The organism is Streptomyces sp. NPDC005566 (assembly GCF_040605575.1).
Lineage (GTDB): Bacteria > Actinomycetota > Actinomycetes > Streptomycetales > Streptomycetaceae > Streptomyces.
The window spans coordinates 56,690-169,214 of record NZ_JBEXDB010000019.1 but is presented as its reverse complement, the minus strand read 5'-3'; the positions used below and the strand labels follow the sequence as shown (position 1 = coordinate 169,214).

General features: G+C 70.6%; 113 protein-coding genes and 1 riboswitch (2 of these 114 cut by a window edge). Of the genes, 27 read left to right on the top strand and 86 right to left on the bottom strand.

All coding sequences use genetic code 11. From position 1 onward, the window contains the following. From sucC to ABZS61_RS28010, 5 genes are all read right to left on the bottom strand, one after another. Positions 1–952: the 5' portion of an ADP-forming succinate--CoA ligase subunit beta gene (sucC, locus tag ABZS61_RS28030; RefSeq protein ID WP_351175202.1), read on the bottom strand. It extends 230 nt beyond the left edge of the window; only the first 952 of its 1,182 coding nucleotides appear in the window; the start codon lies at positions 950–952; its stop codon lies off the left edge, out of view. Positions 953–1,323: 371 nt separating this feature from the next. Beyond that, positions 1,324–2,499: a VWA domain-containing protein gene (locus ABZS61_RS28025; RefSeq protein ID WP_356426949.1), complete on the bottom strand. Its 1,176-nt coding sequence runs from the start codon at positions 2,497–2,499 to the stop codon at positions 1,324–1,326. 134 nt (positions 2,500–2,633) lie between these two features. Beyond that, positions 2,634–5,012: a DUF5682 family protein gene (locus ABZS61_RS28020; RefSeq protein WP_356426946.1), complete on the bottom strand. Its 2,379-nt coding sequence runs from the start codon at positions 5,010–5,012 to the stop codon at positions 2,634–2,636. Continuing rightward, positions 5,009–6,133: an AAA family ATPase gene (locus tag ABZS61_RS28015; RefSeq protein ID WP_356426943.1), complete on the bottom strand. Its 1,125-nt coding sequence runs from the start codon at positions 6,131–6,133 to the stop codon at positions 5,009–5,011. Before ABZS61_RS28015 ends, ABZS61_RS28020 begins: the two co-directional genes overlap by 4 nt. A gap of 127 nt (positions 6,134–6,260) precedes the next feature. After that, positions 6,261–6,695, bottom strand: coding sequence for a hypothetical protein (locus ABZS61_RS28010; RefSeq protein WP_356426941.1), 435 nt, complete (start codon positions 6,693–6,695; stop codon positions 6,261–6,263). Positions 6,696–6,831: 136 nt separating this feature from the next. On the opposite strand from ABZS61_RS28010, the gene ABZS61_RS28005 reads away from it, so the two are divergent. After that, on the top strand, positions 6,832–8,232 hold the full coding sequence (locus ABZS61_RS28005) for an SWIM zinc finger family protein (RefSeq protein ID WP_356426938.1): 1,401 nt from the start codon (positions 6,832–6,834) through the stop codon (positions 8,230–8,232). A 41-nt stretch (positions 8,233–8,273) separates the two neighbouring features. Further along, on the top strand, positions 8,274–9,944 hold the full coding sequence (locus ABZS61_RS28000) for a DUF5691 domain-containing protein (RefSeq protein WP_356426935.1): 1,671 nt from the start codon (positions 8,274–8,276) through the stop codon (positions 9,942–9,944). 220 nt (positions 9,945–10,164) lie between these two features. On the opposite strand, the gene ABZS61_RS27995 is transcribed toward ABZS61_RS28000, so the two are convergent. Beyond that, a complete protein-coding gene (locus tag ABZS61_RS27995) occupies positions 10,165–10,578 on the bottom strand; it encodes a cobalamin B12-binding domain-containing protein (RefSeq protein WP_329208178.1) in 414 nt (137 codons plus the stop codon). A gap of 346 nt (positions 10,579–10,924) precedes the next feature. On the opposite strand from ABZS61_RS27995, the gene ABZS61_RS27990 reads away from it, so the two are divergent. Next, the gene (locus ABZS61_RS27990; RefSeq protein ID WP_356426931.1) at positions 10,925–11,878 is read left to right on the top strand and encodes an alpha/beta fold hydrolase; all 954 of its coding nucleotides are present in this window, start codon (positions 10,925–10,927) and stop codon (positions 11,876–11,878) included. 206 nt (positions 11,879–12,084) lie between these two features. After that, on the top strand, positions 12,085–13,827 hold the full coding sequence (locus ABZS61_RS27985) for a M23 family metallopeptidase (protein WP_356426928.1): 1,743 nt from the start codon (positions 12,085–12,087) through the stop codon (positions 13,825–13,827). On the opposite strand, the gene pcrA is transcribed toward ABZS61_RS27985, so the two are convergent. After that, positions 13,828–16,266, bottom strand: coding sequence for a DNA helicase PcrA (pcrA, locus tag ABZS61_RS27980; protein WP_356426925.1), 2,439 nt, complete (start codon positions 16,264–16,266; stop codon positions 13,828–13,830). Between the two features lie 257 nt (positions 16,267–16,523). Beyond that, positions 16,524–16,684: riboswitch (cyclic di-AMP (ydaO/yuaA leader) on the top strand. On the opposite strand from pcrA, the gene ABZS61_RS27975 reads away from it, so the two are divergent. Beyond that, positions 16,683–17,834 (top strand): NlpC/P60 family protein, encoded by a 1,152-nt coding sequence (locus ABZS61_RS27975; protein ID WP_356426922.1) that lies wholly within the window; start codon positions 16,683–16,685, stop codon positions 17,832–17,834. Its footprint overlaps the riboswitch before it by 2 nt. Positions 17,835–17,928: 94 nt before the next feature. Here ABZS61_RS27975 and ABZS61_RS27970 read toward each other — a convergent pair whose 3' ends face one another. Next, positions 17,929–18,282 (bottom strand): hypothetical protein, encoded by a 354-nt coding sequence (locus ABZS61_RS27970; protein WP_356426919.1) that lies wholly within the window; start codon positions 18,280–18,282, stop codon positions 17,929–17,931. A 353-nt stretch (positions 18,283–18,635) separates the two neighbouring features. On the opposite strand from ABZS61_RS27970, the gene ABZS61_RS27965 reads away from it, so the two are divergent. Beyond that, positions 18,636–19,706 (top strand): NlpC/P60 family protein, encoded by a 1,071-nt coding sequence (locus ABZS61_RS27965; RefSeq protein WP_356426916.1) that lies wholly within the window; start codon positions 18,636–18,638, stop codon positions 19,704–19,706. 47 nt (positions 19,707–19,753) lie between these two features. Continuing rightward, entirely contained in the window at positions 19,754–20,515 is a 762-nt protein-coding gene (locus ABZS61_RS27960; RefSeq protein ID WP_356426912.1) for a GNAT family N-acetyltransferase, read from the top strand. Positions 20,516–20,567: 52 nt separating this feature from the next. Here the strand turns inward: ABZS61_RS27960 and ABZS61_RS27955 are convergent, their stop codons facing one another. Continuing rightward, positions 20,568–21,263 (bottom strand): response regulator transcription factor, encoded by a 696-nt coding sequence (locus tag ABZS61_RS27955; RefSeq protein ID WP_073744370.1) that lies wholly within the window; start codon positions 21,261–21,263, stop codon positions 20,568–20,570. After that, positions 21,260–22,546 (bottom strand): PspC domain-containing protein, encoded by a 1,287-nt coding sequence (locus ABZS61_RS27950; RefSeq protein WP_356426908.1) that lies wholly within the window; start codon positions 22,544–22,546, stop codon positions 21,260–21,262. Before ABZS61_RS27950 ends, ABZS61_RS27955 begins: the two co-directional genes overlap by 4 nt. A 185-nt stretch (positions 22,547–22,731) precedes the next feature. Between ABZS61_RS27950 and ABZS61_RS27945 the strand changes: the two genes are divergently transcribed. Together ABZS61_RS27945 and ABZS61_RS27940 are read left to right on the top strand one after the other, a co-directional pair. Continuing rightward, entirely contained in the window at positions 22,732–24,069 is a 1,338-nt protein-coding gene (locus ABZS61_RS27945; protein ID WP_356426905.1) for a PspC domain-containing protein, read from the top strand. Further along, positions 24,056–24,319: a hypothetical protein gene (locus ABZS61_RS27940; protein ID WP_356426902.1), complete on the top strand. Its 264-nt coding sequence runs from the start codon at positions 24,056–24,058 to the stop codon at positions 24,317–24,319. Before ABZS61_RS27945 ends, ABZS61_RS27940 begins: the two co-directional genes overlap by 14 nt. Here the strand turns inward: ABZS61_RS27940 and ABZS61_RS27935 are convergent. The 4 genes from ABZS61_RS27935 to guaA form a co-directional block, all read right to left on the bottom strand. Beyond that, positions 24,226–24,735 (bottom strand): DoxX family protein, encoded by a 510-nt coding sequence (locus ABZS61_RS27935; protein ID WP_356426899.1) that lies wholly within the window; start codon positions 24,733–24,735, stop codon positions 24,226–24,228. The genes ABZS61_RS27940 and ABZS61_RS27935 overlap by 94 nt on opposite strands. A gap of 76 nt (positions 24,736–24,811) precedes the next feature. After that, positions 24,812–26,080: a hypothetical protein gene (locus ABZS61_RS27930; RefSeq protein WP_356426896.1), complete on the bottom strand. Its 1,269-nt coding sequence runs from the start codon at positions 26,078–26,080 to the stop codon at positions 24,812–24,814. Between the two features lie 129 nt (positions 26,081–26,209). Next, positions 26,210–26,965, bottom strand: a complete 756-nt coding sequence (locus tag ABZS61_RS27925; RefSeq protein ID WP_356426893.1) for a class I SAM-dependent methyltransferase — start codon at positions 26,963–26,965, stop codon at positions 26,210–26,212. 123 nt (positions 26,966–27,088) lie between these two features. Then, on the bottom strand, positions 27,089–28,675 hold the full coding sequence (gene guaA / locus ABZS61_RS27920; RefSeq protein WP_356426890.1) for a glutamine-hydrolyzing GMP synthase: 1,587 nt from the start codon (positions 28,673–28,675) through the stop codon (positions 27,089–27,091). 316 nt (positions 28,676–28,991) lie between these two features. Between guaA and ABZS61_RS27915 the strand changes: the two genes are divergently transcribed. Next, positions 28,992–29,294, top strand: a complete 303-nt coding sequence (locus ABZS61_RS27915) for a chorismate mutase (protein WP_356426887.1) — start codon at positions 28,992–28,994, stop codon at positions 29,292–29,294. 294 nt (positions 29,295–29,588) lie between these two features. Here ABZS61_RS27915 and ABZS61_RS27910 read toward each other — a convergent pair whose 3' ends face one another. From ABZS61_RS27910 to ABZS61_RS27880, 7 genes are all read right to left on the bottom strand, one after another. Further along, positions 29,589–31,328, bottom strand: coding sequence for a peptidase (locus ABZS61_RS27910; RefSeq protein WP_356426884.1), 1,740 nt, complete (start codon positions 31,326–31,328; stop codon positions 29,589–29,591). A 389-nt stretch (positions 31,329–31,717) separates the two neighbouring features. After that, positions 31,718–33,556, bottom strand: a complete 1,839-nt coding sequence (locus ABZS61_RS27905) for a GMC family oxidoreductase (RefSeq protein WP_356426881.1) — start codon at positions 33,554–33,556, stop codon at positions 31,718–31,720. Positions 33,557–33,606: 50 nt separating this feature from the next. Continuing rightward, positions 33,607–35,244, bottom strand: coding sequence for a succinic semialdehyde dehydrogenase (locus ABZS61_RS27900; RefSeq protein ID WP_356426878.1), 1,638 nt, complete (start codon positions 35,242–35,244; stop codon positions 33,607–33,609). 150 nt (positions 35,245–35,394) lie between these two features. Continuing rightward, entirely contained in the window at positions 35,395–37,080 is a 1,686-nt protein-coding gene (locus ABZS61_RS27895; protein ID WP_356426875.1) for a serine/threonine-protein kinase, read from the bottom strand. 92 nt (positions 37,081–37,172) lie between these two features. Then, positions 37,173–38,855, bottom strand: a complete 1,683-nt coding sequence (locus ABZS61_RS27890; protein WP_356426872.1) for a serine/threonine-protein kinase — start codon at positions 38,853–38,855, stop codon at positions 37,173–37,175. 115 nt (positions 38,856–38,970) lie between these two features. Then, entirely contained in the window at positions 38,971–41,802 is a 2,832-nt protein-coding gene (locus tag ABZS61_RS27885) for a protein kinase (RefSeq protein ID WP_356426869.1), read from the bottom strand. Between the two features lie 188 nt (positions 41,803–41,990). After that, a complete protein-coding gene (locus tag ABZS61_RS27880; protein WP_356426866.1) occupies positions 41,991–44,024 on the bottom strand; it encodes a serine/threonine-protein kinase in 2,034 nt (677 codons plus the stop codon). Between the two features lie 119 nt (positions 44,025–44,143). Here ABZS61_RS27880 and ABZS61_RS27875 point away from each other — a divergent pair, with 119 nt between their 5' ends. Next, positions 44,144–45,289, top strand: coding sequence for a serine hydrolase domain-containing protein (locus ABZS61_RS27875; protein ID WP_356426863.1), 1,146 nt, complete (start codon positions 44,144–44,146; stop codon positions 45,287–45,289). Here ABZS61_RS27875 and ABZS61_RS27870 read toward each other — a convergent pair. Further along, complete coding sequence (locus ABZS61_RS27870) at positions 45,286–46,992, bottom strand: glycerol-3-phosphate dehydrogenase/oxidase (protein ID WP_356426860.1); 1,707 nt, start codon at positions 46,990–46,992, stop codon at positions 45,286–45,288. The two genes, ABZS61_RS27875 and ABZS61_RS27870, sit on opposite strands and share 4 nt — an antisense overlap. A 248-nt stretch (positions 46,993–47,240) precedes the next feature. On the opposite strand from ABZS61_RS27870, the gene ABZS61_RS27865 reads away from it, so the two are divergent. Together ABZS61_RS27865 and ABZS61_RS27860 are read left to right on the top strand one after the other, a co-directional pair. Continuing rightward, positions 47,241–48,503, top strand: coding sequence for a nucleotide sugar dehydrogenase (locus ABZS61_RS27865; protein ID WP_356426857.1), 1,263 nt, complete (start codon positions 47,241–47,243; stop codon positions 48,501–48,503). A 109-nt stretch (positions 48,504–48,612) separates the two neighbouring features. Beyond that, complete coding sequence (locus tag ABZS61_RS27860; protein WP_356426854.1) at positions 48,613–49,278, top strand: hypothetical protein; 666 nt, start codon at positions 48,613–48,615, stop codon at positions 49,276–49,278. Positions 49,279–49,362: 84 nt separating this feature from the next. Here the strand turns inward: ABZS61_RS27860 and ABZS61_RS27855 are convergent, their stop codons facing one another. The 5 genes from ABZS61_RS27855 to ABZS61_RS27835 all read right to left on the bottom strand — a co-directional run bounded on the left by ABZS61_RS27855 (position 49,363) and on the right by ABZS61_RS27835 (position 54,532). Continuing rightward, positions 49,363–49,899 carry a hypothetical protein gene (locus ABZS61_RS27855; protein ID WP_356426851.1) on the bottom strand — a complete coding sequence of 179 codons (537 nt, stop codon included), beginning with the start codon at positions 49,897–49,899 and terminating at the stop codon, positions 49,363–49,365. Positions 49,900–50,193: 294 nt separating this feature from the next. After that, positions 50,194–51,318 carry a GuaB3 family IMP dehydrogenase-related protein gene (locus ABZS61_RS27850; RefSeq protein ID WP_329208224.1) on the bottom strand — a complete coding sequence of 375 codons (1,125 nt, stop codon included), beginning with the start codon at positions 51,316–51,318 and terminating at the stop codon, positions 50,194–50,196. A gap of 104 nt (positions 51,319–51,422) precedes the next feature. After that, on the bottom strand, positions 51,423–52,928 hold the full coding sequence (gene guaB / locus ABZS61_RS27845; RefSeq protein ID WP_356426847.1) for an IMP dehydrogenase: 1,506 nt from the start codon (positions 52,926–52,928) through the stop codon (positions 51,423–51,425). Between the two features lie 139 nt (positions 52,929–53,067). After that, on the bottom strand, positions 53,068–53,643 hold the full coding sequence (locus ABZS61_RS27840) for a sigma-70 family RNA polymerase sigma factor (protein ID WP_056796454.1): 576 nt from the start codon (positions 53,641–53,643) through the stop codon (positions 53,068–53,070). Between the two features lie 277 nt (positions 53,644–53,920). Further along, the gene (locus tag ABZS61_RS27835) at positions 53,921–54,532 is read right to left on the bottom strand and encodes a response regulator transcription factor (RefSeq protein ID WP_003948568.1); all 612 of its coding nucleotides are present in this window, start codon (positions 54,530–54,532) and stop codon (positions 53,921–53,923) included. A gap of 423 nt (positions 54,533–54,955) precedes the next feature. Here ABZS61_RS27835 and ABZS61_RS27830 point away from each other — a divergent pair, with 423 nt between their 5' ends. Beyond that, positions 54,956–55,285, top strand: a complete 330-nt coding sequence (locus ABZS61_RS27830) for a WhiB family transcriptional regulator (protein ID WP_356426843.1) — start codon at positions 54,956–54,958, stop codon at positions 55,283–55,285. A 100-nt stretch (positions 55,286–55,385) separates the two neighbouring features. Here ABZS61_RS27830 and ABZS61_RS27825 read toward each other — a convergent pair whose 3' ends face one another. Beyond that, a complete protein-coding gene (locus ABZS61_RS27825) occupies positions 55,386–56,276 on the bottom strand; it encodes a LysR family transcriptional regulator (RefSeq protein ID WP_356426840.1) in 891 nt (296 codons plus the stop codon). Between the two features lie 80 nt (positions 56,277–56,356). Between ABZS61_RS27825 and ABZS61_RS27820 the strand changes: the two genes are divergently transcribed. After that, positions 56,357–57,025 (top strand): MOSC domain-containing protein, encoded by a 669-nt coding sequence (locus tag ABZS61_RS27820; protein ID WP_356426837.1) that lies wholly within the window; start codon positions 56,357–56,359, stop codon positions 57,023–57,025. A 54-nt stretch (positions 57,026–57,079) separates the two neighbouring features. After that, positions 57,080–57,853 carry an SDR family oxidoreductase gene (locus tag ABZS61_RS27815; protein ID WP_356426834.1) on the top strand — a complete coding sequence of 258 codons (774 nt, stop codon included), beginning with the start codon at positions 57,080–57,082 and terminating at the stop codon, positions 57,851–57,853. A gap of 100 nt (positions 57,854–57,953) precedes the next feature. Here ABZS61_RS27815 and groL read toward each other — a convergent pair whose 3' ends face one another. The 3 genes from groL to ABZS61_RS27800 all read right to left on the bottom strand — a co-directional run bounded on the left by groL (position 57,954) and on the right by ABZS61_RS27800 (position 61,300). Then, positions 57,954–59,576 (bottom strand): chaperonin GroEL, encoded by a 1,623-nt coding sequence (gene groL, locus ABZS61_RS27810; protein ID WP_356426830.1) that lies wholly within the window; start codon positions 59,574–59,576, stop codon positions 57,954–57,956. Positions 59,577–59,674: 98 nt separating this feature from the next. Next, a complete protein-coding gene (gene groES / locus ABZS61_RS27805) occupies positions 59,675–59,983 on the bottom strand; it encodes a co-chaperone GroES (protein ID WP_028439209.1) in 309 nt (102 codons plus the stop codon). A 378-nt stretch (positions 59,984–60,361) separates the two neighbouring features. Continuing rightward, positions 60,362–61,300 carry a polysaccharide deacetylase family protein gene (locus ABZS61_RS27800; protein ID WP_356427006.1) on the bottom strand — a complete coding sequence of 313 codons (939 nt, stop codon included), beginning with the start codon at positions 61,298–61,300 and terminating at the stop codon, positions 60,362–60,364. 177 nt (positions 61,301–61,477) lie between these two features. Here ABZS61_RS27800 and ABZS61_RS27795 point away from each other — a divergent pair, with 177 nt between their 5' ends. Then, the gene (locus ABZS61_RS27795; RefSeq protein ID WP_356427003.1) at positions 61,478–62,656 is read left to right on the top strand and encodes a methyltransferase domain-containing protein; all 1,179 of its coding nucleotides are present in this window, start codon (positions 61,478–61,480) and stop codon (positions 62,654–62,656) included. Here the strand turns inward: ABZS61_RS27795 and ABZS61_RS27790 are convergent, their stop codons facing one another. After that, complete coding sequence (locus ABZS61_RS27790; RefSeq protein WP_356426826.1) at positions 62,657–63,316, bottom strand: hypothetical protein; 660 nt, start codon at positions 63,314–63,316, stop codon at positions 62,657–62,659. 186 nt (positions 63,317–63,502) lie between these two features. Between ABZS61_RS27790 and ABZS61_RS27785 the strand changes: the two genes are divergently transcribed. After that, positions 63,503–65,365, top strand: a complete 1,863-nt coding sequence (locus tag ABZS61_RS27785; RefSeq protein WP_356426823.1) for a protein kinase — start codon at positions 63,503–63,505, stop codon at positions 65,363–65,365. A 31-nt stretch (positions 65,366–65,396) separates the two neighbouring features. Here the strand turns inward: ABZS61_RS27785 and ABZS61_RS27780 are convergent, their stop codons facing one another. From ABZS61_RS27780 to tsaB, 8 genes are all read right to left on the bottom strand, one after another. Continuing rightward, positions 65,397–65,669: a DUF1876 domain-containing protein gene (locus tag ABZS61_RS27780; protein WP_307125402.1), complete on the bottom strand. Its 273-nt coding sequence runs from the start codon at positions 65,667–65,669 to the stop codon at positions 65,397–65,399. 89 nt (positions 65,670–65,758) lie between these two features. Then, positions 65,759–66,223 carry a VOC family protein gene (locus tag ABZS61_RS27775; protein WP_356426818.1) on the bottom strand — a complete coding sequence of 155 codons (465 nt, stop codon included), beginning with the start codon at positions 66,221–66,223 and terminating at the stop codon, positions 65,759–65,761. A 69-nt stretch (positions 66,224–66,292) separates the two neighbouring features. After that, positions 66,293–67,540, bottom strand: a complete 1,248-nt coding sequence (locus tag ABZS61_RS27770) for an RNA polymerase sigma factor (protein ID WP_356426815.1) — start codon at positions 67,538–67,540, stop codon at positions 66,293–66,295. A 71-nt stretch (positions 67,541–67,611) separates the two neighbouring features. Then, on the bottom strand, positions 67,612–67,968 hold the full coding sequence (locus ABZS61_RS27765; RefSeq protein WP_356426812.1) for a YciI family protein: 357 nt from the start codon (positions 67,966–67,968) through the stop codon (positions 67,612–67,614). A gap of 143 nt (positions 67,969–68,111) precedes the next feature. Then, positions 68,112–68,381, bottom strand: a complete 270-nt coding sequence (locus tag ABZS61_RS27760) for a hypothetical protein (protein WP_356426809.1) — start codon at positions 68,379–68,381, stop codon at positions 68,112–68,114. Continuing rightward, positions 68,378–69,484 carry a tRNA (adenosine(37)-N6)-threonylcarbamoyltransferase complex transferase subunit TsaD gene (gene tsaD, locus ABZS61_RS27755; RefSeq protein ID WP_356426806.1) on the bottom strand — a complete coding sequence of 369 codons (1,107 nt, stop codon included), beginning with the start codon at positions 69,482–69,484 and terminating at the stop codon, positions 68,378–68,380. Before tsaD ends, ABZS61_RS27760 begins: the two co-directional genes overlap by 4 nt. Then, positions 69,484–69,975 (bottom strand): ribosomal protein S18-alanine N-acetyltransferase, encoded by a 492-nt coding sequence (gene rimI / locus ABZS61_RS27750; protein WP_356426803.1) that lies wholly within the window; start codon positions 69,973–69,975, stop codon positions 69,484–69,486. The genes tsaD and rimI overlap by 1 nt, the downstream gene beginning before the upstream one ends. Then, positions 69,972–70,634, bottom strand: coding sequence for a tRNA (adenosine(37)-N6)-threonylcarbamoyltransferase complex dimerization subunit type 1 TsaB (tsaB, locus tag ABZS61_RS27745; RefSeq protein ID WP_356426800.1), 663 nt, complete (start codon positions 70,632–70,634; stop codon positions 69,972–69,974). Before tsaB ends, rimI begins: the two co-directional genes overlap by 4 nt. A gap of 155 nt (positions 70,635–70,789) precedes the next feature. Between tsaB and ABZS61_RS27740 the strand changes: the two genes are divergently transcribed. Then, positions 70,790–71,350 (top strand): hypothetical protein, encoded by a 561-nt coding sequence (locus tag ABZS61_RS27740; protein ID WP_356426797.1) that lies wholly within the window; start codon positions 70,790–70,792, stop codon positions 71,348–71,350. A 57-nt stretch (positions 71,351–71,407) separates the two neighbouring features. On the opposite strand, the gene ABZS61_RS27735 is transcribed toward ABZS61_RS27740, so the two are convergent. The 10 genes from ABZS61_RS27735 to ABZS61_RS27690 form a co-directional block, all read right to left on the bottom strand. After that, positions 71,408–71,593 carry a hypothetical protein gene (locus ABZS61_RS27735; RefSeq protein WP_356426794.1) on the bottom strand — a complete coding sequence of 62 codons (186 nt, stop codon included), beginning with the start codon at positions 71,591–71,593 and terminating at the stop codon, positions 71,408–71,410. Between the two features lie 154 nt (positions 71,594–71,747). Further along, entirely contained in the window at positions 71,748–72,281 is a 534-nt protein-coding gene (tsaE, locus tag ABZS61_RS27730) for a tRNA (adenosine(37)-N6)-threonylcarbamoyltransferase complex ATPase subunit type 1 TsaE (protein WP_356426792.1), read from the bottom strand. Continuing rightward, complete coding sequence (locus tag ABZS61_RS27725; protein WP_356426789.1) at positions 72,250–73,524, bottom strand: alpha/beta hydrolase; 1,275 nt, start codon at positions 73,522–73,524, stop codon at positions 72,250–72,252. The genes tsaE and ABZS61_RS27725 overlap by 32 nt, the downstream gene beginning before the upstream one ends. Then, positions 73,521–74,687, bottom strand: coding sequence for an alanine racemase (gene alr / locus ABZS61_RS27720; protein WP_356426786.1), 1,167 nt, complete (start codon positions 74,685–74,687; stop codon positions 73,521–73,523). The genes ABZS61_RS27725 and alr overlap by 4 nt, the downstream gene beginning before the upstream one ends. 60 nt (positions 74,688–74,747) lie before the next feature. Further along, a complete protein-coding gene (locus ABZS61_RS27715; protein ID WP_356426783.1) occupies positions 74,748–75,134 on the bottom strand; it encodes a DUF488 family protein in 387 nt (128 codons plus the stop codon). A 45-nt stretch (positions 75,135–75,179) separates the two neighbouring features. Further along, positions 75,180–76,637: an NAD(P)H-hydrate dehydratase gene (locus ABZS61_RS27710; protein ID WP_356426780.1), complete on the bottom strand. Its 1,458-nt coding sequence runs from the start codon at positions 76,635–76,637 to the stop codon at positions 75,180–75,182. Positions 76,638–76,641: 4 nt separating this feature from the next. Beyond that, positions 76,642–77,010, bottom strand: a complete 369-nt coding sequence (locus ABZS61_RS27705) for a holo-ACP synthase (protein ID WP_356427000.1) — start codon at positions 77,008–77,010, stop codon at positions 76,642–76,644. A gap of 44 nt (positions 77,011–77,054) precedes the next feature. After that, positions 77,055–78,902, bottom strand: a complete 1,848-nt coding sequence (gene glmS, locus ABZS61_RS27700) for a glutamine--fructose-6-phosphate transaminase (isomerizing) (RefSeq protein ID WP_356426777.1) — start codon at positions 78,900–78,902, stop codon at positions 77,055–77,057. Between the two features lie 177 nt (positions 78,903–79,079). Continuing rightward, complete coding sequence (locus ABZS61_RS27695) at positions 79,080–79,490, bottom strand: PIN domain-containing protein (RefSeq protein WP_356426774.1); 411 nt, start codon at positions 79,488–79,490, stop codon at positions 79,080–79,082. Then, positions 79,487–79,708: a type II toxin-antitoxin system VapB family antitoxin gene (locus tag ABZS61_RS27690; protein WP_356426771.1), complete on the bottom strand. Its 222-nt coding sequence runs from the start codon at positions 79,706–79,708 to the stop codon at positions 79,487–79,489. Before ABZS61_RS27690 ends, ABZS61_RS27695 begins: the two co-directional genes overlap by 4 nt. A 365-nt stretch (positions 79,709–80,073) precedes the next feature. On the opposite strand from ABZS61_RS27690, the gene coaA reads away from it, so the two are divergent. Both coaA and ABZS61_RS27680 read left to right on the top strand, forming a co-directional pair. Further along, complete coding sequence (coaA, locus tag ABZS61_RS27685) at positions 80,074–81,066, top strand: type I pantothenate kinase (RefSeq protein ID WP_356426768.1); 993 nt, start codon at positions 80,074–80,076, stop codon at positions 81,064–81,066. Positions 81,067–81,083: 17 nt separating this feature from the next. Beyond that, positions 81,084–82,046, top strand: a complete 963-nt coding sequence (locus ABZS61_RS27680) for a DUF389 domain-containing protein (RefSeq protein WP_356426765.1) — start codon at positions 81,084–81,086, stop codon at positions 82,044–82,046. A 4-nt stretch (positions 82,047–82,050) separates the two neighbouring features. On the opposite strand, the gene glmM is transcribed toward ABZS61_RS27680, so the two are convergent. The 4 genes from glmM to ABZS61_RS27660 form a co-directional block, all read right to left on the bottom strand. Continuing rightward, on the bottom strand, positions 82,051–83,409 hold the full coding sequence (gene glmM, locus ABZS61_RS27675; protein ID WP_356426761.1) for a phosphoglucosamine mutase: 1,359 nt from the start codon (positions 83,407–83,409) through the stop codon (positions 82,051–82,053). Between the two features lie 212 nt (positions 83,410–83,621). Further along, on the bottom strand, positions 83,622–84,152 hold the full coding sequence (gene rpsI, locus ABZS61_RS27670; protein ID WP_356426758.1) for a 30S ribosomal protein S9: 531 nt from the start codon (positions 84,150–84,152) through the stop codon (positions 83,622–83,624). Positions 84,153–84,197: 45 nt separating this feature from the next. Next, the gene (rplM, locus tag ABZS61_RS27665; RefSeq protein WP_356426755.1) at positions 84,198–84,641 is read right to left on the bottom strand and encodes a 50S ribosomal protein L13; all 444 of its coding nucleotides are present in this window, start codon (positions 84,639–84,641) and stop codon (positions 84,198–84,200) included. A 230-nt stretch (positions 84,642–84,871) separates the two neighbouring features. Further along, positions 84,872–86,491, bottom strand: a complete 1,620-nt coding sequence (locus ABZS61_RS27660) for an ATP-binding cassette domain-containing protein (RefSeq protein WP_356426752.1) — start codon at positions 86,489–86,491, stop codon at positions 84,872–84,874. A gap of 67 nt (positions 86,492–86,558) precedes the next feature. Here ABZS61_RS27660 and ABZS61_RS27655 point away from each other — a divergent pair, with 67 nt between their 5' ends. Together ABZS61_RS27655 and ABZS61_RS27650 are read left to right on the top strand one after the other, a co-directional pair. Next, positions 86,559–87,410 carry a hypothetical protein gene (locus ABZS61_RS27655; protein ID WP_356426749.1) on the top strand — a complete coding sequence of 284 codons (852 nt, stop codon included), beginning with the start codon at positions 86,559–86,561 and terminating at the stop codon, positions 87,408–87,410. 64 nt (positions 87,411–87,474) lie between these two features. Beyond that, a complete protein-coding gene (locus ABZS61_RS27650) occupies positions 87,475–89,364 on the top strand; it encodes a hypothetical protein (protein ID WP_356426746.1) in 1,890 nt (629 codons plus the stop codon). Here the strand turns inward: ABZS61_RS27650 and truA are convergent. The 31 genes from truA to rpsJ form a co-directional block, all read right to left on the bottom strand. Continuing rightward, on the bottom strand, positions 89,333–90,187 hold the full coding sequence (truA, locus tag ABZS61_RS27645; RefSeq protein ID WP_356426743.1) for a tRNA pseudouridine(38-40) synthase TruA: 855 nt from the start codon (positions 90,185–90,187) through the stop codon (positions 89,333–89,335). The genes ABZS61_RS27650 and truA overlap by 32 nt on opposite strands. Positions 90,188–90,265: 78 nt before the next feature. After that, positions 90,266–90,772, bottom strand: a complete 507-nt coding sequence (rplQ, locus tag ABZS61_RS27640) for a 50S ribosomal protein L17 (RefSeq protein ID WP_056796563.1) — start codon at positions 90,770–90,772, stop codon at positions 90,266–90,268. Between the two features lie 200 nt (positions 90,773–90,972). After that, on the bottom strand, positions 90,973–91,995 hold the full coding sequence (locus ABZS61_RS27635; protein ID WP_024755423.1) for a DNA-directed RNA polymerase subunit alpha: 1,023 nt from the start codon (positions 91,993–91,995) through the stop codon (positions 90,973–90,975). 136 nt (positions 91,996–92,131) lie between these two features. Beyond that, on the bottom strand, positions 92,132–92,536 hold the full coding sequence (gene rpsK / locus ABZS61_RS27630; RefSeq protein WP_003956432.1) for a 30S ribosomal protein S11: 405 nt from the start codon (positions 92,534–92,536) through the stop codon (positions 92,132–92,134). Between the two features lie 105 nt (positions 92,537–92,641). Then, a complete protein-coding gene (gene rpsM / locus ABZS61_RS27625) occupies positions 92,642–93,022 on the bottom strand; it encodes a 30S ribosomal protein S13 (protein ID WP_307125430.1) in 381 nt (126 codons plus the stop codon). A 197-nt stretch (positions 93,023–93,219) separates the two neighbouring features. Then, complete coding sequence (rpmJ, locus tag ABZS61_RS27620; RefSeq protein WP_003956441.1) at positions 93,220–93,333, bottom strand: 50S ribosomal protein L36; 114 nt, start codon at positions 93,331–93,333, stop codon at positions 93,220–93,222. A gap of 61 nt (positions 93,334–93,394) precedes the next feature. After that, on the bottom strand, positions 93,395–93,616 hold the full coding sequence (gene infA / locus ABZS61_RS27615; RefSeq protein WP_014047798.1) for a translation initiation factor IF-1: 222 nt from the start codon (positions 93,614–93,616) through the stop codon (positions 93,395–93,397). Positions 93,617–93,818: 202 nt separating this feature from the next. Beyond that, positions 93,819–94,655, bottom strand: coding sequence for a type I methionyl aminopeptidase (gene map / locus ABZS61_RS27610; RefSeq protein WP_351170199.1), 837 nt, complete (start codon positions 94,653–94,655; stop codon positions 93,819–93,821). Between the two features lie 121 nt (positions 94,656–94,776). After that, positions 94,777–95,436: an adenylate kinase gene (locus ABZS61_RS27605; protein ID WP_356426737.1), complete on the bottom strand. Its 660-nt coding sequence runs from the start codon at positions 95,434–95,436 to the stop codon at positions 94,777–94,779. Further along, complete coding sequence (secY, locus tag ABZS61_RS27600) at positions 95,436–96,755, bottom strand: preprotein translocase subunit SecY (protein ID WP_356426734.1); 1,320 nt, start codon at positions 96,753–96,755, stop codon at positions 95,436–95,438. Before secY ends, ABZS61_RS27605 begins: the two co-directional genes overlap by 1 nt. 224 nt (positions 96,756–96,979) lie before the next feature. Beyond that, positions 96,980–97,435, bottom strand: a complete 456-nt coding sequence (rplO, locus tag ABZS61_RS27595) for a 50S ribosomal protein L15 (RefSeq protein ID WP_356426731.1) — start codon at positions 97,433–97,435, stop codon at positions 96,980–96,982. Position 97,436: 1 nt separating this feature from the next. After that, entirely contained in the window at positions 97,437–97,619 is a 183-nt protein-coding gene (rpmD, locus tag ABZS61_RS27590; RefSeq protein ID WP_018550611.1) for a 50S ribosomal protein L30, read from the bottom strand. Beyond that, positions 97,619–98,224, bottom strand: coding sequence for a 30S ribosomal protein S5 (gene rpsE, locus ABZS61_RS27585; protein ID WP_056796577.1), 606 nt, complete (start codon positions 98,222–98,224; stop codon positions 97,619–97,621). Before rpsE ends, rpmD begins: the two co-directional genes overlap by 1 nt. A 47-nt stretch (positions 98,225–98,271) precedes the next feature. After that, positions 98,272–98,655 (bottom strand): 50S ribosomal protein L18, encoded by a 384-nt coding sequence (gene rplR, locus ABZS61_RS27580; RefSeq protein ID WP_328905327.1) that lies wholly within the window; start codon positions 98,653–98,655, stop codon positions 98,272–98,274. Between the two features lie 3 nt (positions 98,656–98,658). After that, positions 98,659–99,198, bottom strand: a complete 540-nt coding sequence (gene rplF / locus ABZS61_RS27575; protein WP_056796584.1) for a 50S ribosomal protein L6 — start codon at positions 99,196–99,198, stop codon at positions 98,659–98,661. Between the two features lie 21 nt (positions 99,199–99,219). Beyond that, positions 99,220–99,618 (bottom strand): 30S ribosomal protein S8, encoded by a 399-nt coding sequence (gene rpsH, locus ABZS61_RS27570; protein WP_014154584.1) that lies wholly within the window; start codon positions 99,616–99,618, stop codon positions 99,220–99,222. A gap of 223 nt (positions 99,619–99,841) precedes the next feature. Continuing rightward, the gene (locus ABZS61_RS27565; protein ID WP_003948630.1) at positions 99,842–100,027 is read right to left on the bottom strand and encodes a type Z 30S ribosomal protein S14; all 186 of its coding nucleotides are present in this window, start codon (positions 100,025–100,027) and stop codon (positions 99,842–99,844) included. Between the two features lie 2 nt (positions 100,028–100,029). Then, positions 100,030–100,587 carry a 50S ribosomal protein L5 gene (gene rplE, locus ABZS61_RS27560; protein WP_073718383.1) on the bottom strand — a complete coding sequence of 186 codons (558 nt, stop codon included), beginning with the start codon at positions 100,585–100,587 and terminating at the stop codon, positions 100,030–100,032. Next, positions 100,587–100,910 carry a 50S ribosomal protein L24 gene (gene rplX / locus ABZS61_RS27555; protein ID WP_014047788.1) on the bottom strand — a complete coding sequence of 108 codons (324 nt, stop codon included), beginning with the start codon at positions 100,908–100,910 and terminating at the stop codon, positions 100,587–100,589. Before rplX ends, rplE begins: the two co-directional genes overlap by 1 nt. A 2-nt stretch (positions 100,911–100,912) precedes the next feature. Then, complete coding sequence (gene rplN, locus ABZS61_RS27550) at positions 100,913–101,281, bottom strand: 50S ribosomal protein L14 (protein WP_003966950.1); 369 nt, start codon at positions 101,279–101,281, stop codon at positions 100,913–100,915. 100 nt (positions 101,282–101,381) lie between these two features. Then, positions 101,382–101,666, bottom strand: coding sequence for a 30S ribosomal protein S17 (gene rpsQ, locus ABZS61_RS27545; RefSeq protein WP_073718385.1), 285 nt, complete (start codon positions 101,664–101,666; stop codon positions 101,382–101,384). Next, complete coding sequence (gene rpmC / locus ABZS61_RS27540) at positions 101,666–101,890, bottom strand: 50S ribosomal protein L29 (RefSeq protein ID WP_033297602.1); 225 nt, start codon at positions 101,888–101,890, stop codon at positions 101,666–101,668. The genes rpsQ and rpmC overlap by 1 nt, the downstream gene beginning before the upstream one ends. Then, positions 101,890–102,309 carry a 50S ribosomal protein L16 gene (gene rplP / locus ABZS61_RS27535; RefSeq protein WP_014047785.1) on the bottom strand — a complete coding sequence of 140 codons (420 nt, stop codon included), beginning with the start codon at positions 102,307–102,309 and terminating at the stop codon, positions 101,890–101,892. The genes rpmC and rplP overlap by 1 nt, the downstream gene beginning before the upstream one ends. A gap of 5 nt (positions 102,310–102,314) precedes the next feature. Further along, positions 102,315–103,151, bottom strand: a complete 837-nt coding sequence (gene rpsC, locus ABZS61_RS27530; protein ID WP_327115670.1) for a 30S ribosomal protein S3 — start codon at positions 103,149–103,151, stop codon at positions 102,315–102,317. Further along, entirely contained in the window at positions 103,151–103,498 is a 348-nt protein-coding gene (gene rplV, locus ABZS61_RS27525; RefSeq protein ID WP_307128872.1) for a 50S ribosomal protein L22, read from the bottom strand. The genes rpsC and rplV overlap by 1 nt, the downstream gene beginning before the upstream one ends. A gap of 42 nt (positions 103,499–103,540) precedes the next feature. Further along, positions 103,541–103,822: a 30S ribosomal protein S19 gene (rpsS, locus tag ABZS61_RS27520; protein WP_023539342.1), complete on the bottom strand. Its 282-nt coding sequence runs from the start codon at positions 103,820–103,822 to the stop codon at positions 103,541–103,543. A 12-nt stretch (positions 103,823–103,834) separates the two neighbouring features. Beyond that, positions 103,835–104,671 carry a 50S ribosomal protein L2 gene (gene rplB / locus ABZS61_RS27515; protein WP_031096363.1) on the bottom strand — a complete coding sequence of 279 codons (837 nt, stop codon included), beginning with the start codon at positions 104,669–104,671 and terminating at the stop codon, positions 103,835–103,837. Positions 104,672–104,710: 39 nt separating this feature from the next. Beyond that, positions 104,711–105,049 (bottom strand): 50S ribosomal protein L23, encoded by a 339-nt coding sequence (gene rplW / locus ABZS61_RS27510; RefSeq protein WP_031096361.1) that lies wholly within the window; start codon positions 105,047–105,049, stop codon positions 104,711–104,713. Then, positions 105,049–105,699: a 50S ribosomal protein L4 gene (gene rplD, locus ABZS61_RS27505; protein WP_056796592.1), complete on the bottom strand. Its 651-nt coding sequence runs from the start codon at positions 105,697–105,699 to the stop codon at positions 105,049–105,051. Before rplD ends, rplW begins: the two co-directional genes overlap by 1 nt. Positions 105,700–105,703: 4 nt before the next feature. Next, positions 105,704–106,348 carry a 50S ribosomal protein L3 gene (rplC, locus tag ABZS61_RS27500; RefSeq protein ID WP_328905321.1) on the bottom strand — a complete coding sequence of 215 codons (645 nt, stop codon included), beginning with the start codon at positions 106,346–106,348 and terminating at the stop codon, positions 105,704–105,706. 14 nt (positions 106,349–106,362) lie between these two features. Beyond that, the gene (rpsJ, locus tag ABZS61_RS27495; protein ID WP_003948644.1) at positions 106,363–106,671 is read right to left on the bottom strand and encodes a 30S ribosomal protein S10; all 309 of its coding nucleotides are present in this window, start codon (positions 106,669–106,671) and stop codon (positions 106,363–106,365) included. 447 nt (positions 106,672–107,118) lie between these two features. Between rpsJ and ABZS61_RS27490 the strand changes: the two genes are divergently transcribed. The 4 genes from ABZS61_RS27490 to ABZS61_RS27475 all read left to right on the top strand — a co-directional run bounded on the left by ABZS61_RS27490 (position 107,119) and on the right by ABZS61_RS27475 (position 111,771). Beyond that, positions 107,119–107,571, top strand: coding sequence for a GNAT family N-acetyltransferase (locus ABZS61_RS27490; protein WP_356426718.1), 453 nt, complete (start codon positions 107,119–107,121; stop codon positions 107,569–107,571). A gap of 187 nt (positions 107,572–107,758) precedes the next feature. After that, positions 107,759–108,214 carry a peptidoglycan-binding protein gene (locus tag ABZS61_RS27485; RefSeq protein ID WP_356426716.1) on the top strand — a complete coding sequence of 152 codons (456 nt, stop codon included), beginning with the start codon at positions 107,759–107,761 and terminating at the stop codon, positions 108,212–108,214. Positions 108,215–108,416: 202 nt separating this feature from the next. After that, positions 108,417–109,412 carry a winged helix-turn-helix domain-containing protein gene (locus tag ABZS61_RS27480; protein WP_356426713.1) on the top strand — a complete coding sequence of 332 codons (996 nt, stop codon included), beginning with the start codon at positions 108,417–108,419 and terminating at the stop codon, positions 109,410–109,412. Positions 109,413–109,752: 340 nt separating this feature from the next. Then, positions 109,753–111,771 (top strand): PIG-L family deacetylase, encoded by a 2,019-nt coding sequence (locus ABZS61_RS27475; protein WP_356426996.1) that lies wholly within the window; start codon positions 109,753–109,755, stop codon positions 111,769–111,771. Between the two features lie 126 nt (positions 111,772–111,897). Here ABZS61_RS27475 and tuf read toward each other — a convergent pair whose 3' ends face one another. Continuing rightward, positions 111,898–112,525 carry the 3' portion of an elongation factor Tu gene (gene tuf, locus ABZS61_RS27470; RefSeq protein WP_356426709.1) on the bottom strand. Its footprint extends 566 nt past the window's final position, so the window shows 628 of its 1,194 coding nt (coding positions 567–1,194); its start codon lies off the right edge, out of view; it ends in the stop codon at positions 111,898–111,900.

Sequence of the window (112,525 nt, the reverse complement as noted above, 5' to 3'; positions counted from 1 at the left end):
CGAAGACGTTGACGAAGACGGACTTGACGTCCGGGTCGCCGAGGATGATCTCCAGGCCGTTCGCCATGACCTCTGCGGAGGCGCCGCCACCGATGTCGAGGAAGTTGGCGGGCTTCACGTTGCCGTGGTTCTCACCGGCGTACGCGACGACGTCCAGCGTCGACATGACCAGACCGGCACCGTTACCGATGATGCCGACCTCGCCCTCGAGCTTGACGTAGTTGAGGTTCTTGGCCTTGGCGGCAGCCTCGAGCGGGTTGGCCGCGGCCTTGTCCTCGAGGGCCTCGTGGCCGGGCTGACGGAAGTCGGCGTTCTCGTCGAGAGACACCTTTCCGTCCAGGGCCAGGATCCGGCCGTCCTTGGTCTTCACCAGCGGGTTGACCTCGACGAGGAGGGCGTCCTCGGCGACGAAGGTGTCCCACAGGGTCACCATGGCCTCGGCGACACCCTCGGCCACGTCGGCCGGGAACTTCGCCTGGGCCACGATCTCGCGGGCCTTGACGATGTCGACGCCGTCCACGGCGTTGACCGGGACCTTCGCGAGGGCCTCGGGGGTCTTCTCCGCGACCTCCTCGATGTCCATGCCGCCCTGCACCGAGGCCATGGCCAGGAAGGTGCGGTTGGTGCGGTCGAGGAGGTACGAGACGTAGTACTCCGCCTCGATCTCCGGGGACAGCTCGGCGATCATCACGTTGTGGACCGTGTGGCCCTTGATGTCCATGCCGAGGATGTCGGTCGCACGGGCGACCGCCTCGTCGGGGTTGGCGGCCAGCTTGACGCCACCGGCCTTGCCGCGGCCGCCGACCTTCACCTGCGCCTTGACGACTGACTTGCCGCCCAGCCGCTCGGTCGCCTCGCGGGCTGCCTCAGGCGTGTCGATGACTTCACCGGCCAGCACCGGTACACCGTGCTTGGCGAAGAGGTCCCTCGCCTGGTACTCGAACAGGTCCACGCGCGTCCGTCCCTTTTAGTGGTCTCGCGGTTGGTTTTCTGCGTGGGCGTGCCGCGAAGGGCAACGTGACTGCGCGGTCACTAGGGAGGCGTACACGGTGTCCGGGTACGCGGCATGTCCATCCGGCAGGTTATCCCCGCGTTCCGCAGGACCCTAAATTGCAGATCACACCTGAGCGGTGATTACGGTCACAGATCGCGCTGGTGGCCGGGTTGTGAGGGACAAAACGGCATGTCCGTACGGGTGCGACGGCGCCACTCGACCGGTGAGCGGGGATCCGGATCCGGTCAGCCGGGTACTCCGGAGCAGTGACGGAGCGCTCTGGAGCCGTGACGGATCGCTCCGGAACCCCACGGTCCGCCCGGCAGTACTCAGGCCGGGACCTCGCTGTCCGGTATCGGCAGGGGACGTTTCTCGATGGCGGCGGCCATGACTTCGGGAAAGAGGTCCGGTGTGCAGGCGAAGGCCGGTGCGCCGAGCGCCCCCAGCGCGGCCGCATGCTCCCGGTCGTAGGCGGGTGCGCCCTCGTCCGAGAGCGCGAGGAGTGTCACGAACTGCACGCCGGAAGCCTTCATGGCAGCGACCCGCTTGATCATCTCGTTGCGGATGCCGCCCTCGTAGAGATCGCTGATGAGCACGACGACGGTGTCGGCGGGACGGGTGATCTTCGATTGGCAGTAGGCGAGCGCCCGGTTGATGTCCGTACCTCCGCCGAGCTGGACGCCGAACAGGACGTCGACCGGGTCGTCGAGCTGGTCGGTGAGGTCGACCACGGCGGTGTCGAACACGACGAGCCGGGTCGCCAGCGTGCGCATGGAAGCGAGCACCGCTCCGAAGACCGAGGCGTGGACGACGGATGCCGCCATGGACCCCGACTGGTCGATACAGAGGATGACGTCCTTCTTCACCGACTGCGCCGCCCGCCCGTATCCGATGAGGCGCTCGGGGACGATCGTGCGGTGTTCCGGCAGATAGTTCTTGAGGTTGGCCCGGATGGTGCGGTCCCAGTCGATGTCCCGGTGCCGTGGCCTGCTGATCCGCGCCGAGCGGTCCAGCGCCCCGGTGAGCGTCGCTCTCGTACGGGTGGCCAGCCGCTTCTCGAGATCCTCGACGACCTTGCGGACGACCGCGCGTGCCGTCTCCTTCGTCGTCTCGGGCATGGCCTTGCTGAGCGAGAGCAGCGTGCCGACGAGGTGGACGTCCGGCTCGACGGCCTCCAGCATCTCCGGCTCCAGGAGCAGGGCGGACAGTCCGAGGCGGTCGATCGCGTCGCGCTGCATGATCTGGACGACGGAGCTCGGGAAGTAGGTGCGGATGTCGCCGAGCCAGCGGGCGACGGAAGGCGCTGACGCCCCGAGCCCCGCGGACCGCTCGTGGCCGCCCCTGCCGCCCGGCTTCTTCCCACCGCCGTACAGGGCGGTCAGCGCACCGTCCATCGCGACGTCGCGGCCGGCGAGCGTGCAGCCCGTGCTCTCGGCGCTGTCCGCGCCGAGCACCATGCGCCAGCGGCGCAGCCGCTCTTCCCCGTTGTCCGGAGCTGCTGTCATCGCCCTCTCCCCTTCTCCGGTCCTCGCCGTGTCCGTGGTCATCCGGCCGCCTGTATCCGTGGTCGTCCGGCCGTCTGTGCCCGTGGCCATCCGGCCGTCTGTGCCCATGGCCATCCGGCCGGATGTGTCCGTTGTCATCCGGCCGCCACCCGTTCCGCTCCCGCAACGCGGCCGGCTCCGTTTCCGGAGTCCGGGTCGGCTCCGAGCAGCAGCCGGAGCACCGGAACGACCGCGTCCGCACGCTCCGCGTCGAGTCCGGCGCCGAAGCCCGGTGCTGCCGCCTCCGCACCGCCGAGCGCCCTCCCGGGGTCCGGACCCCGGCGGACGAGCTCGCCCAGGGTGCGCCGCACACCGGGGTCGTAGACCGAGAACGTACGGCGCAGCAGCGGCAGTACGTCCGTGAACATCTCCGCCGGTACGCCGGTCAGCCAGGCGTCCACCAGTCCGAGGAGCCGCTCGTCGTGGACGAGCAGCATGCCGCCGCCCGCCGCCCCGCCGACGAAGCCCTCGATCCATGCGGCGGCGTCGGCCGGTGGTGTTCCGGGCGAGAGGGCCAGCCCCATCAGCCGGGCCGCGTCGTCCTCGGCGAGCCGCCCGTCATCGAGCAGCAGGCGCGTTGCACGGCCGCGGATCACACCCGCGACCGTGTCCCTGGCGGACAGCCTGTGCAGCACTCCTGCCCAGCGCTCCCGCAGCCCTTGGGCGGATACGGCTCCTCCGGCGAGCAGGCCGATCGCTGTGTGCACACCGTCGACCTGGCGGTGCAGCTGCGCCGCGCCGTCCGCGTCGAGACCGGTGCACGCGGGCGGCAGGCCCACGCAGATCCGCTCGGCGAGACCGACGGCGACCTCTCCCAGTGCGGCCGTGTCCGTGGACCGCACGTCCCCGTACCGCAGGGACCGGGCCAGGGCGGGCAGCGCGTCGGCGAGGTGGCCCACGTCCGCGTCGAGGGCGGCCCGGTCGGCGAGGGCCCTCATCACAACGGGCAGCGCGTCGGGGAGGTCCGCCAGCAGGCAGCGTTCGGCGAGCGCGGTCACGTCGGCGAGGGCGGTCGCCGAGACGGCGTCCGATTCGGTCCGGGCGGTCGCGGCGGAGAGCACCGTGGTACCCCACACCCCGGCCTCCGCGATCCGTACGAAAAGTTCCGGCTCCCAGCGCAGCCGCCAGCTCTCCCGGAACGTCCCCGTACTCCCCCGGCCGGCGGCGGGGTCGCCCCAGCCGACTCCGAGGAGTCCCAGCCGGTGCAGCAGTCTGCTGCGGGCCGAGTCGGTCTCCTTGCGCAGGTCGAGGTCCAGTTCCCGCTCCTTCGCCTCCGGTTTGAGCCGGAGGGTGCGCTGCAGGCGCGTCAGGTCTCGCTGCAGGGGCACTGCGGGGGCGCTGTCGGGTACCTCGCCGAGGGTCTCCCCGACGACCAGCCGGTCGTGCACGAGGGCGAGCGGCACGTCGGACCCCTCGCACATGACGGCCCGGACCGCGTCGGTGGCCTCGGTCAGTCCTGGGAGCGGGCGGCCCCTCATGGCGGCCAGCGCCTCGGCGAGCCGGACGGCCTCGATGACATGGGCGGAGGAGACGAACCTGTCCTCGTCGCGCAGGAGTCCGGCCACCTTCGTCATCCATCGCTCGACGGGCCGGTCGGGCGCGCCGAACAGATGCCCGTACCAACCGGGGGAGTCGATGCCCGCGCCGTATCCGCTGTGCCGGGCGAGTCTGCGGTGGGTCCACGGCACCCAGGTCAGTTCGGTTCTGACCTTGGGAATCCCCTTGAGGAGAGCTCTGTCGGCGGCGACCGTCGTCCTCGCGGCCAGGGCGGGGACATGCCAGGCACCGCAGACGACGGCGATGTCGTCACCGAACTCCTTGCGGGCGGCACGCAGCTGAATGCGCATGTACGCCTCCCGGACGGCGTCTCGGGGGTGCCCTCCGTCGCCGTACGCCTCGCGCAGCGCCGTCATCGCCTCCGCGAGCACCTCGAAAGGTGCCCGCGGGTCTTCCGGAACATCTCCGGTGCCACGGTGTTCGACGACGTCTTCCCACCAGCGCTCCGGGTCGTCGTAGCCGGCGGTCCGGGCGAGGACGCCGATCGGATCGATGACCTGGGCGTCGCCCGGCCGGCTCCCGGCCCGATCGTCCTGTTCCGTCTGCTCGTTCTGTTCCGACATGGCCAGGGAATGCGCGGCGGGCAGGTCCACGAAGCGCACCGGGACCTCGTGCGCGAGCGCCCACCGGATCGCGACCCATTCGGGTGAGAACTCGGCCAGCGGCCAGAACGCGGCACGCCCCGGGTCGTCCACGGCATGGGCGAGCAGCGCGACGGGCGGCCGCATCTGCTCGTCGGCGGCGAGCGGCAGCAGCGCGTCGGCCTCGGGCGGCCCTTCGATGAGGACGGCACGCGGCTGTACGCGGTCCAGGGTGGCCCGCACCGCCCGCGCGGATCCGGGCCCGTGATGACGGACCCCCAGCAGCAGCGGTCCGCCTGCGCGTTCCCGCACAGCCGGGCGGAGGGCGGCCGTCATACGGAGACCTCGCGGCAGGCGCGGTAGAAGTCCTTCCAGCCGTCCCGTTCCCGGACCACGGTCTCCAGGTACTCCTGCCAGACCACACGGTCCGCCGCGGGGTCCCTGACGACCGCGCCCAGGATGCCGGCCGCGACGTCGCCGGGCCGCAGCACACCGTCGCCGAAGTGGGCGGCGAGCGCGAGTCCGTTGGTGACGACGGAGATGGCCTCGGCCGTGGACAGGGTCCCCGACGGGGACTTGAGCTTGATGCGGCCGTCCGTGGTGACGCCGTCGCGCAGCTCCCGGAAGACCGTGACGACGCGCCTGATCTCGGCCATGCCGTCGGGGGCCGCGGGCAGGTCGAGCGAGCGCCCGATCTGGTCGACGCGCCGGGAGACGATGTCCACTTCGGCATCGGGTGTCGCGGGCAGGGGCAGCACCACGGTGTTGAACCGGCGGCGCAGGGCGCTGGACAGCTCGTTGACTCCGCGGTCGCGGTCGTTGGCCGTGGCGATGAGGTTGAACCCGCGGACGGCCTGGACCTCCTGACCCAGCTCGGGAACGGGGAGCGTCTTCTCCGAGAGGATCGTGATCAGCGCGTCCTGCACATCGGCGGGGATGCGGGTCAGCTCCTCCACCCGGGCGGTCATCCCGTCGGACATGGCCCGCATGACCGGGCTCGGTACCAGTGCGTCGCGGCTGGGCCCGTGGGCGAGCAACTGCGCGTAGTTCCAGCCGTAGCGAACGGCTTCCTCCGGTGTCCCCGCCGTGCCCTGGACGAGCAGCGTCGAGTCTCCGCTGACCGCCGCGGCGAGGTGCTCGGACACCCATGTCTTGGCGGTGCCCGGCACACCCAGGAGGAGCAGGGCCCGGTCGGTGGCGAGCGTGGTCACGGCAACTTCGACGAGGCGCCGAGGGCCCACGTACTTCGGTGTGATCAGTGTCCCGTCCGGGAGCGTCCCGCCGAGCAGGTAGGTGGCGACGGCCCACGGCGACAGGCGCCAACGAACCGGCCTGGGGCGGTCGTCGGCAGCGGCGAGAGCCTTGAGCTCGTCGGCGAAGGCGTCCTCGGCGTGCGGCCTCAGGGCCTCGCCGCCGGCCTCTGCGGCGGCGACAGCGGTGCGTACGGACACAGTCATGGATCCCCCTCCAGATCGTTCGACCCGATGTGGTTTCCACCGTGCACCATGCCACTGACAATCGGCCCCGGCCTCGGGGCCGGGGCCGATTGACGGCAGCCGGTCCCGCGGACCGACGCGGGGGGCGTCAGCCGGTGACCGGCGAGACCGCGACGCAGCCGCCGCCCGTCAGGAGCGTCTCGCCCTTCGCTTCCTCGATGACCTTGCCCTTGTGCGTGATCGTGCAGGTGACGTCGTTCGCACCCTCGCCCAGGGCGATCGGCATGACAGCGGACGGCATGATGCCCCGCAGCGTGACGGTCTTCCTCCAGGGCAGCGTGGGCGACTTGACGGTCTCGATCTCCGGTTCCATGGCCTTGCCCCCGCCGCCGTGGAACTGGATCTCGTCGACGGTGGTGCCGGTGACCTCGTAGGTCACCTCGTACGTCTCGTCGACCGCCCTGTCCACGGAGTCGGTACAGGCGCCCAGGCCGAGTGTGAGACCGCCTGCGATGGCGGCGCATACGACGGCTCGAGCGATACGGGTGTGTCTGAGGTGAGCGGAGCGAACGATGCGGTTCATACGGAATCCCCCGAGTTGGTTGCCTGATGCCCTCATTCAAGGAGAAGCGTATGGATTGCGCGGAGTCAAGTGCCTGCGGGGCAGCAGGAATCGCAGTCGGAGTCGATTGTCAGTGGGGCGGCCTACCGTCGTTCCCATGCTGCTATCTCACGGGGGAGAACCCTCAGGCGCCACCGGTCCGGTGGCGCGCTGGACGGTGGAGCAGGTACTGGCCCTGGCTCCTGACGACGCATCACGCAAGGCGGGGAACAGGCTCGGCAGGGCCGGTCCGTGGTCCGAGGCCGGCCACGGCGGTGCGGGGACGGTGTGGGGGCTGTGCAAGGGCAGCGGCAGCAAGCCGTACCGCACGGTGATAGACACCACGGGCCCCGCGTACACGTGCAGTTGTCCGAGCCGGAAGTTCCCGTGCAAGCACGCGCTGGGGCTGCTGCTGCTCTGGGCCTCCGACGGCTCCGCGCTGAAGGAGGGCGAGGCACCCGAGTGGGCCGAGGAGTGGCTGGAGGGCCGGCGCAGGCGTGCGGCGGAGCGGGCCGCGCCACCGGCCGCGGGCAAGGACACGGCCGCAGGCCTTGCCGATCCGGAGGCGGCAAGACGGCGCGCCGACCGTCGGGCCGGGCGGATCACAGGGGGCGCGCGGGAGCTCGAGCAGCGTCTCACCGACCTGCTGCGCGGGGGCCTCGCGACGGCCGACCGCTCGGGATACGCGCTGTGGGAGGAGACCGCGGCCCGCATGGTCGACGCGCAGGCCCCTGGGCTCGCCGGGCGCGTACGGGAGTTGGGCGCGATCCCGGCGTCGGGCCCCGGCTGGCCCGTGCGCCTGCTCGAGGAGTGCGCCCTGTTGCATCTGCTGGACACGGCGTGGCTCGGGCTGGACCGGCTGCCCGAGCCACTCGCAGCGACGGTCCGTACGAGAGTGGGGCTGACTTCCCCGGCCGAGGGACCGGCGGTCCGCGACCGGTGGCTGGTCCTCGCCCAGTACGACACTCAGGACGGCAAGATCGTCACCCGCCGCATCTGGCTGCACGGGGAGGAGTCGGGGCGCACCGCCCTGCTGCTCTCCTTCGGGGCGGCGGGTCGCTCCCCCGGACAGGCACTGCCGGTGGGCGTGACGATCGACGCCGAAGTCACGCCGTATCCAGGTGGCGGGCGGCTACGGGGCGAGCTGGGGCCGCAGTTCGGCGCACCCGTCGCCGTGGCGGCCCCGCCGCCCGGCGGCACCACGGGAGATGCCGTCACCGCGTACGGGCGGGCGCTGCTGGACGACCCCTGGCTGGATTCGTGGCCGGCCACCCTGCGCGATGTCATACCCGTGCCGTCCGGGGACGGCTGGCAACTGGTCGGCGCGGCGGACGGATCCGCGTTGCCGATCGCCCCGTCCGGGCTGTCGCGGCCGGGCCTGTGGAAGCTCGTCGCGCTGTCCGGAGGCGGTCCCGTGACGGTCTTCGGGGAGTGCGGCCACCGCGGTTTCGACCCGCTGGCCGCCTGGTGCGCGGAAGCCTCCGACGACAGCGCGGGCGCGACCGTGGCGCTCGTCTGACACCCCTGAAGCCCTCTCACGCGACAACCGGAGGAGATCGAATGTCCACGACGACAACGGCCGGCGCGCCCGTGAACGCCCCCTGGGAGGAGCTCGTCACCTCGGCGCTGCTCGGCACCGACCGGCGCCCGCCGCCCACGGGAGGCGGACCGGCGGACGGCCCCGCCGCGCTGCTGGATGCGGCGGCGCTCCACACCGTGCGGCGCCGGGCGGCGCTGCTGCCGGCCATCGGGGCCGCCGTGCCGGAAGCGGCGCCCCCCGATCCGCGCCCGCCGCTTCCGGCGGCGGCTCGGCGCCGCCTCGCCCAGCTGCTCGCCGACCGTTCCGCACCCTCCGGCAGCGGGCGCCGGGGGACGGCCCCCGATCTCACCGAGCTCATCCCCCAGTGGCTGGCCTCCGCGGGTGCCCGTGGATTCCGCGCTCCCGCGGAGCTGCTGCCCGCACTGCTGGACGCGGCCCGGGCGCGCACGGATCTGCGGCCGCACGCGCTGGCGTTCGCCGGGCCGCGCGGGCTCTGGCTGGCGGCTCTGAATCCGGAGTGGAAATTCGCGCTCCGCGCGTCCGCGAACCGCTCGCGTCTGCCGGCCACCGATGACCAGGAGGCGGTGGGCCGGCTCTGGGAGGAAGGCCTGTTCGCGGAGCGGGTCGCGCTGCTCGGAGCCGTACGGGCGCAGGATCCCGCAGCGGCCCGTGCCCTGCTCGCCACCACCTGGTCCACGGAGCGTGCCGAGGACCGGCTGATGTTCCTCGACTCCCTGCGCACCGGTCTCTCGGACGGCGACGAGGCGTTCCTGGAGGAGGCCCTGTCCGACCGCAGCCGCAATGTCCGCTCCACCGCTGCCGAGCTGCTGTCGGCCCTGCCGGAGTCGGCCCTCGCCCGGCGGATGGCGGACCGCGCCACCTCCTGCGTGAACCCGGACCGAACGGGCGGCGAAGGGGCCATCGCCGTGGAAGCCCCGCACGAGTGCGACGCGGCCATGCAGCGCGACGGCGTGGCACCGGTGCCCCCGTCGGGGCGGGGCGAACGTTCGTGGTGGCTCGGCCAGTTGGTGGAGGCCACCCCGCTCGCCGTCTGGCGGGAGCGGTTCGGCGGACGTACGGCCCAGGAGGTCGTCGCCCTGCCCGTCACCGACGACTGGGGGGCGGAGCTGCACGCGGCCTGGTGCCGGGCAGCCGTACGACAGCGGGATCCGGAATGGGCGCGCGCCCTGCTGGGTACCCCCTCGACGCCTCCGGCGAGCGGTCCCGGAACGGCCTCTCTGGCCGAACGCTCGAAGCTGCTCGCCACGTTGCCCGCTTCCGAACGGGCGGATTGGGTGGCCGGCTTCATCGCGGCGCACGGCCTGTCGGAGGCATTCCAGCTGCTGGGCGTCTGCGCGGTCCCCTGGGCCGAGCCGCTCGGCCGCTCGGTGGTCGACGCGCTGGACATCGCCCGGGACGCCGGCAGCTACCCATGGAGCTTCAGCGGGGTCATGGGTCTGGCCGAGCGATGCCTCGACCCTGCCGAGGCGGACCGGCTCGAGGTGCTCACCACCACGCCGGACGAGCCGGAAGGTGCGTCGCCCGGTGCGGGTGGCTACTGGTCGGAGGCGTTCCGGAGACTGGTCTCCACCCTGCGTCTGCGCGCGGCCATGGACGCGGAACTGGCGCAGGACAGCGTGACGGGCCGAGCGCAGGACGGCGCAGAACAGCGCATGCGCACAACGAACTGAGGGCCGGACGCCGAGCCCCGCCGGGGCACACCAGGGCGTACCGGCGGCCGCGCGGCGCCCTGCCCCGGGTCCGGGGGCCCGGCTCCGGCTCCCGCTCCCGGCTCCGGCTCTCCGGCCCCGGGAGCGAGCCTGCTCGGCCCCGGACCCGGGTCCGGGGACCCGGGTCCGGGACAGGCGTGCTCAGGTTTCCGCGAGCCGGCACCAGGAGAAGAGGGCCTGCTCAGGCCCCCGCAGGCTGGCGGACGTTCGCGTTCACCCAGGCGACGATCGAAGCCGTCGTCGCACCCGGCGTGAAGATCTCCGCCACGCCCTGCTCCTTCAGCGGCGCGATGTCCGCCTCGGGAATGATGCCGCCGCCGAACACCTTGATGTCCTCCGCCTCGCGCTCCTTCAACAGCACGATGACCTTCGCGAAGAGCGTGTTGTGCGCACCGGAGAGGATCGACAGCCCGATCGCGTCGGCGTCCTCCTGGATCGCCGTGTCCACGATCTGCTCGGGGGTCTGGTGGAGCCCGGTATAGATGACCTCCATACCCGCGTCGCGCAGCGCCCGCGCGATCACCTTGGCCCCGCGGTCGTGGCCGTCGAGGCCCGGCTTCGCCACCACCACTCGGATCGGACCGGTCACACCCATCACTGCCTCCACATGCGTCTCCCGTGCCTGAAGGGCCGGGGATGTGAACGAACGTTATCCACAGCATCCCGCACGGCGTCGTTTCGCGGTGGACCGGGAGGGGGAAATCACACATTGGGACATGTTCGCCAAGCGTCGCTCCCCGCATCACACGGCCCACGGCCGCGCAGGGACCGTCGTACAGGGGAGCCGCAACGAGGTCGTCGTACCACCGCGCCGTCAGCCGCACGGCACGGTGGTACGACCTCCGGCCGACCAGGGCCGTAGCCACCTCCGCAGCGACACCCCGTGAGGGCATACGGGGCAGGGAGCCGCCTCCGCCGCATGCCAGTGCAGGAGGTCGGCCATGAAGGTCCTGTCCTTCCTTCCCCTACTGCTGCGCCAGTCGTGCCTGCATCCGAGCCGACTGACATCGGCGCTGGTCAGAGCCACCGCACTGGAGCTGGTGATCCTCGCAGGGCACCTCCTCATCTACCCCACCGGCATGACCCCCGAGCGCCGGCTCCCCACAGCCCCTCCGGGCCCCGGGCACGAAGCCGGCCCTGAGAACGGCCTCGAAACCGGCCCTGCGACCGGCAGTGACCGGCGGAGCCCCGCTCACCCGGACACCCCCCACGCCACTCCTTCGGCGGACAACACCACCGCCCTCCCGGCCCGGTCCTTCGACCGGCCGCCGGTCGTCCTCCTGCACGGCTTCATCGACAACCGCTCGGTCTTCGTCCTGCTCCGCCGCTCCCTGGCCCGGCACGGCTGGCGGCATCTCGAGTCGCTGAACTACTCGCCTCTGACCTGCGACATCCGCACGGCGGCAGAGCTGCTGGACCGCCATGTCGAGGAGATCTGCGCCCGCACCGGACACACCGAGGTCGACATCGTCGGGCACAGCCTCGGCGGCCTGATCGCGCGCTACTACGTACAGCGGCTGGGCGGCGACCGGAGAGTGCGCACCCTGGTCACCCTCGGCACGCCGCACAGCGGCACGGCCGCAGCCCCGCTGGCCGGCGCGCATCCGATCGTGCGCCAGATGCGCAGTGGCTCCCCCCTGATCGAGGAACTGCGCCTGCCGGCTCAGGGCTGCCGGACCCGGTTCATCAGTTTCTGGAGCGAACTGGACCGGGTCATGCTCCCCGTCGAGACGGCCTGCGTCGACCACCCCGACCTCGACGCACAGAACGTGCGTGTGACCGGCATCGGCCATCTCGCACTGCCGGTGCATCCCGCCGTCGCGGCCGCGATCCGTCAGGCGCTCGAGTCCGACGACGCGGTCATCGGCACCCGGGGAGCCGCTTCCGTCGCCTGACGAATAGAACAAACTTCGAACATAGAGCCAAGGCTGCCTCTCCAGTCCACCGAAAGGCGGCCGATTGCCCGTTTCCTGAGCGAACGGAACCTGCCGAAGATTGTCGTCGTCGCGTACCGCCGGGTACAGTCGCGGCCACTGCTCACCCGGGTTCCCCCCACCGGATCCCGGAAACAGGTCCTGCTGCCGAGGCGAGAGAGAAGTTGGTGAACGACCAGCACCCCCACGCCGGGTACGTCGGATACGACGGTCACTCCACCGGCAGCTTCGACACCGACCCGCTCTTCGGGACTCTTCCCGGTCATCACGACGGCAGTCACGAGACGTACGAGAGCAGTTATACGACTGCGTACGACGCCACCTACGGCGGCTACGGAAACGCGTATCCGGCAGAGCCGCAGAGCCAGAGCGTCCCGTACGACCCCGCCCAGTGGGACACCGGCGGACACCAGCAGGCTCAGCAGGCCCCGTACGACGCGTACGGCACCCAGGCCCATCCGGCCCAGCAGACGTACGACACCACCGCCACCTGGCTGCCCGACGGCGGGGCCACCCCGCAGGCCGGCGCCCCGGAGGCGACGGGCCAGTGGGACACCACCGGCTGGGACCACACGGGCCAGGCCGACCAGTGGGCAACGAGCGACACCGGCGCCTTCCCCACCACGACGTTCAGCGACACGTCCTACGCCACGGGCACCTACGCGGCCCCGGTCTTCGAGACTCCCGGCTACGGAGCCGGCGCCTACGAAACCGTCGACACCGGCACGTACGACGCCACCGCCTGGAACACCGGCGCCACGCCCGAGGACACGGCGTACGCACCCGAACACACGTCGTACCCCTCGTACGAACACGGGTCGGCGCCCTACGAGGCATACGGGACCGCCGAGTTCAGCGCCCACGACGCCGGGACCGGGACCTCGGGGTACGCCGGGACCACGGACTACTCGGACACCGACGGGTACACCGGGACCACGGACCACTCGGACACCGACGGGTACACCGAAACCGCGGACTACACGGAGTCCGCCGAGTTCGCGGGCACCGACACCGACGGAGCCCCGGAAGCCGACGAGCCAGACCCGGCCGCCGAAGCCACCGGCACCGCACACCCGTCCCACGGCGACGGCGACACCGACATCCCCGCGGCCCGCACCTCCACCGCCCAGCGTCCCGTGGGCCGTTCCGCCCCGCGCGGTGGCGGCAGCCGAGGCCGGCGCCGCACCCCTGCCAAGCGTTCCGCCCTCCTCACCGTCGCTGTCCCCTCCGCCTGCGTCATGAGCGTCGCCGGCATCGCCGCCGCCTCCGTGAGCGGTGTCGGTGGCGATGAGCAGAAGGACGACACCACGACCGTGGCTGCCGCCGACCCGGGCACCGTGGAGCCCGTCGTGGCCAACAACAAGCTGGACACCCAGCTCGCCAACCTCAGCGCCGACGCGGAGAACTTCGCGGACCGCGCCAGCCGCACCCAGGAGCGCATCGACCTGAAGGAGCGGCAGGCCGCCGAGAAGAAGAAGCGCGCGGAGGAGGCCGCCCGCCGCGAGGCCGCGCGCCCCAAGTTCGTCCTGCCGGTCAAGCAGCACGGCCTCAGCGCGTACTACGGTCAGGCCGGCGTGAACTGGATGTCCGTCCACACCGGCATCGACTTCCCGGTCTCGTACGGCACTTCCGTGATGGCGGCGACCGACGGCACCGTACGCACGCAGTGGAACAACGCCTACGGGAACATGGCCATCGTCACCGCGGCCGACGGTACCGAGACCTGGTACTGCCACCTCAGCAGCACCAGGATCCGTTCCGGCTCGGTCAAGGCCGGCGACGTGATCGGGTACGCCGGGGACTCCGGCAACTCAACCGGTGCGCACCTGCACTTCGAGGTGCGGCCCGGCGGCGGCGCGGCGATCGACCCGACGCCGTGGCTGCGCAGCCACGGCGTCAACCCCAACTGATCAGAGCTTCTCGACCGGCGCGTACCGCAGGAGGAGCTTCTTCGGCCGCTCGTCCCCGAAGTCGACCGTCGCCTTCGCCTGGTCGCCGAACCCCTCGACCGCCGTCACCGTACCCAGCCCGAACTGGTCGTGCGTGACGCGGTCCCCGACCACCAGGGTGACCACGGGCTTGTCCGAGGTGCGCCGGGTCGCGAAGCCCGAGGGCCCCGACTTGGATCGCGACGAGGACAGCGACGACGTGATCCCCGACGTGGGTCCTGCCGGAGCCGCCATCGGCCCCTTGCGCTTCCAGTCCAGGTGCTGGTCCGGGATCTCCTCCAGGAACCGCGACGGCGGGTTGTACGAAGGCTGCCCCCACGCACTGCGCATCGAGGCCCTGGTCAGGTACAGCCGCTCACGGGCACGTGTGATGCCCACATAGGCGAGCCGGCGCTCCTCCTCGAGCTCCTTCGCCTGTCCCAGCGCGCGCATGTGCGGGAAGACGCCGTCCTCCATGCCGGTCAGGAACACCACCGGGAATTCGAGGCCCTTGGCGGTGTGCAGCGTCATCAGGGTGACGACACCGGAGCCGTCCTCGTCCTCGTCGGGGATCTGGTCGGCGTCGGCAACGAGCGCGACCTTCTCCAGGAACTCGGCGAGCGTGCCCGCGCCCTCGTCCTGCGCCCGCTCCTGCTCGAACTCGAGGGCGACGGCGGCGAGCTCCTGGAGGTTCTCGATACGGGTCTCGTCCTGCGGGTCGGTGGACGCCTGGAGTTCGGCGAGATAGCCGGTCCGCTCCATGACGGCCTCCAGCACGACCGCCGGTCCTGCGCCGGACTCCACGATCGTGCGGAGCTCCTCCATCAGCGTGTTGAACCGCTTCACCGCGTTGGACGAGCGGGCCGCCATGCCGTACGCCTCGTCGACGCGGCGCAGCGCCTGCGGGAAGGAGATCTTCTCGCGCATCGACAGGGCGTCGATCATCGCCTCGGCCCGGTCGCCGATGCCCCGCTTCGGCACGTTGAGGATGCGGCGCAGGGGGACGGTGTCCTCGGGGTTGGAGAGGACCCGCAGGTAGGCCAGGACGTCCCTGACCTCCTTGCGCTCGTAGAAGCGCACTCCGCCGACGACCTTGTAGGGCAGCCCGACGCGGATGAAGATCTCTTCGAAGACACGGGACTGGGCGTTGGTGCGGTAGAAGACGGCGACGTCTCCGGCCTTCGCGTCCCCGGCGTCCGTCAGCCGGTCGATCTCGTCGGCGACGAACTGGGCCTCGTCGTGCTCGGTGTCGGCGACGTAACCGGTGATCCGGGTACCGGCGCCCGCGTTCGTCCAGAGGTTCTTGGGGCGGCGGCTCTCGTTGCGCTCGATGACGGCGTTGGCCGCGGACAGGATCGTCTGCGTGGAGCGGTAGTTCTGCTCCAGCATGATCGTCTTCGCGTCCGGGTAGTCCTCCTCGAACTGGAGGATGTTGCGGATGGTCGCGCCGCGGAAGGCGTAGATCGACTGGTCCGCGTCACCGACGACGCACAGCTCACCCGGGGCGTCGGCCTCGCCCGCCGGGCCCACCAGCTCGCGCACGAGGGTGTACTGCGCGTGGTTGGTGTCCTGGTACTCGTCGACCATCACGTGCCGGAAGCGGCGGCGGTAGTGCTCGGCGACATCGGGGAACGCCTGGAGCAGGTGCACCGTCGTCATGATGATGTCGTCGAAGTCCAGGGCGTTGGCCTCGCGCAGCCGCGCCTGGTAGAGCGCGTATGCCTGGGCCAGTGTCTTCTCGAAGCCGTCCGCGGCCTGCCCCGCGAAGGTCTCCTCGTCGATCAGTTCGTTCTTGAGGTTCGAGACCTTCGCCGTGAACGACTTCGGCGGATAGCGCTTCGGGTCGAGGTCGAGATCGCGGCAGACCAGTGCCATCAGCCGCTTGGAGTCGGCGGCGTCGTAGATCGAGAACGACGAGGTGAAGCCGAGGCGCTTCGACTCGCGGCGCAGGATCCGCACGCACGCACTGTGGAAGGTCATGACCCACATGGCGTTGGCGCGTGGTCCGACGAGCTGCTCGACGCGCTCCTTCATCTCGCCCGCGGCCTTGTTGGTGAAGGTGATCGCGAGGATCTGGCCCGGGTGCACCCCGCGCTCGGCCAGCAGGTGGGCGATCCGGTGCGTCAGCACCCGGGTCTTGCCCGAGCCTGCCCCGGCGACGATGAGCAGCGGGGATCCCGCGTGCACGACGGCGGCGCGCTGCTCGGTGTTCAGCCCGTCGAGCAGCGCGGCGGAGTCGACGACGGGGCGCGGGGCGCCGTCGCGGTAATAGGCCTCGCGCGGGGGCGGGGGCCCGTCGAAGACACCCCCGAAGAGGTCCTCCGGCACCGCTTCGGGTGCGTGGTCCTCGGGGGGTGGCGGGGGGCCCTCGTCCGCTTGCTGGAGGCCGGTCAGGAAACTGTCGTCAAAGAGGCTGCTCATCGCCTGACGAGTCTAGGCGGCCGCACCGACACCCTGGGGCCGCATTCCGCACGAGGGCCAGATCTGTGCGCGCACCGAGACGGATTGCCCACAGTGCGTAGGGATTCGGCGACTGTTCCCGCTGCGGGACAGCTCAATCCAGAAAGGTCACGGAAATGTATCGGGCATATCGGCCATCAACCTTCACAGGGACGCCACGGGTTGGCTAGCGTGCTCCGACGGGTGACCGTTACCCCCTTGAGGCGAACCACGCCACGCGGGCACCCTCGCTGAATCCGTCACTCCCGCAGGGGAGTCCGGAACCGGGGACCCACACGCAGCACCGGGGTGAATCGGTCCGTCCCGCTGGACCGTAGGGCAGCCTTCCGTTCCGCCCGAACCCGACAGCTAACCCGGTAGGCGGTCCACGGAAGGAGATGCCGGCCTTGGCGTCGCATCGCAAACCGCGCACCCGTGTGCGCACCAGCTCCCCCGCCGTCGGTCTCACGACGGCGGCGCTCGCGTCCGTCACCCTGCTCTCCACGCAGAGCGCGACGGCCGCCCCGGCGGAGCCCAAGCCCAGCATCGAGGAAGTACAGAAGAAGGTGGACGACCTCTACCGCCAGGCGGGAACGGCGACCCAGCAGTACAACAAGGCGAAGGCGGCCTCCACCCAGCAGCGCTCCAAGGTCGACGCACTCCTCGAGGCCGCGGCCAAGCGCGCCGACAAGCTGAACGAGACGCGCCGGGAACTGGGCAACTACGCGGCCGCGCAGTACCGCAGCGGAGCGATAGCCCCCACGGCCACGTTCTTCCTCGCGGACGACCCGCAGTCGTACTTCGACCAGGACCAGCTGATGGCCCGGATGACCAGCCAGCAGCAGAAGGCGGTCGCCGATTTCCGTACGCAGCAGAGCGAGGCGGCGACCAAGCGGGTCGAGGCGACGAAGAGCCTGCAGACGCTCACCGAGTCGCAGACCACGCTGCGCACCAGCAAGCAGCAGGTGCAGAACAAGCTGGCCGAGGCGCGCACGCTGCTGTCGGAGCTGACCGCCGAGGAGAAGGCGCGGCTCGCGGAGCTGGAGCGCAAGAAGGAGGCGGAGGCCAAGCGCAAGGCGGAGGACCTCGCGCGCCGGCAGGCCGCCGCCGCGAAGGCGGAGGCGGACAAGGCAGCCGCGGAGGAGGCCTCGAAGGGGGAGGCGGACACCGGCACCGGCACGGGCTCCGACAGCAGCTACGCGTCGAAGGCGGACAAGGTCCTGGCCTTCGCACGGGACCAGATCGGCAAGCCGTACGTCTGGGGGGCGACGGGCCCGTCCTCGTACGACTGCTCCGGGCTGACGCAGGCCGCGTGGAAGGCGGCGGGCGTCGACCTGCCCCGCACCACCTGGGACCAGGTCGAGGTGGGCACCCGGGTGGCCACCGCGGATCTGAAGCCGGGGGACCTGGTCTTCTTCTACGACGACATCAGCCACGTCGGCATCTACAAGGGCGACGGAATGATGATCCACGCGCCGAAGCCGGGCGCGAACGTGCGCGAGGAGTCGATCTACTACATGCCGATCTACGGCAGCGTGCGCCCGGCATAACAACGCGGAGCCCACTGAGCGCACTGAGCGCACTGAGCGCACTGACGGAACTGCCTACGGGCCCGGCGGACACCGGGCCCGTAGGGCTGCCCGGTCAGGTCCAGACTGTGGCGATGAAGATGTTGGCGGCCGTCAGCCCGCCGACGGCCATGAAGGCGCCCTTGTCGACCTTCTCCTCGTCCCGCTTCACGTAGACGAGCGCCAGGATCACGACCAGGATCAGCAGCTTGATGCCGATCTTGACGTTGTTCACCGGCTGGTCGTCGAGCCGATTGAACCCGACCAGGGCAAAACCCGTGACGAGCATCATCAGCGCACCGTGCAGCATGGCGGGTCCGAACCGCGCGGCACCCTCCCCCATGGCCTTCATCTGAGTGAGGAACCCACCCAGCAGGGAGGCGATTCCGATGATGTGCAGGGCGACGAAGACATTGATGAGTACGTCCATGGCCGCAGCGTAGCCGCGTCCATATCACCAGTCTTCAGCTAGGTACTAATTCCCTATGAGTTCGCTCTCGACCCGTGCGAATTGCCCGACTACAGCTGGTATTTCCGGTCATTTGCGTTGATCGAAACGTCACATAGGGGCAATAGCTGTCATTACGACTCTTCCCCGTGCCTCGGGTTTAGCGTCCCTCCCAGGTGACCGAATCTTCACCGCCGCTCCCGTACCGGGCGGCACCCCGGTCACCCCGCCAGGTTCCGGTGGCGGGCCACTCCCCCTGTGGTGGCCCGGCACCGGTACCGGCGGGCCCGCCGGTACCCCCCGACGGGCAGTCGAACGGAAGGACCCGCGCCCCCGTGGCCGCCCAACGCAAAGCCGCTCACCGCAAGCCCAAGCAGCGTCCGTTCACCGGGCCTGCTGCCCGCACCGCAGCCACCCTGGCCCTGGCCGGAGCGGCTACCGCGACCGCCTTCGAGGGCGCCGCCCAGGCCGAGCCCCAGCTCACCCCGGCCCAGGTGAAGTCCAAGGTCGACCGGCTCTACCACGACGCCGAGGTCGCCACCGAGCAGTACAACGGCGCGAAGGAGAAGGCGACCGCGACCACCAAGTCCCTGGACGCCCTGCGCGACGAGGCCGCCCGCCGGACGGAGCGCCTCAACGCCGCGCGCAACGCCCTCGGCTCGTTCGCCGCCGCGCAGTACCGCAGCGGCGGCCTCGACCCCGCCGTCCAGCTTGCGCTCTCCTCCGACCCCGACCAGTACCTGGAGCGCGCCTCCTACCTGGATCGGGCCGGGGACCGGCAGGCCGGCGCGGTCAACGGCGTCCGCAGGCAGCTCAACGAGGTCGCCCAGCTCCGTGCCCGGGCCGACGAGGAGCTCGCCGCGCTGGCGGACCGCCAGGCCGAGCTGAAGAAGCACCGGAGCGCGGTCCGCACCAAGCTGGCCGAAGCCCGCAGGCTCCTGGCCACCCTCACGGCCGCCCAGCGCGCCGACTACGAGCGCTCCGCCGACGCCCAGCACGGCGGCAGCGCCGTCCGGGCCGACCGCAGCACCCCGCGCGGCTCCGTCAGCGCCCCCAACGCCCGTGCCGCGCAGGCCGTCGACTTCGCTTACGGGGCACTGGGCAAGCCGTACGTCTGGGGTGCCACCGGCCCGTCCTCGTTCGACTGCTCCGGCCTCACCCAGGCCGCCTGGAACGCCGCGGGCGTCTCGCTGCCCCGCACCACCTACACGCAGATCAACGCGGGCAGCCGTGTCTCCCGCTCCGAACTGGCCCCGGGCGACCTGGTCTTCTTCTACTCGGGCGTCACACACGTCGGGCTGTACATCGGCGGCGGACAGATGATCCACGCCCCCCGCCCCGGCGCGCCGGTGCGCATCGCGCCGATCACCGAAATGCCTTTCGCGGGAGCGACCCGGGTGGCATAGGCTCCGCGCCGACCGGCCCAGCGAGAGAGAGAAGGCTCCCCGTGCCGATGGACACCGATGTCCAGAACTACGCGCGAACGCTCACCCTCCGCTCCCCCGACCACTACCGGGTGGGCCCCTTCACGGTGCGCCACAACCCGGGCTGGAACCTGAAGTACGCCAACTACGCCATCCCCGACCGCGGGGCCGAGCCCACCGCCGGGGACATCGACGACCTCGTCGCGGCATTCCGGGAGCGGGACCGGCTGCCGCGCCTGGAGTACCTGCCCTCCTGGGCCCCCGCCGTCGAACCGGCCCTGCTGGCCGCCGGCTTCACCGTGGAGAACCACGCGCCCGTACTGGCCTGCACCCCGGCCGGGTTCCTGCCGCCGAAGCCGGTGGACGGGCTCCGCGTGACCGAACCCGTCACCGACGCGGAGTTCACCGCGGCCGCCGCGGTCCAGCACACGGGCTTCGGCGGCGAAGGCGGCCCCGACGAGGGCGGGATCGCCTGGCTGCGCGCCGCGGTGGCCGGCAAGGGCGTCGCGGCGCTCGCCCTGCTCGGCACCGAGCCCGCCGGAGCGGGCGGCTGCTCGGTCCCCGTCGACGGCATCAGCGAACTGGCCGGCCTCGCCGTGGCCGACGCCCACCGCCGCCGGGGCATCGGCGCCGCGCTCTCCGCCTGGCTGACCACGACGGCCTTCGAGCGCGGCTGCTCCGCCGTCTGGCTGGAGCCGGGAAGCCCCGAGGTCGAACGGATCTACGCGGGCATCGGCTACCGCAGGATCGGCGAGAAGACCAACATCTCGCTCGCGGCGGAAGCCCGCTGACGCGGGCCGACCGGCAACCGGGGCGCGACGCCGACCCCGCTCGCGGCCGGTCTCAGACCAGCCGCCGTGCCGTCGCCCACCGCGTCAGCTCGTGCCGGTTGGACAGCTGGAGCTTCCGCAGCACCGCCGAGACGTGCGACTCGACCGTCTTCACCGAGATGAACAGCTGCTTGGCGATCTCCTTGTACGCGTATCCGCGTGCGATCAGCCGGAGCACCTCGCGCTCGCGCTGCGTCAGCCGGTCCAGGTCCTCGTCCACCGGCGGCGCGTCCGTCGAGGCGAAGGCGTCGAGGACGAAGCCGGCCAGCCGCGGAGAGAACACGGCGTCGCCGTCCTGCACCCGGAAGACCGAGTCGACCAGGTCGGCGCCGGTGATGGTCTTGGTGACGTAGCCGCGGGCGCCGCCGCGGATGACTCCGATGACGTCCTCCGCGGCGTCCGAGACCGACAGCGCCAGGAAGCGCACCGGGTTCTCCACGGCACCCATCATCGGTGCGCAGCGCCGCAGTACCTCGACCCCGCCGCCGCCCGGGAGGTGGACGTCCAGGAGGACGACCTCGGGGCGGGTCGCGGTGATCACGGTGACTGCCTGGTCGACGTCCGCGGCCTCGCCGACGACCTCGACCCCGGTCTCCTCGGTGCGCCCGATCTCGGCCTGGACCCCGGTGCGGAACATCCGGTGGTCGTCGACGAGCACGACCCGTACCCGGCGCTCCGGGCCCCCGGCAGCTTCGGTGTTCTCGGTCATTGGCTCGCCCTTTCCATTTCCAGCTCGACTTCCGTGCCCCCGCCGGGCACCGAACGCAGTCGCGCCGTACCGCCGTTGCGCTGCATCCGGCCGATGATTGATTCTCGTACGCCCATCCTGTCGCCCGGGACGGAATCCAGGTCGAATCCCGGTCCCCGGTCCCGTACGGACACGAAGACCGTGCGGCCCTCGACCTCCGCGAAGACCTGGACGGCGCCGCCTTCGCCACCGTACTTGGCGGCGTTGACCATCGCCTCGCGTGCGGCCTGCATCTGTGCCGTCAGCTTCTCGTCGAGCGGGCAGTCGCCGACGACGACGACCTCCAGCGGGACGCCGTGCTTGTCCTCCACCTCGGCGGCGGCACGCTTGACCGCCTCGGCGAGCGTCTCGGGTTCGTCGTCCTCGTCCTTGCCGGTGCCCTCCGGGTTGTACAGCCAGTTGCGCAGCTCGCGCTCCTGGGCGCGGGCGAGCCTGCGGACCTCGCCACCGTCGTCCGCGTTGCGCTGGATCAGGGTGAGTGTGTGCAGGACCGAGTCGTGGACGTGGGCCGCGACCTCGGCTCGCTCCTGGGCCCGGATGCGCATCAGGCGTTCCTCGGAGAGGTCCTGCGTCATCCGCGCGAGGTAGGGGCCCGCGAGCAGTGCGATGCCGGTCAGTACGGCTATGGCGGCGGTCAGCACATTGCCGAGCTGGGCCGCCGAGCCGCGGACCACCATGAACACCGCGAGACCGAGCCCGACGAGTGCGACGCCAGCCAGACCGCGGGCCAGGTGCAGTACACGGCGGCGGCGGCCGACCTCGATCCAGCGGGCCCGGCGCGCGTTGTCGGCCTGGCGCCACACCAGGACGGAGCCCGCGCCGATCAGGAGCGTCGGCCAGATGTAGCGGTCGGCCTTGCTGCCCATGTCGACGTTGCTGACGAAGATCATGGCGCCGACGGCCAGCGCGACCAGGGCGAAGACCTGGCCCTTGTCGGGCTTGCGGAGTCTGCGCCGCCCGTCCGGGGCGGTCTCGAACACGGAACGCGTCGCCTCGACCCCGCCGATGCCGAGCGGGACGACGATCCAGAACACGGCGTACAGCAGGGCGCCGAGACCGTTCGCGAAGAACAGCCCGAGGAAGACGAACCTGACCCAGGCGACGGGCAGCCCCAGATGACCGGCGAGCCCGCGCGCGACGCCACCGAGCAGGCGCCCGTCGGCGCTGCGGTACAGCTTGCGCACCGGCGGCTCCTCGGGGTCCAGGGTGTGGGAGCTTGCGGCTCGGGTCGTGGCGGCTGGCATGGACCGATGGTCACACGGCCGGGCCGGTCGTGGCATCAGGGTCGGCCCCGGAGGCGACCCTGATGCCCGCGCTGCCCGGATCCCGTTGCCGGAAGCGCCCTGAGGGGGTGCCCGGGGGCAATATCAGGGATCGGCCAGGGTCGTCGCGGGTCCCACAAGGGCGTACGGGCCGTCACCATGGAGCCATGACCGTTCCCCAGGGCGCCACCCCCGGCGTCGCGCCGCCACCCGAGCCGAAACCGCAGCTGCGGCGCAGCCCGCGGCAGAAGGTGGTGGCCGGGGTCTGCGGCGGGCTCGGCCGGTACTGCGACGTGGACCCGGTGATCTTCCGGATCGTGCTCGGCGTCCTCGCGGTGACCGGCGGCATCGGGCTCATCTTCTACGGCTTCGCCTGGCTCCTGCTCCCCGTGGAGGGCGAGGAGGAGAACGAGGTGCGCAGGCTGATGTCGGGCCGGGTCGAGGGTGCGTCGCTGATAGCGCTGCTCCTCGCGCTGGTGGGCTGCGGTCTGCTCCTGTCGATGCTGCACAACGGCGGGATGCTGGCGTTCGCCGCGATGCTGTCGCTGGCCGTCATCGGCTTCTCCGTATGGACACAGCACCGCAGGACGGCGGCGCCGGAGGATCCGCCGGGCGCGGCCGCGGCGCAGGCGCCGGGAGGCGCGGCGCACACCGCCGGGCACGGGGCACCGCCGGAGGTGAAGGCGCCGCCGACACCGGGCACCCCGTCGTGGTGGCGGGATCCGATCGTCAAGGACGGCACGTCGGGGCCGGTCGGTCCCGGCTATCTGTGGGGTCCGGTGGACGCCGTGCTCGACGCGGCCGACCGCGGCAGGCGCAGGGCCACCGCGGAGTCGCCCTATCGCGCCCCCTACCGTCCGCCTGGGACCCGGGGCCCTCGGTCGATCGGCGGTCTCGTCTTCCTGCTGGCGCTGGTCGCGGGCGGTCTGGGCACGGGGCTGAGCTGGGAGACCCAGCCACTGGGGACGAGCCTGCAGTTCGGGCTCGCCGCCGCGCTCGCGGTGTTCGGCCTCGGACTGCTGGTCGCCTCGGTCCTGGGCCGTACAGGGTTCGGCACGATCATGCTGGCGATGGTGACGGCGGGGCTGCTGGCGGGTGCGGCGGCCCTCCCGAAGGACATCAGCACCGAATGGGTCCGCACGCAGTGGCGGCCGGCCTCGGTCGCGGCGGTCCAGCCCCGGTACGAGCTGGGCACCGGGGTCGCGCGGCTCGACCTCTCCCGGGTCACCGTCCCCGAGGGCGATGTCCTGCGCACCGGGATCGAGGTCGGGGCGGGCCGGGCGCTCGTCGTCGTACCGCAGGGGATGACAGTGAAACTGCGCGCCGAGGCGGGCCTCGGGGACATCCAGCTGCCCTCCGACCTCCGTGAGGACGTGGATGTCTCCCCGAGCCGGCAGACGCGACAGACCCTTGAACCGGTCAAGGGCAGCAAGCCGTCCGGCATCCTGGAGCTGAGCATGGAAGTCGGCATCGGACAGGTGGAGGTCGCCCGTGCTGCGTCATGAGATCCGGCCCGGCCGCGCGGTGGCGGGCGTCGTCATGCTCGCCCTGGCCGGTGCCTACACGGCGGACGCGGCGGGGGCGTGGACGGTCCCGTGGGTGTTCTTCCTCCCGGTGTTCCTCGGGGGCCTGTGGCTGGCCGCGACCGTGACGTGGGTGAGCTACCGGCTGCGTCGCCGCCGGGACGTGAGGAAGGCGTCGGCGGAGAACTCGGCGGCGCCGGCGAGCAGCAGCGGCAGCCAGGCCATGAGGTAGATCAGGTCGTTGCCGTAGTAGTACGGCTCGGTCTGCCAGCTCACGGTGAGCCACAGGCTCAGCGAGATCAGCGCACCGCCGAGTGCCGCGAGGCGGGCCCACAGGCCCACGAGGGTACCGAGGCCGACGGCGAGCTCGCCGAACGCGATGGCGTAGCCGAAGCCTTCGGGGCTCTTGAGAGCCAGGTCGACGAGGGCCGGGATCGCGGAGGTGTCGCGCACCCCTTCCATCAGCTGCCCGATGGAACCGTCGCCGCTCGCCGACATGAAGGCGCTGTCGGTCAGCTTGTCGAGCCCCGCGTAGATGAAGGTGACTCCGAGAAAGATCCGCAGGGGCAGCAGCGCGTACTGCCTCGCCCGCTCCCGAAGGCTCCTCGGCTCGCCCAGACCGTGTGAACCGCCGCCGTAGCCATGCATGACCGCTCCGCCTTCCGTTGGCCCGTCAACCAGACCATACGTACGCGGTGAACGGGCTGCTCACCAGGGTTGCGACTCAGTCCGTGACATCGATCGGGCAGGGGTTGGTCTCCACACCTGCCGCGGTGACGACCTGGACGTCCACGATGCCCGGTTCGACCTCCACCGGCACCGGCACGGTGAGCACCGTGTCGGACGGGTTGGCGAAGCCTCCGGCGACCGGGATCAGCGGTACGTGGACGTGCACCCGGCCGATCCTGACGACCACGCGCGCGAGCCGGTCCGGGCTCCCCGCCCCGGGCGGCACGAAGCCGGCTCCGCGGATCTCGATGTCGTCGCCGGTACGGATCGGGGCGTCCAGGTCTCCGGCTTCCCTGGCCCTCACGACCGACAGGATGACCGGCCGGCCGCCCTCGGCGTACTTCCCGGAGAAGTACGTGGCCGCCGAGACGACCACCAGGATCGCCAGGCCCCACGGCAGGTCGGGCAGTTGTTCCGGGCGGCGGGCGAGGCGGACCGCTGCGAAGAGGACGGCGACGGCGCTGACGAGCACGTACTGCACATCGGTGAAGCTGCCGCGGCCGGAGTCGTCGGTGAGCAGGTCGGCGGCCCGCGGCCGGTCGGCGCGCAGTTTCTGCAGCCGCTGCCCCAGGACGCGTACGGTCACCACCCGGCGTACGAGGACGGCGACGGCGCACACCAGCGCGAGCACGGTCAGCACTCCGGCGGAGCGCACCAGGTCCAGGCCCTCGATCAGCTCGTCGCGGTCGCCGTGGTCGGACGCGCCGGCCAGTTGGAGGGCGAGGACGAGCACGGCGAAGACGGCGAGCAGGACCCAGGACGCGGCGACCGTGCGCGAGGTGGAGAGCCGGTTGTCCTCACCGATCAGCGGGGCGAGGAGGCCGCCGCGGGGCCGGTGGAGCCGGGCGGCGGCGGTGAGCAGGCCCGCCGTGATCAGTCCGGCGACCAGACCGGCGGTGCGGGCGGTGGACCAGCCGGCGCCGATGGCGGTGACGGCCTCGCCGATGACCAGCAGCGCGACACCGCCCCAGACGGCGACCAGGGTGCGCTGCCAGACCACGTGGAGCCAGGCGTCGCCGGCCTCGCGGCTGCGTTCGGCGACCGTGCGCGCGGACTCGGTCAGCTCGTCCGACACCCACTGCCGGGATGCCGAGGCGGACTGGGCGACCCCGGCGGGCAGGCCCTTGCCGGCCGCCAGCTCATCGCGTTTGGCGAGGAAGGCCGCGACCGCGCGCCGGTGTCCTTCGCGTGCTCCGTGCGGGCAGTCGCCGCACGTACAGCCACCGCCGTGCGTGCTGCTCGTCCTCGCCTCGTCCAACGCCACGGGGAACGCCGCCCTTTCCTGCACCGGTACAACCAACTCGCTTGTGATTTCTGCGAATTGTGCCGTACAGGGCGGGCCCGTCCCGCATCGGGGCGGGCTGCGCGTACATGTCGTCCACATGTACGAATGTCAGGTGCTGAGTACAAGATACGCAAGGCCCAGCGTTCCGCGGTATCCGCCGTAGTAATCGGTACGACGGGCGTCGACTGCCGCGGTCACCTCCGCGTGCAGAGGGTGCCCCGGATTGGCCAGCGCCCACCGCTCGCCCCGTCCGATGTTGGCGGAGGACTCGAAGAGGTCCCATTCACGCTGGTCGGCGACGGTGACCTGCAGCGGCCGCAGACCGACGGCCTCCGCCTGCCGGACCAGGCCGAGGAGCGAGCCGAAGTCGCCCGGCTCGGCGCCCAGTCCCTCCAGCGCGGCCGCCGAGGGCTCCCTCTCCCAGAACCCGTCCCCGAACAGCACCCGCCCGCCCGGCCGCACGGCGGCCCGCAGCGCCTTGAGCGCCTCGGGGGTGCCGCCGGGCCAGGCGTGCGAGGAGCCGATGCAGACGGCCAGGTCGTAGCCGTCCCCCGGGAACTCGGCCGCGGACACCTCGTGGAACCGCACCCGGCCGCTGAGCCCTCGCTCCCCCGCCAGACGCTGTCCGCGCGCCACGGCGTCCGGGTCGGTCTCGACGCCGTCCCCGGTGGCGCCGGGCGCCGCCGCCACGAGACGCATCAGCAGCTCGCCCCAGCCACTGCCGAAGTCCGCGATCCGCGCCCCCGGGGCGGGTTCGCAGGCGGCCACCAGCCGGGCGGCGTGCTCCTCGGACAGAGGGGTGTTCCAGGTGAGCCGGTCGTTTCCCGGGGCAGCCATGAGGGCGCGGACTTCGTCGGCGGACATAGGCGCGGATCCTGCCACGGCCGCGGCGGGCCCTGCCACCGGTTTCCGGCCGGGAAGTCCCGGGAAAGCGGCGACGCCGCCACCCCTGAGGGGTGGCGGCGTCGGCACGGCGTCCGGGTGGGACTACTCCCACTCGATCGTCCCCGGGGGCTTGCTCGTCACGTCGAGGACGACGCGGTTCACGTCGGCGACCTCGTTGGTGATGCGGGTGGAGATCTTCGCCAGCGTCTCGTACGGCAGACGCGACCAGTCGGCCGTCATGGCGTCCTCGGAGGACACCGGGCGCAGCACGATCGGGTGGCCGTAGGTGCGGCCGTCACCCTGGACGCCGACACTGCGGACGTCCGCGAGGAGGACCACCGGGCACTGCCAGATGTCGCGGTCCAGACCGGCGGCGGTCAGCTCCTCGCGGGCGATGGCGTCGGCCTCGCGCAGCAGGTCGAGCCGTTCCTTGGTGACGTCGCCGACGATGCGGATACCGAGGCCGGGGCCCGGGAACGGCTGCCTCTGGACGATCTCCTCCGGCAGGCCGAGCTCCTGGCCGACCATCCGGACCTCGTCCTTGAACAGCTGGCGCAGCGGCTCGACGAGCTGGAACTCGATGTCGTCGGGGAGGCCGCCCACGTTGTGGTGGGACTTGATGTTGGCGGTGCCGGTACCGCCGCCGGACTCGACGACGTCCGGGTAGAGGGTGCCCTGCACGAGGAAGGCCACCTCGGGGCCGTCCTCCTGGAGGATCTCCAGCTGGGCCTGCTCGAAGACGCGGATGAACTCGCGGCCGATGATCTTCCGCTTCTGCTCCGGGTCGGACACACCGGCCAGGGCGTCGAGGAAGCGCTTCTCCGCGTCGACGACCTTCAGCTTCGCGCCGGTCGCGGCCACGAAGTCCTTCTCGACCTGATCGGTCTCGCCCTTGCGCATCAGACCGTGGTCGACGTACACGCAGGTGAGCTGCGAGCCGACGGCCTTCTGGACGAGGGCCGCGGCGACCGCGGAGTCCACACCGCCGGAGAGGCCGCAGATGGCACGCTTGTCGCCGACCTGCTCGCGGATCAGGGCGATCTGCTCCTCGACGACGTTGGTGGTCGTCCAGGTCGGCTCGATGCCCGCGCCGCGGTAGAGGAAGTGCTCCAGGACCTGCTGGCCGAAGGTCGAGTGCATGACCTCCGGGTGGTACTGGACGCCGTACAGCTTCTTCTCGTCGTTCTCGAAGGCGGCGACCGGCACGACGTCCGTGGACGCGGTGACGGTGAAGCCCTCGGGGGCGGCGGAGCAGGCGTCGCCGTGCGACATCCACACCGGCTGCTCCGTGGGCGTGCCCTCGAAGAGGGTGGAGCCGACCTTGGAGACGGAGAGCTGGGTGCGGCCGTACTCGCGTGCGCCGTTGTCGTCGACCGTGCCGCCGAGCGTGGTGGCCATCAGCTGGAAGCCGTAGCACATGCCGAAGACCGGGACCCCGGCCTCGAACAGCGAACGGTCGAGGCCGGGCGCACCCTCCGCGTACACCGAGGACGGACCGCCGGACAGGATGATCGCCCGGGGGTTCCTGGCCAGCATCTCGGCCACCGGCATCGTGGACGGGACGATCTCGCTGTAGACCCGGGCCTCACGGACGCGGCGGGCGATGAGCTGGGCGTACTGGGCACCGAAGTCGACAACCAGAACCACGTCGGTGGTGGTGTCGGGGGCGGCGGGGGGCGCTGCTGGCACGGGGCGGCCTTCCGGCGGTGGAGAGGGGGTCGGTCCTCCCAATTCTACCGGCCGTGGGACCACGCCCTGCCGGGCTCCCGTCTCACCATCCGGGCCCGGCGTGGACCCGGCCCGCGGACGGGGTCCATACTTGCCCCCATGCGTCAGCACACGATCTTCGTCTTTACCTATGGCACCCGGCCCGCCGGCTGCCATGGTCGTGCTGCTTGAGCAACTGACAAGCAACGTTCCAGGCGCCCCGGGCCGACAGGCCCGGGGCGTTCTGGCGTTCCGGGCCTGTCGCTCCGGGGGGCCGTAACCCCGCCAGGAGTCACGGATGAACAGCACCGCTCCCACCAGGACCGCGACCGAGCAGACCGGCGCTCACACCGACGAGGCCGCTTCCCTGATCGGCGACGCCCGGGCCCGCATCGACACCCTGGACGACCGGATCATCGGTCTCGTCCAGGAACGGATGGCCGTCTCGGCCGTCATCCAGGACGCCCGGATCACCTCCGGGGGCCGCCGGGTGAACCTCTCCCGCGAGATGGACGTCCTCAGCCACTACAGCGACGCCCTGGCCAGGCCGGGTACGGCACTCGCCATGACGCTGCTGGAGCTGTGCCGCGGCCGGGTGTGAGACCCGGGAAGGCTGTACGGCCGTATCTGCGTTCGGGCCCGGTCTCACCCGTACGGCGCGTGACCGGGCCGCGTGCCGCTTCGTTGGTCCGTGTGTCCGTGCCAGCCAGGGGCGGCAGCGGTAGGAAACCACGCGTGGCTCCGCCGGGATGTGTGACGTACTGCAGGTACGTCGTGGGACCACACCCCGGCGCGCGTGACCGGTCGGCAGGGGACAGCAGCCCGGTCACCCCAATTGCGGCCGGCCCCGGGGACGCCCGGGACCGGCCGCCCTCGGACCGGCAGTGCGCCGGTTCTAGCCCCGCTCGGCGCGGCGTCGGGTCGTCGCGTACAGCACTCCGCCCGCGGCCAGGGCGACGGCTGCCGCTCCCGAAGCCATCAGTGCGACGGAACCGGTGGAGGCGAGACCGCCTCCACCGTCCGCCGCACCGGAGCCGGATGTTCCGGTGGAACCCGAGGCCGACGAGGTGGATGACCCGCCCGTCGTACCGGACGTGGAGCCGGCCGTCCCGCCCGTGGTGCCCTCGGTGGAGCCGCTTGTCGTGGTGGTGCCGTCCGTGGTGCCGCCGGTGTCCTCGGAGCCGGAGTCCTCGCCGTTCAGGACCAGCTGCGCGGTGTTGTTGCCCGGGGTCGGGTCGAACGGCAGGTCCGGGTCGCTGAGCCACGTGTTGCGGACGGCGACCTCGCCGGCCGCGCCCGGAACCACCTCAGTGATCTTCAGGTCGAAGGGCAGGGCGACCTCGGCCCCGTCGCGGACGGTCATCGACGAGTCGCAGACGTAGCGCGGCGCGCCGAGCTGCTCCTCGCGGTACTTCCCCGCAGCCGTCACTCCCTGGCAGGAGTCCGGCTTCCCGGTGACCTCGGCGCCGCGGGGGACGGTGAAGTCGACCGTGGCGACGGGCTCGCCGGAACGGATGTAGCCGATCCAGGCAGGCCCCTCGTTGCGGAAGCCGATCGAGGCCGTGACGGTCTCGCCCACGGAGCCCGCGCCCTTGCCGCCGGTCGCCACGAAGTCGGCGGTGTTCTCCGTACGGAAGTCGGCTTCCTGCTGGTTGTCCCAGGGGTTGAGGTCACCGCTGCGGGCGGAGGACGTGACCTTCTTCAGGGCCAGCTCGGGGCCGGTGCCCCTGGTGAACGGCGCGCCCGCGCGCTGCGCGGAGCGCTGTGCGGCGCTGTCCTCGTTGATGCGGTAGATGAAGGTGTCGTAGTACGCGCGCTCGGTCGCCTCGACGGAGAGCGGCACCCCCAGCGTGTACGTGGCGCCCGGCTCGTAGGAGCCCTCGACCGAGCACAGGGCGGTGGACCAGGCGAAGTCGTCCTGCGACTCCTCCCCGGCCTCCCCGTTGTACTCGCAGTTGGCGTAGCGCTCGGGGATCTCCAGGCCGCGCGAGTACATCAGGGTCAGCAGGACGCCGTCGGCGGCCGTCGTGCCCCGGTTGGTGAACGTGATCGGGGCCGGCTGTACGTCACCCGGCTCGAGCTGCTGCTCGAAGGGGAGCTGCTTCATGACGAGGTCGGGGCCGCCGATCGTCACCTTCGTGGAGAACGGGACGAAGGTGACCCCGTCCGCCGAGCCGGTCACCTGGATGGTGCCCGACGCACCGTCCTCGGCGCCCTCGGCCGCGGTGAGGTCGAAGTCGGCGACGGTGCTGAGCCCGGCGTACACGCCGTAGTCGTGGCAGACGGCCGTGGCTCCGGTGATCTCACAGTCCGCGCCTGTGTCCTCCGCGACGTCGATGGCGGCGACGCCCGCGATCCCGCTGAGGTCGAGGGTGTAGGTCACCTCTCCCCGGTAGCCCTCCTCGTCCTCGCCCTGGACCGGGTTGTTGACGGTGAAGCCGAGGGAGGTCTTCTGCGGGGACCCGGTCGCCGGGTACGGGTGCAGAGCCGTTTCGGCCGGACCGCCGAGCGTGAACGCGGGATCGGCGGCCTGCGCCGGTGCGCCGACGGCGAGCGACCCGGATGCGAGCAGCCCGGCGGCGGCAAGGCTGCCTGCGGTTCGGCGCAGCGCGGTTCTCGGAGAAGAGCGTGTCATCGCGGACCTCTGGGGTGGGATCGACAGGTGCTGCGCAACTGCTGTGACGCAGCACGAGTTCGACCGCGCAGCCGTACGAAGAGTTGCGCTGGGCAAGATCACGGATTGGGCACGAGGGGCGCATGTGGCGAGCGCCACATAAAGATTCTGTGAAAGACGGGACAACCATCGGACCGCATGACAGGTCATGGATGGCGAACACACTGACTCTTTCCGTCTCCACGCCGATGTTCACCCCTCGCGGGCGGCGCGGCCGTAGTGCTCGGTGCCGGCGCGATGTTGATCGTGCGGCGCCGTAAGAACGGTGACACCGCCGCGTAGGGCGCGTCACCGGTCGAACGTGAGGGGCTGCACTCGGAGGGGGGTGCAGCCCCTTGGCGTTCCCGCGCTCAGGCTTCGGACGCGGTCGCCTTCGGCGGCACCACGGGCATTCCCAGGAACGGGAGCTTCAGCGCACCGAACGCCTTCTCGGGCACCGCCGGAGCCTTCGGCTCGACCGCGGACAGCCGCGCGTACGCCTCGCCCTGGGCCGGACGCGGGTCCGTCTCCCCCTTGTTGGGCCAGAAGGACATGGCGCGCTCCGCCTGTGCGGTGATGGTCAGCGACGGGTTGACGCCGAGGTTGGCGGAGACCGCCGAACCGTCGACGACCGAGATGCCCGGGTGTCCGTACACCCGGTGGTACGGGTCGATGACCCCTTCGTCGGCGCTCGCCCCGATCGCACAGCCGCCCAGGAAGTGCGCGGTGAGCGGAGTGCCCATCAGTTCCCCGATGTTCGATCCGGGGAAGCCGTTGATCTCCTCGGCCAGCAGCGTCGCGCCCTGTGTCGCCTCGGCGATCTGCGTCGGGTTGGGCGCACCGTGCCCCTGCCGGGCGGTGAGCAGGCCCTTTCCGATGCCACCGGGCTTGCGGTACGCGGTCAGCGAGTTGTCCAGCGACTGCATGACGAGACCGATGATGGTCCGTTCCGACCAGCGCCGGTTGGAGAGGGAGCGCGCCGCCAGCGTCGGGTGCCTGACCATGTTCCCGAGCCAGCCCAGCACCCGGTGGGTGCTGTAGGGGACCTGGAGGATGGTGAGCGCGCCCATCGCGTTGGAGCCCTTGCCGTAGCGGACCGGCTCGATGTGGGTGTTCTCGTCGGGGTGGATCGACGAGGTGATGGCGACGCCCTTGCTGAAGTCGGCCTTCGCGATGCCGTGCTTCTTGCGGTAGCGGCGGTCGCTGGTCTGCGCGCCCACCAGTCCCTCGGAGTTGGTACGGGTCAGCTCGCCGAGCTTCGAGGAGAGCCGCGGCAGCAAGCCCTGGTCCTTCATGGTGTGCAGCAGCGTCTGCGTTCCGTACGTGCCCGCGGCCACCACGACCTTCCGGGCCCGCAGCACGGTCGGCTCCGCCTTCCTCCGGCGGTTCGTGGGAACGGTCGACACCCGGTAGCCGCCCTCCGGATCGTCCGTGACCGCGGTGACGGACGTCATGGGGTGGATGACGGCACCGGCCTTCTCGGCGAGGTACAGGTAGTTCTCGTTGAGGGTGTTCTTCGCACCGTGGCGGCAGCCGGTCATGCACTCGCCGCACTCGGAACAGGCCTTGCGGGCGGGGCCCGCTCCGCCGAAGTAGGGGTCGGCGACCTCGACGCCGGGCTTCGCCTTCGACGTGCCGTCGGCGTCCACGCCGTCGCCGAAGAAGACCCCGACCGGGGCGAAGTGGAAGCTGTCGCCGACGCCCATGGCCTCGGCGGCCGCCTTGAGGTGGACGTCCGCCGGGGTCATGGTCGGATTGAGCCGGACCCCCAGCATCCGCTTCGCTTGGTCGTAGTACGGCGCCAGCTCGTCCTGCCAGTCGGTGATGCCGGCCCACTGGCGGTCCTCGAAGAACGGCGCGGGCGGTACGTACAGCGTGTTGGCGTAGTTGAGGGAGCCGCCGCCGACGCCCGCACCGGCCAGCACCATCACCTTGCCGAGCAGGTGCACGCGCTGGATGCCGAACAGCCCGAGGGCCGGGGCCCACAGGTAGTTCTTGATGTCCCAGGAGTTCTTGGGAAGGGTTGCCGGTGTGAAACGGCGCCCCGCCTCCAGGATGCCGACCCGGTAGCCCTTCTCGCTCAGCCGCAGGGCCGACACCGCGCCGCCGAAGCCCGATCCGACGACGAGCACGTCGTAGTCGTACGTGGCGTCGTCGTCGGGCCCGTCGGAGCGCGGGGTCTGATTCTGGGCAGCGCTGTCCTGGGACATGGCTCTCCTCGGTGCGGAAGGGAGGGAAGGGCAGGAGTCGGGCGCCCGTGTCAGCGCAGCCGGAAGGCCTTCATCGCCTTGAGGCCGAAGCTCATGAGGGCGGCGTACTTCTCGTCGTCCATGCCGAAGGACGGCGCGAGCGGGATCAGCCGCTGCTGGGCGACGGTCTGGGCCTCGGTGTACTTGAGGATCCCCTCCGAGCCGTGCCGTCGTCCGAGGCCGGAGTCCTTCATGCCGCCCATCGGGGACTGGGCACTGCCGTAGGCGGGTGCGTACCCCTCGTTGATGTTGACCGTGCCGGCGCGCAGCCGGGCGGCGATCCGGTGGCCTCGCCGCCCGTCCTTGGTCCAGACGCTGGCGTTGAGGCCGTACGACGTGGCGTTGGCGAGGGAGACCGCGTCGTCCTCGTCGGTGAAGCGGTAGACCGAGACGACGGGGCCGAAGGTCTCCTGGGCGCAGACGGCCATCGGTTCCTGGACGTCGGTGAGGATGGTCGGTTCGTAGAAGAGGGGACCGATGTCGGGGCGGGCGACGCCGCCCGCGACGAGTGTGGCGCCCTTCTCGACGGCTTCGGCGACGTGCTGGGCGACGGTTTCCAGCTGGCGCTCGCCGACCAGGGAGCCCATCTCGGCACCGTACGCCAGGGAGTTCCCGAGCCGCATCGCCTTCGTGCGGGCGGCGAAGCGCTCCACGAAGGCGTCCGCGACGGACTCGTGGACGTACAGCCGCTCGATGGAGATGCAGAGCTGCCCCGCGGAGGAGAAGCAGGCACGGACGGCGCCCGCGGCGGCCTTCTCCACATCGGCGTCCTCGAGGACCAGCATGGGGTTCTTGCCGCCGAGCTCCAGCGAGACCCCGACGAGCCGGGCCGCGGCGCCCTGGGCGACCTCGCGGCCGGTGCGGGTCGAGCCGGTGAAGGAGACGTAGTCGGCGCGGCTGACGACCTCCGGGCCGACGACGGGGCCGTCCCCGAGGACGACCTGGAACACCTCGGCGGGCAATCCGGCCTCGATCAGCAGGTCACGGGCCCACAGCGCGGTCAGCGCGGTCTCCGTGTCGGGCTTCATCACGACGGCGTTGCCGGCGACGAAGGCGGGCAGCGCGTCGCCGACGGAGAGTTCGAGCGGGTAGTTCCAGGGGGCGATCTGGCCGATGACCCCGCGCGGCTGGCGCAGCTCGGTGACCTTGGTGAGGGTCGGGACGACTCCGGTGTGCCGCTTCGGCTTCAGGTAGGAGGTGGCCGTGCGCCCGTAGTGGCGGGCCGAGACGGCGACGGCCAGCACCTCTTCGTGGGCGTGCAGCCGGGCCTTGCCGGTCTCCAGCTGGATGAGGTCGAGGACTTCGGCCTGGCGCTGCAGGACGAGGTCGTGGAAGCGGAGCAGTACGGCCGCCCTGGCACGGACGGGCGTCGCCGCCCAGGCCGGCTGGGCGGCGCGGGCCCGCTCGAAGGCGGTCGCGACGTCCTCGGGGGTGGACTCGGGCAGGTCGGCCAGCTTCTCCCCGGTGAAGGGGCTGTGGTTGGCCGTGCGGCCGGAGCCGACGACGCCACGGGTCAGCTGGGCGATCACCTCGGGTGTGACCACGTCGGCGGCGGTGCGAACGCCTGCGGGGGCCGCTGCCACCGGGTTGGTGCCGACACGGGTGCCGGGGGCGGCGGAGGTGGTCGTGGAGGCCTGCGAGTCCGTCATGAGGGCGAGAGTATGTCCACCCGCCCGCTTTGGGTACCCGTCGGTAACAGGTTTTCACAGACCCCACAACACTGCCGTACCGCACCCGGCGAACCAGCCAGTGATCACTGGCGGAATAACCGCTGATCAGGGGGTATCTTCCCGGTCGGCTCAGGAGTCGTGAATCTTCAGCCGCTCGGCGACCTCGGTGTAGATCTTTTCGCCGTCCGTCGCCGCCTGACCGGCCGCGGGCATCCTGACCCGGACGTGCCAGTACGGATCGCTCGCCGTCCGCCCCGGGATCAGGAGCTCGTGGTAGCGGTAGCGCAGCGCGTCGTCCTCGGTCGAGGAGTACGGGGTGTACTCGGTGACCATGTCGTACGCCGTGCGGCCCTGGTGTGCGGTCTTCGTGGAGGTGACGGTGGCGTCCTTCATCTCCAGGGTGTTCGCCCCGCCCTTCTCGTAGTACGCCTTGCGGTCCTCCGGGTCGGCGCCCGCGGACTTCTCCGCCGCGGTGTCGTCCTTCTCGACGGCCTTGTGCCAGAAGGCGATCTCGAAGACCCCGCTCGGATCCGCGTACCGGACGACGTCCCCGGTGTCCTCCTGGATGCGCTTGTAGTCCTCGGGCACGGCCACGTCCGCCGAGAGCACCTCGTTCTCCGGCCTGACCTGCCAGCCGCCCGGCAGCTCGTCACCGCCGAACGGGTCGGCGAGGACGAGAACGAGCGCGAGGGCCACCGCCAGCAACCCGGCGCCGAGCCCGAACTGCGCCTTCCGGTTGCGGTGCAGCACCGGAGGCACCCACCGGCCGCCGCCGGACGCACCGTTCCCGTACGGCTGGGTGAGCGCCGGAGAGACCGACGGGAGGGTCGCCACCGACTCCAGGGCGGAGCGGACCTCGGCGGGTCCCGGCCGTGCCGCCGGGTCCTTGCGGAGCAGCTGCATGACGAGCGTGCCGAAGGCGCCCTTGCCCCGGGCCGGCATCTGCGGCTCCGCCGAGAGAATGGCCTGCAAGGTGGCCGGGGTGTGGGAGCGGCGGTACGGGGACATGCCCTCAACCGCCGCGTACAGCACGACACCCAGCGACCAGAGGTCGGACTCCGGACCGGGCAGCTGGCCCAGCACCCGCTCCGGGGAGATGTACTCGGGCGACCCGACGAAGGCGCCGGTCTCGGTGAGCCGCTGTTCGCCCTCGACCTGCGCGATGCCGAAGTCGGTGAGGACGACCCGGTCGTCGCGGCCGAGCAGGACGTTGTCGGGCTTGACGTCGCGGTGGAGTACACCCGCACCGTGGGCGGCGTTCAGCGCGCCGAGAACGGCGAGGCCGATCCTGGCGGCCTCGCGCGGGTCGAGGGTCCCCTCCTGGAGGCGGTCGCCGAGCGACTGGCCGCTGACCAGTTCCATGACGATCCACGGCTTGCCGTCCTCGACGACCACGTCGTGCACGGTGACGACGCTGGGGTGCTCGATGCGGGCGGCGGCACGCGCCTCGCGCTGCATGCGCAGGTAGACGACTGCCCGCTCGCGTTCCCCGAGGTGGTCCGGCACCCGTGGTTCCTTGACGGCCACGTCACGGTCCACGATCTCGTCGTGGGCCCGCCATACCGTTCCCATGCCGCCGTGCCCGAGTCGCCCGACGAGCCGGTAGCGGCCCCCGATGAGCCGGTTCGGCGCACCTTCGAGGGACCGCTCGGTCACGGTCGGGGTGGGCGCGGGCGCCCCGGGAGGCTCCGGGAAGCCGGACTGTGCCGGGAGACCCGCCTGTCCGTGCACGGGACCCGGCGGCTCCTGCGGTGCGTGCGGCGGCCGGAGCCCGTAGCTCGTGGGCTCGTTCGCCCGTCCCCCATCGTTGGTCATGCCCTCATCCTGTCGGAAGCACACAGGGCGTGACCACCGCGACGGAACAGAGGGTGCAGAGCCGTGACAGTCGCCGCGGGGGTGACCGGTCGTCAGCCCGTGGACTCCGGGGGCTTCCAGCTGCGCAGCATCGTCGCGAAGCGGTCCCGGCTCTCGGCCCAGTCCTCCTCGGGCCCCGTCATGTAGATCGCGTACTCGGGGCCGCCCGTCTCACCGAAGTACATCTGGTCGATTCCGTGGCGCGGCCCCGGATGGTCCTTGGACTCGAGCCAGGTGAACTCCCAGAGGGAGCCCGGCCGGTCCCGGAAGGTGTTCGAGTGCAGCGTCAGCCGGTCGTAGCCCGGCAGCCGCTCGGAGAGGTCCTTCTCGATGCTCAGCATGTGCATGTACGAGTTGTCGAAGTCGGGCTTCGGATCGAGGCTGATCCGGATGCGGTGCGCCCCGTTGTCCGGGGTGTAGTCGATCTGGTTGCCGTCCGTCTGCCGCGTCCAGCCCTCCGGCACGGCGAGACTGAAGCCTTCGGGGTCGTGGACCCGTATCCAGCCGTCGGGTATGTCCTTCGTGCCGGACCGCGGACCTGTGGACGGCGTCGACGGGCCGGCCGAGGACGGACCGGCGGTGGTCCCGGTTCCGGTGCCGTCCCTCCCCGTGCTCCCCTCGTCTCCGCCGTACTTCATCGCCACCAGGCCCGCCGCACCGCCGAGCAGCGCGGCGACGGCGATGACCAGCAGCGCCGTACGCCACCTGCCCCGGCTGCGGCGGACCGCGGGCACGGAGGTGTACGGCTGCGCGGGAACGTGCGGCTGCGCGGCCTCCGGCCCGGCCGGGGGATGTGCGGGCGCCGCGAGGCGGGCCGTCGAGCCGTCAGGGACGACGAAGGCGCGCAGGTCGTCCTCGGACACCCGTTGGGTCGGCACGTACGCCTGCGCCGTGAGGGGCTTGCGCCCCTCCATCGCCTCCAGCAGCATCCGTTCCGTCTCGGCGGCCGTCGGCCGGTCCGCGGGGTCCTTGCGCAGCAGCGCCGTGATCACGGGCGCGAGCGCCCCGCCGCGCTCCGGCGGGGGCGGTTCCTCCGTGACCACGGCCTGCATCGTGGAGATCGGGGACGTACGGCGAAACGGTGAGCGCCCTTCCACTGCCGTGTAGAGCGTGGCGCCCAGCGACCAGAGGTCGGATGCCGGGCCCGGGTCGCCGCCGCGTACCCGTTCGGGTGCCAGGTAGTCGATGGAGCCCACCAGTTCACCGGTCCTGGTGATGGTGGAGTCGCCCTCGATCGCGGCGATCCCGAAGTCGGTCAGCAGCACCTGTCCGTCCCGGGCGAGCAGGACGTTGCCCGGCTTGACGTCCCTGTGCAGCACCCCCGCGCCGTGTGCGGCCCGCAGCGCGCTCAGCACGTGGAGGCCGATCCTGGCCGCCTCGCGCGGCTCGACCTCACCGGTCTCCTTCGTGGCGTCGGCGAGCGAGGGCCCGTCGACGTACTGCATGACGATCCAGGGGCGGTTGTCGTACTCGATGACGTCGTGGACCGTGACGACCCCGGGATGGGTGATGCGGGCGGCCGCGCGCGCCTCCTTCTGCGTGCGGGCGTGCAGCACGGCCCGGTCCGCCTCGGCGGCGTACAGCCCCGCGGTCAACTCCTTGACTGCGACGGTCCGGTGGAGCACCTCGTCGTGGGCGCGCCACACCTTGCCCATACCGCCGCGGCCGAGGACGTCGCCGAGCCGGTACCGCCCCGCCAGTACGATTCCCGAGTCCGTGCCCTGCGCATGTTCCACGTGTGTCCCCGCCCCATTCCTTCGAACGACAGGTTACGGAGGGGAGGCGGCGCCACGGAACCTCGCACCGCGGCACGAGACCGCACTGTGATGCATGTCGCGCGCTGCCGCAGGGTCAGGAACCCACGCGGTAGGAGGAGATGGCCTGTTCGTAGACGTCGGAGACCTTGTCGCGCTCGTTCGACGGGCCGATGACCTGGATGATGTGGTACCTGCCGTCGACGATCATGACGAGGTTGCGGACGTAGACCTCGCGGCCGTCGCTCTCCTGCCAGGTGAACTGCCCCTCCGCCATGACCTGTCGGCCGACATCGACCCGGCGCATGCCCGTGGACGTCGCCCAGCTGGACTCCCGGAAGGGCTGCAGTTCCGGTTCGCGACTGCGCTGATAGTCCAGCGGATCACTGCCGTTGGCCTTGACGGTGTCGCGGCCGGGCACGATCAGCACGCTGAACCCGTCGCTGCCGTACCGGATCTGCCGGTCGGCGTTGGCGGGGCTGCGCTGCCAGTCCTTGGGCACACCGATCTCGAAGCCTTCGGCATCCTTGCGCAGTGCGTAGCCCGGGGCGAGCGCGACGGCCGAACGGCTGCTCTGCGGCTTCTCCGAGCCGGAGGAACCGGAGGGGTCCGCCTCTCCCGCCGAGGAACTCGGTTCGGGTCCCGGCTCCGCGGGCGCGGCGGATCCGGAGGGCTGTCCCTGCGACCCCGTGTCCGTACCGCCGTCGGATCCGGCCTTGGGCATGAACATCACGGCGTAGGCCACCGCGGCGGCCATCGCCAGCAGGATCAGCACCAGCAGCAGCCGACCGAGCCGCCTCGGCGGCCGGCCACCGGGCCGCCGGCCGGGCTGCGGCTCGCGCAGCACCCTGGGGCCCTTGGGCTCGCGCGGTGCGCGCGGCGGCTTCTTCGCGTACTCGGGCTCGTGGACGGGCTGCTTCTCGTACCGCTGCGGCTTGCCCTGGCGGTGCCGGCCGTGCGCCGCCCCGCGGCCCCGGCGCCTGCGCACCAGCTCGCCGCGTCGGCGTACGACGGGGAGCCGGGTGGCGTCAGGAGGAGGCAGCGGTACGACGTCGTTGCCCGCCTCGGGCTCGGGCGCCGACCGCACGAGGGAGCGCAGCCAGCCGCGCAGCTCCTCGAAGTCGGGCCGTTCCGTGGGGTCCTGACGCAGCAGTGACTCGACGACGGGGCGGAGCGGGCCGCACTCCTCCGCGAAGGCGGGCGGCTCACCGCAGACCATCTGGACGAGCTCGGCCGCGTTCTCCTCGGGGTACGGGGCATGGCCCTGTACCGCGCGGTAGAGCAGGGCGCCCAGAGCCCACAGGTCGGTGGAGGGTCCGATGGGCGGGGCCAGCTGCCAGTTGTCGTGGACGGGGCCCGCCTGCTCCGGCGCCCATCGCTCCGTGACGGCGCCGACGACGGCGATGCGGGCCTGCCGGGCGCGTTCGGCGGCGAGGGGTGTGGCCGGGCCGCGGTAGGCGGGCGTGCCGCCGCTGCCCGCGACGACCTCGTCCCAGCCGCCGGAGGACGCCTGTGCGGCTGCCACCGGCTGCGGCAGACGGTCCTGCCGGGCCGCGGGAACGGCGGGGCCGCTGCCCGTGCGCCGGGAGTCGGCGCGCAGCGCGTCCTCCCCGGAGCCGCCCGAACCGCCCGCGGGAACCGGGCGGCCGGCGCCGGGTCCGTCGCCCCAGGTGCCTGCGAGGTGGACCCGCCGGGGGCCGCCTGCGTAACCGCCGGGGCCCTCGTCGTCCTCGTCGTCGTCATCGTCGTACGGGTCGTAAGCGGCGTCGCCCGCCCGGCCCCAGGTGCCGGCCGGCCGCGGGGAGCCGATGGCGGGAGGCACAGCCGTCCCGCCGCGCTCACCGGCGTCCGCGCTCGCGTCGTCGCGGTCGCGCTGCTGGTCCTCGTTGACCCGGGCCGCGGCGCGGGCACCCGCCCGGTAGGCGGCGATGGCCCCGGCGCGTGCGGCGCGCAGCTGCGCGGCGCTTCCGGCGCCGGGTTCCGCCACGGGGACGGCGGGACGGGGCGGCCGCGGGACGAGCTCCTGCCCGTGCCGGTCCGCACCCGGGTCCGCACCACCGGCCGGCGGAGTCGGCGCCTCGATCTCCGCCGGGCCGCGCGAGGACGGCACCCCGGTGGCGGGTGGCCCCTCCGGGGAGGGCGGGGCGTACTGCTGGGACGGGGCGGAGGGCGGGGCGTACTGCTGGGACGGGGCGGAGGGCGGGGCGAAGGGTGAGGGCGGTGCGAACTCGGGGGGCGGGGCGAAGGGCGAGGGCGGTGCGAATTCGGAGGGCGGCTCGTACGGGCCGGTGGGACCCGACTCGACCGCCGGAGCGCCGTAGGTGTCCTCGTCGTCGGGCTGCGGTGCGGGGACGTACCCGCACAGCGCCTCCTCGGCCGCACCGGCGGCCAGCCCCGTCAGCACGACGCGGCCGTCGTCGCAGACCAGTACCGTGCGGACGGTGATGTTGCGGTGGGTCCAGCCGTGGGCGTGCAGCACCCGCAGCGCGGTGAGGACGTCGGAGCCGATCTCGGCGGCCCGGTACGGATTGAGGGGACGCTCCGCGAGGAGCGCCGCGAGCGGGCGGGCAGCGACCAGTTCACTCACTATCCAGAGTGAACCCGCCTCGGCGAACACGTCGAAGACCTGGTCCAGGCGTGGATGGTCGGGCACCTGCGCCGCCGCCTGTGCGGCCTCGATCGCCCTGCGGACCGCGGGGTCCGTGGAGCGTCGCACGGTACGCCCGGTGGCACGCCTGGCCGCCGAGGGCAGCCCGTCGGCGTCGAGCACCTCCGCGTCCACGACCTCCGGCAACGGCACCTGCCGGACCAGGACTTCCTGCCCGCTGTACGTGTCGAACGCCCGGGTCTCGACCAGTTCGTACGCATCGGACGGGGGCAGCGGAAGGCGGTAGCGGTCGGCAAGTACCCGACCCGCATAGTCGTCCACGACGCCTCCCCAGAGCGCGCTGTCCCCCGGTCACGGAGACCGCATAATCAGTCAGTTGCGGTCACTTGCTGTGCAATTGACCCATGATCCCGGCTGCGTACGGTCCATGGTCTCTCACGATACGTGGCAACGCGCGACGGTGCGGCCGGGTCGGGGCAACCCGGCCGTTCCGTTCGGCGGCGTACCGGTCAGTCCGTGGGCTTGAACGTGGCGAACGCCGTCTCCCGCAGCGCGGTGCACTCCGCACCGTCCCACTCGCTCTCCTTGCAACTGATCATGATCGAGTAGCCGTGGGTGGCGTCGGCCTTGAACCCGCGGTTGAGCACCCGGACCCGCACGCCCTGCTGGGTGCGCACGAACTCCCAGTCCGCGACGGTCGGGTAGCCGTTGAACTCGACCTTCTTTATGCCGATGTGCTTGTAGCCCTTGCTGAAGGCCTTGGTGCCGGCCACGGCCGCCGTCCAGGCAGCTGCCGCGTCGTCCTTCGGGGAGGCGTTGTAGTCGACCTGGACACGCGGGAAGCCGCCGTCGGCGTTGTAGATGCGTCCCGAGTTCCTTCCCGCTATGGCGTCGCGCCTGAAGTCCTCGGGCATCGCCATGCTGAAGTGGAACTGCTTGTCGGTGACCTGCTTGAACCCGGCGGGCACGGCGTCCGGGGCAGGTGCGTCGGTCTCCGGATCGGGCGACGGCTTGCCGGTCGCCTCGCCCTGGCCCTCCTTCCGGCCCTCGTCGTTCTTGGCGCCGTCCTTGCCCTTGCCCGAGTCGGTGGCGCTGTCGCCACCGGCGGCGGCGCCTGCCGACGCGGCCTTGTCGCTCCCGCCGACCGTGCCACTGCCCTTGTCGTCCTTGTCGCCGTCGCCCAGGGTGAGCGCGAGGACCGTGCCGAGGACGGCGAGCACGACGACACCGGCGATGACCGCCAGGGTGCGGCGCGGCACGACGTCCGTGAGCGAGGCGCGGGCCGGTGCGGTGGACGGGCCTCCGGGCCGGTGCGGCGCTGCGGCGGGCCCGGAGGCCGATGCCGTGGCGGTACCCGCGGCGGGCGGTACGGCCGGCGCCTGCGCGGGCACCGGCGGAACAGCCGTGCCCGCGGCCGCTGCCGGCGCCTTCGCGTTCCGTACGGACCGCAGCGCACCGCGCAGCCGGTCCCGCGCGCTCTCTCCCGGACCGTTCGCGGCCGTGGCCGCGTCACCGGCCGGGGGCACCGTGCCGGTGGCCCCGCCCGATGCCGCGCCTGCTGCCGTGCCCGCCACGGGCGCGGCTGCCGCTCCGGCCGCCTTCTTGTTTCCGCTCTTCGTGCCGATACTCCCGGGCAGTGCCATGACCTGCGTGGAATCGGCCGGCGGGGGCACCGGACGCTCCGGCTGCTCGGGAGCATTGATCACACCGGTGAGCAGGGCTCGTGCCCCGGCGTCGTCGAGCCGCTGCTCGGGGTCCCTGGCCAGCAGGCCGTAGATGACCTCCTCCAGCGGACCCGCGTTCTTCGGCGGGTCGAGCGGTTCCGTCATCACCGCTGTCAGCGTGGCGATGGCCGAGCCCTTGTCGTACGGGGGACAGCCCTCGACGCTCGCGTACAGCAGTCCGCCGAGCGACCACAGGTCGGCGGGCGGGCCGGGCTTGTGCCCGCGGGCACGCTCCGGCGAGATGTACGAGGGAGCGCCGACGAGCATGCCCGTCGAGGTGACGGAAGGGTCGCCCTCGACCTGGGCGATGCCGAAGTCGGTGAGCACGACCCGGCCGTCGTCGGAGATCAGCACGTTCGACGGCTTCACATCGCGGTGCAGGATGCCCTCGCGATGCGCCGACCGCAGCACGTCGAGGATGGCCAGGCCGACCTCCGCGGCGCGCTTCGGCGTCAGCGTCCCGTCCTCACGGATGGCCTCGGCGAGCGACTTGCCCTCGATGAGCTCCATGACGATCCACGGCCGGTCGTCCTCGTCGACCACGTCGTAGACGGTCACGGCGCTGTTGTTGCGGATCCTCGCGATCGCCTTCGCCTCACGCAGGGTGCGCGTGATCAGACGCCGCTTCTCGTCGTCGTCGATGGCCGAGGGGAACCGCAGTTCCTTGACCGCGACCGTGCGTCCCAGCGTCTCGTCGGCAGCACGCCAGACCGTGCCCATGCCGCCCCGGCCGAGCACCGCCCCGAGCCGGTACCGCCCCGCGAGAAGACGTCCGTCCTTGTCCCGTTGGGGCTCCCGTGACTGCTCCGCCTCCGACATGCGTCCCCTCTGCGATCAACCCGCCCTGGCAGAGCGTTCATTGTCCCTCACCCCGGGACCGGCCATGGTGCCGGGTCCTTGGTCGGCCATGATGTGGCCGGAGGAAGGAGCCCCCTGCCATGCCGACACTCAGGGCGATGCTCGCCGCCCCGGTGGTGCTGGCCCTGCTCGCCCTGGGAACGGCGAGCCTGCCCAGCGAACCACACCTCACGCCCGCATCCTCCTCCCTTCCCCGGCTCGTCGTCGAGGGCGACGCCCCCGCGGCGGCCTTTCTGTCCCGCCGCGACTCCCCCGCACCACGGGAGACCTACCGTTCCGCCGGAACCGGGATCCGGCCCGGCGACCGCTTCCGGGCAGGCAGCGTCACGAAGACATTCGTCGCGACGGTGGTCCTCCAACTCGCCGGGGAAGGCGCGCTGCAGCTGTCCGACACCGTCGACACGCATCTGCCGGGCCTCATACACGGGCACGGCAACGACGGACGCCGCATCACCCTGCGCGCCCTGCTGACCCACACCAGCGGTCTCTACGACTACACCGAGGCCCTGCCCGCCACGGACCCCGCCGTCACGGGCGCTGCCGGTCCGTCCGCGCAGCCCCTCACGCCGGGCACCGCGGTCCGCACCGCCCTGACCCGTCCCCCGATGACGGCGCCCGGCACGTTCGCGTACTCCAACACCAATTACGTCCTGCTCGGCCTGGTCGTTCAGCGCGTCACCGGACACCCGTACGCCACCGAGATACAGCGCCGCGTCCTCACGCCCCTCCGGCTGACCGGAACCTCGTTCCCCGGTGCCCGGCGGGCCCTCCCCTCCCCGCACTCCCGCGGCTACCACCGCGTCCCCGGTGACGGCACGCTGCGCGATGTCACCTCGGCCGGCCCACGGACGGCCGGCGCGGCCGGGGAGATGGTCTCCACGCTCGCCGATCTGACCCGCTTCTACGCGGCCCTGCTGGGCGGCCGTCTGCTGCCGCCCGCCCAGCTGGCCACGCTGCTCGACACCCGCACGGCACACGGCTTGTACGCCATGGGCATCTACCCGCAGAAGCTCTCGTGCGGCACCACCGTCTGGGGGCACAACGGGCACATCACCGGAAGCTACGTACGGGCCGCCGCGACGCGCGACGGCCGGCACGTCCTCGTCCTCCGGGCGAACACGGACACGCTGTCCGATCCGGACCTCGAACCGGACCTGCTGGACGCCGAGTTCTGCCGCCCGAAGTCCCCCGGGTCAGGAGCGGCGGCCCTGCGGGGGAGGTTTTAGAGGGGGACGATGTCCGGTGCCCCCAGCCGAGCCGCGTCCGCGGTCAGGTCATCCGGCTGGCGCTGCGACTCCCGCTCGGCCTCCACCCGCTTGCGGTAGTGCTCCACCTCCCGCTCGACCTGGTCCGTGTCCCAGCCCAGCACCGGTGCCATCAGGTCCGCGCACTCGCGCGCACAGCGGGTGCCCCGGTCGAACGTCTCGATGGAGATCCGGGTGCGCCGCGTCAGTACGTCGTCGAGGTGGCGGGCGCCCTCGTGCGAGGCGGCGTAGACGACCTCGGCCCGCAGGTAGTCCTCGGCGCCGGCCAGCGGCTCGCCCAGCGAGGCGTCACCCGCGACCAGGTCGAGCAGCTCCTCGGCCATCGCGCCGTAGCGGTTGAGCAGGTGTTCCACCCGGGCGACGTGCAGCCCGGTCCGGGCGGCGATCCGCGCCCGCGCGTTCCACAGTGCCCGGTAGCCCTCGGCGCCCAGCAGCGGGATGTCCTCCGTGACACAGTCGGCGACCCGCTGGTCCAGTCCGTGCACGGCCTCGTCCACCGCGTCCTTCGCCATCACGCGGTAGGTCGTGTACTTGCCCCCTGCGACGACGACGAGTCCCGGCACCGGGTGCGCCACCGTGTGCTCGCGCGACAGCTTGCTCGTCGCATCGGACTCACCGGCCAGCAGGGGCCGCAGTCCCGCGTAGACGCCCTGGACGTCATCCCTGGTCAGAGGGGTGTTCAGGACGGAATTGACGTGTTCGAGCAGATAGTCGATATCGGCGCTGGACGCGGCCGGGTGCGCCTTGTCCAGGTCCCAGTCGGTATCCGTCGTGCCGATGATCCAGTGCCGTCCCCACGGGATCACGAAGAGCACCGACTTCTCGGTCCGCAGGATCAGCCCGGTCGAGGAGTGGATGCGGTCCTTGGGTACGACCAGATGGATGCCCTTCGACGCCCGGACGTGGAACTGTCCGCGCTCACCGATGAGCGCCTGGGTGTCGTCCGTCCACACACCGGTCGCGTTGACCACCTGCTTGGCCCTGACCTCGTACTCCCCGCCGCCTTCGACGTCCTGCACCCGGGCGCCGACGACCCGCTCCCCCTCGCGGAGGAAGCCGATCACCCGCGCCCTGTTCGCCACGTGCGACCCGTAGCCCGCGGCCGTGCGCACCAGCGTCGCCACGAAGCGGGCATCGTCCATCTGGGCGTCGTAGTACTGCAGGGCGCCGACCAGGGCGTCCTTCTTCAGGGCCGGCGCGACCCGCAGGGCACGGCGGCGCGAGAGGTGCCGGTGCACGGGCAGGCCCCGGCCGTGCCCGGAGGACACCGACATCGCGTCGTAGAGCGCGACGCCCGAGCCCGCGTACAGCCGTTCCCACCCCTTGTGCTGCAGCGGATAGAGGAACGCAACGGGCTTCACCAGGTGCGGGGCCAGTCGCTCCAGGAGCAGCCCCCGCTCCTTCAGCGCCTCCCGCACGAGCGCGAAGTCCAGCATCTCCAGATAGCGCAGCCCGCCGTGGATCAGCTTGCTCGACCTGCTGGAGGTCCCGGACGCCCAGTCGCGCGCTTCGACGAGCCCGGTCGAGAGCCCTCTGGTGGCCGCGTCCAGCACCGTCCCGGCGCCGACCACGCCCGCTCCCACGACCAGTACGTCCAGTTCGCGCTCGGCCATCGCGGCGAGCGCCGCGGTGCGCTCGGCGGGTCCCAGTGTCGCTGTCCTCACTGCTGCCTCCCGGTAGATCGGGGTGGTCCGGCACGGGAGCGGGGACCGGCCGCGAGGCCGGGCACCCGTGCCCACCATCCGATTCTGTCCGCGGACCACGACTTCAGCCACCGCCTGTGGACAACACCCGGTCGACGAGAGTCACAGAATGCGACATATAGGTCATATTTACGCCTAGTCTGACATTGCGCTGTCCCCAGCAGTTGCACTTTCTGTCTTCTTGGTCTTAGGGAAGGACGGCCCTCGACATGCCCGCCGACCTCGCTGTCATCGGACTCGGTCACCTAGGCCTGCCCCTCGCCCAAGCAGCCGTCGCCGCCGGAATCCACACCGTCGGCTACGACACCGATCCCCGCCCCCACGCCGAACTCTCCGCAGGCCGTACACCGGTCGAGGGGTCCCTCAGCGCCTCCGACATCCGGCGGATGCTCTCGGGGGGATTCCGGCCCACCGCCGACCCGGCCGAGCTGGGCCGGGTCCGCACCGCCGCGATCTGCGCCCCCACCCCGCTGGGTCCCGACCGCACCCTCGACCTCGGCGCCGTGACCGACGCGGCCCGGGCCCTCGCCGCCCGGCTGCGCCCGCACACCACCGTGCTGCTGGAATCGGCCGTGCCCCCCGGGACCACCGAGAACGTCGTACGGCCGCTCCTGGAGGAGGGCTCCGGGCTGCGCGCCGGACGCGATTTCCATCTCGCGCACTCCCCCGGCCGTCTCGATCCCGGCAACCGCACCCATGTCTTCGCCAACACCCCCAAGGTCATCGGCGGCCTCACCCCCGCCTGCACGGAGTCCGCCGCCGCCTTCTACGGACGGCTCACCGACAAGGTCGTCCGGGCACGCGGGCCGCGCGAGGCCGAGATGACGAAGGTCCTCGAAACCAACTTCCGGCACGTCAACATCGCCCTGGTCAACGAGATGGCGGTGCTCTGCCACGACCTCGGCGTCGACCTCTGGGACGTCATCCGGTGCGCCGAGACGAAGCCCTTCGGCTTCCAGCCGTTCCGGCCGGGCCCCGGCGTCGGCGGCCACGGCGCCCCCGTGGACCCCGGCTACTTCCCGTACAACAGCCGTACCCCCGGCCACCCGCTGCGCATGGTCTCGCTCGCCCAGGAGATCAACGACCGGATGCCGAGTTACGTGATCCAGCGCTGCGCCACCCTGCTGAACGAGCACGGCAAGTCCGTCCGGGGCGCGCGGGTGCTGCTGCTCGGCGTCACGTACAAGCCGGACCTCGCCGACCAGGAGGCCTCCCCCGCCCGGGAGATCGCGACCCGGTTGATGGACATGGGTGCGCAGATCGGCTACCACGACCCCCACGTCCTGGACTGGCGCGTGCGCGAACTGCCGGTTCCGCGCGCCGACTCGCTGTACGAGGCTGCCGCCGGTGCCGACCTGACGGTGCTCCTCCAGCAGCACCGCACGTACGACCTCCAAGGCCTCGCCGTGAAGGCCCAACTCCTCCTGGACACCCGGGGAGCCACCCCGGCGGGGGCTGCCCACCGGCTGTAGTCCGGCACGGGATCCAGCAGAATTCCGCTGGGCCGTGTCGGGGTGGGCTGCTAGCCTGCGGCGTCACTTCTCGCACAGCTGTGCGCATCGCCCCAGGGGGAGCACCACCATGAGCCATCCCGTACCACCGAACCAGCAGCCGCACGACGGGCAGCCCGTCAGCGGCAACCCGTACGCGCAGCAGCCCGGCGCCCCCGTCGGCGACCCGCAGGCGGGTCAGCAGCCCGGAGCTCCGACGGGCAACCCGTACGCCGGTCAGCAGCCCGGCGCCCCGACGGGCAATCCGTTCGCCGGCCAGGGCGGTGTTCCGTACGCCCCCGGCCCGCCGCCGGCCCCGGCCCGCAACAACGTCGGGCTCGGGATAGCCGCGGGGATCGCCGCCGCGATCGTCGGCGCCCTTGTCTACGGTGGCCTGATGCGTGCCTTCGCCGACGAGGACGGCAGCTACACCCAGATCGGCTGGGTGGCCCTCGGTGTCGGCGCCCTCGTCGGATTCGCCCTCGGCAAGATCGGCGGTCGCAATCCGATCCTGCCGGTCATCGGCATCCCGCTCGCCCTGGCCGGCGTCTTCCTCGGCCAGCTCTTCGGCTTCGCCCTGATCATCAGCTGGTGGTCGGAGGCCGGTCCCGACCCGGTGACAGCGATGGAACTCCTCACCACCCGGCTGAGCGATCTGGTCGAGGTGTGGAAGGAGGAGGCGGACTTCATGACGGTCGTCTTCCTCGGCGTCGCCGGCTTCGAAGGCTTCGCCCTGACGAAGAAGGCCGCGGCCTGAGGCTGCCACCGAGTCCGGGTGAACCGGTACACGCCGTCACCTGCGAAGGGGCCCGACGCACTGTGCGCCGGGCCCCTTCCCCGTCTACTTCACGGAGTGCTTGTACTCGTAGCCGACTGCCTTGAGGGCCGTTCCCTTACCGACCCGCTTGCCGTCGAACTTGCCGTACGCCTCGAAGGAGTAGGCCTTGTAGACCGGATACGCCTTCAGGGTCCCGAACTTGTTCTTCGGCACGGTCCAGCTGCCGGACATGCTCTTCGTCCGCGACTTGGTCACGTCGAAGCCGACCGCCGCCGATACCGGGCCGGCGGTGACGTCGAACGAAGAGCTCTTGGTGTTGCTCACCGTCTCCATGTTCGTGAGCGTGAGCGTCATGGGGCCGCGCCCCTGGACGACCGCGATGTAGTTCTTGCCCGTCCGCAGCCCGAGGTACTTGACCTTCTTGATGTTGCACAGGTTGTGGGCCTTGGGGCGGCCGAACTCGTCCTTGTACCGCGCGGCGCAGCTCTTCTGGGCAGCGGAGCTCGGTCCGGCTGCCATGCCCAGGGATCCGGCCACCAGGGCCAGGATCACGATGGAGCTGCGGCCCGCACGGACCGGCGAAAACGCACGCTTGGTCAAAAATCCCCCTTGTTTCCCGTCGTCCCGACGACCGGGACGACGGTCGTGTGCGGCCGACGGCCTCGTGTTCCCCCAAGACCGCCGGTCGTCCTGAACGGGATCGAGCCTATCGATCTTGGGGAGCGGGTCCCCTCCTGAGCCGTATTTCTTGATCAAGATCTGAGCCTTCGGCCGTGCCGGCCGTCGCCAAGCACCCCGGGCACCCCGGGCACGGGAGAGGAACTGCGTTCGGGCATGGGAAAGGGGCCCGGAGCACCGACCGGTGCTCCAGGCCCCTTCCGCGTCCGAACCGTGTCAGCGGCGGTGCTGCGAGTCCGCCACCGTCACCTCGACGCGCTGGAACTCCTTGAGGTCGCTGTAGCCCGTGGTGGCCATCGCCCGGCGCAGCGCGCCGAAGATGTTCATCGAGCCGTCGGGGTTGTGCGAGGGGCCGGTGAGGACCTCCTCCGTCGTGCCGACGGAGCCCAGGTCGACCAGCTTGCCGCGCGGCACGTCCTCGTGGACGGCCTCCATGCCCCAGTGCCGTCCGCGGCCGGGCGCGTCCGTCGCACGGGCCAGCGGGGAGCCCATCATCACGGCGTCCGCACCGCAGGCGATCGCCTTGGGCAGGTCGCCGGACCAGCCGACACCGCCGTCGGCGATCACGTGCACGTAGCGGCCGCCGGACTCGTCCATGTAGTCGCGGCGGGCCCCGGCCACGTCGGCGACCGCGGTCGCCATCGGGACCTGGATGCCGAAGACGTTGCGTGTGGTGTGCGCGGCGCCGCCGCCGAAGCCGACGAGGACACCGGCCGCGCCGGTGCGCATCAGGTGCAGGGCGGCGGTGTACGTGGCGCAGCCGCCGACGATCACCGGGACGTCCAGCTCGTAGATGAACTGCTTCAGGTTGAGCGGCTCGGCGGCGCCCGAGACGTGCTCGGCGGAGACCGTCGTACCGCGGATGACGAAGATGTCCACGCCCGCGTCGACCACGGCCTTGGAGAACTGCGCGGTGCGCTGCGGCGAGAGCGCCGCGGCGGTGACGACGCCGGAGTCGCGCACCTCCTTGATGCGCTGCCCGATCAGCTCCTCCTGGATGGGGGCGGAGTAGATCTCCTGGAGCCGCGGGGTGGCGGTCTCGACGGGCATCTCGGCGATCTCGTCGAGGAGCGGCTGCGGGTCGGCGTGCCGGGTCCACAGCCCCTCGAGGTTGAGGACGCCCAGGCCGCCCAGCTCACCGATGCGGATGGCGGTCTGCGGGGAGACCACCGAGTCCATGGGAGCGGCCAGGAAAGGCAGCTCGAAGCGGTAGGCGTCGATCTGCCAGGCGATCGAGACCTCCTTCGGGTCACGGGTACGACGGCTCGGCACGACAGCGATGTCGTCGAACGCGTATGCCCGCCGACCGCGCTTGCCGCGCCCGATCTCGATCTCAGTCACGATGATGTGGCCTTTCCTCTACGTCTGCGCTGACCAGTATCCCCGACACACACATGAGGGGCGGTCCCGGGAACCCCGGACCGCCCCTCACCTGCACTGATGCGTTACTTCCTGCTGTAGTTCGGCGCTTCGACCGTCATCTGGATGTCGTGCGGGTGGCTCTCCTTGAGACCCGCCGAGGTGATCCGTACGAAGCGCCCGTTCGCCTGGAGCTCCGGGACCGTCCGACCGCCGACGTAGAACATCGACTGGCGCAGACCGCCGGTGAGCTGGTGGACGACCGCGGACAGCGGGCCGCGGTACGGGACCTGGCCCTCGATGCCCTCGGGGACCAGCTTCTCGTCGGAGGCCACGCCCTCCTGGAAGTAGCGGTCCTTGGAGTACGAGCGCTGGTCGCCCCGGGTCTGCATCGCGGCGAGCGAACCCATGCCGCGGTACGACTTGAACTGCTTGCCGTTGATGAACAGCAACTCGCCCGGGGACTCCTCGCAGCCCGCGAGCAGCGAGCCGAGCATCACGGTGTCCGCGCCGGCCACCAGGGCCTTGGCGATGTCGCCGGAGTACTGGAGGCCGCCGTCGCCGATGACCGGGACGCCGGCCGCCTTGGCGGCGAGCGATGCCTCGTAGATCGCGGTGACCTGCGGGACGCCGATGCCGGCGACCACACGCGTGGTGCAGATGGAGCCGGGTCCGACGCCGACCTTGATGCCGTCGACTCCCGCGTCGATCAGCGCCTGGGCGCCGTCGCGGGTGGCGATGTTGCCGCCGATGACGTCGACACCGGACGCGTTCGACTTGATCTTGGCGACCATGTCGCCGACGAGCCGGGAGTGACCGTGCGCGGTGTCCACGACGATGAAGTCGACGCCGGCCTCGGCGAGCGCCTGCGCCCGCTCGAAGGCGTCGCCCGCGACACCGACGGCGGCGCCGACGAGCAGCCGGCCACCCTTGTCCTTCGCGGCGTTCGGGTACTTCTCGGCCTTGACGAAGTCCTTGACGGTGATGAGGCCCTTGAGGATCCCGCCGTCGTCGACCAGCGGAAGCTTCTCGATCTTGTGGCGGCGGAGAAGCTCCATGGCGTCCACGCCGGAGATGCCCACCTTGCCCGTGACCAGCGGCATCGGCGTCATGACCTCGCGCACCTGGCGGCCGCGGTCGGACTCGAAGGCCATGTCGCGGTTGGTGACGATGCCGAGCAGCTTGCCCGACGCGTCGGTGACCGGGACACCGCTGATACGGAACTTGGCGCAGAGCTGGTCCGCCTCGCGCAGCGTCGCGTCCGGGTGCACCGTGATCGGGTCGGTGACCATGCCGGACTCTGAGCGCTTCACCAGGTCGACCTGGTTGGCCTGGTCGGCGATGGAGAGATTGCGGTGCAGAACACCCGCGCCGCCCTGCCGGGCCATGGCGATCGCCATGCGCGCCTCGGTGACCTTGTCCATCGCGGCGGAGAGCAGCGGGATGTTCACCCGCACGTTCTTCGAGATGTGCGAGGAGGTATCGATCTGATCGGGCGCCATGTCGGACGCGCCGGGCAGCAGCAGCACGTCGTCGTATGTCAGCCCGAGCGTCGCGAATTTCTCGGGCACTCCGTCGACGTTTGCAGTCATGACACCTTCCCCAAATGGCCTTGATCGGTGCGGATGTCCATGCTAACGGGCTCGCGGGGTGTCTCATTCCACGATCAAGATCACCTGGCGGTTTCGTGGCTTCGTACAGAACGGCTGGTGCCGTCCCGCCCCCGCCCGACTACTGCCCCGCGAGAGCCCTCAGTCTGCTCAGCGCGCGGTGCTGGGCGACCCGCACCGCACCCGGGGACATCCCGAGCATCTGTCCGGTCTCCTCCGCGGTCAGTCCGACCGCGACCCGCAGGACCAGCAGCTCGCGCTGGTTCTCCGGGAGGTTGGCGAGAAGCTTCTTGGCCCATGCGGCATCGCTGCTGAGCAGCGCACGTTCCTCCGGGCCGAGCGAGTCGTCGGGCCGCTCCGGCATCTCGTCGGAGGGCACGGCCGTCGATCCGGGGTGCCGCATCGCGGCACGCTGGAGGTCGGCGACCTTGTGGCCCGCGATGGCGAAGACGAAGGCTTCGAAGGGTCTGCCGGTGTCCTTGTACCGCGGCAGCGCCATCAGCACCGCGACACAGACCTCCTGCGCCAGGTCCTCCACGAAGTGGCGAGCATCACCGGGAAGCCGGTTCAGCCGGGACCTGCAGTACCGCAGGGCAAGGGGGTGGACATGGGCCAGCAGATCGTGAGTGGCCTGTGCGTCGCCGTCGACGGCACGGTGCACCAGAGCACCGATCACCGTCGTCTCGTCGTCGCGCATCGGACCATGGTGCCCTGACGCCGTCCGATCCGCGGCATCGCGTCCTGAGTTGTGCACCGAAGCGTTATGAGCGGGTGCGCCGGATGTCATGTCCTGCGCCCTCCCCTTCCGCTCGACCGAATCGTTCCCGAGGAACTCCACATCTCAAGGATGCGTCATCGGCCGGGAAGCGTCACGCACCGCTGGTGGGAGGGCCCGGCCGCAGGTCCGCCGCCACCGTCGTCCCGTCCGCGGGTGGGCGGACGGGATCGCCACGGCTACCGGCCGCACCGCGGCATCAGCGGACCAGCCCCCAGCGGAAGCCGAGCGCCACGGCGTGGGCACGGTCCGAGGCGCCGAGCTTCTTGAACAGCCGCCTGGCGTGGGTCTTCACGGTGTCCTCGGAGAGGAACAGCTCACGACCGATCTCCGCGTTGGAGCGGCCGTGGCTCATGCCTTCGAGCACCTGGATCTCTCGCGCGGTGAGCGTGGGCGCCGCACCCATCTCGGCGGACCGCAGCCGGCGCGGGGCGAGCCGCCACGTCGGATCGGCGAGCGCCTGGGTCACGGTCGCCCTCAGTTCGGCGCGCGAGGCGTCCTTGTGCAGATAGCCGCGTGCCCCCGCGGCGACCGCGAGAGCCACCCCGTCCAGGTCCTCGGCGACGGTCAGCATGATGATCCTGGCCCCGGGGTCCGCCGAGAGCAGTCGCCGGACCGTCTCCACACCCCCCAGACCGGGCATGCGTACGTCCATCAGAATCAAATCCGAACGGTCGGCTCCCCAGCGGCGGAGGACTTCCTCGCCGTTGGCCGCCGTCGTCACACGCTCGACGCCGGGCACGGTCGCAACCGCGCGGCGGAGCGCTTCTCGGGCAAGCGGGGAGTCGTCGCAGACGAGGACGGATGTCATGACTGTCCTCCGCAGCTGATGCGCGTCACCTTGAGCCTCCAGGCTGATACAAGTCGTCACCTGTGCGGTTGACCCCCTCGGACATCTGCCCGAGCTCGTTGTCCGTCAACCACTTCCGCCTTCTCAACGATGGTCACTCGAAAGAGTTACGGGTCGAAGGAACCGGTTCGGCACTCTAAGTGAGGGGCCGGGCACGGAGGAGAACGGCGCGGAGTCATTCACCCGTCAACCGTTGCCTCACCCCTCAGCGTGCCCCATTTAGCGGGTTTTCTTCCCTTTTGCTGGCGTCTGTGGCTAGATTCGCAATCAGTCATATTTACATCTACTAACACCGTAGATGTACGGTCGGGACTCCGGTCACCGACGATCCATGACGGTCGAGGACGCCGTTTCCGACTCAGCAAGGTTTCGAGGGGACACGCAATGGCAGATTTCTCCCGCCTTCCCGGACCCAACGCAGATCTGTGGGACTGGCAGTTGCTGGCCGCCTGCCGCGGGGTCGACAGCTCCCTGTTCTTCCACCCCGAAGGGGAACGCGGGGCGGCACGGAGCGCCCGCGAGACCTCGGCGAAAGAGGTCTGCATGCGCTGCCCGGTACGCGCCGAGTGCGCGGCACACGCCCTGGCGGTACGAGAGCCCTACGGCGTCTGGGGCGGCCTGACCGAGGACGAGCGCGAGGAGCTGATGGGCCGCGCCCGCAACCGCCTGATCTCGGCCCACCCGGTCGCCACCCAGGGCCCCGGACACACCTGACACCCGCTACGAATCGGTCGGCGCAGAAACGTTTCTTCGCACCTGCCGCACCCCGCCCGGACGCAGCGCACCGGGTGCGACGGGCGTCGGCCGTGCCCGCTCAGCGCGCGGCCGCCAGGGACAGCTGATCCAGGGTGGCCGCCACCGCCGGGACCCGGGCCAGGTCAGGCAGGGTCAGCGCGACGATCTCCCGCTCCACGGCCGGCTCCACCATGACGGTGCGGGCCCCCTTGGGGCGTACGGACTCGATCGCCAGCTCCGGCAGGACCGCGACGCCGAGCCCCGCCCCGACCAGGCCGATCACCGCCGGGTAGTCGTCCGTCGCGAAATCGATCCGGGGGGTGAATCCGGACGCCTCGCAGACCTCCACCAGCTGACGCCGGCATCGCGGGCAGCCCGCGATCCACGGCTCGTCGGCCAGCTCGCCGATGCCCACCGAGTCCGCCCCCGCCAGCCGGTGCCCCTCGGGCACCAGGCCGATCAGCCGGTCCGCGAGCAGCGGGCGCACCACCAGGTCGTCCCACTCGCCGCCGGTCACCCCGTAGCGGAACGCCAGCGCGATGTCGCAGTCCCCGTCGCGCAGCATCTCCACCGACCTCGGCGGCTCGGCCTCGACGAGCGAGACGCGGGTGCCGGGGTGCGCGGCGCGCAGGGCCGCCAGGGCCCCCGGCACGAGGGTGGAGCTCCCGCTCGGGAACGAGACGAGCCGGACCCGGCCTGCCCGCAGGCCGGCGATCGCGGCCACCTCCTCCTCCGCCGCGGTCAGGCCCGCGAGGATGCCGGACGCGTGGCGTACCAGCGCCTCGCCGGCCTGGGTGAGCCTCATCTCGCGTCCGGTACGGATCAGCAGCGGGGTGCCCGTCGAGGACTCCAGGGCCTTCATCTGCTGGCTGACGGCGGGCTGGGTGCAGCCCAGGTCGCGCGCGGCGGCGGAGAACGAACCGGTGGTGGCCACGGCGCGCAGGACACGGAGATGACGGGCTTCGATCACCCCTCAACCATAAGCGAGTCTTGAGGTATCAGCTGATTTATCATGAACATCTTTGAGGGTCGAATGGTTAGCGTGTACACATGAAGCTGCTGACTGTGAATCTGGGACGTCCCAAGGCCTCCGAGCACACCCAGAGCCCCGGCGGGGTCACGGGGATCGACAAGCGCCCGGCCGACGGCCCCGTACGGGTCTGCGACCCCGGCCCCAAAGGCACGGGCGCCAGCGGTCTGGCCGGTGACACGGTCTGCGATCTGCGGTTCCACGGCGGCTCCGACCAGGCGGTGTACGCCTTCGCCCGCGAGGAGCTCGACACCTGGGAGAAGGAGCTGGGCCGCACCCTGCCCAACGGCACGTTCGGCGAGAACCTGACGACCCTCGGCCTGCCGGTGAGCACCGCCAGGATCGGCGAGCGCTGGCTGGTCGGCGGCGAGCTGCTCCTGGAGGTGACCTCGGGCCGCATTCCGTGCCGTACGTTCGCGGGTCACCTGGGCGAGAAGGGCTGGATCGGCCGGTTCACGCGTGAGGCGGCCACCGGCGCCTATCTGCGCGTGATCGAACCGGGGACGATACGTTCCGGGGACCCGGTCGCGATCGTGCACCGCCCGGACCACGAGGTCACCGCCGCTCTGCAGTTCCGGGCGGTCACGACCGAACGGGGGCTGCTGCCACAGCTGTTGGCCGCCGGGGACGCACTGCACCCGGAGGCACTGCGCCAGGCCCGGGAGTACGCGGCGAAGAACGGGTCATGACCACCACCCGGGCGGATGAACGGCCCGCGGTCACCGGGCACTAACGTGCCGCGTATGACGACTGCACTGATTACGGGCGCGACGGCGGGGATCGGGGCCGCCTTCGCACGGCGGCTCGCGGGTGACGGGCACAATCTGGTGCTGGTGGCGCGGGACACCGAACGGCTGCGGGTCCAGGCCACGGAGCTGCACGACCGGCACGGCATCGAGGCTGAGGTCCTGAGGGCCGACCTGTCCACGGACTCGGGCATCGAGGCGGTCGAGGCGCGCCTGGGTGACCGCCAGAACTCCGTGGACCTGCTGGTCAACAACGCCGGGTTCGGCAACAAGGGCCGCTATCTGGACGTTCCCATGGCGGCCGAGCTGACCATGCTGAAGGTGCACTGCGAGGCCGTGCTGCGGCTGACCTCGGCCGCGGCGGCCGGGATGCAGGAGCGCGGGCGCGGCGGGGTGGTCAACGTGGCCTCCGTGGCCGCCTTCCTGCCCCGGGGCACGTACGGGGCGTCGAAGGCGTGGGTCGTGCAGTTCACCCAGGGCGCGGCCAAGGACCTCGCGGGTTCGGGGGTGCGGCTGATGGCCCTGTGTCCCGGCTTCGTGCGGACGGAGTTCCACGAGCGGGCCGGCATGGGGACGGGCAACATCCCGGACTGGATGTGGCTCGACGCGGACAAACTGGTCTCGACGGCCCTGGCCGACCTGGCCCGGGGCAGGTCGGTGTCGATTCCCGACCCGCGGTACAAGGCGCTGATGGGCCTGGTGAAGGTGGCGCCCCGGGGCCTGCTGGGCGGGGTGACGTCCCGCGCGGGCCGCACGTACGGCCCCAAGTAGCGGGGCGGCCGGGGCAGTTCCCCGGCCCGCGACCGCGAAACGGCCGAGGCCCGGTGCCCCCGCGACGGGGGTACCGGGCCTCGGCTGCGTACGGGACGTACTAGTGGGAGTGACCGTGGCCGTGACCGGCGTCGGCCTCTTCCTCGGCCGGCTTCTCGACGACCAGGGTCTCGGTCGTGAGCAGCAGCGACGCGATGGACGCGGCGTTCTCCAGGGCGGAGCGGGTGACCTTGACCGGGTCGATGACGCCGGCCTTCACCAGGTCGCCGTACTCGCCGGTGGAGGCGTTGAAGCCCTGGCCCTTGTCGAGCTCGGCGACCTTCGAGGTGATGACGTAGCCCTCGAGGCCCGCGTTCTCCGCGATCCAGCGAAGCGGCTCGACGGCGGCGCGGCGCACGACCGCGACACCCGTGGCCTCGTCGCCGGTCTTGCCGAGGTTGCCCTCGAGGACCTTGACGGCGTGGACCAGAGCGGAGCCACCACCGGAGACGATGCCCTCCTCGACCGCGGCGCGGGTCGCGGAGATGGCGTCCTCCAGACGGTGCTTCTTCTCCTTGAGCTCCACCTCGGTGGCGGCACCGACACGGATCACGCACACGCCGCCGGCCAGCTTCGCGAGGCGCTCCTGGAGCTTCTCGCGGTCCCAGTCGGAGTCCGTGGACTCGATCTCGGCCTTGATCTGGTTGACGCGGCCCTTGACGTCGGCGGACTCGCCGCCGCCGTCGACGATGGTCGTGTCGTCCTTGGAGACGGTGACGCGGCGGGCGGTGCCCAGCACGTCCAGACCGGCCTGGTCGAGCTTGAGGCCGACCTCCTCGGCGATGACGGTCGCACCGGTGAGGGTGGCGATGTCGCCGAGCATGGCCTTGCGGCGGTCACCGAAGCCCGGGGCCTTCACCGCGACGGCGTTGAAGGTGCCACGGATCTTGTTGACGACGAGGGTGGAGAGCGCCTCGCCCTCGACGTCCTCGGCGATGATCAGCAGCGGCTTGGAGCCACCCGCCTGGATGACCTTCTCCAGCAGCGGGAGCAGGTCCTGGATGGAACCGATCTTGCCCTGGTGGATCAGGATGTACGGGTCGTCGAGGACGGCCTCCATACGCTCCTGGTCGGTCACCATGTACGGGGACAGGTAACCCTTGTCGAAAGCCATGCCCTCGGTGAACTCGAGGTCCAGACCGAAGGTGTTGGACTCCTCGACGGTGATGACACCGTCCTTGCCGACCTTGTCCATCGCGTCCGCGATGAGCTCGCCGACCTGTGCGTCCTGCGCGGAGAGCGCGGCGACGGCGGCGATGTCGGACTTGTCGTCGATCGGTCGGGCGGTCGCGAGGAGCTCCTCGGACACGGCCTTGACCGCGGCGTCGATGCCCTTCTTCAGGGCTGCCGGGGACGCGCCCGCGGCGACGTTGCGCAGCCCCTCGCGGACGAGTGCCTGGGCCAGCACGGTGGCGGTGGTGGTGCCGTCACCGGCCACGTCGTTGGTCTTGGTCGCCACCTCCTTCACCAGCTGGGCACCGAGGTTCTCGTACGGGTCGTCGAGCTCGACCTCGCGCGCGATGGTGACACCGTCGTTGGTGATGGTGGGAGCGCCGAACTTCTTGTCGATGACGACGTTGCGGCCCTTGGGGCCGATCGTCACCTTGACCGTGTCGGCAAGCTTGTTGACGCCGCGCTCAAGGGCGCGACGGGCGTCCTCGTCGAACTTCAGAATCTTCGCCATGGGCTGTACTTCCCTCTCGAACGAACTGCGCCCCTCGCCGCCCGGCTAGGTATTTCGCAGGGGGCCAGGGGCGCAGAACACAAGCAAACGTGGGTGAATTACTTCTCGATGATCGCGAGCACGTCGCGAGCCGAGAGGACGAGGTACTCCTCGCCGTTGTACTTCACCTCGGTGCCGCCGTACTTGCTGTACAGAACGACATCGCCGGTCTTGACGTCGAGCGGAAGGCGCTCGCCGTTCTCGAAGCGGCCCGGGCCCACGGCCAGGACGACGCCCTCCTGGGGCTTCTCCTTGGCGGTGTCCGGAATGACCAGGCCAGAAGCCGTGGTCTGCTCGGCGTCGAGCGGCTGGACCACAATGCGGTCCTCGAGCGGCTTGATCGCAACCTTGGAGCTGGTGGTCGACACGATCCGGTCTCCCCCTTCGGAGATCTCACGGGGTTTAACAGTCTGTGGTCGGCGACCAGGTCGATCCGTCGTCGCGGGTGCCGGACCTGCCCTGTCGCGCAGTGGTGCTGGCACTCTCCAGTGGGGAGTGCCAGGCCTGAGACTATGACCGCGATTAGCACTCGGTCAAGCGGAGTGCCAATTCACCACCCGCGCGTGGCGGGCGGACCGGGCCGCCGGACCGCACCGGGCCCGGTACCGAGCGGGATTTCGCACGGTCACCGTACGGACAACGCGGGGGCGCGCCGCGGCGTTCCGTACCTCCAGGACGGCTTGCACGGAGTTCGGCGGAGGCGCGCACGCAGCGCTCCACGGGCACGCGCGCGGGACCGGAACCTTTCAGACGTAGTCCTCCAGCCTGGCCACCGCGTACCCCTTGTCGGTGATCGTCTTCATGACCTGGCGGACCATGTCCGCCATGGATCCCTTCCAGTTCGCACGCCCGCGGAAGTGGGTGAGGATGATGTCGCCGGGGTGCAGGTCCCGGTCCCACTCCCGCCATTCCATGCGGTCGGGGAAAGCCTCCGCGTTCCACAGGGGCACGGCCTCGACTCCGCAGGACTTCGCGATGCGCAGGGTGTCGCGGTTGTAGTTGCCGTACGGCGGCCGGAAGAGGGTGGGCCGCTTCCCGAAGTACTTCTCGATCTTGTCCTGTTCGCCGCAGATCTCCCGGCGCTGATCGGCCTTCGAGAGCCCCGGCAGATAGCGGTGGTTCAGCGTGTGGTTGCTGAGGGTGACGCCGCGCGCCTGCATCTCCTTGAAATAGCCGTAGTTGTCGCTCACCACGTAGTCGCTGAGGAAGGCGCTGTACGGGATCTTCAGCTCCGTCATCATGCGCAGCAGTTCGGGGTCCTTCTCCGCACCGTCGTCCATCGTCAGGAAGACGATCCGTTCCTCGGTCGGAACGGTGGTGAAGACCGGCGGCAGCTCTTCCCCGCCCTCGACCTCGAAACCCTCGCGGGTGGTGATGCGCGGTTTCACGGCGGGCGGCGCCGGTGCAGCCAGTGGGACTTTGGCCAGCCCCCACTTCTTCGCGGCGACCGCGCGGGCGGCCTGCTCCCGCTTCAGCCGCTCGGCACGGGTGTCGACCGCGGGTGCCGGCCCCGCCTGGGCGGCCGCGCCCGGCTGCCCCGCGGCCGGTTTCCCCTGCGCGGCCCCGCGGCCGGACTCCGCCGCGCACCCGGAGGCGACGGCGGCGGCCAGCAGGGCGACCAGAGCTCCGCGGACCGTTCTATGACGCTTTGTGATGTGCTTTTCGTTTTGTCGTACTAGCTGCATGGCGCCGCATCCTGCCAGCAGGTCACCGACCTCCTCCCGCGACACCTCCACCGGAGCCGCCGCGTCCCCCGGCTGGCTCACAATGGAGTCGTGAACGCCGCCCACTCCCCCGACGATCCCGCCGATTCCGCAGACCCCGCCGGTCCCGCGGATCCCACCGGCCCCACAGATCCGCTCGTGGCCTTCGCCGCCCTGCGCAGCCCCGAGGGCACGGCGCTCCTGGACGAACTGCGCGACTACGACCCCGCCCGGGAGCTGGCCACGGCCACCCGGCTGCGCCGCTCCCACCCGGCAGGCCTGGTGTCGGCTGCGCTGGGTCAGGCGCGGCTGCGGCAGCGGGCCGCGGCGAAGTTCGGTGCCGAGGACGCACACCGGATGTTCTTCACCCCGAACGGAGTGGAACAGGCGACCCGGACCTCGGTCGCCACCTACCGCGCCGCACGGTTCGCCGGTCTCGGCGGCGTGCGGAGCGTGGCCGACCTGTGCTGCGGGATCGGCGGGGACGCGATCGCCCTCGCTCGGGCGGGTATCTCGGTCCTGGCCGTGGACCGCGACCCACTGACCGCCGAGGTCGCCCGCGCCAATGCGGAGGCTCTCGGCCTCGACGGCCTGATCGAGGTGCGGTGTGCCGACGTCACAGAGATCGACACCTCCCCGTACGACGCGGTCTTCGTCGACCCGGCCCGGCGCGGCGGGCGCGGCAGGATCTTCGACCCCGAGGCGTACTCGCCGCCGCTCTCCTGGGCGACCGCCGCGGCGCTGAAGGCCCCCCGCGCGGCGCTGAAGATCGCCCCCGGTGTCCCGCACGAGGCGATCGGACCGCAGGCGGAAGCCGAGTGGATCTCGGACGGCGGTGATGTGAAGGAGGCCGTGCTGTGGTTCGGCGAGGGCTTCACCCCGGGCGCCTTCCGGGCCACCCTGCTGCCCTCCCGCGCGACCCTGGTGGCCGCCGCCCCGCTCCCCGCACCGCCCGTCGGCCCCGTCGGCCGCTTTCTGTACGAGCCGGACGGCGCCGTCATCCGCGCCCATCTGGTCGCCGACATCGTGCAACGGTGCGAGGGCAGGCTGGTCGACGAGACGATCGCGTACGTCACGAGCGATCAGCCGTACGACTCCGACTACACGGCCGCGTACGAGATCACCGACCGGCTGCCCTTCAACATGAAGAAGCTCAAGGCCCTGCTGCGGGAGCGGAAGGTCGGTGTCCTGACCGTCAAGAAGCGCGGATCGGCGGTCGAACCCGAGGAGCTGCGACGGAGGATGAAGCTCCAGGGGCCGCATTCGGCCACCGTGTTCCTCACCCGGGTGGCCGGTGCCCCGACGATGCTGATCGGACACCCGGTGAAGCAGCCCTGATCAGTGGCAGGCGCCGTCCACCCGGACCAGCGGCTCGGCCGGCGCCCCGATCAGCACCCGCACCACCCAGCGGCGGTGGGCGAACGCCTTGACGAGGCCGATCAGCCCGGTCAGCCAGGCGACGAAACCGAGCCCCATAAGGAACGCCACCATGCCGTAGGTCTCCTGGCCCGCCCTGGCCGTGGCAGGGACGGTCACACAGGTGTACAGGCCGACCGCGCACAGCAGGTACGACGTCAGCATCCAGACGGTTCCGGCGGCGGGCCTGCGCAGCGGCACGTCGCCCACCGGGTCCCGGTCGAGCCCGCCCCATTGCGCGAGGAGCCGGCGCACCCGGCGGTCCCTGAGCACACCGAGAGCGACGAAGACGGCCGAGGGAACCAGCAGGCCGGCGCCGACGACGACGCAGACGAGGCCCATGAACGCGCTGATGACGTCGTAGGACCCCTCGAAGGTGAGCATCGCGGTGCCGACGAACGACCAGCCGAGCGCGGCAAGTCCCGCCCACAGCCACAGCATTCCGAGCCGGCCCGGCCCGATGTGCATCCTGACGAGCTCGCCGAGGACCAGCGCCCGGTCCCGCAGCAGGGCGTCGCGGTCGGGCCAGGAACGCATCTCCACGGGCGGCGGCGGAGGCGGCAGCGGAGAACGGGGTGGCATGGACAAGACACTACCCAGACCGTGCACGTGCACGTGCCGGTGACCCTCTCCGCTCCGACTCCCGCCGCAGGAAACGGAATCGCGACTGCCGACACGCAACCGGCCGTACCTGCCCGGCCGTCCCAGGTTCCGGATACAGTACGGCTCGTTTCGAGTCCAACCAGGCCGGCCGGGGGCAGCAGCACGATGAGTCATCAACACCAGGAAAGCGACGGGGTCTTCCAGCCGCTGGAGGAAAACGATCCGCGGACCGTGGCCGGCTACCGGCTCACCGCGAAACTCGGCTCCGGCGGGATGGGCAAGGTCTACCTCTCGTACACGCCGGGCGGACGGCCCGTCGCGATCAAGGTGATCCGGCCGGACTTCAGCGAGGACGCGGAATTCCGCCGGCGGTTCCAGCAGGAGGTGCAGGCCGCCCAGCGCGTGCAGGGCCTGTACACCGCGCCGGTCATCGACAGTGACACCGACGGCGGCCAGCCCTGGCTCGCCACCGCGTACGTGCCCGGCCCCTCCCTCGCGGCGGCCGTCGGCGAGCACGGGCCGCTGCCCGTTCCTGCCGTGCTGCTGCTGGTCGCCGGGATCGCCGAGGCGCTCCACGTCATCCACGGGGCGGGCATCGTCCACCGGGACCTGAAGCCGTCCAACGTGCTCCTCGCCGCCGACGGGCCGCGCGTCATCGACTTCGGCATCGCCCGCGCCGCCGACGCCACCTCGCTGACCGGCAGCGGTGTCACGATCGGGACCCCGGCCTTCATGTCGCCCGAGCAGGCCTCGGGACGGCAGGTGACCGCGGCGACCGACCTCTTCGCGCTCGGGCTCGTCGCGGCCTACGCGGCAACGGGCTCCCCCGCCTTCGGTGAGGGCGCCTCGCACGGTGTGCTGTACCGGATCGTGCACGAGGAACCGGATCTGACCACGGTCCCCGAGCAGTTGAAGGAGCTCGTCACCCGGTGTCTGGCCAAGGCGCCGGAGGACAGGCCGTCGGTCACCGAGGTGATCGAGCTGTGCCGTACCGCCAACAGTGAGACGCAGCTGCGCCGTCCGGAGGACTGGCTGCCGCGCGCGGTCGCCGCCGACATCAGCGGCCGGACCGCCGCACCCGCCCCGGACCGGACCCCGCCGCCCCCGACCGTGGCGCCCACCGCCCCGGCCACGGCTTCCGCGACGCATCCGCCGACCGCCCCGTCGGCCCAGGTGGCGCCGCAGCCCTCGACCGTCACGGCGGCCCCGGCGCCCGGCGCGTACGGCTACCCGACGCCTCCGCCGTCCGCAGGGCACCAGCAGCATCCGGTACCGGGATACGGCTACCCCGTCCCCACCCAGCAGCCCCAGCAGCACACGCAGCAGCCCGGCGGGTACGGCTACCCGACCGGGCCGCACACGTATCCGACGGCGCAGGTACCGCCCGCCGGGCCCACCCGTCCCAAGAAGCGCACCGGAAAGCTCGTCGCGATCGGGCTGGCCGCCGCGCTGCTCGTCGGCCTCGGCGGTGGCCTCGCCGCCTACAAACTGCTCGACGGCGGCGGCAGCGAGGACAAGGGGAAGCAGACCCAGGCGGACGGCAAGGAGAAGGCGCCGGCCGCGAACCCCTCCTCGGACGCCCCGTCCGAGGGCTCCGGGGAACCGGCGGACGACGGCGGGGACGACTCCGCGCCGCTGCCCGACCCCGAGCCGGTCGTCTACAAGGGCATCGACCTCACCGGCGGCTACCACATCAACTTCGCCGATGCCACGGACAGTCCGCTCGACGGGTCCGAGGGCGACTTCGCCTACAGCTCCATCAGCAGCGTGGTCCGCACCAGCGATTCCATGATCCTGCTGAACCCCGGCCAGCAGGGCAGCCTCGACACCTGCCGGTCGGAGACCCGTTACTCCACCGACCTCGACGTGGACCGGCTCGTACGGGGCACCCAGATCTGTGTCCGCACCGACACCGGCCACCTCGGACTCGTCGTCGTCCGCGCCCTCCCCTCGGAGACGGCGGCCAGCAACTACATGACGCTGGACGTCACGGTGTGGCGCAACGCCCTGAAGGTCGACGAGTCCTGACCCGGTGCCGGTGCCGGTGCCGGTGAGGGGATCAGGTCAGCGGGTACGACGTCCTGCCGGACGCCTCGTCGATCTCGTCGTGTGCCTTGGTGAGCAGCTTCATCGCCAGTTCGTTGAGCGCACGGGCACCCGCGATCTCCTCGCCGACTCTCGGCTGCTCCGCATCGGAGGGGTGGCGGCTGGCGTAGCCGTGGGCCCGCACCTCGCTGCCGTCGCTGAGACGAACGAGAGCGGCGGCGCGGGTGCGGTGGGTGTCCTCCTCGAATTCCAGCTCGATATGCCACCCGACAGTGGTCTCCATCATGGCGGGTCACCTCCCGAAGTCCCTGCTTCCAGGGTGCGCCCGTTTCCCCTGCCGCGCACGGCGTGCGGCACGCTCGGGCCGGAGAGGGCTCAGGCGTCCCGCAGCGCCTGGACGTCCAGCTTGCGCATGCCGAGCATCGCCTTCATCACCCGCTCCGCCCTGTCCTTGTCGGGGTCGGCCAGCAGCTCCGGCAGGGCGCGGGGAACGATCTGCCAGGACAGCCCGTACCTGTCCTTGAGCCACCCGCACACGCTCTCCTCGCCGCCCTCGGTGAGCCTGTCCCAGAACCGGTCGACCTCCTCCTGCGTCTCGCAGTCGACGGAGAGCGAGATCGCCTCGCTGAAGTGGAACATCGGGCCTCCGTTGAGGCCGATGTACTCCTGGCCGGCGAGCCGGAAGTCGACGGTCATGACCTTGCCCGTCTCACCCGGTGACGCCTCGGTGTAGCGGGTGATGTCCACGACGGCGGAGTCGCCGCCGAAGACCGAGACGTAGAAGTTCGCCGCGTCCTCCGCCTGGTCGTCGAACCACAGACAGGGCTTGATCTTCTGCATGGTCTTCTCCTTGCCGCATCGGGCTGCTCCGGAACGCTGTGCAAGGTAGACCGCGCCCGGTCCGGAAACTCATCGGGACACGCTCTCCGCCCGTGCCAGCAACATCGCCCGCTCCCGGGCGTTGCGGGTCAGCCCGGCCGCCAGCACGAAAGCGGCCCGCGCCTCCTCCGTACGCCCCAGCCGCCGCAGCAGATCGCCGCGCACGCTGGGCAGCAGGTGGTACGAGGCGAGCGCCGGGTCCTGGGCGAGCGCGTCGGCCAGGGCGAGTCCGGCCGCCGGGCCCTCGGCCATGGAGACGGCGACCGCGCGGTTCAGCTCCACCACGGGGGACGGGGCCACCTTCACGAGATGGCCGTACAGGGTGGCGATGGTCGTCCAGTCCGTGTCCGCGTACCGCAGCGCGCGGGCGTGACAGGCGGCGATCGCGGCCTGCAGGGCGTACGGCCCCGGGGCGCCGCCCGCGGCGTGCGCCCGCTCCAGGGCCGCGAATCCGCGCCGGATCAGCAGCTGGTCCCAGCGGGAGCGGTTCTGGTCGGCGAGCAGGACGGGCGCGCCGTCCGCACCGGTCCTGGCCCTGGTCCGGGATGCCTGGAGCTCGAGCAGTGCCGCCAGGCCGTGAACCTCGGGTTCCCGGTCCATCAGCCCGGCCAGCAGCCGGGCCAGGCGCAACGCGTCCTCGCACAGTGCGGGGCGCAGCCAGTCGTCGCCCGTCGTCGCCGCGTACCCCTCGTTGAAGATCAGGTAGATGACGTCCAGCACGGAGCCGAGGCGAGCGGCGCGCTCGGGGCCGTAGGGCACCTCGAAGGGGACGGCCGCCCGGCTCAGGGTCCGCTTGGCACGGACGATGCGCTGGGCGACGGCCGACTCGGTGGCCAGGAAGGCGCGGGCGATCTCCTCGGTGCTCAGGCCGCCGAGCAGCCGCAGGGTCAGGGCGATGCGGGCTTCGGTGGACAGGACCGGGTGGCAGGACGTGAAGATCAGCCGGAGCAGGTCGTCGTCGATGCCGTCCGGGTCCGCGGTATCGGGCGCCGGTACGGCCTCCAAGGCCCGCCCGGCCTCCGCCAGCTTGCGCGCGTAGGTCTCCTTGCGGCGTACGAGGTCGATCGCCCGGTGCTTCGCGGTGGCCATCAGCCAGGCGCCGGGCCGGTCGGGGACACCCGTGCGCGGCCACTGCTCCAGCGCGGCGACCAGGGCGTCCTGCGCGAGCTCCTCGGCGATGCCGACGTCCCGCACGATGCGTACGGTTCCGGCGATGATCCGCGCCGACTCGATCCGGTACACGGCCTCGACGGCACTGCTCGCTTCTGTCACGGCCACCCATCAGAGCAGCCGGGGGCGGGTGCGGCAAGGACCCGCCGCACCCGCCCCGCTCCGGAGGGCCGCCGCCGTCAGCCCTCGGCGATCTCGCGGATCTCGGAGGTGACGGTCCAGTAGGTCTCGTGGACCGCGAGGAAGCGCTTGGTCCACTCCAGGATCTCGGCCTTGTCCTTGGCCTGGATGATGGCGTAGCCGCCGATGACTTCCTTGGTCTCGGTGAACGGCCCGTCCGTGACGGTGAACTCCCCGTCGGACCAGGTCACCCGGGTGCCCTGGGAGGTCGGGGTGAGCCCGGCCGTGTCGAGCAGGACACCGGCCTTGGTCATCTCCTCGATGAGCGCGCCCATGCGCTCCATCAGACCCTCGCTGGGGCCTTCGGCGGGAGCGTTGTTCTCGTCGATGCGGACCATCGTCAGATAGCGCGGCATGGTGACTCCTCGGATCGGGCGGCGGGGCTCGTCCCCGCCTCTCACCCCTGCGTCGAACGGGAGGGGCCCGGATCGACACGTCCGGCAGAATTCTTCTGAGATTCTTCCGCGACGGCCACCGGAGGCGGCTGTGGCGGGCGGCCTCAGCCGTCCGCCGGCCCCAGCGACTCGAAGCGCCAGCGGTGCACCGGGCGTGTGATCAGCGCGGCGTCCGGCTCGGGCAGCTCCGGCAGCTCGTCGTCGTACCCCGCCTCCCACCAGGTGAGGACGAGGACCCGGTCCTGCGGGGCACGCAGCAGCTCGCTGCGCAGCGGCTCCCGGGCCAGCTCACCCGCCCTGGACCGGGCCCATTCCAGCAGTTCCGCGCCGCGGCCCTCGGTGGCGCGCGCCTCCCACATCAGGGCGACGGTCATGAGTAGAGGTTGTCCTTGCTGATCTCGTGCACGTGGTCGTGGTCGTGGGCGTGGCTGTGCGCCCCCGGCACATGGGTCTCGGTGACCGGCAGCGAGGAGTCCGCCGAGAGCTCCCAGTCGGAGGCCGGGCGGTTGCGGGCCACCATCTCCGCGCCCAGCGCGGCGACCATGGCCCCGTTGTCCGTGCACAGTCCGGGCCTCGGCACGCGCAGCCGGATCCCGGCCCGCTCGCACCGTTCCTCGGCCAGCGCCCGCAGCCGCGAGTTGGCCGCGACACCGCCGCCGATCATGAGGTGGTCGACGCCCTCGTCCTTGCAGGCCCGCACGGCCTTGCGGGTCAGTACGTCCACGACGGCCTCCTGGAAGGACGCCGCCACATCCCGTACGGGAACCTCCTCGCCCGCCGCCCGCTTCGCCTCGATCCAGCGCGCGACCGACGTCTTGAGGCCGGAGAAGGAGAAGTCGTACGCGGGGTCGCGCGAGCCGCTGAGCCCGCGCGGGAACGCGATCGCCTTCGGGTCGCCCTCCCTCGCCAGCCGGTCGATGACCGGTCCGCCGGGGAAGCCGAGGTGCAGCACCCTGGCGATCTTGTCGAAGGCCTCGCCCGCCGCGTCGTCGATCGTCGCGCCCAGCGGCCGTACGTCGTTGGTGATGTCGGGCGCCAGCAGCAGCGAGGAGTGCCCGCCGCTGACCAGCAGGGCCATCGTCGGCTCGGGCAGCGGGCCGTGCTCGAGCTGGTCCACGCAGATGTGCGAGGCGAGGTGGTTGACCCCGTACAGCGGCTTGTTCAGCGCGTACGCGTACGCCTTCGCCGCCGACACCCCGACGAGGAGCGCCCCGGCGAGCCCGGGACCGGCGGTGACCGCGATGCCGTCGAGGTCGCGGGCACTGATCCCGGCCTCCTTCAGCGCTCGTTCGATGGTGGGAACCATCGACTCCAGGTGGGCGCGGGAGGCGATCTCGGGGACGACGCCTCCGAAGCGGGCGTGCGTGTCGACGCTGGAGGCGACGGCGTCGGCCAGCAGTGTCGTTCCGCGCACGATGCCCACGCCGGTCTCGTCGCAGGAGGTCTCGATGCCGAGTACGAGCGGTTCGTCAGCCATCAGTCAGTCTCTGTTCCTTGTACGGTCAGGCGCATGACGAGTGCGTCGATGTTCCCGGGCTGGTAGTAACCCCGGCGGAAACCGATCGGTTCGAAGCCGAAGCGTTCGTACAGCTTCTGCGCGCGGGTGTTGTCGACGCGGACCTCCAGGAGCACCGCGGTGCACTCGAAGGCGGTGGCGTGTCTGAGGAGGTCGGTCAGGAGTTCGGAGCCGAGGCCGCCGCCCCACTGGCCGCGGCTGACGCCGATCGTCTGGACGTCGGCGAGCTCACCGGCCGCGGCGAGGCCCGCGTAGCCGACGATCCGGCCGTCGACGGGGTCCTCGGCGACGACATAGCGCCGGGTGGCCTGCGGGCCGCGCGCGTGGGCCAGCTCGGACCAGAACATCCCGGCCGACCATGCGTCCTCGGGGAACAGCTCGTGCTCCAGGTCCAGCACCGGATCGATGTCCCACCAGCGCATCTCGCGGAGCACAGCGGTCACGGTCGTCACTTCGGGGTGACCACCTTGTAGTTCTTCGGGACCTGGGCGTCGGGCCTGCGCAGGTAGAGCGGCTGCGGGGGCAGCAGTTCCGCCCCGGCGGCGAGGCGCTCGGCGGCGAGGGCGGCGAGGGCTCCGGCAGAGACGTGTTCGGGGCTGCGCGCGTCCGGGAAGGCCTCGGGGTAGAGCAGGGCGCCCGCGCCGACGACGGGCAGCCCGGCGAGCTGCTCGGCGATGTCGGCGGGCCGGTCGACGGCGGGCTCACCGGACCGGGTGCGGGAGTCCTCGTACCGTGCCCAGTAGACCTCCTTGCGCCGCGCGTCCGTCGCGACGGCGAACGGGCCTTCGAGGCCGGCCTGCCCGGCGGCGTACGCGAGGCCGTCGAGCGTGCACAGTCCGTGCACCGGTACGGAGAGGGCGGAGCCGAACGTCGCCGCGGTCACCAGACCGACGCGCAGCCCGGTGTACGGACCGGGGCCGACCCCGACGACCACGTCCGTCACGGCGTCGAGTTTCACCCCGGCCTCGGCGAGGACACGGTCGACGGCGGGGAGCAGGAGCTCCCCGTGCCTTCGGGCGTCGACCTGGCCGGTCTCGGCTACGACGGAGGTCCCGTCGTGGAGGGCGACGGTGACGGCGGGCGTGGCGGTATCAACGGCGAGCAGGAGCACACAAACAGCCTACGGCTCCGCCGACTCGGGTACGTCCCGCCCGTACGTCGTACCGGTCGGCACTGCCGCTGCTGGTACCGTCGCCGGGTATACGTGTGTACGACGTAAATGCTTGTACGACATGCGACGAACGGCATGCGAAAGGGGAGCTCACGGTGGCTAGGGGCAGCTCGGGAATCGTGGCCGGGCTCACGGCGGCGGCGGTGGCCGCGGTCTGTTTCCTCGCCTACCAGGCGTCGGCGAACGCGCCCGAATCCGTCGTCGCCCCCACGGCGCGGTCCTCCGGCAGCTCGTCGGCCGCTCCCACCGAGAAGTCCGAGGCCCCGAGGGAACCGCTCGCGGTCCCCGCGGACTCCGACACCGGGGCGCGCGTCGTGTACGCGCTGAAGGACCGTCGGGTGTGGATCGTGGACGCCGAGGAGAAGTCGCTCCGGACGTTCACCGTGATGCCGAGCGCCATCAGCCCGCTGCCCGGTGTCTACCGGGTGACCTCGCGCTCCGGCAGCATCAAGGGTTCGGACGGTGTGCCCATCGAACACGTGGTGCGCTTCGCGAACGTCGACGACGTCTCCGTGGGCTTCAGCGCCGCACAGGACGACTCGATGCACAGCCCCGACCCCACGATCAAGACCGGCGGGGTCCGGATGAAGCGTGCCGACGGCAACGCGATGTGGACGTTCGCGACGGTCGGCGTCAAGATCGTCGTCGTCCCGTAGGACCGCGACCGCCCGTCATCCCGTACCGCCCGTCCCGCAGCGCCCGGTCGGGGTCCCTCAGGCCGCGTCGCGTCCGGCAGGCAGCTGTTCCTGCCCGCCGTCCTCGTGCTCCTCGCGGGGCGGCGTCGAGACCGCCGTCGCAGCCGCGCAGGAGGCCAGCAGGTCCTTCATCGACACCGCGGACGCCGACGGCGGCTCCGCCTGCGGCGACTGCGGCTGCACTTCACGCTCGGGTGTCGGCATGCATGCCTCCTCGGGCTTCGGTGAAAGATCCGGTTAGGCAGACCTAACCAATCTCGCAACCATGTGACCACGGCCGCAGCCCCCTGCGCAACATTTTACCGACGGCTTGTCGGAAAGCACCGGCCGGAACGTCGGCCGATGCGGCGGAAACCGGTCAGGCTCCCGCCAGATCCGCGTCCAGACCCGCCCAGCGCGCCCCGATGCCGACCAGCGTGACCGTGCGCCGCTCGTCGTCCGTGTCACCCACCGCACGGTGGATCAGCACCTGCAGCCGGTCGTCCGAGAGCTCCTCGACCTTGCCGTCGCCCCATTCCACGACGACCACCGACTCCGGCAGCGACACATCGAGGTCCAGGTCCTCCATCTCGTCGAGCCCGCCACCCAGGCGGTACGCGTCGACGTGGACCAGGGCGGGCCCGTCGCCCAGGGGCGGGTGCACCCGGGCGATCACGAAGGTGGGCGAGGTGACGGCACCGCGTACCCCGAGGCCCTCGCCGAGCCCCCGGGTGAGCGTGGTCTTGCCCGCGCCGAGCTCGCCGGTGAGCATCACCAGGTCGCCGGGGGCCAGCACACCGGCGATACGGCGGCCGAGGTCCCTCATCTGTTCGGGGGACTCGACGGCGAGGTCGACGGTGACGGTGCCCGGTACGACGGTGTCAGCCACCGGGCCGTTGTGCGCTGCTTCCATGCTCGCCAACGTTAGAGGATCCGGGCGCCTCGCCCGGAACCGCTCCGATCCGCACCAGCAGGTCCGCGAGCCGGTCGGTGACCGTCTCCGGGTGCTCGAGCATCACCAGGTGACCGGCGTCCGGCACGATGACCAGCTCCGCGTCCGGCAGCTCGTCCGCGATGGCCTCGCTGTGCGAACTGGGTGTGACCAGGTCCTTGTCGCCGGCCAGGATCAGCACCGGAAGATCGAGGAAGGCGGGCAGCGCCCCGCTCTTGTCGTGCTCGGTGAACGCCGGGTAGAACTCGGCGACCACATCGATCGGGGTGGACTCGATGAGCCGCTCCGCGAACCGAGCGACCGCCGGGTCCACGTCCCGCGAACCGAACGAGTACCGCTTGATCAGCCCCGCGAACAGGTCGGCGGTCGCCCGCCGTCCGCGCTCCACGAGCTCCGTCTGCGAACCGAGCGCCTTGAGCACCCCGGGCAGCACCCGGCGCACCGCGTTCACGCCCGCCACCGGCAGACCGAAGTTCACCTCGCCGAGCTTCCCGCTCGACGTGCCGACGAAGGCGACCGCGGCGACCCGGTCACGGACCAGTGCCGGGTACTGGTCGGCGAGCGCCATCATCGTCATGCCGCCCATCGAGTGCCCGACCAGCACCAGCAGGCCCTCGGGGGCCGCGGCGTCTATGACCGCCTTCAGGTCGCGGCCCAGCTGGTCGATGCCGACGGCCACTCCCTCGGCCTGTGCCCGTCCGCGCTCGGAGCGGCCGTGACTGCGCTGGTCCCAGTGGACCGTGCGCACCAGGCCGCGCAGGGCCGCCCGCTGGAAGTGCCAGGAGTCCTGGCTGAGGCAGTAGCCGTGGCTGAAGACGACGGTGACGGGCACGGGTGCCTTGCGGCCGAAGAGCCTGCGCCGTCGCGAGCCGGGGGCCGTGGACCCGGCACCCGCCTTCGTGCCCGCGCGGCCCGTGCCGCCGTCGGGTTCGACCTCGTCGACCTCGTAGTACAGCTCGGTGCCGTCGTCGGCGACGGCCCGGCCGGACACCCCGCGCAGCGAGCCGTACGGTCCCGCGGCGTCCAGCGCGAGCCGGGCCTTCTTGCGCATGCCACGGCCCACCGTCAGCCGCTCGACCGCGACACCGGCCGCCGCACCCGCAGCGATGACGCCTATCGCCGCCCCGGCGACGCCCGCCCGGCGCCAGCCGGCCGCGGCGACGGCAGCCGTCGCCACCACGTCCCCCGCACTGGTGTCGCTCACCGTGCCGTGCTCCTCGTCGTTGTCGCCGCGTCTCGATAGACGCGGGGTACGCGTGCACCGATGCGTGTGACGATCTCGTACGCGATCGTGTCGGCCGCGACCGCCCAGTCCTGGGCGCTCGGCTCGCCCCGGTCGCCCGGCCCGAACAGCACCGCCTCCGTACCCGGTTCCGGGGTGTCGCCCTCGAGGTCGACCACGAACTGGTCCATCGCCACTCTGCCTGCCACCGTCCGGATCCGGCCGTCGACGAGAACGGGGCCCCGGCCGGAGGCGTGGCGCGGGATGCCGTCCGCGTAACCGACGGGCACGAGGGCGAGCGTCGTCTCGGCGGAGGTCGTGTAGTGGTGGCCGTAGCTGACGCCGTGGCCCGGGGGCACCTGCTTGACCAGCGCGATCGACGCGGCGAGCGTCATCACGGGACGCAGGCCGAAGTCGGCCGGTGTGCCCAGCTCCGGGCTCGGCGAGATGCCGTACACGGCGATCCCGGCGCGTACGAGATCGAAGTGCGACTCGGGCACCGTGAGGGTCGCCGGCGAGTTGGCGATGTGCCGCACCTCGGGTTCGGCGCCCGCCTTCTCCGCGTACGCCAGCATGTCGCGGAACACGTTCAGCTGGGCGGCGATCGAGGGGTGGCCCGGCTCGTCCGCGCAGGCGAAGTGGGACCACAGGCCGGTGATGCGCAACGTGCCCGCGGCCTCGGCGGCGCGGGCGGCGGAGATCAGTTCCGGCCAGTCGGCGGGCTGGCAGCCGTTGCGCCCGAGGCCCGTGTCGGCCTTGAGCTGGACCCGGGCCGGAATGCCGGCCTCCGTGGCCGCGGCGACGACCTCGGTGAGCGCCCACAGGCCGCTCACCGAGACGTCGATGTCCGCCTCGATCGCGTCGCGCCAGGGGCCGCCGGGCGTCCACAGCCAGCACATCACCCGTCCGCCGATCCCGGCCGCCCGCAGGGCGAGGGCCTCCTGCGGGGTCGCCGTGCCCAGCCAGGTCGCACCGGCCTCGATCGCGGCCCGGGCACAGGGCACCGCGCCGTGCCCGTACGCGTCGGACTTCACGACGGCCATGAGCTGCGCCCCGGACGCCCGCGCACGCAGGGCGCGCACGTTGGCGCGCACCGCGGCGAGGTCGATCTCGGCACGGGCTCTGGGGGACGCTGTCTCGTTCATCGCGCCCAGTCTCTCAGAGCCGTACGCATGTGCCCTCGATCTCCCGGGCGCGGTGAGGCGTCAGCCCTGCTCCAGGGCGTGTTCCAGGTGCTCGGCGAGGACGGGGACATGGCTGCCCGGGATGTCCTTCACCGCCGTGAGCAGCGTGACCGGGCCGCCCTCGCGCAGCAGCCCGAGCAGCTCGTCCACGGCTCGGGTGTGGGCGGGGTCGCCGAGTTCGGTGCGGTAGCGGCCCACGAAGTCGTCGTAGCGGTTGCCGGAGCGGTCCTCGTGGTACCAGGAGCGGAGCTCGTTCGAGGGGGTCGCGTCCTTGGCCCACACGTCGACGGCCGCCCGCTCCTTGGACACCCCGCGCGGCCAGAGCCGGTCGACGAGGACGCGGGTGCCGTCGCCGTCCTCGGGCGGGTCGTACACCCTGCGCATGCGTACGGTGCCGCTGCTGCCCACGTCCGATCACCCTTCCGGCTCCCGTTGTGCTCCTGCCAGGGTGGATCAGGCCCGCACATCCCGCCAGGCCGCCGGGATCGCGTCCGCGACGTCCTGCGCCGCGACCGGCGCCCCGCCCGAGACCCGGCGCGCCGCGAGCCCGTGCAGGTAGGCGCCCACCGACGCGGCGTCCCGCGGGGCGAGGCCCGCAGCCAGGAGCGAACCGGTCAGCCCCGAGAGCACATCTCCGCTCCCCGCCGTGGCCAGCCACGACGTGCCCGTCGGGTTGACCCGTACGGGCGCGCCCCCGGCCTCCGCGACCAGGGTCGTCGACCCCTTGAGCAGCACCGTCGCGCCGTAGCGCGCGGCCAGTTCCCGGACGGCGGCGAGCCGTCCCGCCTCGACCTCCTCGCGCGGGACGCCCAGGAGCGCGGCGGCCTCCCCGGCGTGCGGGGTGAGGACGGTGGCGGCGGTGCGCGCCCGTACGGCCCCGGCGTCCATCAGCCGCAGCCCGTCCGCGTCGACGAGCACCGGAACGTCCGTGGCCAGCACGTCGGACACCGCGCCCGCCGCCGCGGAGGAGTCGCCGAGCCCCGGCCCGACCACCCAGGCCTGCACCCGGCCGGACTTCGACGGCGGCCACGGGTGCACCAAGGTCTCCGGGAACCGGGCGATCACCGCGTCCGCGCCGGGACCGGCGTACCGCACGGCTCCGGCGCCGCCGCGCAGCGCGCCCGCGACCGCGAGCACAGCGGCACCCGGGTACCGCTCCGACCCTGCGGCCACGCCGACCACACCGCGCCGGTACTTGTCGCTCTCGGCCCCCGGCACCGGCAGGAGGTCTGCCACGTCCGCGTACTGCAGGGCCTCCAGGTCGGGTCGCCCGGGCAGCTCGGGGCCCAGCCCGATGTCGATGAGACGCAGGGCGCCCGCCCGTTCGGCGGCCGGGTCGATGAGCAGCCCCGGCTTGTACGTACCGAAGGTGACGGTGGCGTCCGCCCGTACGGCAGCCCCCAGGACCTGACCGGTGTCCGCCTCGACCCCGCTGGGCAGATCCACGGCGAGCACCGGCGCGTGTCCGCCGGTGACCGCGCGGACCAGCTGCTCCGCCTCGGGGCGCAGACCGCCGCGGCCCCCGATCCCGGTGATCCCGTCGACGACGAGGTCGACGGGCCCGAAGGCGTGGCCGATGCGGTCCGGGGAGTCCAGGACCTGGCCGCCCGCCGCGAGCAGCGCTGCGAGACCGCCCCGGTGGACCTTGTCGGGCGCGGTCAGCAGGGCCCGTACGCCCGCTCCGCGCCGGGCCAGCCGGGCCCCCGCGTACAGCGTGTCCCCGCCGTTGTCGCCGCTGCCGACGAGCAGCAGCACCCGGGAGCCGTACACCCGGCCGTTGCGCCGGAGCAGGTCGCCGCAGGCCACCGCCAGGCCGGCGGCGGCGCGCTGCATCAGGGCGCCCTCGGGCAGCCGTGCCATCAGCGCCTGTTCGGCGGCCCGTACGGTCGAAACGCTGTACGCCTGTCGCATGCGCTCAACCCTCCGCGATCACCACGGCCGACGCCACCCCCGCGTCATGGCTGAGCGATACGTGCCAGCTGCGCACGCCCAGCTCGGCGGCGCGGGCCGCGACCGTGCCGCGGACCTCCAGCCGGGGCTGCCCGCTGTCCTCGACGCACACCTCGGCGTCCGTCCAGAGCAGCCCGCCCGGCGCCCCGAGCGCCTTGGCCAGCGCCTCCTTGGCGGCGAACCGGGCGGCCAGTGAGGCGATGCCCCGCCGCTCGCCGCTGGGCAGCAGCAACTCCCTCTCCAGGAAGAGGCGGTCCGCCAACTGCGGCGTACGCCCCAGCGCGGCGCCGAAGCGTTCGATCTCCGCCACATCGATCCCGACCCCGATGATCACGTGCTCACCCTCACCCTGATCCACTGCACGGCCTGCTCCCCCGTCTACTCCACGGTCACGGACTTCGCCAGATTGCGCGGCTGGTCCACCTCGTTGCCGCGGGCCGTCGCCAGCTCGCAGGCGAAGACCTGCAACGGCACGGTGGCGACCAGCGGCTGAAGCAGCGTAGGCGTAGCGGGGATCCTGATGAGGTGGTCCGCGTACGGGACGACCGCCTCGTCGCCCTCCTCGGCGATGACGACGGTACGGGCGCCGCGGGCCCTGATCTCCTGGATGTTCGACACGATCTTGTCGTGGAGCACCGAACGGCCGCGTGGGGACGGCACGATGACGACGACCGGCAGCCCCTCGTCGATGAGCGCGATCGGCCCGTGCTTGAGCTCTCCGGCCGCGAAGCCCTCGGCGTGCATATACGCGAGCTCCTTGAGCTTCAACGCGCCTTCCAGGGCCACCGGGTAGCCGACGTGCCGGCCCACGAAGAGCACCGTGTCGCGGTGCGCGAGCGAGCGGGCGAGCGCGCGCACCGGCTCCATCGTCCCGAGGAGCTCCTCCACCTGCCGGGGGATTTCGGAGAGCTGGCGCACCACCGTGCGGATCTCGTCGCCCCACTTGGTGCCGCGGACCTGGCCGAGGTACAGCGCGACGAGGTAGCAGGCGACGAGCTGCGTCAGGAACGCCTTGGTTGAGGCGACGGCCACCTCCGGACCGGCGTGGGTGTACAGGACGGCGTCGGACTCCCTCGGGATGGTCGACCCGTTCGTGTTGCAGATGGCGAGGACCTTCGCCCCCTGCTCACGGGCGTGCCGCAGGGCCATCAGCGTGTCCATCGTCTCGCCGGACTGGGAGATCGCGATGACCAGGGTGTGCCGGTCCAGGATCGGGTCGCGGTAGCGGAACTCGCTGGCCAGCTCCGTCTCGCAGGGCAGCCGGGTGACGTGCTCGATGGCGTACTTGGCGATCATCCCGGCGTGGAAGGCGGTCCCGCAGGCGACGATGACGACCTTGTCGACCTCCCTGAGCTCGCTCGGCGGGATCCGCACCTCGTCCAGGTGCAGCGCACCCGCGGAGTCGATCCGGCCCAGGAGCGTGTCGGCGACGGCCTTCGGCTGGTCCGCGATCTCCTTGAGCATGAACGAGGCGTAGCCGCCCTTCTCGGCGGCGGAGGCGTCCCAGTCCACGTGGTACGCACGCGACTGGGCGGGAAAGCCGTCGAACCCGGTGACGGTCACCCCGTCCCTGCGCAGTTCCACCACCTGGTCCTGGCCCAGCTCGATGGCGTCCCGGGTGTGCGCGATGAAGGCGGCCACATCGGAGGCCAGGAACATCTCCCCGTCCCCGGCCCCGACCACCAGGGGCGAGTTCCGCCGGGCCCCGACGACCACATCGGGCTCGTCCGCGTGCATCGCGACCAGGGTGAACGCGCCCTCCAGCTGCCGGCAGACCTGGCGCATGGCCTCGGCGAGCTCGCCGGCCGAGGAGTACGCCTCCGCCAGCAGGTGGGCGACGACCTCGGTGTCGGTCTCGGAGGCCAGCTCGTGGCCGCGCCCGGTCAGCTCCTCGCGCAGGGCGGCGAAGTTCTCGATGATCCCGTTGTGTACGACGGCGACGCGCCCCGCGTTGTCGAGGTGCGGGTGGGCGTTGGCATCGGTCGGGCCGCCGTGGGTGGCCCAACGGGTGTGCCCGATCCCGGTGTTCCCGGCGGGCAACGGCCGCTCCTTGAGCTCCTTCTCCAGGTTGAGGAGCTTCCCGGCCTTCTTCGCCCCGGCCAGACCACCGTCCGCGAGGACGGCGACCCCCGCGGAGTCGTACCCCCGGTACTCCAGCCGCTTCAGCCCCGCGACGACGACGTCCTGCGCCGACTGCCCACCGACGTAACCCACGATTCCGCACATATCGGCACCATAAGGCCGCAGGCCGGTGGGGGACAGTAGCCGTGCTCCACGCCCGGTCGGGGCATCAGCCGAACCGCGGCAACCGGGAGGGCAGCGTCCGCGCCTCCTGGCACCCCTGGATCCTGTAGCTGTACTTGAGCAGCTCGAACCGCGGCGCAACCTCTCAGGCCGGCAGGGTCAGCCCACGTCGCGGACGCAGTGCTCTTTCAGGTCGGGCGCATGCCGGGCGACGGTGCGGTAGTCCGCATCGTCGTGGAGAACAACCAGCCCGTGGTGGGCAGCAGTCGCGGCGATCATCAGGTCCACGGCCGAGGCGCTGCGGTGCTCCCCGACCCGCGCCATACGCTGCTGCACCGCGCTGATCCAGCGTCCCGCGTTCTTCGGTACCGAGACGTCCGGGTAGAGATCGGTGAACATGTCCACGATCTCGTCGTACTCACGACCGGTCCGGGCGCTGTGGAGGAACTCCGCGCGCTGCGGATAGCAGGAAGCCAACGCCTCGGCGCTGATCGCGTCGTACCAGGCCGACTGCAGGCCGGTGTCTCCGAGCAGACGGACCAGACCGGACGTGTCGAGCAGATAGATCACTGCCCGTCCTTCTCCGCCTGGTGCCGGCGCTCGGCGTCCTCCACTGCTCCCCACTGGCGAGCCCGCTCGAAGTGGCGGCTGATCCGCACCGCGCGGTCCTGCTGGTCCGCGTAGTACCGGAGGGCCAGATTCACCGCCTCCTTCTTGGTCCTGGCCTTGGACAGAGCCATGGTGCGCTCCAGCGCGTCATCGTCTATGTCGATCTGGGTCACGGACATCCAGCACCTCCCGCGAGCATGGTCATGTACAAAGAACTGTATGGCACCCACAAGAAGGGCGCTCGCCTCGCCGCAGCCCCAGCTGCCCGGTTGCGTTCGGAGAGCCAGGAGTGCCCGGTGACCTGCGCGGTCACCGTGGCACGCGGGACGTCTGTTCGCCCTGGGACGCAACTCGTTCCCCGAGTTGTCGCGCCGCGTTGTCTCCGCGCCACGAACCCCACCGGTCCGCACTCCCCGGGGCTCTCCCCTCCGGCTCGCCCCTGGCGACTCTGCGGCTCCGGGCGAACCCGCCACAGGCCCCGCCCCGTCCCCCACGTGACCGAGCCCACCCCCCACTCCGTTCAAACTCCCGCAACAATGAGTACGTGATCACCTCGCCCGCACGGAGCTCCCGTCGCACCGAGCACGCGCCGACGCCGTACGTCGACCTGACGCGGGCGGAGTGGAGCGCGCTGCGCGACAAGACCCCGTTGCCACTGACCGCCGCGGAGGTCGAGAAGCTGCGCGGGCTCGGCGATGTCATCGACCTCGATGAGGTGCGGGACGTCTATCTGCCGCTCTCCCGGCTGCTCAACCTCTACGTCCAGGCCACCTCCGGGCTGCGCGGGGCGCTGAACACCTTCCTGGGGGACGCGGGCAACGGCCACGGCGAGCAGCGCGGCACCCCGTTCGTCATAGGGGTCGCGGGCAGCGTCGCCGTCGGCAAGTCCACCAGCGCCCGCATCCTGCAGGCGCTCCTGGCACGCTGGCCGGAGCATCCCCGGGTGGAGCTGGTGACCACGGACGGGTTCCTGCTGCCGATGAAGGAGCTCCAGGCGCGCGGGCTGATGTCGCGCAAGGGGTTCCCGGAGTCCTACGACCGGCGGGCCCTGACCCGCTTCGTCGCCGACATCAAGGCCGGCAAGGACGAGGTGACTGCGCCCGTCTACTCGCACCTGATCTACGACATCGTGCCCGATGAGCGGCTCACCGTACGCCGACCGGACATCCTGATCGTCGAGGGGCTGAACGTGCTGCAGCCCGCGCTGCCCGGCAAGGACGGCCGGACCAGGGTCGGCCTCGCCGACTACTTCGACTTCAGCGTGTACGTCGACGCGCGCCCCGAGGACATCGAGACCTGGTACCTCCACCGCTTCCGCCGGCTGCGCGAGACGGCGTTCCAGAACCCGTTCTCGTACTTCCGCAAGTACACCCAGGTCTCCGAGGAGGAGGCGCTGGACTACGCGCGCACCATGTGGCGGACCATCAACAAGCCCAATCTGCTGGAGAACGTGGCACCGACACGGGGCCGTGCCACTCTGGTGCTGCGCAAGGGGCCTGACCACAAGGTCCAGCGTCTGTCGTTGCGCAAACTCTGACTCCGAAGGGGTGCACCGTGCTGCATCTGCGCCTCATCGTGCCCGCCGACCGCACCGAGGAGGTGCTGCGGCTGCTGGAGCGCACGGTGGGCACCGCGCATCTCGCGGTACTCAGCGGTGCGGCCCGCAGCCCGGCGGGCGATGTGGTCCTGTGCGACGTCGCGCGCGAGGCGGGTGACGAACTGATCGGCGGGCTGAGGGAACTCGGTATCGACAAGTCCGGTTCGATCACCGTCGAGAACATGGACCTCACCCTGTCCGCGCACGCCGACAAGGCGGAGAAGGACGCGCCCGGCGAGGGCGCGGACGCGGTGCTGTGGGAGGAACTGTCGGAGGTCACCCACGAGGAGTCCACGTTCAGCGTCACGTATGTGGCGTTCCTCTCCGTGGCCACGATGCTGGCCGCCTGCGGGGTGATGCTCGACAACGCGATCCTGATCGTGGGCGCGATGGCGGTGGGCCCGGAGTTCGGCCCGTTGGCCGGGATCTCGACCGCGCTCGTGCAGCGCGCGCCGCGGCTGGTCGCGCGGTCGCTGTGGGCGCTGATCGGCGGGTTCGCGGTGGCGATGGTGGTGACGGCCGGGTTCGCCTGGCTGCTGGACGCCTTCGGGCTGTTCGACGAGGGCATGGTCTCGGCGGACCGGCCCAACACGGGATTCATCTGGCATCCGGACTGGATGTCGTTCGTGGTGGCGCTCCTGGCGGGCATCGCCGGAACGCTCTCGCTGACCTCGGCGAAGTCGGGGGCACTGATCGGCGTGGCCATCTCGGTGACCACCGTGCCGGCCGCCGCCAACGCCGCAGTCGCCTTCAGCTACCAGGACCTGCAGCAGACCTGGGGCTCCACGGCTCAGCTCCTCGCCAACCTGGGCGGCATCGTGGTCGCGGGCACGCTGACGCTGCTGCTCCAGAAGGCGCTGTGGGCCGCACAACGCCGGACGGGCCCGGCCGCGCGGCCGAGCCCGTCCACCGTCAGGTAGTCCGTCAGCCGAGCGCGGACTTCACCACGTCGGCCAGCTGCCCGGCCACGGCGCGCGCCTGTTCGATGTCGGCGGCCTCGACCATGACCCGTACCAGCGGCTCCGTGCCCGACTTGCGCAGGAGTACGCGCCCGGTGTCGCCCAGCTCGCGCTCGGCCTCGGCGACCGCGGCGGCCAGTTCGGGCGAGGTGTCGACGCGGGACTTGTCGACGTCCGGCACGTTGACGAGTACCTGCGGGAGGCGCTGCATCACACCGACGAGGTCCGCGAGCGTACGGCCGGTGGCGGCGATCCGTGCCGCGAGCATCAGACCGGTCAGCGTGCCGTCACCCGTCGTGGCGTGGTCCAGGACGATGACGTGGCCGGACTGCTCGCCACCCAGTGCGAAGCCTTCGGCCTTCATCGACTCCAGGACGTAGCGGTCGCCGACGGCGGTCTGGACGAGTTCGATGCCCTCGCGCTCCATCGCCATCTTGAAGCCGAGGTTCGACATGACCGTGCCGACGACGGTGTCCTTGCGCAGCTGTCCGGCCTCGCGCATGGCGAGGGCGAGCACGGCCAGGATCTGGTCGCCGTCGATCTCCTCGCCCGTGGCGTCCACGGCGAGGCAGCGGTCGGCGTCGCCGTCGTGCGCGATGCCGAGGTCGGCGCCGTGCTCGACGACGGCGGCCCGCAGCAGACCCAGGTGGGTGGAGCCGCAGCCGTCGTTGATGTTCAGGCCGTCCGGCTCGGCACCGATGGTGACGACCTCGGCCCCGGCGCGGGCGAACGCCTCGGGCGAGACGCGGGCGGCTGCGCCGTGCGCCTCGTCCAGGACGACCTTCAGCCCGTCGAGCCTGTTCGGGAGGACCGCGATGAGGTGCGCGACGTACCGGTCGAAGCCCTCGGTGTAGTCGGTGACCCGGCCGACTCCGGCACCCGTCGGACGCGCCCAGGGCTCGCCGGTGCGGTGCTGCTCGTACACCGTCTCGATGCGGTCCTCCAGCTCGTCGGCCAGCTTGTGGCCGCCGCGCGCGAAGAACTTGATGCCGTTGTCCGGCATGGCGTTGTGGCTCGCGGAGAGCATCACGCCGATGTCGGCGCCGAGCACGCCGGTGAGATACGCCACGGCGGGGGTCGGCAGTACGCCGACCCTCAGGACGTCCACGCCCGCGCTGGCCAGGCCCGCCACGACGGCGGCCTCCAGGAACTCTCCGGAAGCGCGGGGGTCGCGGCCCACCACGGCTGTCGGCCGATGTCCCTCGAAGGTGCCTGCCTCGGCCAGTACGTGCGCCGCAGCGACCGAGAGCCCGAGCGCGAGCTCGGCCGTCAGGTCCGCATTGGCGACACCGCGCACGCCGTCCGTGCCGAAGAGTCGTCCCACTGGTGTCCTCCGAAGGTGCTCCGAAACCACAAAACCAAAGTACTCAAAACAGGGCACATCACGGCAATGCGCAGCAAAGTGAGGCGCGATCAAGGCCGTCGGCCCTATAAACGTCTTAAGCCGTTATACGCCCGCGGGCGCCGATAAACGAACGCCCCAGCAGCACGAGGTGTGCCGCCGGGGCGAACGTGTAAAGCAGACGAGCAGGCGATTTAGCGCTTGCTGTACTGCGGGGCCTTGCGGGCCTTCTTGAGACCGGCCTTCTTGCGCTCGACCGCACGGTCGTCACGGCAGAGGAAGCCGGCCTTCTTCAGCGTGGCGCGGTTGTTGTCCACGTCCGCCTCGTTCAGCGAGCGGGCCACGCCGAGGCGCAGGGCGCCGGCCTGACCGGAGACGCCGCCACCCGAGATGCGGGCGATGACGTCGTAGCGGCCGTCGAGCTCGAGCACCTTGAAGGGCTCGTTGACTTCCTGCTGGTGCACCTTGTTGGGGAAGTAGTCCTCAAGGGTGCGACCGTTGATCTTCCACTTGCCGGTGCCCGGAACGATCCGGACGCGGGCGATGGCGTTCTTGCGACGGCCCAGGCCGGCCGCGGGCTGCGGGTCGCCGAAGCGGCCCGCGAGCGACTCGGAGGTGTACTCACCCTCGACGGGGACCTCCGACTCGAAGGTGGTCACCTCGGCGAAAACCTCTTCGCCCTCGGTGGTGCCCTCGACGGGCGTCTCTGCAGTGGTCTCGGCCACGATTCTCCTCAGATCTTTCTTTACGTCTTAGGGGGGAGGCCGGAACTACTGCGCGACCTGGGTGATCTCGTACGGGACCGGCTGCTGCGCAGCGTGCGGGTGCTGGTCGCCCGCGTAGACCTTGAGCTTCGAGATCATCTGGCGACCCAGGGTGTTCTTCGGGATCATGCCCTTGATGGCCTTCTCGACGGCCTTCTCGGGGTTCTTGGCCATGAGCTCGTCGTAACGGACGGAGCGCAGACCACCCGGGAAGCCGGAGTGGCGGTACGCCATCTTCTGGGTCTTCTTGTTGCCGGAGAGGTGGATCTTCTCGGCGTTGATGATGATGACGAAGTCGCCCATGTCCATGTGGGGGGCGTAGATCGCCTTGTGCTTGCCTCGGAGGAGGTTCGCGGCCGTGGTGGCCAGACGGCCCAGGACGATGTCCTCGGCGTCAATGATGTGCCACTGGCGAGTGACATCGCCGGGCTTGGGGCTGTACGTACGCACTTCGTAGCCTTCGCTTCTTCAGTGGATGAGGTCCAGACGACACATGGCACCCCTGAAGCGATATGCAGCTGGGGCTCACAATGCCGGGGACGATGCCCGTATGCGAGCCACTGGTAACTGCTCCAGAGAACCTACGTAAGGGCCCTTCGCATGAGAACGACGAAGCCAATACGTATAACAACGCCCGACACTACCCGTCCCGCCCCGGACGGGTCAAAACGCGCCGCCCCCTACCGCTTCCTCTCGACCCTTCGCTCGTCCCAGACGGGCTCCGTGGACTCCCGTACGACCCCGTCCGAGCCGAAGACCAGGTACCGGTCGAAGGACCTCGCGAACCAGCGGTCGTGCGTGACGGCCATCACCGTCCCGTCGTACATCTCCAGCCCGTCCTGCAGGGCCTCCGCGGACTCCAGGTCCAGGTTGTCCGTGGGCTCGTCCAGCAGGAGCGCGGTGGTGCCGGCCAGCTCCAGCAGCAGGATCTGGAACCGCGCCTGCTGCCCGCCGGACAGCCTCTCGAAGGCCTGGTCCCCCTGCCGCTCCATCTCGTACCGCCGCAGTACGGACATGGCCCCGCCCCGGTCCTTGGCGTGCTCCGACCAGAGGATCTCGACGAGCGTCTTGCCCAGCAGCTCCGGATGGGCGTGCGTCTGCGCGAAGTGCCCCGGCACGACGCGCGCCCCGAGCTTCCACTCCCCGGTGTGGGCCACCGTGTCCCCCGCCAGCAGCCGCAGGAAGTGCGACTTCCCCGACCCGTTGGAGCCGAGGACGGCGACCCGCTCCCCGTAGTAGATCTCCAGGTCGAACGGCTTCATCAGGCCGGTCAGCTCCAGGTTCTTGCAGGTCACGGCCCGCACCCCGGTCCGTCCGCCGCGCAGCCGCATCTTGATGTCCTGCTCGCGCGGCGGCTCCGGGGGCGGGCCCGCCTCCTCGAACTTCTTGAAGCGGGTCTGCATCGCGTGGTAGCGGTTCGCCATGTCGGGGCTGTTCGCCGCCTGCTGCCGCATCCGCAGGACGAGCGCCTTCAGCCGGGCGTGCTCCTCCTCCCAGCGCCGCAGGAGCTCCTCGAAGCGCGCGAAACGCTCCTTGCGCGCCTGGTGGTACGTGGCGAACCCGGCGCCGTGCACCCAGACGTCCGAGCCGGCCGGGCCGGGCTCCACGCTGACGATCTTCTCGGCGGCCCGTGACAGCAGCTCCCGGTCGTGGGAGACGAAGAGCACCGTCTTACGGGTCTCCTTGAGCCTCTCCTCCAGCCACCGCTTGCCGGGGACGTCCAGATAGTTGTCCGGCTCGTCCAGGAGCAGCACCTCGTCGGGGCCCCTGAGCAGCGCCTCCAGGACGAGCCGCTTCTGCTCGCCCCCGCTGAGCGTGCGCACCTCGCGCCACTGCGCCTTCTCGTACGGGATCCCGAGCGCGGCCATGGTGCAGATGTCCCAGAGGGTCTCGGCCTCGTACCCCCGCACCTCCGCCCAGTCGCTGAGCGCCTGCGCGTACGCCATCTGCGCGGCCTCGTCGTCCACGGTGAGGATCCGCTCCTCCGCCGCGTCGACGGCCCCCGCCGCTTCCCTGATACGCGGCTGCGCAACGGACACCAGCAGGTCACGCACGGTCCGCTCGTCCCGTACGGAGCCCACGAACTGGCTCATCACGCCCAGCCCGCCGCTCACCGACACCGAGCCGCCGTGCGGCTGGATCTCCCCGGCGAGCAGCCTCAGGAGCGTTGTCTTACCCGCCCCGTTCGCTCCGACGAGGGCGACGACCGCCCCGTCGGCCACCCGGAACGAGGCATCGCCGAGCAGCACCCGCCCGTCCGGTAGGTAGTACTCCAGGTGGCCCGCTTCAAGATGTCCCATGCACAGCATTGTCACGGGCGGCGAACCCCTGGCCCAACCGGATTACGCAGGCTCTAGGATTCGCGGCATGAGCTTTGGGCAAGGGGGGCCCTCCTGGGGGCCGGGAGACAGCAGGACTCCGGACTGGGCGGCACTGGCCGATGAGTCCGCGGCACGCAGCCGCCGCAGGAAATGGCTGCTGATCGGGGGCGGCGCACTGGCGACCGCCGCCGTCGCGGCGATCGTGGCCACGGCCGTCGTCTCGGCGAACGACACCGGCAGCCCCCGGGCGGACAAGAACGCGAGCGATCTGCCCGCCCCCGCCGACCTGCCCTCGGACACCTCGGAGCCGCAGCCCTCCTTCTCCTCGGTCGCACCGCCGCCTCCGCCGGACCCGAAGGACTACATATCCGACGCCCGGAAGGACAAGGCACCGATCACCGTCGACGCCTTCTTCCCCGGCAAGAAGGTCACGGCGGGTGACCGTGTCCACGCCAAGGGCGCGACGAACAACACGAAGAGCTGCGCCGCGACCACCCAGGGCGCTCTCGGCTCGATCCTCACGTCGAACGGCTGCGACCAGGTCCTCCGCGCCACCTACAGCAACGACGGCGTCGCGGTCACCGTCGGCCTCGCGGTGTTCGGCACCGAGGCCGAGGCGAGGAAGGCGGCCCAGCAGGCGTCCGGCGGCATCGCCTCCCTGAGCGGCGCGGGCGTCCCCACGTTCTGCCGCGGCGGCTCCGTCTGCCGCCGCACCGCCAACTCCTACGGGCGCTACGCCTACTTCACCGTCGGCGGCTTCACCAGCGGCAAGAACGTCACGACGGCGTCCAAGGACGTGTACGCGGTGGGCGACGACCTGACCGAGTTCACGTTCCGTCAGATCCGCCACCGCGGCGAGGTCCAGGCATCGGCAGCGGCTGGGCTCCCCACCTCCTGACACCGCGTCACCGCTCCCTCACGCACCAGTCCCGTCCCTCCCCCTCCCTCGAGGACCCGCCGCCGTGCGTCTGACCGCCCTGTTCACCATCCCGCGCGTCCTGCGCCACAGCGATGCGATAGGCGCCGACCTGCCGCCGGACGAGGCCGTCGTGCTCGACGCACCGGACCCCTCGCTGCGGGACGCGCTGGCCGCCGCCGCGGCCGGTGACCACGGCCCGGCCGCCGAACTGCTCGCCGCCACCCGCGAGCACGCCCAGTGGGAACGCAGGGACGCCTGTGTCTCCCGGCTGGCGCGGGCCTCGCTGCACCACCCCGGCTGGCTGGACAGCTGGCTCGAGGACTCGCCGCAGGATCCCGACGCCGTACTGGTCAAGGCGGACCAGTATGTCTACCAGGCCTGGCAGATACGGACCGGCGCTCGCGCCAAGCACATCGAGCACGACCAGTTCCAGGCGTTCCACGCCGTCCTGCGGGACGCGGTCCCGGTCATCTCCGAGGCCGCCGAGCTCAATCCCGGCGACCCCGTCCCGTGGCGCATCGCCCTCACCCAGGCCCGCGGCATCCAGGCCCCGCGCGAGGTCTTCGACTCCTACCTCGCCGAAGCGGCGGACTGCGACCCGCACCACGAGGGCTGCCATGTCCAGGCGCTCCAGTACCTCTGCGACAAGTGGTACGGCTCGCACGAGGAGATGTTCGACTTCGCCGAGCGGTCGGCAGAACAGGCACCGCCCGGCTCCAAGCTCCACGCCCTGCCTCTCCAGGCGGTCGTGGAGTACCTCATCTCCGACGACGAGGTGCACGAACCCGACCCGTTCACCCCCCGCGCCGAGGCAGCGGTGACCCGCGCGCAGGCTCTGTCGGACAGCTACGCCCCGGGGGACCGGGAAGCGGCCGGCTTCCGCAACCACCTGGCCATGGTCCTGTGGTCGATGAACCGCTTCGAGGAAGCCCTCACCGTCTTCCGCTCCATCGGGGTGCACGCCACCACCTACCCCTGGACCTACTTCGGCGACGCACGAGCCGAGTTCCTGGAGGCGCGCTCCGACACCCGGGTCGAGCTGGCGATGAAGGTCCCCTTCTTCCGCTCCCCGCCGAAGCCCCCGGCCTCCGAAATCCTTGACTGGGAGCGGGAACTGGCACCCCGGTCGCTCGCCATCGCGGCCACCGGGCCCACCGAGGTCGCCCAGGCCGCACTGATCTGCGGCCACAGCCTCCGCACCGCCCCGGCGGGCAGCGGCCACACGTACGTCGAGATCGTCCCGGACCCCGTACGCGGCAAGCGCGCGGCCCTGCTCCCCGAGGACCCCCTCACCTCCGCGGCCGACAACTTCACGACCGGCGAGGACTGGCCCGCCCTGGTCCTCCACCGCACCCCTGAGCGCAGCAGCTTCACGCTCCTGCACCGGGGCAAGAAGGTGGCGTCCCACTCCTGGGAGACGGCGGCCCCGGCCGCCGACCACGCCGAGGTGGCCGAGACGGCCGCGGCACTGGCCCGGGTCTACGGGCTGTCCGACCCCCGCCCGCTGATCCACCTCCTGCGCGCCACCGGCGATCCGGCCCGCCACCAGGGGGGCCTCGTCGCGGCCCTGGGCCTCCCGCCCCTGCCCGCGGGCTACGGCGGCGAGCAGGAGATCCTCGCCGGCCTCCCGGGCGCCCGCGTCCTGGCCCGGCGCGGCTTCCTGGCGGGCATGCGGGACACGATGTCCACGAAGGACGGTGTCCACCCCGAAACCCCGGCCCCGGCCGAGCCCCACCCGCCCCTGTGGTGGGTCCTGCGCGTCCTGGGCCTGCTGCTGTTCACCGCGGCGGCCGTCTACGCCTGGTGGACCCCGGACATCGGCTGGTTCCGCTCGACCATGTCCAGCTTCGTCGCCGCGTACTTCGCGGCCAAGCTGGTACGGGCCCTGCGCCACCGCCGGATCAGCAGCAGCCCGCCCCCGGCAACGTCCTGACGTTCCGAGCCTCTTCGGCCCTGGCCGCAAGCAACGCGTCCGCCGGGTAGGCCACTTCCTCCAGCGTCAGACCGTGCGGCCGCACGACGTGCACCGCCGGATCGCGCACCTTCGCCGCCAGCACCTCGGCCGGCCACGCGGCCGGACGGCGCCCGTCCCCCACGAACAGCGCCGCGCCGATCAGCGCCCGCACCATGTTGTGGCAGAAGGCGTCGGCCTGCACCGTCGCGCCCAGGACCCCGGACTCCGCGCCCCGTACCCAGGACAGCTTCTGCAGCGTCCGGATGGTCGTCGCGCCCTCACGCTTCTTGCAGTACGCCGCGAAGTCGTGCTCACCGACCATCAGGGCGGCCGCCTCGTTCATCGCGTCGATGTCCAACGGCCGGTCGTGCCACAGCACATGACCCCTGGTCAGCGGGTCCACTCCGCCCGGCCGGTCCGCAACCCGGTAGACGTAGCGCCGCCACAGCGCGGAGAAGCGCGCGTTGAACCCGGCGGGCGCCTCGGCCGCCCGCCAGATCCGGACGTCCAGCGGCAGCCGCCCGGCCATCCGGCGCAGCAGCTTCTCCTCGTGCTCGGCCCACACCTCGGCCGGCAGATCCACGTGCGCCACCTGTCCGCGCGCGTGCACCCCCGCGTCGGTGCGCCCGGCGACCGTCAGGTCGTACGTCACCGAGGACCGTGTCACGGTCCGCAGCGCGTCCTCGATCTCGCCCTGCACCGTGCGCCTGCTGGTCTGCTTCGCCCAGCCGGAAAAGTCCTTCCCGTCGTACGAAAGGTCCAGCCGTACCCGTACGAAGCCGGGCTCTGCCTCATCACTCACCAGCGCATCCTCTCAAAACAGAACGGGCCCGCACCGCCCCGAAGGGTGATGCGGACCCGTACCGGGGTCTCAGGACGCTCAGGCGTCCTTGGACTCCTCAGCAGCGGCGTCGGCCGGCTTGGCGTCCTCGACGGTCTCGGCCGGAGCCTCGTCCTTCTTGAGGGCGTCTTCCTTGACCGCACGCTTCGTCGCAGCCTCGGCCTCACCGGTGGCGGCCTGCGCCACGGTCAGGGCCTCGACGAGCTCGATGACAGCCATCGGGGCGTTGTCGCCACGACGGTTGCCGATCTTCGTGATGCGGGTGTAACCACCGGGGCGGTTCTCGTACCGCGGGGCGATCTCGGTGAAGAGCGTGTGCACGATGCCCTTGTCCGTGATCGACTGCAGCACCAGGCGACGGTTGTGGATGTCGCCCTTCTTCGCCTTGGTGATGAAACGCTCGGCGACCGGACGCAGGCGGCGGGCCTTGGCCTCGGTCGTGGTGATGCGGCCGTGCTCGAACAGCGACTTCGCAAGGTTGATGAGAAGAAGCTTCTCGTGCGCAGCGCTGCCGCCCAGACGGGCACCCTTGGCGGGCTGAGGCATGGTTTTTCTCCTTGTGTGCTGCACCGGCCGTATCAGGTACCGGTGTCAGTTCCCGCGAGGCGGCTGCCCCGCGGAAGTTCTTGTTCGCCGAGGCTCGTATCGGGCATCAGCCCAAAATCAAGCCCGTCCGGCAATCGAGGACAGAGCCCTCAGCCCGGCGCGGGGCACCCAGGAAACCCGGGCACCCCCGCCGGAGGCGATCAGTACTGCTCGGTCTCCACGAAACCGGCGTCCGCGTCGTCGTCGGCGCCGAAGGCGTCGGCGGCGGCGGTCGGGTCGAAGCCGGGAGGCGAGTCCTTGAGCGCGAGGCCCATGCCGGCCAGCTTCGCCTTGACCTCGTCGATCGACTTCGCACCGAAGTTGCGGATGTCGAGCAGGTCGGCCTCGGAGCGGGCCACGAGCTCACCCACGGAGTGGATGCCCTCGCGCTTGAGGCAGTTGTACGAACGGACCGTGAGCTCGAGCTCCTCGATCGGCAGCGCCAGATCGGCGGCGAGCGCGGCGTCCGTCGGGGACGGGCCCATGTCGATGCCCTCGGCGTCGATGTTGAGCTCGCGCGCCAGACCGAACAGCTCGACCAGGGTCTTACCGGCCGACGCCATGGCGTCACGGGGACGCATGGCCTGCTTGGTCTCGACGTCGACGATCAGCTTGTCGAAGTCGGTGCGCTGCTCGACACGGGTCGCCTCGACCTTGTACGTGACCTTGAGCACCGGCGAGTAGATGGAGTCGACCGGAATCCGGCCGATCTCCTGGCCCGCCTGCTTGTTCTGGACGGCGGAGACGTAGCCGCGACCGCGCTCGACGGTCAGCTCCATCTCCAGCTTGCCCTTGCCGTTCAGCGTGGCCAGGACGAGGTCCGGGTTGTGGACCTCGACACCGGCCGGCGGGGCGATGTCAGCAGCGGTGACCAGGCCGGGACCCTGCTTGCGCAGGTACATCACGACCGGCTCGTCGTGCTCCGAGGAGACGACCAGCTGCTTGATGTTGAGGATGAGGTCGGTGACGTCCTCCTTGACGCCCGGCACGGTGGTGAACTCGTGCAGGACACCGTCGATCCGGATGCTGGTGACAGCGGCACCGGGGATCGAGGAGAGGAGGGTACGACGCAGGGAGTTGCCGAGGGTGTAACCGAAGCCCGGCTCCAGCGGCTCGATCACGAACCGGGAGCGGAACTCGTCGACGACCTCTTCGGTCAGCGACGGACGCTGAGCGATAAGCATGAAGGAATCCTTCAGTCGTGGGCACCCACTATTTGATGCCCGACAGATGTAACAAGGGTACGGGCGGCACACCCCCGAAGAGGCATACCGCCCGGACCCGCACTACTGACCGACGGCCGTCACCGGCCGTCGAACATCAGACGCGACGACGCTTCGGCGGACGGCAGCCGTTGTGCGGCGTCGGGGTGACGTCCTGGATCGAACCGACCTCGAGGCCCGTGGCCTGCAGGGAGCGGATCGCGGTCTCGCGGCCGGAGCCCGGACCCTTCACGAAGACGTCAACCTTGCGCATGCCGTGCTCCTGCGCGCGGCGGGCGGCCGACTCTGCGGCCATCTGCGCGGCGAAGGGGGTGGACTTGCGCGAGCCCTTGAAGCCGACGTGGCCGGCGGAGGCCCAGGAGATCACGTTGCCCGAGGGGTCCGTGATCGAGACGATGGTGTTGTTGAACGTGCTCTTGATGTGCGCGTGCCCGTGAGCGACGTTCTTCTTTTCCTTGCGACGCACCTTCTTGGCTGCGCCCTGACGACCCTTGGGGGGCATGTCTTGACTCCAGATGGAGAGGGGAGGTGATCGGTCCTACAGCGAAGACCGCTGGTTGCTGCGAAGGTCCGGTGGCCCGGACACCCGCAGTGCGTCCGCTGAGGACTACTTCTTGCCCGGCTTCTTCTTACCGGCGATCGCGCGACGCGGGCCCTTGCGGGTACGCGCGTTGGTGCTGGTGCGCTGACCGTGGACCGGCAGACCGCGACGGTGCCGGATGCCCTGGTAGCAGCCGATCTCGATCTTGCGGCGGATGTCGCCCTGGATCTCGCGGCGAAGGTCACCCTCGGTGCGGAGGTTGGCGTCCACGTACTCGCGGATCTTGACCAGGTCCTCTTCGGCCAGGTCACGAACGCGGGCGTTGGGGTTCACGCCGGTGGTGGCGAGGATCTCCTTGGACCGGGTGCGCCCGATACCGAAGACGTAGGTGAGGGCAACCTCCACGCGCTTTTCGCGCGGGATGTCAACACCTGAAACGCGTGCCATTCAATGGCTCCAGTTGTTATTTCGGGGGTCTTCCGCAGTACCACTCCCGAACGCCGACCTGATCCGTGCTGGAAGAGGTGGTACGTCCGGGTCCCCGGCCCCCGCCGGAGGTGTCGTCAGCCGAAGCTTGGACGGGCACTGCGTATGTACGTTTACGTGCGTCGCGCGAAGAGCTGCGAGATGCAGGTGGTCGTGCGTCAGCCCTGGCGCTGCTTGTGGCGCAGGTTGTCGCAGATGACCATGACCCGGCCGTGACGGCGGATCACCTTGCACTTGTCGCAGATCTTCTTGACGCTCGGCTTGACCTTCATGGGATGTCAGGTTCTCCGGGTCAGTGCCCTCACCGCGCCGTAGCAGCGGTGGCGGCAAGATCTACTTGTACCGGTAGACGATCCGGCCACGCGTCAGGTCGTACGGAGACAGCTCCACCACGACCCGGTCATCCGGGAGGATACGGATGTAGTGCATCCGCATCTTGCCGCTGATGTGCGCGAGGACCTTGTGACCGTTCTGGAGCTCCACCCGGAACATCGCGTTCGGGAGGGACTCGATCACGGTGCCCTCAATTTCGATGGCACCTTGCTTCTTGGCCACGCTTCGCCTTTCGAATCGGCTACCTTGATCGACTCCGGCCGCCGTATGCGGACACACGGATGCACGAGAGCCGACGAGTCAGTCTACGTCAGCGGACTCCAAAAGACGAATCCGTCAAGTTTGCCCACTGGGACTGATCCTTAGACACGTATGCCCGACGCAGTCCTTGCGGACCCGGCGCCGGGACACGTCGTGAGTGGGCTCAGCCCAGGGGGTCCGGCGCCACCTCGACGCCGTACTGCGCCAGCCTCGCCCGCCCGCAGTCCGGTGCCGTCAGGACCAGCGGCCCCTGCTCCGTGAGAGCGATCGAGTGCTCCCAGTGGGAGGACCGGCTCCCGTCCGTCGTGAGGACCGTCCACTCGTCGGCGAGGACCTTCGTCTGCGCCGTACCCAGCGAGACCATCGGCTCGATCGCCAGGCAGACGCCCGGAACCAGCTTGATGCCCTTGCCGCGCTTGCGGGAGACGTAGTTCAGCAGGTGCGGGTCCATGTGCATCTCGGTGCCGATGCCGTGGCCGCCGTAGTCCTCGATGATCCCGTACTTGCCCGTCGCCGGCCGGGGCTGGCGGCGGATGTAGGACTCGATGGCCTTCGAGATGTCCACGAGCCGGTTGTTCACCTTCATCGCGGCGATCCCGGCCCACATGGACTCCTCGGTCACCCGGGAGAGCTCGACGAGCTCCGGAGCGTGACCGGTGCCCACGAAGGCCGTGTACGCCGCGTCCCCGTGCCAGCCGTCGATGATGGCGCCGGCGTCGATCGAGATGATGTCGCCGTCCTTGAGCACGGTCTTCTCGTCCGGGATGCCGTGGACGACGACCTCGTTGACCGAGGTGCAGATCGTCGCGGGGAATCCGCCGTAGCCCAGGAAGTTCGACTTCGCACCGTGATCGGCGATCACCTTGCGTGCGACCTCGTCCAGGTCCTTCGTGGTGGCTCCGGGAACGGCCGCCTCGCGCGTCGCGGCGTGAATGGCAGCGACCACCAGGCCCGCCTCGCGCATCTTCGCGATCTGCTCGGGGGTCTTGATCTGCACCATTGCTCGGCGCCTCTCTGCGTTCGATGGGACGGTCGGGGCCGTACTCCACGATACGGCGCAAACAACAGGCCGCGACGCCCTGAGGCGCCGCGGCCGGCTGCACTGGTGAAACGCGGGGGCGTCAGCCCTCGTCGGAGCTCTTGAGAGCCTCCATGGCCCGCTCGGTCACATCGGTGACCTTCCCGAGCGCGGAGATCGTCACGACCAGGCCCTGGGCCCGGTAGTAGTCGATGATCGGCTCGGTCTGCGTGTGGTAGACCTCGAGCCGGGTACGCACCGTCTCTTCGGTGTCGTCGTCGCGCTGGTACAGCTCGCCGCCGCACTCGTCGCAGACTCCGTCGGTCTTCGGCGGGTTGTACGTCACGTGAAAGACGTGAGCGCTCTCGTTCCGGCAGATGCGGCGGCCGGCGATGCGCTTGACCACCTCGTCCTCGGGGACCTCCAGGTCGAGCACCGCGTCCAGCTTGACGCTCTCATTCCTGAGCATCTCGTCAAGCGCCTCGGCCTGCCCCACGTTGCGGGGGAAGCCGTCGAGCAGGAAGCCGTTCACGGCGTCCGGCTGGGACATGCGGTCCTTGGCCATTCCGATGGTGACTTCGTCCGGCACCAGCTGTCCCGCGTCCATGAAGGCGCGGGCCTGCTTGCCAAGGTCGGTGCCCTGGCTGATGTTGGCGCGGAAGAGGTCGCCCGTGGAGATGTGCGGAATCGACAGGTTCTTGGCAAGGTACGCAGCCTGCGTTCCCTTGCCGGCACCGGGCGGCCCGACGAGGACGATTCGCATCAGCGGAGGAACCCTTCGTAATTGCGCTGCTGGAGCTGACTCTCGATCTGCTTCACGGTTTCCAGACCCACACCCACGATGATCAGGATGCTTGTCCCGCCGAACGGGAAGTTCTGGTTGGCACCGCCGAAGCCCGCCAACGCCATCGTCGGCACGAGTGCGATCAGACCCAGATACAGCGAGCCCGGCCAAGTGATCCTGTTGAGCACGTAGCTCAGGTACTCGGCGGTCGGGCGACCAGCCCGGATACCCGGGATGAAGCCACCATACTTCTTCATGTTGTCGGCGACTTCCTCGGGGTTGAACGAGATCGCCACATAGAAGAAGGCGAAGAACACGATCAACAGGAAGTACGTCGCGATGTAGTACGGGTGGTCACCCTTGACGAAGTGGTCCTGGATCCAGGTCGCCCAGCCCGAGGTGGAGTTGGAGAACTGGACGATCAGCGCCGGGATGTAGAGCAGCGAAGAAGCGAAGATGACGGGAATCACACCCGCCTGGTTCACCTTCAACGGGATGTAGGTGGACGTACCGCCGTACGACCGTCGGCCGATCATCCGCTTCGCGTACTGCACCGGAACCCTGCGCTGGGCCTGCTCGACGAAGACGACGAGGCCGACCATCACGAAGCCGATGAGGATGACGGTGATGAACTCGATCCAGCCGTCGGCGAGCTTGCCGCTCTGCTTGATGGCCCACAGGGCGCCGGGGAAGCTGGCGGCGATCGAGATGAACATCAGGATCGACATGCCGTTGCCGATGCCGCGGTCGGTGATGATCTCACCGAGCCACATGACGGCGGCGGTTCCCGCGGTCATGGTGATGACCATGACGACGGTCGTGAAGATCGACTGGTTGGGGACGATCTGGTCGGCGACGGGGCAGCCGCTGAACAACGTGCCGCTGCGGGCCGTTGCCACCAGACCGGTGCCCTGGAGGATGGCCAGCGCCACGGTCAGATAACGCGTGTACTGCGTGATCTTTGCCTGGCCCGACGACCCCTCCTTCTTGAGGGCTTCCAGCCGGGGGATGACGACGGTCAGCAGCTGAAGAATGATGCTGGCCGTGATGTACGGCATGATGCCGAGCGCGAAGATCGTGATCTGCAGCAGTGCACCACCGCTGAACATGTTCACCAGGCCGAAGAGGCTGTTATTGCCCTTACTTGCCTGGTCAACACAAATCTGGACGTTCTCATAGCTCACCCCCGGGACGGGAATGTGCGCCCCGAGACGGTAGAGCACGATGATGCCGAGCGTGAAGAGCAGCTTCTTGCGCAGGTCGGGCGTCTTGAACGCCCGGGCGAACGCGGTGAGCACGGTGCCTCCTGCGACCCCCGCGCAATGCGTAGAGGTGACGGTCTTGAGGATCGACGATTAGGTAACAGTCAATGGTCCCCGGGCGCTTGCCCAGGGCTTACCACAGCAACAGTGGACGCCACCTTACCGGCGGACATGCCCCCCTAGGAACGACCAACCGGGGATGCCCCATATGAGAGGCATCCCCGGTCGGATGTTCAGACCACCGAATTGTCCGTGTTGTCTCAGACGGGTTCGGTGACGGTGCCGCCGGCGGCGGCAATCTTCTCCTTGGCGGAGCCGGAAACGGCGTCAACCGAAACCTGCAGTGCCACGGAGATCTCGCCCTGTCCGAGGACCTTGACGAGGTGGTTGTTGCGCACAGCGCCCTTGGCGACCAGATCGGCCACCGTGACCTCTCCACCCTCGGGGTAGAGCGTCGCGAGCTTGTCCAGGTTCACGACCTGGTACTCCGTGCGGAACGGGTTCTTGAAGCCCTTGAGCTTCGGGAGACGCATGTGGAGGGGCATCTGGCCACCCTCGAAGCGCTCCGGAACCTGGTAACGAGCCTTCGTACCCTTGGTACCACGGCCTGCGGTCTTACCCTTGGACGCCTCGCCACGACCCACACGGGTCTTGGCGGTCTTGGCGCCCGGGGCAGGCCGGAGGTTGTGGGCCTTCAGCGGGCTGTTCTCCGCCATATCAGTCAACCTCCTCAACCGTCACGAGGTGGCGGACGGTGTGAACCATTCCGCGGAACTCGGGGCGGTCCTCCTTGACAACTACGTCGTGCAGGCGCTTGAGCCCGAGCGAACGCAGGGTGTCGCGGTGGTTCTGCTTGCTGCCGATGTACGACTTCGTCTGCGTGATCTTGAGGCGAGCCATTACGCACCCGCTCCCGCACGTGCACGAAGCAGAGCCGCGGGGGCGACGTCCTCGAGGGGCAGACCACGGCGAGCCGCGATCTCCTCGGGACGCTGCAGGCCCTGGAGGGCCGCCACGGTCGCGTGCACGATGTTGATCGGGTTCGAAGAACCGAGCGACTTCGACAGGATGTCGTGAACGCCGGCGCACTCCAGAACGGCGCGCACCGGGCCACCCGCGATCACACCGGTACCGGGGGAAGCAGGCTTGAGCAGGACAACGCCCGCCGCCTTCTCGCCCTGGATCGGGTGAGGGATGGTGCCCTGGATACGCGGAACCTTGAAGAAGCTCTTCTTGGCCTCTTCAACGCCCTTGGCGATGGCCGCGGGAACTTCCTTGGCCTTGCCGTATCCGACACCGACGGTGCCGTCACCATCGCCTACCACGACAAGCGCGGTGAAGCTGAAGCGACGACCACCCTTCACAACCTTGGCGACGCGGTTGATCGCGACGACGCGCTCGACGTACGCGGTCTTCTCGGCGGCGCTGGCGCCACCGTCACGGCCCTTCCGGTCCCGCCGCTCGCCGCCACCGGCACCGCTTCCGCGGCGCTGGGGTCCAGCCATTGGAATTACCTCTCTCTGTTACGTCCGCTGTGCGTAGGAACCGGGGCTTAGAACTTCAGCCCGGCTTCACGGGCGGCGTCAGCCAGAGCGGCAATCCGCCCGGCGTACTGGTTACCACCGCGGTCAAACACGACGGCCTCGACGCCTGCGGCCTTGGCGCGCTCGGCGACCAGGGCCCCGACCTGCTTGGCCAGGGTGCTCTTGTCACCCTCGCCACCACGGATGGAAGCGTCCAGGGTCGATGCCGACGCGAGCGTGTGACCCGCGACGTCGTCGATGACCTGAGCCACCATGTGGCGGTTGGAACGCGTCACAACCAGGCGCGGCCGCTCCGGCGAACCGGAGATGTGCTTGCGGACGCGGATGTGGCGGCGCTTGAGGGCGGCACGCTTGTAGGCGTCACCCTTGGCGATCTTTACACCGTATGCCATGGCTTACTTACCCGCCTTTCCGACCTTGCGGCGGATAACCTCGCCGGCGTACTTGACGCCCTTGGCCTTGTACGGGTCGGGCTTCCGCAGCTTGCGGATCTTCGCGGAGACCTCGCCGACCTTCTGCTTGTCGATGCCCTCGACACTGAACTTCGTGGGCGACTCGACCTTGAAGGTGATGCCATCCGGAGCCTCGATGAGGATCGGGTGGCTGTAGCCCAGGGCGAACTCCAGGTTGGAGCCCTTCGCCTGGACTCGGTAACCGACACCGCTGATCTCGAGCGCCTTGCTGTATCCCGCGGTCACGCCGGTGATCATGTTCGCCACCAGCGTGCGGGACAGGCCGTGAAGGGCCTTGTTCTGACGCTCGTCGTTAGGGCGGACGACGTTGAGCACGCCGTCCTCACCCTTGGTGACCTCGATCGGCGCGGCAACGGTGTGCGAGAGGGTGCCCTTGGGGCCCTTCACTGCGACCGTGCGGCCATCGATGGTGACGTCCACACCGGCGGGAACCTGGATGGGGAGCTTGCCGATTCGCGACATGAGCTATTCCTCCGTTCCCGACTACCAGACGTAGGCGAGGACTTCCCCACCTACGCCCTTCTTGCTGGCCTGCTGGCCGGTCAGGAGACCGTGGGACGTGGAGATGATCGCCACGCCCAGGCCGCCGAGAACCTTCGGCAGATTGGTGGACTTTGCGTATACACGCAGACCCGGCTTCGAAATGCGCTTGATGCCGGCAATCGAACGCTCGCGGTTCGGCCCGAACTTCAGCTCGAGGACGAGGCTCTTACCGACCTCGGCGTCCTCGACCTTCCAGCCGGTGATGAAGCCCTCCTGCTGGAGGATCTCCGCGATGTGCGACTTGATCTTGCTGTGCGGCATTGCGACATCGTCGTGATACGCCGAGTTCGCGTTACGCAGACGCGTGAGCATGTCTGCGATGGGATCAGTCATGGTCATGAGTTGGCCTTCGGCCTCTCTCGCCGGGGTTTCCTGTATGCGCCATCCCTCTCCCCACTCAGTGGCGGGACGGGTGCGGTGCGGGGACCTACGGCGTAGTAAGTCGGTCAGGGCGGCAGGCGCCCAACCCTTCAAGCCTACGGCATGAAGAGCGGGGCTCCTGCCGACCAGATACTTACCGAGAGCTTTCTGGTCCTCCCAAGCCCCTAGGGGCGAAGGAGAATTACCAGGAGCTCTTGGTCACGCCCGGCAGCTCGCCACGGTGAGCCATCTCACGAAGGCACACGCGGCACAGGCCGAACTTGCGGTAGACGGAGTGGGGCCGGCCGCAGCGCTGGCAGCGGGTGTACCCGCGAACGCCGAACTTCGGCTTACGGGCGGCCTTAGCGATCAGAGCCTTCTTCGCCACGGTCAGTTCTCCTTGAACGGGAAGCCGAGGTGACGAAGCAGGGCACGACCCTCGTCGTCGTTGGTCGCCGTGGTGACCACGGTGATGTCCATGCCCCGGACCCGGTCGATCTTGTCCTGGTCGATCTCGTGGAACATGACCTGCTCCGTGAGACCGAAGGTGTAGTTGCCACGGCCGTCGAACTGCTTCGGCGACAGGCCACGGAAGTCACGGATACGCGGAAGCGCGAGCGACAGCGTACGGTCCAGGAACTCCCACATGCGGTCACCACGGAGGGTGACGTGGCAGCCGATCGGCTGCCCCTCGCGCAGCTTGAACTGCGCGATCGACTTGCGGGCCTTGGTGACGGCCGGCTTCTGACCGGTGATCGTGGTGAGGTCCTTGACGGCACCGTCGATCAGCTTGGAGTCGCGGGCGGCGTCGCCCACACCCATGTTGACCACGATCTTGACCAGACCGGGGACCTGCATGACGTTCTCGTACGAGAACTCCTCACGCAGCTTGCCGGCGATTTCCTCGCGGTAGCGCGTCTTGAGACGCGGCGCAGTGGTGGTCGTCATCAGATGTCCTCACCGGTCCGCTTGGCAACGCGGATCTTCTTGCCCTCGTCGTCAAAGCGGTAGCCGACGCGGGTGACGACCTTGTTGCCGTCCTTCTCCACGACCAGCTGAACGTTGCTGACGTGAATCGGGGCCTCGGTGGTGACAATGCCACCCGTCTGCGAGCCGCGAGCCGTCTGACCGGCCTTGGTGTGCTTCTTGACCCGGTTGACACCCTCGACGAGGACGCGGTCCTGAGCGGGGAAGGCAACGATGACCTTGCCCTGCTTGCCCTTGTCCTTACCGGTGATGACCTGAACCAGGTCGCCCTTCTTGATCTTCATGCTTACAGCACCTCCGGCGCGAGCGAGATGATCTTCATGAACTTCTTCTCGCGCAGCTCACGGCCCACCGGGCCGAAGATACGGGTGCCGCGGGGGTCGCCGTCGTTCTTGAGAATGACAGCGGCGTTCTCGTCGAAGCGGATGTACGAGCCATCCTGACGACGACGCTCCTTGACGGTGCGAACGATGACGGCCTTGACGACGTCACCCTTCTTCACGTTGCCACCGGGGATCGCGTCCTTGACGGTGGCGACGATGACGTCACCGATGCCCGCGTAGCGGCGACCCGAGCCACCGAGAACACGGATGGTGAGAATTTCCTTCGCACCCGTGTTGTCGGCGACGCGCAGTCGCGACTCCTGCTGGATCACGTCTATCTCCTGATCGTCTGCCGGTTCCCGGCGGGGGCTCCGGTGAAGGAGCCCCCGCCGAGCCTGGCGGAACTTGCCTGAGGGGGATGCCCTTCAGGAATTACTTGGCCTTCTCGAGGATCTCGACGATGCGCCAGCGCTTCGAAGCGGACAGCGGACGCGTCTCCATGATGATGACGCGGTCGCCGACGCCTGCAGCGTTCTGCTCGTCGTGGGCCTTGAGCTTGTTCGTACGGCGGATGACCTTGCCGTACAGCGCGTGCTTGACGCGGTCCTCGACAGCGACGACGACGGTCTTGTCCATCTTGTCGCTGACGACCAGACCCTCACGGGTCTTGCGGAAACCGCGGTCAGTGTTGGTCTCAGTCACAGTCTTCTCGCTCATCAGACGCTCTCCACCGTCTCGATGCCCAGCTCGCGCTCGCGCATCAGGGTGTAGATCCGGGCGATGTCCTTACGGACGGACTTGAGCCGACCGTGGTTCTCGAGCTGCCCCGTCGCCGCCTGGAAGCGGAGGTTGAACAGCTCTTCCTTGGCCTCGCGGAGCTTGTTGAGGAGCTCCTCGCCGCCCAGCTCGCGCAGCTCGGACGCCTTGGTACCGGCCGACATCACGACTCACCTGCCTCGCGCCGAACGATCCGGCACTTCATCGGAAGCTTGTGAGCAGCGCGGGTGAGCGCCTCACGAGCAATCTTCTCGTTCGGGTAGGACAGCTCGAACATCACCCGACCGGGCTTGACGTTCGCGATCCACCACTCGGGAGAACCCTTACCGGAACCCATGCGGGTCTCGGCAGGCTTCTTCGTCAGGGGGCGGTCCGGGTAGATGTTGATCCAGACCTTGCCGCCACGCTTGATGTGGCGGGTCATCGCGATACGAGCTGCCTCGATCTGGCGGTTCGTCACGTACGCCGGGGTCAGCGCCTGGATGCCGTACTCGCCGAACGCAACCTGCGTGCCACCCTTGGACATACCGCTGCGCTTCGGGTGGTGCTGCTTGCGGTGCTTGACCCTACGGGGGATCAGCATTTCGGTCAGGCCTCCGTTCCGGTGCTCTCAGCCGGAGCAGCGGCGGCGGGAGCGTCGGCCTTGGGGGCCTCTGCTGCCGGCGCGGACTGCTGCGGCTTGCGGCCGCGACCGCCACGCTCGCCACCACGGCCACCACGGCCGGCCGGGCGGTCAGTGCCGCCACGAGCCGGACGGTTGCCGGCGCGAGCCGCTGCGTTCTCGGCGCGGACCTCGGCGATGTTCTTGACATCGCCCTTGTAGATCCAGACCTTCACACCGATGCGGCCGAAGGTCGTCTTGGCCTCGAAGAAGCCGTAGTCGACGTTCGCACGGAGCGTGTGCAGGGGCACGCGGCCCTCGCGGTAGAACTCCGAGCGGGACATCTCGGCGCCGCCGAGGCGGCCACCGCACTGGATCTTGATGCCCTTGGCGCCGGCCTTCATCGTGCTCTGCATGCTCTTACGCATGGCACGACGGAAGGAGACGCGGGAGGAGAGCTGCTCGGCGACGGCCTGGGCCACCAGCTGAGCGTCGACCTCGGGGTTCTTGACCTCGAGGATGTTCAGCTGGACCTGCTTGCCAGTCAGCTTCTCCAGCTCGCCACGGATGCGGTCGGCCTCGGCGCCACGGCGACCGATGACGATGCCCGGGCGGGCGGTGTGGATGTCAACGCGGACGCGGTCGCGGGTGCGCTCGATCTCAACCTTCGAGATACCGGCACGCTCCATGCCCTTCGTCATCATGCGACGAATGGCAACGTCTTCCTTGACGTAGTCCTTGTACAGCTTGTCGGCGTACCAACGGGACTTGAAGTCCGTGGTAATGCCGAGCCGGAACCCATGCGGGTTAACCTTCTGGCCCATTACCGGGTTCCTTCCTTGCTGCTGACGACCACGGTGATGTGGCTGGTCCGCTTACGGATCCGGTAGGCACGGCCCTGAGCACGCGGACGGAACCGCTTCAGGGTCGGGCCCTCGTCCACGTACGCCTCGCTGATGACCAGCGAAGTGGCGTCGGTGTGGTCGTAGTTGTGTGCAGCGTTGGCAATGGCGCTGTCAAGCACCTTGCCAACCGGCACGCTCGCGGCCTGCGGGGCGAAACGCAGGACCGCCTGAGCCTCCGTGGCATCCATGCCACGGATGAGGTCCACCACTCGGCGGGCCTTCATGGGCGTGACGCGGATGTACCGCGCCTGGGCCCTGGCTTCCATGGTTGTCCCTTCGGTGTAAGTCATAGTCGTTTCCACCCCGCGCTAGCGGCGCTTCGACTTCCGGTCGTCCTTGACGTGGCCGCGGAAGGTGCGAGTCGGCGAGAACTCACCGAGCTTGTGGCCGACCATCGACTCGGTGACGAACACCGGGACGTGGATCTTGCCGTTGTGCACCGCGATGGTGTGGCCCAGCATGGCCGGGATGATCATCGAGCGACGGGACCAGGTCTTGATGACGTTCTTGGTGCCTGCCTCGTTCTGTACGTCCACCTTCTTGATGAGGTGGCCGTCGACGAAGGGCCCCTTCTTGAGACTGCGCGGCATCTAAACCCGCTCCTAGCGCTTCTTGTTCGTCTTGCGGCGGCGGACGATGTACTTGCTCGATGCCTTCTTCGGCGAGCGAGTACGACCCTCCTTCTGACCCCACGGCGAGACCGGGTGACGTCCACCGGAGGTCTTGCCTTCACCACCACCGTGCGGGTGGTCAACCGGGTTCATCGCGACACCGCGGACGGTCGGGCGTACGCCCTTCCAGCGCATACGGCCGGCCTTGCCCCAGTTGATGTTCGACTGCTCGGCGTTGCCGACCTCACCGATGGTGGCGCGGCAACGGGCGTCGACCAGCCGGATCTCGCCGGAAGGCATACGAAGGTGGGCCATCGTGCCCTCCTTCGCCAGCAGCTGCACGGAGGCACCCGCGGAACGGGCGAACTTCGCGCCGCCGCCGGGCCGCAGCTCGATGGCGTGGATGGTCGTACCGACCGGGATGTTGCGCAGCGCCAGGTTGTTGCCCGGCTTGATGTCTGCGGTCGGCCCGTTCTCGATGCGGTCACCCTGCGACAGACCACGGGGAGCGACGATGTAACGCTTCTCGCCGTCCGCGTAGTGCAGCAGCGCGATGCGCGCAGTGCGGTTCGGGTCGTACTCGATGTGCGCGACCTTGGCCGGCACGCCGTCCTTGTCGTGACGACGGAAGTCGATCACTCGGTAGGCGCGCTTGTGGCCACCGCCCTGGTGGCGAACGGTCACACGACCGGCGTTGTTACGGCCGCCCTTGCTGTGCAGGGGGCGGACCAGCGACTTCTCCGGCGTGGACCGCGTGATCTCGACAAAGTCGGCGACGCTGGAGCCACGACGGCCCGGGGTCGTCGGCTTGTACTTGCGGATACCCATTTCTCAGTCCTCGTCCGATTCCGGACGACTCGACCTCCGTCAGGAGGTCGGGCCGCCGAAGATGTCGATACGGTCGCCCTCGGCGAGGGTCACGATGGCGCGCTTGGTGTCAGCACGCTTGCCGAAGCCGGTCTTGGTCCGCTTGCGCTTGCCCTGCCGGTTGATCGTGTTGACCCCGGTGACCTTGACCGAGAAGACCGCTTCCACGGCCTGCTTGATCTGGGTCTTGTTGGAGCCCGGCGCGACGATGAACGTGTACTTGTTCTCGTCGAGCAGCGCGTAGCTCTTCTCGGACACGACCGGCTTGACGAGAACGTCGCGCGGGTCCGAGTAGGTCTTGCTCGTGATGGTCGAGCTGGTAACGGTCGCCTCGCTCATCAGGCGTCGCTCCCTTCGGTCTCAGCGGTCTGGGGGCCAGACACGAAGGACTCGAAAGCGGCCTGAGTGAAGACCACGTCGTCAGAGACGATCACGTCGTACGTGTTCAGCTGGCCCGGCTCCAGGATGTGCACCTGGGGCAGGTTGCGTGCGGACAGCCACGCGGCCTCGTCGGCGCGGTCGACGACCAGGAGCAGGTTGCTGCGCTCCGAGATCTTGCCGAACAGCGTCTTGGCGGCCTTCGTGGAAACTCCACCCTCGACCACGCCGGTGACGACGTGGATGCGGGAGTGACGCGCCCGGTCGGAGAGGGCACCGCGCAGGGCGGCGGCCTTCATCTTCTTCGGGGTGCGCTGCGAGTAGTCACGCGGCTTGGGGCCGTGGACGACGCCACCGCCCGCGAACTGCGGCGCGCGGGTCGAGCCCTGGCGGGCACGGCCGGTGCCCTTCTGGCGGTAAGGCTTACGGCCACCACCGCGGACTTCACCGCGGCGCTTGGTCGAGTGCGTGCCCTGACGGGCAGCTGCCAGCTGTGCGACAACGACCTGGTGGATCAGCGGAACGCTGGTCTTCGCGTCGAAGATCTCCGCGGGGAGCTCGACGGTACCGGCCTTGTCGCCTGCCGGCGAAAGGATGTCAATGGTGCTCATTACCTCAAGCCCCCTTGGCCGCGGTACGGACCAGGACGAGGCCGCCGTTCGGACCGGGGACTGCGCCCTTGATGAGCAGCAGACCCTTCTCCGCGTCAACCGCGTGGATGGTCAGGTTCTGGGTGGTGACGCGCTCGTTGCCCATCCGGCCGGCCATGCGCATGCCCTTGAAGACACGCCCAGGGGTGGCGCAGCCACCGATCGAACCGGGGGAACGGTGCTTGCGCTGGACGCCGTGGCCGGCGCCGAGGCCCTTGAAGTTGTGACGCTTCATGACACCGGCGAAGCCCTTGCCCTTGCTCTTGCCCGTGACGTCAACCTTGACGCCGGACTCGAACACCTCGGCAGTGATCTCCTGGCCCAGCGTGTACTCGCTGGAGTCAGGGGTGCGGAGCTCCACCAGGTGGCGGCGCGGGGTCACGTCGGCCTTGGCGAAGTGGCCCTTGAGGGGCTTGTTCACCTTGCGCGGGTCGATCTCGCCGAAGGCGATCTGGACCGACTCGTAGCCGTCGCTGTCGTTCGTACGAACCTGCGTCACGACGCACGGACCGGCCTTGACGACGGTCACCGGGACAACCCGGTTGTTCTCGTCCCAGACCTGGGTCATACCGAGCTTCTCGCCCAGGACGCCCTTGATGTTCTTGCTCATCTCGGCCCGTCCCCTCAGAGCTTGATCTCGATGTCGACGCCAGCCGGCAGGTCGAGGCGCATCAGCGAGTCGACCGTCTTCGGCGTGGGGTCGAGAATGTCGATGAGGCGCTTGTGCGTGCGCATCTCGAAGTGCTCGCGAGAGTCCTTGTACTTGTGCGGCGACTTGATGACGCAGTACACGTTCTTCTCAGTGGGCAGCGGCACCGGGCCTGCGACCGACGCACCAGTGCGGGTCACCGTCTCGACGATCTTCTTCGCCGAGGAGTCGATGACCTCGTGGTCGTAGGCCTTGAGCCGGATGCGGATCTTCTGTCCCGCCATGGCTACTAGTAGTCCTGTCTCTCATAACGCTCTGGAACCCGGGGGTTCTCAGGACTCCACCTCCGACCCACGCGGTCGGGCGTGTCGCATCCCCTCTACGAAAATCTCCCGAAGGAAATCCCAACCAAGGGGGTGCGGGCCTGAGACCTCGCGGACGGGGGCGAAACACCCACCGGGTGCCTGGTCTGCGCCCTGCTGAACTTCCCGAAAGATTCCCGTACGTCCGACCCGCATGGGGTCGACGAGTACTGTGGGACTCGCTTCCGGTCCTCCCGGCGGGAGGCGCGCAGCATTGACACTCAACCGAGCAACCTGACCAGTGTGCCATACGGGTCGCAGGCCTGGCCAATCGGGCGGAGGATCCTACCCCTCGCGGTCGGATGGTCAAACGCGGGCACGCCCTGGGCTGCCACCGGACCCCCGCACCCCTCCTGCGAAACTCTCCCCGTGGATACGAACACGGTCCCCGCCTGGACGCTGCGGCCCGCCGACCTGCGGGACCTCGAGCCGATCGTGGAGCTCCGCGCGGCCGTGATGCGCCCCGATCTGGAGCGTCTGGGCCGCTACGACGAGCATCGCGTACGACAGCGGCTGCGGGACGCCTACGTCCCCGGGCACACCTCGGTCGTGCTGGCCCAAGAAGCCTTCGCCGGATGTGTCGCCCTGCGCCCGCAGGGGGGCGGGTACTGGCTGGAGCACTTCTACCTCTCCCCCGCGCACCAGGGCCGGGGGCTCGGCTCCGCCGTCCTGCTCTCGCTCCTGGCCCGCACGGACGGCGAGGGCACCACCGTCCGGCTGAACGTGCTGCAGGGCAGCGCGGCGAGGCGTCTGTACGAGCGCCACGGCTTCGTCCTGGAGGACGAGGACGCGGTGGACGTGTTCATGGTGCGCGCCCCGTAGATATGGAGCATCCGCCTCCTCCCCCGTGTTCTGGGCCTTTCGGATGGAGCCGAAGAACCTGGGCCTCTCGTGCACCTTTCCGGGAAGCTCAGGTCCAGCGCCGCAGGGGGAACGCCGCCCCTGCCGCACCACCGAGCGGGCGGGCCGGTGCACGGTTCGGCCGCTCCACGGACTCATGGGGGAACACATGCGACAGAAGGTTCTGGCAAGGACACTCGTGAGCCTCACCGCCGCCGTCGGGATCGCCGCCGGGAGCCTGGCCGGCGCGGGCGCCGGCTTCGCGGCACCCGCGCAGAACACGACGGCCACGAGCGCAGAGGCCGGCGTGTTCGCGACGGACAACCTCGGGCTGAGCCCTTCACAGGCCAAGGCCATCCAGCGCGTCCTGAAGGACAGGTGGGGCTACACCGGGGATATCGACGGGGAGCTCGGCACGAACAGCTGGAAGGCGATGCAGCGCTTCCTGAAGGCGCACTGGGGCTACACGGACTCGATCGACGGAGACCCCGGACCCAACACGGTGAGGGCGCTGCAGCGCTACCTCAAGGAGTACTTCGGCTACACCGGCAAGATCGACGGAGACCCCGGACCCGGGACCCAGGCCGCCTTCAAACGGGCGGCCAACGCCTGCCCCGCCTGCTGACCTGACCTGATCCGATCTGACCGACTGCATGCGCGTGCCCGGCCCGCTGAGCAGTACGCGGGCCGGGCACGCGTCTGCGAGGCCCTGATGGGCGCGCGGTCCCCGTCGCGCCCCTTTGCGTCATGCACCTGCCCGGCGCGAGCATGACTGACAGAGGCCTTCCGTGCGGACCGGCAGGCCCGCCGCATCAGGGGGAGATGCCGTGCTCCGTATCCACTTCACCAACGCAGACCTGGTCAGGACCCGTGTGGCCGCCGGGCCGGACCCGCTGTGGGAGATCTGCACGAGCCTGCACCGATTACAGACGCGCCACGGCCGCTGGGCCTACGCCGACTGGTACCGCACCGCACGCGACCGACTGCACGCCGGCCAGTTCACCCGCACCCTGCGCACACTCCTGCTGCCTCTGGTCCCCCGGGCCGCCTACTTCCCGGACTTCCTGACCCCGCCCGAGGCCTCCGAAGGCCTCGACAGCGGGCTGGAGGCCATCCGTGCCACCCCGCCGCGCCGCGTCCTGGACGAGGTGGGCGTCCTCGGGCGCACCAGCGGAGCCCCCGCCTGGGCGCCGCGCCTGGCCGAGCCGGACATGCGGGAGGAACTGGTCCGGGCGATGCGGACCTACTACGACACAATCATCGCCCCGTACAGCGAGCACGCCGAGGCCCGCGTCGAGGCGGAGCGGTCCGCCCGCGCACGCGCCGTCCTCGATCACGGGACGGAGGGGGTCCTGCGGAATCTGGGGCCCTGCCTGCGCTGGCGGCACCCCGTCCTGCACTCCGTCTATCCCGAGGACCGCGATCTGCGTCTCGACGGCCGGGGGCTACGCCTGATCCCGTCGCACTTCTCCTGGGGCAACCCGGTGGCCCTGGCCGAGCCGACGCTCGAGCCGGTCCTGATCTACTCGCTCAGCCACGAGCCCCACCACACCGCGCTCCCCGGAGATCTCGGCTCCGGCGCACCCCTGGCGACGCTGCTCGGACGCACCCGCGCCACCGTCCTGCGCGCCGCCGCCAACGGCGCCACCACCGGCGAGCTGGCCCGCGTCGCGGGGGTCTCCGCGTCGTCCGCCAGTCAGCATGCCACCACGCTCCGGGACAACGGCCTGATCGTCAGCAACCGCCACGCCTCCTCCGTCCTGCACACCCTCACCCCGCTCGGAGCGGCCCTGCTACGACGCAGCACCCGGGCCCTCGCCTGACCTCATCGGCGCACGCCGCACCGGGTCGCGGAGTACCGCGACCCGGTGGACCGTCTTCGTTCTGCCCACCCCTGCAGTTGTCAGGGCAACTCCGTCCGGGGCGTGCGAACACGGACAGGAGAGCATTCCGTGACGCTCACGTGATCGTCCCGGGGGCATCGCGCATCTCGCCGGGCAACCTCGCCACGCGTATCCCCGTCTATCCCCCCGCGGGAAGAGGCGTGCAGCCCTGACCTGCACTGACCGACAGTACGCAGCTCTGGGCACCCGCCCGTCCGCTGCGGGGGAAGCGGACGGAGTGCGCGGCGTGACGGATCGACCTGCCCTGCCCGGAAGTGGGGTGCCCCGACGCACCACCCTGCTGGCGGCCACCGCGACGGCCGCCCTCAGCGCCTGTTCCGTACCGGCCCCCAGGCGGCGCAACCCCACGCCGAACCCCGCCCCGGGCTTCCCGATCAGCAGTTCACGGCCCGCCCGGCTCATGCAGATACTCGCCCACCCGGACGACGACCTGTACTTCATGAACCCGGACACCAGGCAGATGCTCGACGCCGGGACGCCCCTGGTCTGCGTCTATCTCACGGCGGGCGAGGCCGACGGCGTCAACAGGATCCCCGGTGCCGGACGGCCCGCGCCGGACAGGGCCGCGTACTCCTCCGCGCGCCACCAGGGCCTCCGGCAGGCGTACGCGACCCTGCTCGGGCTCGGCAGGTACACCCGCTGGCAGCGGTCCGTCGTCACCCTGCACGACCGCCACCGGGCCGAGATCAACGTCCTCGCGAACGGCGCGCGCCGGGTCGAGCTGATCTTCCTCAACACCGCCATGCACACCTCGCACGGCCGTCTCGGGCTGCCGAGCCTCTGGCGGGACCGCCACCTCGTCCTGCGTACCGTCGTCGCCGCCGACTCCCCGCTGCGCAGGGCCGGTTCGTACACGTACGAGAGCCTCATCGACGTCCTCGCGGGGCTGCTGGAGCAGTACCGGCCGACCGTCGTCCACACCCTGGACCCCGACCCCGACATCCAGCACAGCACCGAGGCGGTCCGCCGACGGGACAGCGAGCAGCACGGCTACTCCGACCACGCCGACCACACGGCGGCCGGCTGCTTCGCCTGGGCGGCGCTGATCCGCTGGGTGGCCCGGTCGACCGGGGGCGGCGGTGCGGTGCCGGGCTTCGCCGTCACCTCGTTCCGCGGGTACTACAACCGGCACTGGCCCAAGAACCTGCCGCCCGGAGTGCTGGCCGAGAAGGCAGGCCACCTCGTCCCGTACGGCGGTTCCCCGGACTGGGAGTGCGGCAATCCGTCCGGCTGCGGGGACTACAACGTGGGCGGCGACCGCCCCCTGACCAACAGGAAGGGCTGGGTCCGCTCCACCCACCACCGCTACCCCGGAGCCCGGCCCGCCGTGACCGCCGAGCCGGACGGCCGGCTCGTCGTGTACGGGGTCCTGGGGCTGCGCGCGGTCCGGTGGCGCGAGAGCGCGCCCGGCAGCGGTGTCTGGGACGGACCGGACGACCTCGGCGGCGGCCCGCTCGCCCCGGCCCTGGGCCCGGCGGTGCTGCCCGACGGCAGACAGCTGCTCCTCGGGCTGCGCTTCGCGTCCCTCGGCGGACACGGCAGCGACAACGAGCGCGAGATCGTGCTGCTCGAACAGCGCTCCCCCGGCGGCGGCTTCCGTGCCTGGCAGGGGCTCGGCAATCCCGCCCGGGGGCAGGACCACGGGCGCCGCATCGGCGTCCCGGTGGCCGTCGCGGCCCCCGACGGACGGGTCCACCTCTTCGTGAGGAACGCCGAGAAGGGGCTCAGCACCCGTATACGGGACGCGGCGGGCCGGTGGAGCGGCTGGCGTGACCTGGGCGGCGGTGCGGTCCAGGACGGGCTGAGCACAGCGGTGGACGGAGCGGGCCGCGTCCATGTCCACGCGGCCGGCCGTCACGCCGTGCACCACTGGACGCAGGACGCGCCCGGCGAACGGCTGACCGCCCGCGCGCAGCTCACCGAGGCACCGGTGCCCGGAGATCCGCCGGCCGCGCTCGTGGGCGCCGACGGGTCCGTGGAGCTGTTCTTCCGGGCCCGGGCCACGCCCCGGCTGACGGCCGTGCGGGCGGGGGCGGCCGTGGACCGCAGCGACTTCGACGGATACGGACCCGTGACCGCCGCCGCCACCCCGCTCGGCCCGATGCTGCTCGGCCGCACCGGGGAGGGCCGGATCCAGCTCCGTACCGGCCGGGGCCTCTCCGTACGGACACGGGGACCCGCGGCCCTCGACGGAACCGCGCTGCACCTCGGCGCCGACGGCCGCCCCACGGTGATCGGCCTGGGACCGGACGTCGTGCCGTGGGCCTGGCGGCCATAAGGGCGGACCGGTGGTTCGCGGGAAGCCCCGGACACACCGAAGGGGCCCCGGTCCACCGCTTGCGCGGCGGGCCGGGGCCCCTTCTTGGTGCTCTGTGCGGAGCTACCAGGTCAGACCGTCAAGAAATTACTTGAGGATCTTGGTGACCTGGCCGGCGCCCACGGTCCGGCCACCCTCACGGATGGCGAACTTCAGGCCCTCTTCCATGGCGACGGGCTGGATCAGCGAGACGTTCATGAGGGTGTTGTCACCCGGCATGACCATCTCGGTGCCCTCGGGAAGGGTCACAACGCCCGTTACGTCCGTGGTACGGAAGTAGAACTGCGGGCGGTAGTTGTTGAAGAACGGGGTGTGACGGCCACCCTCGTCCTTCGACAGGATGTAGGACTGCGCCTCGAACTCGGTGTGCGGCGTGACCGAACCCGGCTTGATGATGACCTGGCCGCGCTCGACGTCCTCGCGCTTGATGCCACGAAGAAGCAGACCGACGTTCTCACCGGCCTGGCCCTCGTCGAGCAGCTTGCGGAACATCTCGATGCCGGTGACCGTGGTGGTGGTCTTCTCGGTCTTGATACCGACGATGTCGACGGTCTCGTTGACCTTCAGGACACCACGCTCGATGCGGCCGGTGACGACCGTACCGCGACCGGTGATCGTGAAGACGTCCTCGATGGGCATGAGGAACGGCTTCTCGACGTCACGCTCGGGCTGCGGGATCGACTCGTCGACGGCGGCCATGAGGTCCAGAACGGTC

Coding starts and splice junctions, on each gene's coding strand:
- ABZS61_RS28025 (WP_356426949.1), bottom strand. CDS start 2,499: ATGACAGCAGCTCCGGACAACGGGGAAGAGCGGCTGCGCCGCTGGCGC.
- ABZS61_RS28020 (WP_356426946.1), bottom strand. CDS start 5,012: ATGACGGCCGCCCTCCGCCCGGCTGTGCGGGAACGCGCAGGCGGACCG.
- ABZS61_RS28015 (WP_356426943.1), bottom strand. CDS start 6,133: ATGACTGTGTCCGTACGCACCGCTGTCGCCGCCGCAGAGGCCGGCGGC.
- ABZS61_RS28010 (WP_356426941.1), bottom strand. CDS start 6,695: ATGAACCGCATCGTTCGCTCCGCTCACCTCAGACACACCCGTATCGCT.
- ABZS61_RS28005 (WP_356426938.1), top strand. CDS start 6,832: ATGCTGCTATCTCACGGGGGAGAACCCTCAGGCGCCACCGGTCCGGTG.
- ABZS61_RS28000 (WP_356426935.1), top strand. CDS start 8,274: ATGTCCACGACGACAACGGCCGGCGCGCCCGTGAACGCCCCCTGGGAG.
- ABZS61_RS27995 (WP_329208178.1), bottom strand. CDS start 10,578: ATGGGTGTGACCGGTCCGATCCGAGTGGTGGTGGCGAAGCCGGGCCTC.
- ABZS61_RS27990 (WP_356426931.1), top strand. CDS start 10,925: ATGAAGGTCCTGTCCTTCCTTCCCCTACTGCTGCGCCAGTCGTGCCTG.
- pcrA (WP_356426925.1), bottom strand. CDS start 16,266: ATGAGCAGCCTCTTTGACGACAGTTTCCTGACCGGCCTCCAGCAAGCG.
- ABZS61_RS27975 (WP_356426922.1), top strand. CDS start 16,683: ATGCCGGCCTTGGCGTCGCATCGCAAACCGCGCACCCGTGTGCGCACC.
- ABZS61_RS27970 (WP_356426919.1), bottom strand. CDS start 18,282: ATGGACGTACTCATCAATGTCTTCGTCGCCCTGCACATCATCGGAATC.
- ABZS61_RS27960 (WP_356426912.1), top strand. CDS start 19,754: ATGGACACCGATGTCCAGAACTACGCGCGAACGCTCACCCTCCGCTCC.
- ABZS61_RS27955 (WP_073744370.1), bottom strand. CDS start 21,263: ATGACCGAGAACACCGAAGCTGCCGGGGGCCCGGAGCGCCGGGTACGG.
- ABZS61_RS27950 (WP_356426908.1), bottom strand. CDS start 22,546: ATGCCAGCCGCCACGACCCGAGCCGCAAGCTCCCACACCCTGGACCCC.
- ABZS61_RS27945 (WP_356426905.1), top strand. CDS start 22,732: ATGACCGTTCCCCAGGGCGCCACCCCCGGCGTCGCGCCGCCACCCGAG.
- ABZS61_RS27935 (WP_356426899.1), bottom strand. CDS start 24,735: ATGCATGGCTACGGCGGCGGTTCACACGGTCTGGGCGAGCCGAGGAGC.
- ABZS61_RS27925 (WP_356426893.1), bottom strand. CDS start 26,965: ATGTCCGCCGACGAAGTCCGCGCCCTCATGGCTGCCCCGGGAAACGAC.
- ABZS61_RS27915 (WP_356426887.1), top strand. CDS start 28,992: ATGAACAGCACCGCTCCCACCAGGACCGCGACCGAGCAGACCGGCGCT.
- ABZS61_RS27910 (WP_356426884.1), bottom strand. CDS start 31,328: ATGACACGCTCTTCTCCGAGAACCGCGCTGCGCCGAACCGCAGGCAGC.
- ABZS61_RS27905 (WP_356426881.1), bottom strand. CDS start 33,556: ATGTCCCAGGACAGCGCTGCCCAGAATCAGACCCCGCGCTCCGACGGG.
- ABZS61_RS27900 (WP_356426878.1), bottom strand. CDS start 35,244: ATGACGGACTCGCAGGCCTCCACGACCACCTCCGCCGCCCCCGGCACC.
- ABZS61_RS27895 (WP_356426875.1), bottom strand. CDS start 37,080: ATGACCAACGATGGGGGACGGGCGAACGAGCCCACGAGCTACGGGCTC.
- ABZS61_RS27880 (WP_356426866.1), bottom strand. CDS start 44,024: ATGTCGGAGGCGGAGCAGTCACGGGAGCCCCAACGGGACAAGGACGGA.
- ABZS61_RS27875 (WP_356426863.1), top strand. CDS start 44,144: ATGCCGACACTCAGGGCGATGCTCGCCGCCCCGGTGGTGCTGGCCCTG.
- ABZS61_RS27865 (WP_356426857.1), top strand. CDS start 47,241: ATGCCCGCCGACCTCGCTGTCATCGGACTCGGTCACCTAGGCCTGCCC.
- ABZS61_RS27860 (WP_356426854.1), top strand. CDS start 48,613: ATGAGCCATCCCGTACCACCGAACCAGCAGCCGCACGACGGGCAGCCC.
- guaB (WP_356426847.1), bottom strand. CDS start 52,928: ATGACTGCAAACGTCGACGGAGTGCCCGAGAAATTCGCGACGCTCGGG.
- ABZS61_RS27840 (WP_056796454.1), bottom strand. CDS start 53,643: ATGCGCGACGACGAGACGACGGTGATCGGTGCTCTGGTGCACCGTGCC.
- ABZS61_RS27835 (WP_003948568.1), bottom strand. CDS start 54,532: ATGACATCCGTCCTCGTCTGCGACGACTCCCCGCTTGCCCGAGAAGCG.
- ABZS61_RS27830 (WP_356426843.1), top strand. CDS start 54,956: ATGGCAGATTTCTCCCGCCTTCCCGGACCCAACGCAGATCTGTGGGAC.
- ABZS61_RS27820 (WP_356426837.1), top strand. CDS start 56,357: ATGAAGCTGCTGACTGTGAATCTGGGACGTCCCAAGGCCTCCGAGCAC.
- ABZS61_RS27815 (WP_356426834.1), top strand. CDS start 57,080: ATGACGACTGCACTGATTACGGGCGCGACGGCGGGGATCGGGGCCGCC.
- groL (WP_356426830.1), bottom strand. CDS start 59,576: ATGGCGAAGATTCTGAAGTTCGACGAGGACGCCCGTCGCGCCCTTGAG.
- ABZS61_RS27800 (WP_356427006.1), bottom strand. CDS start 61,300: ATGCAGCTAGTACGACAAAACGAAAAGCACATCACAAAGCGTCATAGA.
- ABZS61_RS27790 (WP_356426826.1), bottom strand. CDS start 63,316: ATGCCACCCCGTTCTCCGCTGCCGCCTCCGCCGCCGCCCGTGGAGATG.
- ABZS61_RS27785 (WP_356426823.1), top strand. CDS start 63,503: ATGAGTCATCAACACCAGGAAAGCGACGGGGTCTTCCAGCCGCTGGAG.
- ABZS61_RS27780 (WP_307125402.1), bottom strand. CDS start 65,669: ATGATGGAGACCACTGTCGGGTGGCATATCGAGCTGGAATTCGAGGAG.
- ABZS61_RS27775 (WP_356426818.1), bottom strand. CDS start 66,223: ATGCAGAAGATCAAGCCCTGTCTGTGGTTCGACGACCAGGCGGAGGAC.
- ABZS61_RS27765 (WP_356426812.1), bottom strand. CDS start 67,968: ATGCCGCGCTATCTGACGATGGTCCGCATCGACGAGAACAACGCTCCC.
- ABZS61_RS27760 (WP_356426809.1), bottom strand. CDS start 68,381: ATGACCGTCGCCCTGATGTGGGAGGCGCGCGCCACCGAGGGCCGCGGC.
- tsaD (WP_356426806.1), bottom strand. CDS start 69,484: ATGGCTGACGAACCGCTCGTACTCGGCATCGAGACCTCCTGCGACGAG.
- ABZS61_RS27735 (WP_356426794.1), bottom strand. CDS start 71,593: ATGCCGACACCCGAGCGTGAAGTGCAGCCGCAGTCGCCGCAGGCGGAG.
- tsaE (WP_356426792.1), bottom strand. CDS start 72,281: ATGGAAGCAGCGCACAACGGCCCGGTGGCTGACACCGTCGTACCGGGC.
- alr (WP_356426786.1), bottom strand. CDS start 74,687: ATGAACGAGACAGCGTCCCCCAGAGCCCGTGCCGAGATCGACCTCGCC.
- ABZS61_RS27710 (WP_356426780.1), bottom strand. CDS start 76,637: ATGCGACAGGCGTACAGCGTTTCGACCGTACGGGCCGCCGAACAGGCG.
- glmS (WP_356426777.1), bottom strand. CDS start 78,902: ATGTGCGGAATCGTGGGTTACGTCGGTGGGCAGTCGGCGCAGGACGTC.
- ABZS61_RS27690 (WP_356426771.1), bottom strand. CDS start 79,708: ATGTCCGTGACCCAGATCGACATAGACGATGACGCGCTGGAGCGCACC.
- ABZS61_RS27660 (WP_356426752.1), bottom strand. CDS start 86,491: ATGGGACATCTTGAAGCGGGCCACCTGGAGTACTACCTACCGGACGGG.
- ABZS61_RS27655 (WP_356426749.1), top strand. CDS start 86,559: ATGAGCTTTGGGCAAGGGGGGCCCTCCTGGGGGCCGGGAGACAGCAGG.
- rplQ (WP_056796563.1), bottom strand. CDS start 90,772: ATGCCTCAGCCCGCCAAGGGTGCCCGTCTGGGCGGCAGCGCTGCGCAC.
- ABZS61_RS27635 (WP_024755423.1), bottom strand. CDS start 91,995: ATGCTTATCGCTCAGCGTCCGTCGCTGACCGAAGAGGTCGTCGACGAG.
- rpsK (WP_003956432.1), bottom strand. CDS start 92,536: ATGCCCCCCAAGGGTCGTCAGGGCGCAGCCAAGAAGGTGCGTCGCAAG.
- rpsM (WP_307125430.1), bottom strand. CDS start 93,022: ATGGCACGCGTTTCAGGTGTTGACATCCCGCGCGAAAAGCGCGTGGAG.
- rpmJ (WP_003956441.1), bottom strand. CDS start 93,333: ATGAAGGTCAAGCCGAGCGTCAAGAAGATCTGCGACAAGTGCAAGGTG.
- map (WP_351170199.1), bottom strand. CDS start 94,655: ATGGTGCAGATCAAGACCCCCGAGCAGATCGCGAAGATGCGCGAGGCG.
- ABZS61_RS27605 (WP_356426737.1), bottom strand. CDS start 95,436: ATGCGAATCGTCCTCGTCGGGCCGCCCGGTGCCGGCAAGGGAACGCAG.
- rplO (WP_356426731.1), bottom strand. CDS start 97,435: ATGGCGGAGAACAGCCCGCTGAAGGCCCACAACCTCCGGCCTGCCCCG.
- rpmD (WP_018550611.1), bottom strand. CDS start 97,619: ATGGCTCGCCTCAAGATCACGCAGACGAAGTCGTACATCGGCAGCAAG.
- rpsE (WP_056796577.1), bottom strand. CDS start 98,224: ATGGCTGGACCCCAGCGCCGCGGAAGCGGTGCCGGTGGCGGCGAGCGG.
- rplR (WP_328905327.1), bottom strand. CDS start 98,655: ATGGCATACGGTGTAAAGATCGCCAAGGGTGACGCCTACAAGCGTGCC.
- rplF (WP_056796584.1), bottom strand. CDS start 99,198: ATGTCGCGAATCGGCAAGCTCCCCATCCAGGTTCCCGCCGGTGTGGAC.
- rpsH (WP_014154584.1), bottom strand. CDS start 99,618: ATGACCATGACTGATCCCATCGCAGACATGCTCACGCGTCTGCGTAAC.
- rplE (WP_073718383.1), bottom strand. CDS start 100,587: ATGACGACCACCACTGCGCCGCGTCTCAAGACGCGCTACCGCGAGGAA.
- rplX (WP_014047788.1), bottom strand. CDS start 100,910: ATGAAGATCAAGAAGGGCGACCTGGTTCAGGTCATCACCGGTAAGGAC.
- rpsQ (WP_073718385.1), bottom strand. CDS start 101,666: ATGAGCGAGAAGACTGTGACTGAGACCAACACTGACCGCGGTTTCCGC.
- rpmC (WP_033297602.1), bottom strand. CDS start 101,890: ATGTCGGCCGGTACCAAGGCGTCCGAGCTGCGCGAGCTGGGCGGCGAG.
- rplP (WP_014047785.1), bottom strand. CDS start 102,309: ATGCTGATCCCCCGTAGGGTCAAGCACCGCAAGCAGCACCACCCGAAG.
- rpsC (WP_327115670.1), bottom strand. CDS start 103,151: ATGGGCCAGAAGGTTAACCCGCATGGGTTCCGGCTCGGCATTACCACG.
- rplV (WP_307128872.1), bottom strand. CDS start 103,498: ATGGAAGCCAGGGCCCAGGCGCGGTACATCCGCGTCACGCCCATGAAG.
- rpsS (WP_023539342.1), bottom strand. CDS start 103,822: ATGCCGCGCAGTCTCAAGAAGGGGCCCTTCGTCGACGGCCACCTCATC.
- rplB (WP_031096363.1), bottom strand. CDS start 104,671: ATGGGTATCCGCAAGTACAAGCCGACGACCCCGGGCCGTCGTGGCTCC.
- rplW (WP_031096361.1), bottom strand. CDS start 105,049: ATGAGCGAGGCGACCGTTACCAGCTCGACCATCACGAGCAAGACCTAC.
- rplD (WP_056796592.1), bottom strand. CDS start 105,699: ATGAGCACCATTGACATCCTTTCGCCGGCAGGCGACAAGGCCGGTACC.
- rplC (WP_328905321.1), bottom strand. CDS start 106,348: ATGAGCAAGAACATCAAGGGCGTCCTGGGCGAGAAGCTCGGTATGACC.
- rpsJ (WP_003948644.1), bottom strand. CDS start 106,671: ATGGCGGGACAGAAGATCCGCATCCGGCTCAAGGCCTACGACCACGAG.
- ABZS61_RS27485 (WP_356426716.1), top strand. CDS start 107,759: ATGCGACAGAAGGTTCTGGCAAGGACACTCGTGAGCCTCACCGCCGCC.